Annotated in this window: 108 protein-coding genes and 3 tRNA genes (1 of these 111 cut by a window edge); 68 read left to right on the forward strand and 43 right to left on the reverse strand. The window is 71.9% G+C overall.

The features are described from left to right. The 9 genes from AB0C27_RS30135 to hypE all read left to right on the forward strand — a co-directional run. Positions 1–639: DUF5947 family protein (locus AB0C27_RS30135; RefSeq protein ID WP_357850457.1), on the forward strand; the 639-nt coding region annotated here is incomplete at its 5' end. Then, positions 636–854, forward strand: coding sequence for a hypothetical protein (locus tag AB0C27_RS30140; protein WP_357850460.1), 219 nt, complete (start codon positions 636–638; stop codon positions 852–854). The genes AB0C27_RS30135 and AB0C27_RS30140, both read left to right, overlap by 4 nt. A gap of 1 nt (position 855) precedes the next feature. Beyond that, positions 856–1,494, forward strand: a complete 639-nt coding sequence (locus tag AB0C27_RS30145) for a DUF6084 family protein (protein ID WP_357850463.1) — start codon at positions 856–858, stop codon at positions 1,492–1,494. 4 nt (positions 1,495–1,498) lie between these two features. After that, complete coding sequence (locus AB0C27_RS30150) at positions 1,499–2,518, forward strand: hypothetical protein (protein ID WP_357850466.1); 1,020 nt, start codon at positions 1,499–1,501, stop codon at positions 2,516–2,518. Further along, on the forward strand, positions 2,511–3,323 hold the full coding sequence (locus tag AB0C27_RS30155) for a hydrogenase maturation protease (protein WP_357850469.1): 813 nt from the start codon (positions 2,511–2,513) through the stop codon (positions 3,321–3,323). Before AB0C27_RS30150 ends, AB0C27_RS30155 begins: the two co-directional genes overlap by 8 nt. Before the next feature lie 119 nt (positions 3,324–3,442). Further along, the gene (locus tag AB0C27_RS30160; protein WP_357850472.1) at positions 3,443–3,814 is read left to right on the forward strand and encodes a hydrogenase maturation nickel metallochaperone HypA; all 372 of its coding nucleotides are present in this window, start codon (positions 3,443–3,445) and stop codon (positions 3,812–3,814) included. Beyond that, positions 3,792–4,064 (forward strand): HypC/HybG/HupF family hydrogenase formation chaperone, encoded by a 273-nt coding sequence (locus AB0C27_RS30165; RefSeq protein WP_346113759.1) that lies wholly within the window; start codon positions 3,792–3,794, stop codon positions 4,062–4,064. The genes AB0C27_RS30160 and AB0C27_RS30165 overlap by 23 nt, the downstream gene beginning before the upstream one ends. Before the next feature lie 9 nt (positions 4,065–4,073). Further along, a complete protein-coding gene (gene hypD / locus AB0C27_RS30170; RefSeq protein ID WP_357850475.1) occupies positions 4,074–5,219 on the forward strand; it encodes a hydrogenase formation protein HypD in 1,146 nt (381 codons plus the stop codon). Between the two features lie 96 nt (positions 5,220–5,315). Further along, entirely contained in the window at positions 5,316–6,410 is a 1,095-nt protein-coding gene (gene hypE, locus AB0C27_RS30175; protein WP_357850478.1) for a hydrogenase expression/formation protein HypE, read from the forward strand. Positions 6,411–6,452: 42 nt separating this feature from the next. On the opposite strand, the gene AB0C27_RS30180 is transcribed toward hypE, so the two are convergent. From AB0C27_RS30180 to AB0C27_RS30190, 3 genes are read right to left on the reverse strand one after another with little or no spacing between them, the layout of a single operon-like run. Next, the gene (locus AB0C27_RS30180; RefSeq protein WP_357850481.1) at positions 6,453–7,055 is read right to left on the reverse strand and encodes an SIS domain-containing protein; all 603 of its coding nucleotides are present in this window, start codon (positions 7,053–7,055) and stop codon (positions 6,453–6,455) included. Next, a complete protein-coding gene (locus AB0C27_RS30185; RefSeq protein WP_357850484.1) occupies positions 7,052–7,270 on the reverse strand; it encodes a HypC/HybG/HupF family hydrogenase formation chaperone in 219 nt (72 codons plus the stop codon). The genes AB0C27_RS30180 and AB0C27_RS30185 overlap by 4 nt, the downstream gene beginning before the upstream one ends. Further along, a complete protein-coding gene (locus AB0C27_RS30190) occupies positions 7,267–7,791 on the reverse strand; it encodes a phosphoheptose isomerase (RefSeq protein ID WP_357850487.1) in 525 nt (174 codons plus the stop codon). Before AB0C27_RS30190 ends, AB0C27_RS30185 begins: the two co-directional genes overlap by 4 nt. 247 nt (positions 7,792–8,038) lie before the next feature. Between AB0C27_RS30190 and AB0C27_RS30195 the strand changes: the two genes are divergently transcribed. Beyond that, positions 8,039–9,388 (forward strand): potassium transporter TrkG, encoded by a 1,350-nt coding sequence (locus tag AB0C27_RS30195; protein ID WP_357850490.1) that lies wholly within the window; start codon positions 8,039–8,041, stop codon positions 9,386–9,388. A 21-nt stretch (positions 9,389–9,409) separates the two neighbouring features. Here AB0C27_RS30195 and AB0C27_RS30200 read toward each other — a convergent pair whose 3' ends face one another. Beyond that, the gene (locus AB0C27_RS30200; RefSeq protein ID WP_357850493.1) at positions 9,410–10,096 is read right to left on the reverse strand and encodes a hypothetical protein; all 687 of its coding nucleotides are present in this window, start codon (positions 10,094–10,096) and stop codon (positions 9,410–9,412) included. Between the two features lie 168 nt (positions 10,097–10,264). On the opposite strand from AB0C27_RS30200, the gene AB0C27_RS30205 reads away from it, so the two are divergent. The 3 genes from AB0C27_RS30205 to AB0C27_RS30215 all read left to right on the forward strand — a co-directional run bounded on the left by AB0C27_RS30205 (position 10,265) and on the right by AB0C27_RS30215 (position 13,027). Further along, positions 10,265–11,521 carry a sensor histidine kinase gene (locus AB0C27_RS30205; protein ID WP_357850496.1) on the forward strand — a complete coding sequence of 419 codons (1,257 nt, stop codon included), beginning with the start codon at positions 10,265–10,267 and terminating at the stop codon, positions 11,519–11,521. Positions 11,522–11,589: 68 nt separating this feature from the next. After that, complete coding sequence (locus AB0C27_RS30210) at positions 11,590–12,267, forward strand: response regulator transcription factor (RefSeq protein ID WP_357851389.1); 678 nt, start codon at positions 11,590–11,592, stop codon at positions 12,265–12,267. 28 nt (positions 12,268–12,295) lie between these two features. After that, on the forward strand, positions 12,296–13,027 hold the full coding sequence (locus AB0C27_RS30215; RefSeq protein ID WP_357850499.1) for a class I SAM-dependent methyltransferase: 732 nt from the start codon (positions 12,296–12,298) through the stop codon (positions 13,025–13,027). Positions 13,028–13,075: 48 nt separating this feature from the next. Here the strand turns inward: AB0C27_RS30215 and AB0C27_RS30220 are convergent, their stop codons facing one another. Next, a complete protein-coding gene (locus tag AB0C27_RS30220) occupies positions 13,076–13,570 on the reverse strand; it encodes a helix-turn-helix transcriptional regulator (protein WP_357850503.1) in 495 nt (164 codons plus the stop codon). A gap of 127 nt (positions 13,571–13,697) precedes the next feature. On the opposite strand from AB0C27_RS30220, the gene AB0C27_RS30225 reads away from it, so the two are divergent. The 7 genes from AB0C27_RS30225 (at position 13,698) to AB0C27_RS30255 (ending at position 20,987) form a co-directional block, all read left to right on the forward strand. Next, positions 13,698–14,831, forward strand: coding sequence for a serine hydrolase domain-containing protein (locus AB0C27_RS30225; RefSeq protein WP_357850505.1), 1,134 nt, complete (start codon positions 13,698–13,700; stop codon positions 14,829–14,831). A gap of 88 nt (positions 14,832–14,919) precedes the next feature. Next, on the forward strand, positions 14,920–15,462 hold the full coding sequence (locus AB0C27_RS30230; RefSeq protein WP_357850508.1) for a dihydrofolate reductase family protein: 543 nt from the start codon (positions 14,920–14,922) through the stop codon (positions 15,460–15,462). 217 nt (positions 15,463–15,679) lie between these two features. Continuing rightward, on the forward strand, positions 15,680–16,966 hold the full coding sequence (locus tag AB0C27_RS30235) for a BtrH N-terminal domain-containing protein (protein WP_357850511.1): 1,287 nt from the start codon (positions 15,680–15,682) through the stop codon (positions 16,964–16,966). Between the two features lie 181 nt (positions 16,967–17,147). After that, the gene (locus AB0C27_RS30240; protein WP_357850514.1) at positions 17,148–17,489 is read left to right on the forward strand and encodes a hypothetical protein; all 342 of its coding nucleotides are present in this window, start codon (positions 17,148–17,150) and stop codon (positions 17,487–17,489) included. Between the two features lie 43 nt (positions 17,490–17,532). Next, a complete protein-coding gene (gene secD / locus AB0C27_RS30245) occupies positions 17,533–19,776 on the forward strand; it encodes a protein translocase subunit SecD (protein WP_357850517.1) in 2,244 nt (747 codons plus the stop codon). Positions 19,777–19,878: 102 nt separating this feature from the next. Continuing rightward, positions 19,879–20,265, forward strand: a complete 387-nt coding sequence (locus AB0C27_RS30250; protein ID WP_106249696.1) for a VOC family protein — start codon at positions 19,879–19,881, stop codon at positions 20,263–20,265. 35 nt (positions 20,266–20,300) lie between these two features. Beyond that, entirely contained in the window at positions 20,301–20,987 is a 687-nt protein-coding gene (locus AB0C27_RS30255; RefSeq protein ID WP_357850521.1) for a response regulator transcription factor, read from the forward strand. Here the strand turns inward: AB0C27_RS30255 and AB0C27_RS30260 are convergent. Continuing rightward, a complete protein-coding gene (locus AB0C27_RS30260; protein ID WP_357851392.1) occupies positions 20,962–21,612 on the reverse strand; it encodes a serine/threonine-protein kinase in 651 nt (216 codons plus the stop codon). The two genes, AB0C27_RS30255 and AB0C27_RS30260, sit on opposite strands and share 26 nt — an antisense overlap. A 143-nt stretch (positions 21,613–21,755) precedes the next feature. Here AB0C27_RS30260 and AB0C27_RS30265 point away from each other — a divergent pair, with 143 nt between their 5' ends. Beyond that, entirely contained in the window at positions 21,756–22,130 is a 375-nt protein-coding gene (locus AB0C27_RS30265; protein WP_357850524.1) for a hypothetical protein, read from the forward strand. 22 nt (positions 22,131–22,152) lie between these two features. Here AB0C27_RS30265 and AB0C27_RS30270 read toward each other — a convergent pair whose 3' ends face one another. Then, the gene (locus tag AB0C27_RS30270) at positions 22,153–24,267 is read right to left on the reverse strand and encodes a SpoIIE family protein phosphatase (protein WP_357850527.1); all 2,115 of its coding nucleotides are present in this window, start codon (positions 24,265–24,267) and stop codon (positions 22,153–22,155) included. Between the two features lie 94 nt (positions 24,268–24,361). Further along, complete coding sequence (locus AB0C27_RS30275) at positions 24,362–25,009, reverse strand: TetR/AcrR family transcriptional regulator (RefSeq protein ID WP_357850530.1); 648 nt, start codon at positions 25,007–25,009, stop codon at positions 24,362–24,364. Positions 25,010–25,300: 291 nt separating this feature from the next. On the opposite strand from AB0C27_RS30275, the gene AB0C27_RS30280 reads away from it, so the two are divergent. After that, the gene (locus AB0C27_RS30280; protein WP_357850533.1) at positions 25,301–26,686 is read left to right on the forward strand and encodes a xylan 1,4-beta-xylosidase; all 1,386 of its coding nucleotides are present in this window, start codon (positions 25,301–25,303) and stop codon (positions 26,684–26,686) included. An 87-nt stretch (positions 26,687–26,773) separates the two neighbouring features. Beyond that, positions 26,774–27,754: a sporulation protein gene (locus AB0C27_RS30285; RefSeq protein WP_357850535.1), complete on the forward strand. Its 981-nt coding sequence runs from the start codon at positions 26,774–26,776 to the stop codon at positions 27,752–27,754. Between the two features lie 171 nt (positions 27,755–27,925). Here the strand turns inward: AB0C27_RS30285 and AB0C27_RS30290 are convergent, their stop codons facing one another. Together AB0C27_RS30290 and AB0C27_RS30295 are read right to left on the reverse strand one after the other, a co-directional pair. Next, a complete protein-coding gene (locus tag AB0C27_RS30290) occupies positions 27,926–28,195 on the reverse strand; it encodes a GlsB/YeaQ/YmgE family stress response membrane protein (RefSeq protein WP_357850538.1) in 270 nt (89 codons plus the stop codon). Between the two features lie 60 nt (positions 28,196–28,255). After that, complete coding sequence (locus AB0C27_RS30295) at positions 28,256–29,434, reverse strand: MFS transporter (RefSeq protein ID WP_357850541.1); 1,179 nt, start codon at positions 29,432–29,434, stop codon at positions 28,256–28,258. Positions 29,435–29,664: 230 nt separating this feature from the next. Between AB0C27_RS30295 and AB0C27_RS30300 the strand changes: the two genes are divergently transcribed. Next, positions 29,665–30,642 carry a hypothetical protein gene (locus AB0C27_RS30300; protein ID WP_357850544.1) on the forward strand — a complete coding sequence of 326 codons (978 nt, stop codon included), beginning with the start codon at positions 29,665–29,667 and terminating at the stop codon, positions 30,640–30,642. Between the two features lie 76 nt (positions 30,643–30,718). On the opposite strand, the gene AB0C27_RS30305 is transcribed toward AB0C27_RS30300, so the two are convergent. Together AB0C27_RS30305 and AB0C27_RS30310 are read right to left on the reverse strand one after the other, a co-directional pair. Next, positions 30,719–31,312 carry a hypothetical protein gene (locus AB0C27_RS30305; protein WP_357850547.1) on the reverse strand — a complete coding sequence of 198 codons (594 nt, stop codon included), beginning with the start codon at positions 31,310–31,312 and terminating at the stop codon, positions 30,719–30,721. Positions 31,313–31,422: 110 nt separating this feature from the next. Next, positions 31,423–32,901, reverse strand: a complete 1,479-nt coding sequence (locus AB0C27_RS30310) for an Nramp family divalent metal transporter (protein ID WP_357850550.1) — start codon at positions 32,899–32,901, stop codon at positions 31,423–31,425. Between the two features lie 210 nt (positions 32,902–33,111). Here AB0C27_RS30310 and AB0C27_RS30315 point away from each other — a divergent pair, with 210 nt between their 5' ends. Then, complete coding sequence (locus tag AB0C27_RS30315; RefSeq protein ID WP_357850553.1) at positions 33,112–33,867, forward strand: hypothetical protein; 756 nt, start codon at positions 33,112–33,114, stop codon at positions 33,865–33,867. A 281-nt stretch (positions 33,868–34,148) separates the two neighbouring features. Here the strand turns inward: AB0C27_RS30315 and glgC are convergent, their stop codons facing one another. Next, positions 34,149–35,384 carry a glucose-1-phosphate adenylyltransferase gene (glgC, locus tag AB0C27_RS30320; RefSeq protein ID WP_106249675.1) on the reverse strand — a complete coding sequence of 412 codons (1,236 nt, stop codon included), beginning with the start codon at positions 35,382–35,384 and terminating at the stop codon, positions 34,149–34,151. Positions 35,385–35,542: 158 nt separating this feature from the next. Between glgC and glgA the strand changes: the two genes are divergently transcribed. Continuing rightward, positions 35,543–36,715, forward strand: coding sequence for a glycogen synthase (gene glgA, locus AB0C27_RS30325; RefSeq protein WP_357850556.1), 1,173 nt, complete (start codon positions 35,543–35,545; stop codon positions 36,713–36,715). A gap of 71 nt (positions 36,716–36,786) precedes the next feature. Here glgA and AB0C27_RS30330 read toward each other — a convergent pair whose 3' ends face one another. Further along, entirely contained in the window at positions 36,787–37,191 is a 405-nt protein-coding gene (locus tag AB0C27_RS30330; protein WP_357850559.1) for a nitroreductase family deazaflavin-dependent oxidoreductase, read from the reverse strand. Between the two features lie 141 nt (positions 37,192–37,332). Here AB0C27_RS30330 and AB0C27_RS30335 point away from each other — a divergent pair, with 141 nt between their 5' ends. From AB0C27_RS30335 to AB0C27_RS30365, 7 genes are all read left to right on the forward strand, one after another. Next, entirely contained in the window at positions 37,333–38,331 is a 999-nt protein-coding gene (locus AB0C27_RS30335; protein WP_357850562.1) for a LacI family DNA-binding transcriptional regulator, read from the forward strand. Beyond that, the gene (locus tag AB0C27_RS30340) at positions 38,328–39,593 is read left to right on the forward strand and encodes a sugar ABC transporter substrate-binding protein (RefSeq protein ID WP_357850565.1); all 1,266 of its coding nucleotides are present in this window, start codon (positions 38,328–38,330) and stop codon (positions 39,591–39,593) included. The genes AB0C27_RS30335 and AB0C27_RS30340 overlap by 4 nt, the downstream gene beginning before the upstream one ends. 4 nt (positions 39,594–39,597) lie before the next feature. After that, on the forward strand, positions 39,598–40,527 hold the full coding sequence (locus tag AB0C27_RS30345; RefSeq protein WP_357850568.1) for a sugar ABC transporter permease: 930 nt from the start codon (positions 39,598–39,600) through the stop codon (positions 40,525–40,527). Next, positions 40,524–41,351, forward strand: a complete 828-nt coding sequence (locus AB0C27_RS30350; RefSeq protein WP_357850571.1) for a carbohydrate ABC transporter permease — start codon at positions 40,524–40,526, stop codon at positions 41,349–41,351. Before AB0C27_RS30345 ends, AB0C27_RS30350 begins: the two co-directional genes overlap by 4 nt. Positions 41,352–41,362: 11 nt before the next feature. Further along, positions 41,363–42,901 (forward strand): glucoamylase family protein, encoded by a 1,539-nt coding sequence (locus AB0C27_RS30355; RefSeq protein WP_357850574.1) that lies wholly within the window; start codon positions 41,363–41,365, stop codon positions 42,899–42,901. A gap of 10 nt (positions 42,902–42,911) precedes the next feature. Then, positions 42,912–44,690, forward strand: a complete 1,779-nt coding sequence (locus AB0C27_RS30360; protein WP_357850577.1) for a hypothetical protein — start codon at positions 42,912–42,914, stop codon at positions 44,688–44,690. A 244-nt stretch (positions 44,691–44,934) separates the two neighbouring features. After that, on the forward strand, positions 44,935–52,125 hold the full coding sequence (locus AB0C27_RS30365) for a CHAT domain-containing protein (RefSeq protein WP_357850580.1): 7,191 nt from the start codon (positions 44,935–44,937) through the stop codon (positions 52,123–52,125). Here AB0C27_RS30365 and AB0C27_RS30370 read toward each other — a convergent pair. Beyond that, complete coding sequence (locus AB0C27_RS30370) at positions 52,017–52,439, reverse strand: hypothetical protein (protein WP_357850583.1); 423 nt, start codon at positions 52,437–52,439, stop codon at positions 52,017–52,019. The two genes, AB0C27_RS30365 and AB0C27_RS30370, sit on opposite strands and share 109 nt — an antisense overlap. Before the next feature lie 196 nt (positions 52,440–52,635). Further along, positions 52,636–53,085, reverse strand: coding sequence for a hypothetical protein (locus tag AB0C27_RS30375; RefSeq protein WP_357850586.1), 450 nt, complete (start codon positions 53,083–53,085; stop codon positions 52,636–52,638). Positions 53,086–53,222: 137 nt separating this feature from the next. Here AB0C27_RS30375 and AB0C27_RS30380 point away from each other — a divergent pair, with 137 nt between their 5' ends. Then, positions 53,223–53,741, forward strand: coding sequence for an adenylyl-sulfate kinase (locus tag AB0C27_RS30380; protein ID WP_357850590.1), 519 nt, complete (start codon positions 53,223–53,225; stop codon positions 53,739–53,741). Between the two features lie 71 nt (positions 53,742–53,812). Here the strand turns inward: AB0C27_RS30380 and AB0C27_RS30385 are convergent, their stop codons facing one another. Together AB0C27_RS30385 and AB0C27_RS30390 are read right to left on the reverse strand one after the other, a co-directional pair. Beyond that, complete coding sequence (locus AB0C27_RS30385) at positions 53,813–54,361, reverse strand: GNAT family protein (protein ID WP_357850592.1); 549 nt, start codon at positions 54,359–54,361, stop codon at positions 53,813–53,815. A gap of 43 nt (positions 54,362–54,404) precedes the next feature. Then, entirely contained in the window at positions 54,405–55,112 is a 708-nt protein-coding gene (locus AB0C27_RS30390; RefSeq protein ID WP_357850595.1) for a hypothetical protein, read from the reverse strand. 256 nt (positions 55,113–55,368) lie between these two features. Here AB0C27_RS30390 and AB0C27_RS30395 point away from each other — a divergent pair, with 256 nt between their 5' ends. Next, positions 55,369–56,658, forward strand: a complete 1,290-nt coding sequence (locus AB0C27_RS30395) for an MFS transporter (protein ID WP_357850598.1) — start codon at positions 55,369–55,371, stop codon at positions 56,656–56,658. Here the strand turns inward: AB0C27_RS30395 and AB0C27_RS30400 are convergent. Both AB0C27_RS30400 and AB0C27_RS30405 read right to left on the reverse strand, forming a co-directional pair. Further along, a complete protein-coding gene (locus tag AB0C27_RS30400; RefSeq protein WP_357850601.1) occupies positions 56,655–57,587 on the reverse strand; it encodes an SPFH domain-containing protein in 933 nt (310 codons plus the stop codon). The genes AB0C27_RS30395 and AB0C27_RS30400 overlap by 4 nt on opposite strands. A gap of 83 nt (positions 57,588–57,670) precedes the next feature. Continuing rightward, on the reverse strand, positions 57,671–58,999 hold the full coding sequence (locus AB0C27_RS30405) for an MFS transporter (RefSeq protein WP_357850604.1): 1,329 nt from the start codon (positions 58,997–58,999) through the stop codon (positions 57,671–57,673). A 101-nt stretch (positions 59,000–59,100) separates the two neighbouring features. Between AB0C27_RS30405 and AB0C27_RS30410 the strand changes: the two genes are divergently transcribed. The 5 genes from AB0C27_RS30410 to AB0C27_RS30430 all read left to right on the forward strand — a co-directional run bounded on the left by AB0C27_RS30410 (position 59,101) and on the right by AB0C27_RS30430 (position 62,929). Next, positions 59,101–59,772, forward strand: coding sequence for a GntR family transcriptional regulator (locus AB0C27_RS30410; RefSeq protein ID WP_357850607.1), 672 nt, complete (start codon positions 59,101–59,103; stop codon positions 59,770–59,772). A gap of 11 nt (positions 59,773–59,783) precedes the next feature. Then, positions 59,784–60,143: a DUF2203 domain-containing protein gene (locus AB0C27_RS30415; protein ID WP_346113517.1), complete on the forward strand. Its 360-nt coding sequence runs from the start codon at positions 59,784–59,786 to the stop codon at positions 60,141–60,143. A gap of 82 nt (positions 60,144–60,225) precedes the next feature. Further along, positions 60,226–61,215, forward strand: coding sequence for a hypothetical protein (locus AB0C27_RS30420; protein ID WP_357850610.1), 990 nt, complete (start codon positions 60,226–60,228; stop codon positions 61,213–61,215). Positions 61,216–61,220: 5 nt separating this feature from the next. Continuing rightward, complete coding sequence (locus AB0C27_RS30425; protein WP_357850613.1) at positions 61,221–62,189, forward strand: hypothetical protein; 969 nt, start codon at positions 61,221–61,223, stop codon at positions 62,187–62,189. Positions 62,190–62,380: 191 nt separating this feature from the next. After that, positions 62,381–62,929 carry a CGNR zinc finger domain-containing protein gene (locus AB0C27_RS30430; protein ID WP_357850616.1) on the forward strand — a complete coding sequence of 183 codons (549 nt, stop codon included), beginning with the start codon at positions 62,381–62,383 and terminating at the stop codon, positions 62,927–62,929. 82 nt (positions 62,930–63,011) lie between these two features. On the opposite strand, the gene AB0C27_RS30435 is transcribed toward AB0C27_RS30430, so the two are convergent. Then, entirely contained in the window at positions 63,012–64,358 is a 1,347-nt protein-coding gene (locus AB0C27_RS30435) for an MFS transporter (protein WP_357850619.1), read from the reverse strand. Between the two features lie 270 nt (positions 64,359–64,628). Beyond that, positions 64,629–65,396 (reverse strand): VOC family protein, encoded by a 768-nt coding sequence (locus AB0C27_RS30440; protein WP_357850622.1) that lies wholly within the window; start codon positions 65,394–65,396, stop codon positions 64,629–64,631. A gap of 182 nt (positions 65,397–65,578) precedes the next feature. On the opposite strand from AB0C27_RS30440, the gene AB0C27_RS30445 reads away from it, so the two are divergent. Continuing rightward, complete coding sequence (locus AB0C27_RS30445) at positions 65,579–66,208, forward strand: alpha-ketoglutarate-dependent dioxygenase AlkB (RefSeq protein ID WP_357850625.1); 630 nt, start codon at positions 65,579–65,581, stop codon at positions 66,206–66,208. A gap of 128 nt (positions 66,209–66,336) precedes the next feature. Here the strand turns inward: AB0C27_RS30445 and AB0C27_RS30450 are convergent, their stop codons facing one another. The 4 genes from AB0C27_RS30450 to AB0C27_RS30465 all read right to left on the reverse strand — a co-directional run bounded on the left by AB0C27_RS30450 (position 66,337) and on the right by AB0C27_RS30465 (position 69,852). Continuing rightward, positions 66,337–67,392, reverse strand: a complete 1,056-nt coding sequence (locus AB0C27_RS30450) for an oxidoreductase (protein WP_357850628.1) — start codon at positions 67,390–67,392, stop codon at positions 66,337–66,339. Positions 67,393–67,402: 10 nt separating this feature from the next. Next, positions 67,403–68,281, reverse strand: a complete 879-nt coding sequence (locus AB0C27_RS30455) for an alpha/beta hydrolase (protein WP_357850631.1) — start codon at positions 68,279–68,281, stop codon at positions 67,403–67,405. Beyond that, on the reverse strand, positions 68,278–68,877 hold the full coding sequence (locus AB0C27_RS30460) for a MarR family transcriptional regulator (RefSeq protein ID WP_357850634.1): 600 nt from the start codon (positions 68,875–68,877) through the stop codon (positions 68,278–68,280). The genes AB0C27_RS30455 and AB0C27_RS30460 overlap by 4 nt, the downstream gene beginning before the upstream one ends. A gap of 114 nt (positions 68,878–68,991) precedes the next feature. Further along, positions 68,992–69,852, reverse strand: a complete 861-nt coding sequence (locus AB0C27_RS30465) for a serine hydrolase (RefSeq protein ID WP_357850637.1) — start codon at positions 69,850–69,852, stop codon at positions 68,992–68,994. 260 nt (positions 69,853–70,112) lie between these two features. On the opposite strand from AB0C27_RS30465, the gene AB0C27_RS30470 reads away from it, so the two are divergent. Both AB0C27_RS30470 and AB0C27_RS30475 read left to right on the forward strand, forming a co-directional pair. Continuing rightward, complete coding sequence (locus AB0C27_RS30470; RefSeq protein WP_357850640.1) at positions 70,113–70,802, forward strand: DUF6348 family protein; 690 nt, start codon at positions 70,113–70,115, stop codon at positions 70,800–70,802. A gap of 130 nt (positions 70,803–70,932) precedes the next feature. Beyond that, positions 70,933–71,946, forward strand: coding sequence for a LacI family DNA-binding transcriptional regulator (locus tag AB0C27_RS30475; protein ID WP_357851395.1), 1,014 nt, complete (start codon positions 70,933–70,935; stop codon positions 71,944–71,946). A 55-nt stretch (positions 71,947–72,001) separates the two neighbouring features. Here AB0C27_RS30475 and AB0C27_RS30480 read toward each other — a convergent pair whose 3' ends face one another. Further along, complete coding sequence (locus AB0C27_RS30480; RefSeq protein WP_357850643.1) at positions 72,002–73,492, reverse strand: alpha-N-arabinofuranosidase; 1,491 nt, start codon at positions 73,490–73,492, stop codon at positions 72,002–72,004. 303 nt (positions 73,493–73,795) lie between these two features. On the opposite strand from AB0C27_RS30480, the gene AB0C27_RS30485 reads away from it, so the two are divergent. The 3 genes from AB0C27_RS30485 to AB0C27_RS30495 all read left to right on the forward strand — a co-directional run bounded on the left by AB0C27_RS30485 (position 73,796) and on the right by AB0C27_RS30495 (position 76,996). Then, a complete protein-coding gene (locus AB0C27_RS30485; RefSeq protein WP_357850646.1) occupies positions 73,796–75,130 on the forward strand; it encodes an extracellular solute-binding protein in 1,335 nt (444 codons plus the stop codon). 109 nt (positions 75,131–75,239) lie between these two features. After that, positions 75,240–76,166, forward strand: coding sequence for a sugar ABC transporter permease (locus AB0C27_RS30490; protein ID WP_357850649.1), 927 nt, complete (start codon positions 75,240–75,242; stop codon positions 76,164–76,166). Continuing rightward, a complete protein-coding gene (locus AB0C27_RS30495; RefSeq protein WP_346113535.1) occupies positions 76,163–76,996 on the forward strand; it encodes a carbohydrate ABC transporter permease in 834 nt (277 codons plus the stop codon). Before AB0C27_RS30490 ends, AB0C27_RS30495 begins: the two co-directional genes overlap by 4 nt. Before the next feature lie 179 nt (positions 76,997–77,175). Here the strand turns inward: AB0C27_RS30495 and AB0C27_RS30500 are convergent. The 4 genes from AB0C27_RS30500 to AB0C27_RS30515 form a co-directional block, all read right to left on the reverse strand. Then, positions 77,176–77,250: transfer RNA gene (locus AB0C27_RS30500), tRNA-Val, on the reverse strand. A gap of 1 nt (position 77,251) precedes the next feature. Further along, positions 77,252–77,325 (reverse strand) — tRNA-Cys (locus tag AB0C27_RS30505). Positions 77,326–77,344: 19 nt separating this feature from the next. After that, positions 77,345–77,416 (reverse strand) — tRNA-Gly (locus tag AB0C27_RS30510). 58 nt (positions 77,417–77,474) lie between these two features. Beyond that, positions 77,475–78,110, reverse strand: coding sequence for an ACT domain-containing protein (locus AB0C27_RS30515; protein ID WP_357850652.1), 636 nt, complete (start codon positions 78,108–78,110; stop codon positions 77,475–77,477). 82 nt (positions 78,111–78,192) lie between these two features. Here AB0C27_RS30515 and dusB point away from each other — a divergent pair, with 82 nt between their 5' ends. Continuing rightward, positions 78,193–79,299, forward strand: a complete 1,107-nt coding sequence (dusB, locus tag AB0C27_RS30520) for a tRNA dihydrouridine synthase DusB (protein WP_357850655.1) — start codon at positions 78,193–78,195, stop codon at positions 79,297–79,299. Positions 79,300–79,316: 17 nt separating this feature from the next. On the opposite strand, the gene AB0C27_RS30525 is transcribed toward dusB, so the two are convergent. Then, complete coding sequence (locus tag AB0C27_RS30525; protein ID WP_357850658.1) at positions 79,317–80,096, reverse strand: phytanoyl-CoA dioxygenase family protein; 780 nt, start codon at positions 80,094–80,096, stop codon at positions 79,317–79,319. Positions 80,097–80,137: 41 nt separating this feature from the next. Between AB0C27_RS30525 and AB0C27_RS30530 the strand changes: the two genes are divergently transcribed. Together AB0C27_RS30530 and AB0C27_RS30535 are read left to right on the forward strand one after the other, a co-directional pair. Beyond that, on the forward strand, positions 80,138–81,154 hold the full coding sequence (locus AB0C27_RS30530; RefSeq protein ID WP_357850660.1) for an AraC family transcriptional regulator: 1,017 nt from the start codon (positions 80,138–80,140) through the stop codon (positions 81,152–81,154). 162 nt (positions 81,155–81,316) lie between these two features. Continuing rightward, positions 81,317–82,840: an alkaline phosphatase D family protein gene (locus AB0C27_RS30535; protein ID WP_357850662.1), complete on the forward strand. Its 1,524-nt coding sequence runs from the start codon at positions 81,317–81,319 to the stop codon at positions 82,838–82,840. A 25-nt stretch (positions 82,841–82,865) separates the two neighbouring features. On the opposite strand, the gene AB0C27_RS30540 is transcribed toward AB0C27_RS30535, so the two are convergent. After that, positions 82,866–83,360, reverse strand: a complete 495-nt coding sequence (locus AB0C27_RS30540; protein ID WP_357850664.1) for a DUF2087 domain-containing protein — start codon at positions 83,358–83,360, stop codon at positions 82,866–82,868. A 17-nt stretch (positions 83,361–83,377) separates the two neighbouring features. On the opposite strand from AB0C27_RS30540, the gene AB0C27_RS30545 reads away from it, so the two are divergent. After that, positions 83,378–83,941, forward strand: a complete 564-nt coding sequence (locus tag AB0C27_RS30545) for a hypothetical protein (RefSeq protein ID WP_357850667.1) — start codon at positions 83,378–83,380, stop codon at positions 83,939–83,941. 198 nt (positions 83,942–84,139) lie between these two features. Here AB0C27_RS30545 and AB0C27_RS30550 read toward each other — a convergent pair whose 3' ends face one another. After that, complete coding sequence (locus tag AB0C27_RS30550) at positions 84,140–86,638, reverse strand: DUF3516 domain-containing protein (protein WP_357850670.1); 2,499 nt, start codon at positions 86,636–86,638, stop codon at positions 84,140–84,142. Between the two features lie 113 nt (positions 86,639–86,751). Next, positions 86,752–88,026, reverse strand: coding sequence for an acyltransferase (locus tag AB0C27_RS30555; RefSeq protein ID WP_357850673.1), 1,275 nt, complete (start codon positions 88,024–88,026; stop codon positions 86,752–86,754). Between the two features lie 184 nt (positions 88,027–88,210). Here AB0C27_RS30555 and AB0C27_RS30560 point away from each other — a divergent pair, with 184 nt between their 5' ends. Beyond that, complete coding sequence (locus AB0C27_RS30560) at positions 88,211–89,458, forward strand: sensor domain-containing protein (protein ID WP_357850675.1); 1,248 nt, start codon at positions 88,211–88,213, stop codon at positions 89,456–89,458. Further along, positions 89,449–90,096 (forward strand): response regulator transcription factor, encoded by a 648-nt coding sequence (locus AB0C27_RS30565; protein WP_357850678.1) that lies wholly within the window; start codon positions 89,449–89,451, stop codon positions 90,094–90,096. The genes AB0C27_RS30560 and AB0C27_RS30565 overlap by 10 nt, the downstream gene beginning before the upstream one ends. 158 nt (positions 90,097–90,254) lie before the next feature. Here AB0C27_RS30565 and mihF read toward each other — a convergent pair whose 3' ends face one another. The 3 genes from mihF to AB0C27_RS30580 all read right to left on the reverse strand — a co-directional run bounded on the left by mihF (position 90,255) and on the right by AB0C27_RS30580 (position 92,463). Next, positions 90,255–90,560 carry an integration host factor, actinobacterial type gene (gene mihF / locus AB0C27_RS30570; RefSeq protein ID WP_043641121.1) on the reverse strand — a complete coding sequence of 102 codons (306 nt, stop codon included), beginning with the start codon at positions 90,558–90,560 and terminating at the stop codon, positions 90,255–90,257. 103 nt (positions 90,561–90,663) lie between these two features. Further along, complete coding sequence (locus AB0C27_RS30575) at positions 90,664–91,068, reverse strand: heme-binding protein (RefSeq protein ID WP_357850681.1); 405 nt, start codon at positions 91,066–91,068, stop codon at positions 90,664–90,666. A 108-nt stretch (positions 91,069–91,176) separates the two neighbouring features. Beyond that, entirely contained in the window at positions 91,177–92,463 is a 1,287-nt protein-coding gene (locus tag AB0C27_RS30580) for an ROK family transcriptional regulator (protein ID WP_357850684.1), read from the reverse strand. Positions 92,464–92,485: 22 nt separating this feature from the next. Here AB0C27_RS30580 and AB0C27_RS30585 point away from each other — a divergent pair, with 22 nt between their 5' ends. The 10 genes from AB0C27_RS30585 to rbsK all read left to right on the forward strand — a co-directional run bounded on the left by AB0C27_RS30585 (position 92,486) and on the right by rbsK (position 103,686). Continuing rightward, complete coding sequence (locus AB0C27_RS30585; protein ID WP_357850687.1) at positions 92,486–93,811, forward strand: MFS transporter; 1,326 nt, start codon at positions 92,486–92,488, stop codon at positions 93,809–93,811. A 265-nt stretch (positions 93,812–94,076) separates the two neighbouring features. Then, the gene (locus AB0C27_RS30590; RefSeq protein ID WP_357850689.1) at positions 94,077–95,165 is read left to right on the forward strand and encodes a LacI family DNA-binding transcriptional regulator; all 1,089 of its coding nucleotides are present in this window, start codon (positions 94,077–94,079) and stop codon (positions 95,163–95,165) included. Beyond that, complete coding sequence (locus AB0C27_RS30595) at positions 95,162–96,076, forward strand: sugar ABC transporter permease (protein WP_357850692.1); 915 nt, start codon at positions 95,162–95,164, stop codon at positions 96,074–96,076. Before AB0C27_RS30590 ends, AB0C27_RS30595 begins: the two co-directional genes overlap by 4 nt. Beyond that, positions 96,073–96,891, forward strand: a complete 819-nt coding sequence (locus AB0C27_RS30600) for a carbohydrate ABC transporter permease (RefSeq protein WP_346114104.1) — start codon at positions 96,073–96,075, stop codon at positions 96,889–96,891. The genes AB0C27_RS30595 and AB0C27_RS30600 overlap by 4 nt, the downstream gene beginning before the upstream one ends. Before the next feature lie 10 nt (positions 96,892–96,901). Next, on the forward strand, positions 96,902–98,203 hold the full coding sequence (locus AB0C27_RS30605) for a sugar ABC transporter substrate-binding protein (RefSeq protein ID WP_357850695.1): 1,302 nt from the start codon (positions 96,902–96,904) through the stop codon (positions 98,201–98,203). Next, positions 98,200–99,261 carry an ADP-ribosylglycohydrolase family protein gene (locus AB0C27_RS30610; RefSeq protein ID WP_357850698.1) on the forward strand — a complete coding sequence of 354 codons (1,062 nt, stop codon included), beginning with the start codon at positions 98,200–98,202 and terminating at the stop codon, positions 99,259–99,261. The genes AB0C27_RS30605 and AB0C27_RS30610 overlap by 4 nt, the downstream gene beginning before the upstream one ends. A gap of 6 nt (positions 99,262–99,267) precedes the next feature. After that, a complete protein-coding gene (locus AB0C27_RS30615) occupies positions 99,268–100,344 on the forward strand; it encodes an ADP-ribosylglycohydrolase family protein (RefSeq protein WP_357850701.1) in 1,077 nt (358 codons plus the stop codon). After that, positions 100,341–101,480: an ADP-ribosylglycohydrolase family protein gene (locus AB0C27_RS30620; RefSeq protein WP_357850704.1), complete on the forward strand. Its 1,140-nt coding sequence runs from the start codon at positions 100,341–100,343 to the stop codon at positions 101,478–101,480. Before AB0C27_RS30615 ends, AB0C27_RS30620 begins: the two co-directional genes overlap by 4 nt. Continuing rightward, positions 101,477–102,805 (forward strand): ADP-ribosylglycohydrolase family protein, encoded by a 1,329-nt coding sequence (locus AB0C27_RS30625; protein WP_357850707.1) that lies wholly within the window; start codon positions 101,477–101,479, stop codon positions 102,803–102,805. The genes AB0C27_RS30620 and AB0C27_RS30625 overlap by 4 nt, the downstream gene beginning before the upstream one ends. Next, on the forward strand, positions 102,802–103,686 hold the full coding sequence (rbsK, locus tag AB0C27_RS30630) for a ribokinase (protein ID WP_357850710.1): 885 nt from the start codon (positions 102,802–102,804) through the stop codon (positions 103,684–103,686). The genes AB0C27_RS30625 and rbsK overlap by 4 nt, the downstream gene beginning before the upstream one ends. A gap of 74 nt (positions 103,687–103,760) precedes the next feature. Here rbsK and AB0C27_RS30635 read toward each other — a convergent pair whose 3' ends face one another. Next, positions 103,761–104,462, reverse strand: coding sequence for a FadR/GntR family transcriptional regulator (locus tag AB0C27_RS30635; RefSeq protein ID WP_357850713.1), 702 nt, complete (start codon positions 104,460–104,462; stop codon positions 103,761–103,763). A 175-nt stretch (positions 104,463–104,637) separates the two neighbouring features. Here AB0C27_RS30635 and leuA point away from each other — a divergent pair, with 175 nt between their 5' ends. Then, positions 104,638–106,371: a 2-isopropylmalate synthase gene (gene leuA, locus AB0C27_RS30640; RefSeq protein WP_357850716.1), complete on the forward strand. Its 1,734-nt coding sequence runs from the start codon at positions 104,638–104,640 to the stop codon at positions 106,369–106,371. Positions 106,372–106,392: 21 nt separating this feature from the next. Further along, positions 106,393–106,914 carry a hypothetical protein gene (locus AB0C27_RS30645; RefSeq protein WP_357850719.1) on the forward strand — a complete coding sequence of 174 codons (522 nt, stop codon included), beginning with the start codon at positions 106,393–106,395 and terminating at the stop codon, positions 106,912–106,914. A gap of 8 nt (positions 106,915–106,922) precedes the next feature. Here AB0C27_RS30645 and pyrF read toward each other — a convergent pair whose 3' ends face one another. Next, on the reverse strand, positions 106,923–107,744 hold the full coding sequence (pyrF, locus tag AB0C27_RS30650; RefSeq protein ID WP_357850721.1) for an orotidine-5'-phosphate decarboxylase: 822 nt from the start codon (positions 107,742–107,744) through the stop codon (positions 106,923–106,925). Between the two features lie 153 nt (positions 107,745–107,897). On the opposite strand from pyrF, the gene AB0C27_RS30655 reads away from it, so the two are divergent. After that, the gene (locus AB0C27_RS30655; RefSeq protein WP_357850724.1) at positions 107,898–108,374 is read left to right on the forward strand and encodes a DUF2283 domain-containing protein; all 477 of its coding nucleotides are present in this window, start codon (positions 107,898–107,900) and stop codon (positions 108,372–108,374) included. Positions 108,375–108,442: 68 nt separating this feature from the next. Here AB0C27_RS30655 and AB0C27_RS30660 read toward each other — a convergent pair whose 3' ends face one another. Beyond that, positions 108,443–108,802, reverse strand: a complete 360-nt coding sequence (locus AB0C27_RS30660) for a hypothetical protein (protein ID WP_357850727.1) — start codon at positions 108,800–108,802, stop codon at positions 108,443–108,445. A gap of 282 nt (positions 108,803–109,084) precedes the next feature. On the opposite strand from AB0C27_RS30660, the gene AB0C27_RS30665 reads away from it, so the two are divergent. Together AB0C27_RS30665 and AB0C27_RS30670 are read left to right on the forward strand one after the other, a co-directional pair. Continuing rightward, positions 109,085–109,423 carry a hypothetical protein gene (locus AB0C27_RS30665; RefSeq protein WP_357850730.1) on the forward strand — a complete coding sequence of 113 codons (339 nt, stop codon included), beginning with the start codon at positions 109,085–109,087 and terminating at the stop codon, positions 109,421–109,423. Beyond that, a complete protein-coding gene (locus tag AB0C27_RS30670) occupies positions 109,420–110,202 on the forward strand; it encodes a HAMP domain-containing sensor histidine kinase (protein ID WP_357850733.1) in 783 nt (260 codons plus the stop codon). The genes AB0C27_RS30665 and AB0C27_RS30670 overlap by 4 nt, the downstream gene beginning before the upstream one ends. Before the next feature lie 8 nt (positions 110,203–110,210). Here the strand turns inward: AB0C27_RS30670 and AB0C27_RS30675 are convergent, their stop codons facing one another. Continuing rightward, positions 110,211–110,897: an IMP cyclohydrolase gene (locus tag AB0C27_RS30675; RefSeq protein WP_357851398.1), complete on the reverse strand. Its 687-nt coding sequence runs from the start codon at positions 110,895–110,897 to the stop codon at positions 110,211–110,213. Positions 110,898–111,062: 165 nt separating this feature from the next. Here AB0C27_RS30675 and AB0C27_RS30680 point away from each other — a divergent pair, with 165 nt between their 5' ends. Then, positions 111,063–111,875: an HAD family hydrolase gene (locus tag AB0C27_RS30680; protein ID WP_357850736.1), complete on the forward strand. Its 813-nt coding sequence runs from the start codon at positions 111,063–111,065 to the stop codon at positions 111,873–111,875. 62 nt (positions 111,876–111,937) lie between these two features. Here AB0C27_RS30680 and AB0C27_RS30685 read toward each other — a convergent pair whose 3' ends face one another. Continuing rightward, positions 111,938–111,990: the 3' portion of a hypothetical protein gene (locus AB0C27_RS30685; RefSeq protein WP_357850739.1), read on the reverse strand. Its footprint extends 208 nt past the window's final position; only the last 53 of its 261 coding nucleotides appear in the window; its start codon lies off the right edge, out of view; it ends in the stop codon at positions 111,938–111,940.

Here is a 111,990-nt window from a genome sequence, read left to right on the forward strand (position 1 = left end):
ACCGCACCCGCCACCGCACCCGCCACCGCACCCGCCACCGCACCCGCCACCGCACCCGCCACCGCACCCGCCACCGCACCCGCCACCGCACCCGCCACCGCACCCGCACCGGACGACGGCGGGCCGGGTGGGGAGGAGCGGTGTGAGTTGTGCGGGGAGCCGGTACCCGAGGGCCACCGGCACCTGCTCGACCTGACCACCCGCGAGCTGTGCTGCGCCTGCCGCGCCTGCCAGGTGCTCTTCGACAACGCCGCAGCGGGCGGCACCCAGTACCGCCTGGTGCCCCGGCGGCGCGAGCGGCAGGACGGCTTCACCTGGTCCGGCCTGAGCGCCCCCGTCCGCACGGTCTTCCTGGTACGCGACTCGGGCGCCGGCCGCAGCGTCATGTACTACCCCAGCCCGGCGGGCGCCGTGGCGGGCCCGGCCTGGGACGACCCGCTCATGAAGCTGCTGGAGCCCGACGTCGAGGCGCTGCTGCTCGACCGCGACCACGGCGCCTGGATCGTCCCGCTCGACGACTGCTACCGGCTCGTCGGCCTGGTCCGCTCCCACTGGCGCGGCCTGACCGGCGGCCCGGCCGTACGCGAACGGATCGCCCGTTTCTTCACCGACCTCAGCGACGACAGGAGCCCCGCATGAGCGCGCGCAAACCCATCAGGACCGGCCATCCGGACGTCAAGCCCGACGCGCCCGCCCACGTCAAGGGCATCAAGGAGGGCAACGCCACCGGCAACTATGACAAACAGGACGGCCACCTGCCCGACGGCCGCTCCACGGCCAAGCGCTCGACCGGCATCAACCCCGGCAAACACGACCCGATCGACCCCAGCATGCCGAACCTGTCGCCCGCCTGACATGCCCTCCGCGCCGCCAGAGCTGAGCATCGAGGTCGAGGGCGTCGAGCCGGCCGGGCCCGCCGCCGTGCCCGCCCTCGACTTCACGCTGACCCTGCGAGCCGCCGGCGGGCACGAGGTCCGCTCGCTCACGCTCGCCACCCAGATCCGCATCGACGCCACCCGCCGCCGTTACGACGAGCGTGACAAGGAACGGCTGGCCGAGCTGTTCGGCCCGCCGGACGAGTGGTCGCGCAACCTGTCCAGCCTGCTGTGGACGCAGACCGTCACCCAGGTGCCCGGCTTCACCGGGAGCACGAAGGCCCGGATCACCGTGCCGTGCACGTACGACTTCGAGGTGGCCGCCGCCAAGTACTTCCACGGGCTGGAGGACGGCGTGGCACCGCTGGACTTCCTGTTCACCGGCACCGTCTTCTACCTGGACGGCGGCCGGCTGCAGGCCGCGCACCTGCCCAGACGGGCCGAGGCGGCCTTCGCGATGCCGGTGCGGGTGTGGCGGGAGCTGATGGAACGCCACTTTCCCGGCGGTGCGTGGGTGCGGCTGGGCCGGGAGGAGTTCGACCGGCTGTACGCGTACAAGGTGCGGCACACGCTTACCGGCTGGGACGACGTGATCCGCTCACTGCTGGCGAAGGGCTGACGACATGACGGTGAGCGGCACGGACGATTTTTTCGAGGCGGAAGGCAGCGGGGCCGAGCATGTCAGGCGGATCGCGCGGGCGGTGCTCTACGAGGGCTATCTGCTGTGGCCCTACCGCGAGTCCTCGCTGAAGAACCGGCACCGCTGGACGATCGGCGGTGTCCATCCCGAGGGGTGCGGCGACCGGTCGCGGATCCGTACCGAGTGCCTCGTCGAGGCCGATCCCGGCGCGACCGTCGCGGTGTCCGTACGGTTCCTGCACGTCGTGGCCAGGATCGGCGCGGCCGGGCGGGGCGAGGAGGCACGCGAGCGCGAGGTACACGTACCGGACCTGACCCTCGGCGGCGACCCGGCCCTCGCGCGGATCGACCTCGCGGCCGGCGAGGAACGCGCGGCGGGGGAGCAGGGCGCGGCGCGGGAGGCGCGCACGGCGGGCGAGGAGCGGGCGGCAGAGGTGGTGCGCCGGTGGGAGGCGCTGTGCGGGCACGTCGAGGTGCGGGCCGAGCGGCTGGGGCCGAGGCTCTTCCGGGTCACGGCCGACGTCGTCAACACCACGCCATGGCCGCCGGGCGGCACGCGGGAGGAGACGACGGCTCGCACGTTCGTGTCCGCGCACGTCGTCCTGCACGCGCCGGACGGGCGCTTCGTCTCCCAGACGGACCCGCCGCCGGACCTGCGCGAGCACGCCGAAGCCTGCCGCAACGACGGCCTGTGGCCGGTGCTGGCGGGGGAGGACCTGCACACCGTGCTGTCGGCGCCGATCATCCTGTACGACCAGCCGCAGATCGCGCCGGAGAGCCCCGGCGACCTGTTCGACGCGACCGAGATCGACCAGCTCCTCACGCTTTGCGTACTGGCGCTGAGCGACGGCGAACGGGAGGAGATCCGGGCCGGCGACCCACGCGCGCGCGAGATCCTCGACCGCTGCACGGCGCTCACCCAGGAGGAGCTCATGCGCCTCAGCGGCACCTGGCGCGGCAGAGGCCCGGCGGCGGCCGGTGAAAGGGGAGGGACACATGGGTGACTTCTGGACCCGGATGGAGGGGCGCGGCCCTTCCGTGGTGGTCGTGGACGGGGTCGAGGTGCGCGCGGGCAGCCGGGTGCGGCTGCGCCCGAGGGGCACCGCCGACGTGCTCGACCTGGTCCTGACGGGCAGGGAAGGCGTGGTGGAGGCGGTCGAGCAGGACGAGGAGGGCGCGTTCCACTTCGCCGTCACCGTGGACGACGACCCCGGCAGGGACCTGGGCGAGGCCCGGCTGCCCGGCCACCGCTTCTTCTACGCGGCCGAGGAGATCGAGCCGCTCGGCGAGCGGACGTTCCGCGTCCTGGTGGCCGGGATCGGCAACGTCTTCCTGGGCGACGACGGCTTCGGCGTCGAGGTGGCCCGCCACCTGTCGGCCGCGCCCCGCACACCCGGCGTCGAGGTCGTGGACTTCGGCATCCGCGGCATGGACCTGGTCTACGCGCTGCAACGCGACTACGACGCCGCGATCCTCGTCGACGCGGCCCCGCGCGGCGAGCCACCCGGCACCCTCACCGTCCTGGACCCGGTAACCCTCGCGGAACGAGACGGGAGCGCCGGGCAGCCGCTGGAGACACACGGCATGGACCCGGTCAAGGTGCTGCGGCTGGCCGCGGAGCTGGGCCCGGTGCCGCGCCTGATCCGGATCGTGTGCTGCGAGCCGGAGAGCGCCGGCGAGGCGCTGTACGAGCTGAGCGCCCCCGTGCAGGCGGCCGTCCCGGAGGCGGCCGGTCTGGTGAATGCCCTGGTTATGGAAATGATTGCGGAAAGCGCCGGACGGGGCTGCCGCGATCGTGCTCACGGATGAGGTGACGTGGCATGTGGAAGTCGCGGATGGTGCGGTTGCTCCTGCTCTGCGGGCTGGCGGCGATCGTGGTCCACCAGTGGCCGGAGATCCGCCGGTACATCAGGATGGAGCGGATGTAGGTGCACGAGATCGGGCTGTGCGAAGGACTCGTCGATCTGATCCACAACCAGGCGGCGGGCCGGCCGGTGGCCTCGGCCCGGGTACGCGTGGGGGCCAGGCACGCGGTCGTCGAGGAGGCGTTCGGGCAGGCGTTCACCATGGCCGCCGCGGGGACGGCCGCGCAGGACGCGGTGATCGATCTGGTCATCGTGCCGGCCACGATCGAATGCGTGCCCTGCGGCGGGCGGTCGGAGTCGATGGACGCGCTGGCCGCGTGCCCGGCCTGCGGCAGCGGCGACGTGAGCGTCAGCGGCGGCGACGAGCTGGTGCTGGAGTCGGTCTGGTTCGGCGGCGAGGGGACGGTGGCCGATGTGCCTGGGCATTCCCGGTGAGCTGGTCGGCCCGGCCGGCGGGCACGACGACCTGGCCGTGGTCGAGGTCAGCGGGGTACGGCGGAGGGTCAACATCGGGCTGCTCGACGGGCAGGAGCTGAACCCCGGCGACTGGGTGCTCGTGCACGTGGGATTCGCGCTGTCCAAGATCTCCGAGGACGAGGCGCAGGCCGTGCTCGCGTACCTGGAAGGGCTCGGGCAGCCGTACGAGGACGAGATCGACGCGTTGCGCGCGTCGGACATCTCCTGAGGAGGGCACATGCGCTTCGTCGATGAGTACCGCGACGCGGACCGGGCGCGCGCCCTGGCCGCCGGGATCGCGGCACGGTGCCGTCCAGGACGGACGTACGCGTTCATGGAGGTGTGCGGCGGACACACGCACACCATCTACAAGCACGGGCTGGAAGACCACCTGCCGCCGGAGGTGTCACTGGTCCACGGTCCTGGCTGTCCGGTGTGCGTGATCCCGATGGGCCGGGTGGACGACGCCGTGCACATCGCCGGGCAGCCCGGCGTGATCATGACCTCGTTCGGCGACCTGCTGCGCGTGCCCGGCGGTACCGGATCCTTCCTCGACGCCAAGGCGGCGGGGGCGGACATCCGGATGGTGTACTCGCCGCTCGACGCGCTCAAGATCGCCAAGCAGAACCCGGACCGGCGGGTCGTCTTCATGGCCATCGGCTTCGAGACCACCGCGCCGTCCACCGCCATGACCGTGCTGCGGGCGGCGGCCGAGGGCGTGAAGAACTTCTCCGTCTTCTGCAACCACGTCATGATCATTCCGGCGATCAAGGCCATCCTCGACTCGCCGGACCTGCGCCTCGACGGCTTCATCGGCCCCGGCCACGTGTCCGCGGTGATCGGCTGCGAGCCGTACGCGTTCATCGCCCGCGACTACCGCAAGCCGCTGGTCGTGGCCGGTTTCGAGCCGGTGGACATCCTGACCTCGGTGCACATGCTGCTCGGCCAGCTGGCCGAGGGGCGGTGCGAGGTGGAGAACCAGTACGCGCGGGTGGTGCCCTGGCAGGGCAACCCGGTCGCGCTGGAGGCGATCGGGCGGGTGATGCGGCTGCGGCCGCACTTCGAGTGGCGCGGGCTGGGCTTCATCGCCCACTCGGCGCTGGCGATGGCCGAGGAGTACGCGGCCTTCGACGCCGAACGCGTCTTCGACCTGCCCGGGATACGCGTCGCCGACCCGCGCTCGTGCCAGTGCGGCGAGGTGCTGAAGGGCGTGCTCAAGCCCTGGGAGTGCAAGGTGTTCGGCACCGCCTGCACCCCGGAGACGCCGATCGGGACCTGCATGGTCTCCTCGGAGGGGGCCTGCGCCGCCTACTACAACTTCGGCCGCTTCACCCGCGACAGGACCCGCGGGCCGGCCGGCGAGCGAGAGGTGAGCCGCGCGTGACCGCAGAACGGCAGGCGCCCGGCAGCGAGCGAAAGGTGAGCCCGGCGTGAGCACGGAACAGCAGATGCCCGGGGTCGGGCGAAAGGCCGGGCGCGCGTGAGCACGGAACAGCAGGTGCTCGATCGGATCGAGCGGGCCCGGCGGCGCAGGCCGGTCGTCAGGGAGGAGCGCATCACGCTCGCCCACGGCGCAGGAGGGCGGGCCACGCAGACGCTGGTGCAGGCCGTCTTCCTGGACGCGTTCCGCAACCCGCTGCTCGAACCGCTGGAGGACGGCGCCACCCTGCGCCTCGGCGCGGACGAGGAGGGCGTACGGGTCAACCTCGCCTTCACCACCGACTCGTACGTCGTCTCCCCGCTCTTCTTTCCCGGCGGCGACATCGGCGACCTGGCCGTCAACGGCACCGTGAACGACCTGGCCATGTGCGGCGCCCGCCCGCGTTACCTGTCGGCCGGGTTCATCCTGGAGGAGGGCCTGCCGGTCGAGGACCTGCGCAGGATCGCGGCCTCCATGGCCGCCGCCGCTGCCGCCGCCGACGTGCAGATCGTCACCGGCGACACCAAGGTCGTCCAGCGGGGCCGCGCCGACGGCTGCTACATCACCACCACCGGCGTCGGCGTCATCGAACGGCCCGTCACGCTCTCGGCCGCCGCCGCTCAGCCCGGCGACGCGGTCCTCGTCTCCGGCCCGATCGGCGCCCACGGCGCCGCCGTCATGCTGGCCAGGGGCGACTTCGACATCGAGGCCGCGATCGTCTCGGACACCGCGCCGCTGCACGGCGTCGTCGCCGGGCTGCTGGACGCCCTGCCCGGCGGCCGGGTCAGGACGCTGCGCGACGCCACGCGCGGCGGCGTGGCCACGGTGCTGAACGAGGTGGCCGCCGCCTCGAACGTGGCCGTGGTGCTGGAGGAGGCGGCGATCCCCGTACGCCCGGAGGTGACCGGCGTCTGCGAACTGCTCGGCCTCGACCCGCTCTACGTGGCCTGCGAGGGCCGTTTCGTCGCTGTCGTGGACGGCGAGCACGCCACCCGCGCCCTGGACGCCCTGCGCGCCCATCCGCTGGGCGAGCAGGCCGCGGTCATCGGCACGGTGGCTCCTGAGCCCGCCGCCATGGTCCTGCTCCGCACCGCCGTCGGCGGCACCCGCGTGGTCGAGGTCCTCGTCGGCGACCCGTTGCCCCGCATCTGCTGACCCCCTCACCGACGGCCGGCCACCGCATGCCGGGCGGCCCTGCTAAGGCGTTTCGGCCGCGACCAGTTCGGCGAGCAGGTGGTACAGGGTCGCCTGGGCCTCCTGGATGCGGTGCACCGACGACGACGGCACCACGAACAGGTGCTCGGCCAGCCCTTCCGCGGCCAGCCGCCCACCGCCCGAGCCGGCGAAACCGATCGTGATCATGCCCAGTCGCCCGGCCTCGGCCAGCCCGCGCAGCACGTTGGCCGAGCCGCCGCTGGTGGACAGTGCCAGCGCCACATCGCCCGGCCCGCCGAGCGCGGCCAGCTGGCGGGCGAAGACCACCTCGAAGCCGACGTCGTTGCCGAGCGCCGTCACCAGCGCGCAGTCACAGGCCAGCGAGATCGCGGGCAGGCCCCGTTCGACGAACAGCTCTGCCACGGACTCGGCGTCGGTACTGCTCCCGCCGTTGCCGAACGCGAAGACCCGCCCGCCCCCGCTCAGCGCCGCCGCCACCGCCGACGCGCACGCCGCCAGGCCGGGACCGAGCTCGTCCAGGACGCGCAGCCGCAGCTCCAGGCTCTCGCGCGCCTTGGCCGCCGTGGACGCGGTCAGGTCCAGCGGATCGCGGCGCAGGAAGGGGTAGAGCGTCGTACCGGTCATCGTTCCACCACCGCGATCGCCTCCTTGGCGTGCACGAGCACGGTGTCACCGGGCCGTGCCGCGACGAGCGCCACGCTGATCTCCTCGGTGCCGTCACCGGTGTCGGCCAGTGCCAGCCCGTCGGGCAACAATCGCGCGATCCGCACGGGTACGGCGACGTCGCCGCAGGTCACACAGCGCTCGCAGGCGTCGGCGGCATCGCCGGGAACGTTCACGAGGACTCCAGGAACACGTGGACCAGCTCCCAGAGCAGGTGATAGGTGGTGACATGCAGCTCCCTGGCGATCAGAGGATCCGAGGTGCGCGCGACCAGCACATGATCGGCCACGACACCGCCGGGGTCGGCGGCCAGGACGACCGTCAACATCCCCAGCCCCCGCGCCACTTCCAGCACCTCGCCGTCGCCGATCCCGATGCCGATCGCGATGTCCTCGGGATGGCCCAGCGTGCGAAGCCGGACGGCGTCCACCGCGAGCGCCGGCAGTGCGCGCTTTCCCACGATCACCGGATGGGTGAACTCCACCGCCACGTGCGCCGCGTCCGCCGGGGCGCCGAAGGCCAGCAGCCGCCCGCCGCGCCCGAAGCGCCCGGCCATGGCCTGCGCCGCCCGTACGATCTCCGCCGCGTCCTGTGCCAGCGCGGCACCGGGAGCGGCGCGCTCGGCGCGGGCCCGGCCGAGCCGATCAGAGCCGAGCGAATCAGAGCCGAGCCGATCAGGGTCGAGCAGATCAGACATGTTCCCATTTCAGCCCAGCACGCGGGCGCGCCGCCCGCAGGGACACCTCAAGCTTCGGCCATCCGCCCCCCTGATTACCTCCCCCAGGCCCGTCACCGGGGGCAGCGCCGCTGGCGGCGGCTCCTGAGGCTGCGCTACGGTATGGCCCGGTGTGCCGGGAAGGCTGGTCGGCGGCGTCCTTGGCCGGGTGGCCCGACGGAGGCTCTGCGATGGACGACGACGGCCGGTGCGGCCGGCGGGAGGTGCGATGACGCGCCGTCCCGCCCTGGCGGGCCGCGGCGGGCATCCCACGGTGGTCATCGCCGCCGGGTTCGGCGCCGCCGTGCTCGTGGGCACGCTCCTGCTCGCCCTCCCGCAGGCCACCGCCGAGGGCGACTCCTCCCACTGGCTCACCGCGCTGTTCACCGCCACCTCCGCCGTCTGCGTGACCGGCCTGGTGGTGGTCGACACCGCGACCCACTGGTCGGTCTTCGGCGAGGTCGTCATCGCCCTGCTCATCCAGGTGGGCGGCCTGGGCATCATGACGCTCGCCACCGTGATCACGGTCATCGTCTCCGGCCGGTTGGGCCTGCGCGCCCGCCTGTCCGCGCAGTTGGAGACCAAGTCCGTGGTCGCCTCCGACCTGGGCCACGTGCTGCGCAAGGTGGTGGTGTTCAGCCTGATCTGCGAGGCCGTGGTCGCCGTGGTGCTGGCCGGCCGCTTCGCCATCGGCTACGGCGAGCCGCTCGGCCGCGCGGCCTACCTGGGCGCCTTCCACGCGGTGTCGGCGTTCAACAACGCCGGCTTCGCCCTGTGGCCGGACAACCTGATGCGGTACGTCACCGACCCCTGGATCTGCGTCACGATCGCGCTGGCCGTGATCGTCGGCGGGCTCGGCTTCCCCGTCGTCTTCGAACTGCTGCGCACCTGGCGCCGTCCCCGCCGCTGGTCCCTGCTGACCCGGATCACCGTGGGCCTGAGCACGGTGCTGATCGCGGGCGGCACGCTGGCGTTCCTGATGACCGAGTGGCGCAACCCCGCCACGATGGGCCCGCTGAACGACGGCGACAAGCTGCTGGCGGCCTTCTTCACCGCCGTCATGCCGCGCTCCGGCGGCTTCAACACCCTCGACATCGCCGCGATGAACCCGTCGTCGTGGCTGCTCACCGACGTGCTGATGTTCATCGGCGGCGGCAGCGCGGGCACGGCCGGCGGCATCAAGGTGACCACGCTCGGCTTCCTGCTGTTCATGGTCTGGTCCGAGCTGCGCGGCGAGAGCCACGTCAACATCGGCCACCGCCGCCTGCCCGCCGCGACCCAGCGGCAGGCGCTGTCGATCAGCATACTGGGCATCGTCGTGGTGACGTTCGCGACCTGGCTCATGCTCATCATGACGCCGTACGGATTCGACCGCGTGCTGTTCGAGATCATCTCGGCCTTCGCCACCAACGGCCTGTCCACGGGCATCACCGCGGACACCGGGCTGGCCGGGCACGTGCTGCTCAGCGTGCTGATGTTCATCGGCCGCATCGGGCCGCTCACGCTGGGCTCCGCGCTCGCGCTGAAGCAGCGCATCCGCCGCTACGAGCTGCCCGAGGAACGCGTCATCGTCGGTTGAGACGCGCCCGCCAGCCGGTGGTCAGCGGTGGCGTGGCCACAACCGTGCGAGGAGGATCGTCAGCCCGGCGATCCCCCCGCCCGCGTACGCCGCGGCCACCGCGACGGGCAGCGCGGGGAGGAGGAAGGCGCCTGCCACGCATCCGGCGCCCAGCAGCATCATGGCCACGGCGCCCGCGCGCCGCACCCGGTCCCCGGCGGGGTCGGGGCGCGTGGGACGCAGCCGCGGCAGGACGCCGCCGAGGCCCGCGATCACCAGCCCGAACGCGGCCGTCACCACCTGCGGCAGGGGAACGTGGTGACCGGCGGTCTCCAGCAGCAACCCGGTGTGCAAGACGGTGATGAACGGCGGCAGCAGCACGAAGACGGCGTTCGTGGACGCGGCCTGCGCGCGCGGCGAGGAGACGAGCGCGGGCGGCAACCAGGCCCGCAGACGGCCGGCGACCACGGAGGCGAGCGCCATGATCACGGCCAGCGCGACCACGGCCGCCGGCAGCGCCGCCGCCAGGACGATCCGCGGCACCTGAATGCGTCCACGGCGCCCCCTGGCCTCCTGCGTCGTCACCAGCTCCGGCAGCGAGTCCCACAGCGCCCACGCGATGGCGACCATGGCGATCAGGCTGACCACGGTCACCACGACCCCCGCCCACGGCACCCGCCTCACCGCCCCGTCCAGCCCGTCCCGTCCGGCCTCTGCATCGACGTTCATGCCGCCCCCCATCGCTCGAAGTGCTGCGATCGTAGGTTTCGGTGATCAGGGCGGAACATCCGTCATCGGGCACCTGCCGGTCATGTCCGTACCCATGCCGATCGTCACCCGCCAGAACATGACCATCGGCACTCTTATCCGGACGATCGCGGCGATTATGCTGCGGCTATGCAGCAGCCGAGATCGATGCGGGAGCTGGAGCGCTGGGTCGGGTTCTCCGGCGGACGCGCGCCCATCGTGTTCAGCGTGCTGTTCTGGGCCGCGGCCGGCATCTGCGCCGTGGTCCTCGTCGGCGCCCTCCCGGTGATCGACCAGGTGCCGCCGGGCGACCGCGCGCTGTACGCGGTGATCTCCTGGACGGGAGCCGGGGCTCTGGTGCTCGCGGCCGTCCTGTGGCCGCTCCTGCCCTGGCGCAGGGAAGCGCCGCCGTCACGCCGGGCGGCGAGCGTGGCGTTCCTGGTCGTGTCGCTGCCGCTGCTGTCGCCCGGCGGGGCCAGCGCCCCGATCATCGTGGGCCTGGCGGTCGGCAACGCCCTGGTCGTCTTCGGCCTGCGCGGCGCGCTCGCCTACACCGCCGTCGCCGGGCTGCTCGGCTTCGGCGTCAGCGCGTTCAACCCGCGCCAGACGCTGATCGGGGCGGCCGTCAACGGCACGCTCATGCTGCTGCTCTGCCTGGTGCTGCTCCTGGTCGTGATCGCGCTCTTCCAGTCGCACAGCCGCGCGGAGGAGACCCGCCGCCTCCTGGCCGAACTGGAACAAGCCCATGCCGACCTCGAACGCGCCCACGCCGAGCTCGAACGGCATGCGGCACGCTCGCGTGAGCTGGCGGTGGCCGAGGAGCGTGCGCGGATGGCGCGGGACATGCACGACTCGGTCGGCCACTATCTCACCGTCATCAACGTGGGCCTGCAGAACGCCCAGCGCTACCGCACCGTACGCCCCGAGGCCGCCTGGGACGAGGTGAGCCAGGCGCGCGAGCTGACGCTGGAGGCGCTGACCGACACCCGCCGCTGGGTGCGCGCGCTCAAACCCCTGCGCATGGAGGGCCTGAAAGGGCCCGCAGCCTTGCGGGTCCTGACCGAGTCGTTCGGCTCGGACGACACCGGCGTCGCCTTCACCATGACCGGCACCTGGCCCGATGTGGACGAGAACCGCGAGCTGGTCTGCTACCGGGTCGTCCAGGAGGGCCTGACCAACGCCCTGCGTCACTCCCAGGCCCGCCACATCGAGGTCGCACTCGACTGCACGCCGGACCGGGTCCAGGTCTCCGTCACCGACGACGGCACGGGAGCCGCGCCCGGCGCGACCGAGAACGGGTTCGGCCTGCGCGGCCTGCGCGAACGCCTGCACGGCGTCGGCGGCGCACTCGACGTCGCCGGCCGCGCGGGCGAAGGCTTCACCCTCAGGGCGACGGTGCCGCTCTGATGGCCGACCCGACCCGCGACCCGACGCCCAACCCGATGCCCGACCCCGTCGGCGATGGGGCCGCTCTGGTGGGGGCCGTTCGTGTCCTGCTCGTGGACGATCACATCCTGATGCGCGAGGGGCTGCGCAAACTCCTGGAGATCGAGCCGGGCATCGAGATCGCCGCCACCGCCGCCGGCGGCGAGGAGGCGCTGAGCCTGCTGGCGCGGACCCCGGACGGCGAGCGGCCCCAGGTCGCGCTCGTGGACGCCCGCATGCCGGGCATGGACGGCGTGACGCTGGTCGCCCGGCTACGAGCCGAGTTCCCCGAGGTCGCGCCGGTGATCCTGACGACGTTCGACGACGACGACTACATCTTCGGCGGCCTGCGGGCGGGCGCGAAGGGCTACCTGCTCAAGGACGTACCGCCGGACGAACTCGTGGCGGCGATCAGACGGGCGGCGCGCGGCGAGACCGTCCTAGGCGGGGCCGCGAGCGAACGGCTGGTCAGCGCGCTGCGCGCGGCGCCCGTACCGGCAGCGCAGGCGGACACGGACGGGCCGCCCGGCAGTCTGTCCGAGCGCGAGTACGAGATCGCCAGGCTCGTCGCCGCCGGCGCGGCCAACCGTGAGATCGCCCGCAGGCTGCACATCACCGAGGGCACCGCCAAGAACCACATCTCCAGCTGCCTGCGCAAACTAGGCCTGCGCGACCGCACCCAGCTCGCGCTCTGGGTGTCAGGGAACGCCCACCCCACAAGCGGCTGACCGACCCCGGCGCCGGTAGGTTCGGCGGATGGCTGACGCGATTTTCGAGCACCCCCGGCTGGCCGCCGTCTACGACCCGCTGGACCCCGACAGGAGCGACCTCGACGTCTACGTCGCCGTCGCCGCCGAGCTGGGCGCGCGTACCGTGCTCGACATCGGCTGCGGCACCGGCACGTTCGCGCTGCTCCTGGCCGAACGCGGGATCGAGGTGACCGGCGTCGACCCGGCCGCGGCCTCGCTCGACGTCGCCAGGGGCAAACCGGGCGCCGACCGGGTGCGCTGGATCCACGGCGACGCCACGGCCCTGCCCCCGATGCGGGCCGACCTGGCCGTCATGACGGCGAACGTGGCGCAGGCCGTCGTCGAGCCGGACGCCTGGCGCGGCACGCTGACCGGCGCGCGGGAGGCGCTGCGGCCAGGCGGGCACCTGGTGTTCGAGACCCGCGACCCGGCCAGGCGCGCCTGGGAGCACTGGAACAGGGAGGAGACGCACCAGGTCACCGACGTGCCGGGGACGGGCGTGGTCGAGTCGTGGGCCGACCTGATCGACGTCAGCGGCCCGCTGGTGACGTTCAGATGGACGTATGTGTTCGCCGCCGACGGGGCGGTGCTGACCTCCGAGTCCACGCTGCGCTTCCGCGAGCGGGACGAGATCGAGGCGGACCTGGCGGCGGCCGGATACGTCCTGGAGGAGATCAGGGACGCTCCCGACCGGCCGGGCAGAGAGTTCGTGTTCTTCGCCCGCCGACCCGAAGAGTGAGGGTGCCCCCAAGGCCGCCGTGTGGAGTCCGCCCGGGTTCCCGCATTTCTACCCACGGGAGTCGATGAGCACGTGCACCTCGGTATCGGAGGTGTCGCTCAGTCCGCCGGCCAGGCCGGCTCCAGTAAGCGACGCGATGACCAGAGCCGTCGCCGCGATGATCGTCACGGGTGTGAAGGAACGCCGCGCGGTCGGCGGGAGCGCGGCTGGGACGGCGACAGGAGGGGCGTCCGGGGCAGGCGGGCGTGACCGGCCGGCCTGGCGCGCGGCGATCCCGGCGTGGCAGGTCTGCCAGACCCGCAGATCGTCATCCGCAACACCGCACGCTTTGACGAACGCGACGAGCAGCTCAGGGCGCGGCAGCCGGTCCTTGCCCAGCATGGTCGAGGCGGTGGAGTAGGGCAAAGTGTCACCTGCCGCGGCGGCGCGCCGGTCCAGCTGCCGGAAGCTCAGCCCCGACCACCTCTTCAGCCGCCGCAGCTCGGCCATGAAAGCGGCGGCATCGGCGATCCCGGCCGGTGACGGTGCGGGTGTGGTGGTCATGGTCATCCTCCGGTGATTCTCTGAGCTGGCCGTACGGTGTCCCGCACAACCTCGGACATCTCGACATGTTGATCAGAGCGCGACCCGGTGGTCAAGGTGGTGGCCCCCTCGACGCTCAGGAGGTCGAATGAGGTGGCTTCGTGTGGGTGGCGTGCTCCTTGCCGCCATGATCACGCTGACCGCGTGCGGAAACGGCGCCATGACCTGTCCGGCGAACCCGGGCCCGATCGGCGTGTTCGTCGCCGACACCATGCCGAAGGAGGGCAGCGGGACAGTCATGGCCGCCCGTGGCGGCCGGATCGCGTACTGCGAGGGCTTCGGCCTGGCGGACCGCGCAGCCGGCGTCCGGGCGAGCTGCGACACGGTGTACGACGTGATGTCGATCACCAAGCAGTTCACCGCGGCCGCGATCCTCAAGCTGGAGATGATGGGAAAGCTGCGCGTGACCGACCCGGTCAGCCGCCACCTCGGTCCGGTCCCCGCGGGCAAACGGCCGATCACCCTGCACCAGCTCCTGACGCACACGGCCGGACTGGCCGAAGGACTCGGCGACGACTATGACGTCCTGTCCCGCGACGAGTTCCTGGCCAGGGCGCTCGCCTCGAAGCCGCGATCGGCTCCCGGCATGACGTTCCACTACTCGAACATGGGCTACGGGCTGCTCGCCGCGATCATCGAGAAGGTCTCCGGGCTCGGCTACGAGAACTTCCTGGCCGAGCACCTGTTCTCTCCCGCGGGCATGACCCGGACCGGGTACGTGCTGCCGAAGTGGGAGACGGGCCGGATCGCGGTGGAGTACGACGACAAGGGAGCCGGCCACGGCAGGCCGATCGCCCACCCGTGGGCGCAGGACGGCCCGTACTGGAACCTGCGCGGCAACGGAGGCATGCTCTCCACCGCCCGGGACCTGCTCCGCTGGCACCGCGCCCTGTCCGGCACCGGCGTGCTGTCGGCGACGGCCAAGGGGAAGATGTTCAGCCCGCAGGTACGCGTGCCCGACTCCCAGGAGTCCTACGGATACGGCTGGGTGATCTCCGACACGGACGCCGGACGAATCGCCTGGCACGACGGCGGCAACTCGTGGTCGCTGGCGAACCTCGCGAGGTCCCTGGACGACGACGTCATGGTTTTCTGGGCCAGTAACCACGCCTACCAGCGAGGGCGGTGGGACTTGGAAGACCTCATGGAACCGCTGACGTGGGGCGTCGCCTGCCGCGCGCGGACCGCGGCGGTACCCACGAGCGGTGGCGCAGGTGGTTGAGCCCGTTATGAATTTCGACCTTAAGGATTCGGTAAGCGCCGTACGGAAGGGTGATCTCAACAGCGAGGCACTGACGAAGGAGACCACAATGAGGAAGCTCGTCGAATCCACGTTCGTGACGCTCGACGGCGTCATCGGCGACCCGCACATCTGGGGCGCCCCCTACTGGGACGAGGACCACCAGGAGTACGCCTCGAAGCTGCTGTTCGAGGCCGACACGCTGCTCCTGGGCCGGGAGACGTACGAGGGGTTCGCCGAGGCGTGGGCCGGCCGCTCCGGCGACGCGTACACCGACAAGATGAACAGCATGCCGAAGTACGTCGCCTCCACCACGCTCAAGAGCGCCGAGGCATGGAACGGCAACCTGATCGAGGGCGACGTCGCCGAGGCCGTCGCGGAGCTGAAGCGGCAGCCCGGCCAGAACATCCTCAAGTACGGCACCGGCGCGCTCGACCGCACGCTCATCGAGCACGGGCTGGTCGACGAGTTCCACTTCTGGATGTTCCCCGTCCTCGCGGGCGGCGGCGACCGGCTGCTCAGCGGCCTGATCGATCTCACCCACCTCCAGTTGCTGCGGACGACCCCGTTCACCTCGGGCATCGTCGTCCTGACCTACGGTCCGAAGCGCTAGGTGCGGCCCTCGCCGTCCTGTACTAGCATCCGACAGGACGGCGGCACTCTCCCGCCGAACCTCCAGAGTGGGCTCCCACGCGGCCCGCCCGAAGCGGAGGCAAAGGGGACGCGAGGAGCCTCGGGAGCCGCGTACCGACCGGTCGGCGATCTTTCGTGGCCGCCACGGGCCGCGGGCGTGGGCCGGGTCCTGGCGATGGCCGCGGGAAGAGTCGTACATGACCAGCAAGAAGCAGCTCAAGGCGCGCGTCAGGGCGCGGATGGCCAAGACGGGCGAGAGCTACACGACGGCCCGCCTGCACGTCGCGGGCCGCGCCGAGCAGGCGAGCGACGGCGGGTGGCGCTTCTCGGGCGGCAGGCATCCGTCCAGCGCCGTCATCGCGTCCGTGCTGGCCAACCAGGGGGCCGCCGTCAGCGAGCCGCTGGTGTTCCTGGCCGGCGGCGGCATCGGGGCCGGCTACATCCTGTGGGAGTTCCGCCACGACGACTCCCGCCACGTGGTGCTGGGCTTCCGCAACCAGTGGCAGTACCACGACCGCTGGATGGCCAAGACGCTCGGGCGGCTCGGGGTGCCGTACGAGGAGCACCGCACCGCCGGGGCCCGCGCCGCCGCGACCAAGCTCAGCGCGGAGCTGGACGCCGGACGGCCCTGCGTGGTGCTGCCCGACCGCTACCACCTGGGCTACTGGCACCTGCCCGCCACGCTCGACGGGTACGGCGGGCACCCCGTGGTGGCCTACCGGCACGACGAGGACGGCGTCTACCTGGACGACCGGGGCCGGGCGCCGATCCACGTTCCCAGGGAGCGGTTCGACGCCGCGCGGGCGCGGGTGGGTTCGTACCGGAACGTCCTGCATATGCTCCGCCCCTCCGGCCCGCCGGACGAGGCCACGCTGGCCGCCGCCGCACTCGACGGGCTGCGCGACTGCGTGGCCCACCTGTCCGCCGCGTCCGACTCCTTCTCCCTGCCCGCCTGGCGCAAGTGGGCCCGGCTGCTGGTGGACACCCGCAACGCCAAGGCGTGGCCCAAGGTCTTCGCCGACCGGCGCGGCCTGGCCGGCGCGCTGCTGTCGATCTGGGAGGGGGCGCAGCCGGTCGGCATGGACGGCGGGAACCTGCGCGACCTGTTCGCCGACGCGCTGGACGAGGCCGCCGCCCTGCTCGACCGGCCCGCCCTCGCGGAGCCGGCCGCCCGTTTCCGGGAGAGCTCGGGGCTCTGGCACGAGCTGGCGGAGGAGGCGCTGCCCGCGCGGGTGCCGGAGTTCGCCCGGATCAGGGAGCTGACGGCCGCCGTCAAGGAGAGCGTCATGGCGGACGGCACGGAGGGCGGGCCTGCGGCGGCATCGGCCGCCGAGGAGCTGTGGGCGGCCCGCGCCGCCGCGAACGACTCCCTCGCCGCCGATGGCGATCCCGGCCCGCTCTTCGCCGCGCTGAGCGCCAGGGTGAGCGCGATCTACGAGGCGGAACGGGCCGCGATCGACCGCCTGTCGGCCCTGCTGACCTGACGACCGGCGAAACCCGGCGACGGGATGGCCGGGTGGTGAGTAGCGGACCTGCCGGAGTGACGGCCGTTCGGTCGCGCGAGGCCGCCGACGTACCGGAGTGACGGCCAATCTCCTCTCTTGGGAGGAAGCGCCGCTTTCGTCCGCGTGCGGCTAGGGTGAGTCGTCGGAGGAGGGAGGGGTCATGCGTACTCGGCTGTCGGCCGCTTTCCTGCTCCTCCTCTCCTGGTTCCTCCCACCGGCCGCCCACGCGCAGGCCGTTGCGCAGATCACCGTCGCGCAGGCCCAGGCGTGGCGGCCCGACCAGCACCATTCCGGGGTACGGCAGCTACCGCCCCCGGCCCCGGCCCTAAGAGCGTGGGCGGGCCCCGGCAGCACGACCGGCACCCCGGCCGCGCTCGCGACCGGCCTCCCGGCGTTCCACGCCCCGTGGGCCGTCGTCGTCGGCGACCCGGCCGCCGGCACCCCGCCGGCCCGTCGCCCGCTCGCGGCGGCCGCGCGGGCGCCTCCCTCCACAGTGCGCTGAAGAACGTCTTCTTTCCGCACGTCACGAGCCTGTGGAGGCTTTCATGTTCCGTGCGCCGTTCTGGCGTGCGGTGGCGGCGTGTGCCGTCATCGCGATCTCCTTGGTCATCACCTTCAACGCCGCGCCACGTCTGGGCCTGGACCTGCGCGGCGGCACCCAGCTCGTCTTCGAGACGAAAGACTCGCCCACGGTCAAGGCCGACGCGGCCGCCACCGACCGCGCGATCAACGTCCTGCGCCAGCGTGCCGACGCGCTCGGCGTGGTCGATCCCACCCTGGTCCGCTCCGGCGAGCAGCGGATCATCGTCGAGCTGCCGGGAGTGCTCGACCCGAGACAGGCGGCCGAGGTCATCGGCCGTACCGCGCAGCTCGCCTTCCACCCCGTGCTCGGCGCCGCCGAGGAGGGCGACGGCACGGCGGTGCGCGACGAGAACGGTCAGCCGCTCAAGCTGGGACCCGCCGCCATCACCGGCGACGGCGTGAGCGACGCCGTCGAGAGCAGCGACCCGCAGCGCGGCCCCGGCTGGTGGGTCAGCCTCAGCTTCCGCGACGCGGCGGCCTGGCAGAAGCTGACCGGCCAGGCGGCCTGCCGGCCGCAGGGCGACCCCCAGCGCCGCGTCGCCATCGTGCTGGACAAGGAGGTCATCTCCTCGCCGCCGATGGATCCGTCCGTGCCCTGTGGCCCCGGGATTCCGGGCGGGCGCGCCGACATCACCGGCTCGTTCACCCACGAGGAGGCACGCGATCTGGCCGTGCTGATCAAGGGCGGCGCCCTGCCGGTCCCGCTCGACCTGGTCGAGCAGCGGACGGTCGGCCCGACGCTCGGCGAGGCTGCCATCAAGGCCAGCGCCGAGGCGGCGGTCGCTGGGCTGATCCTGACCGCCGTGTTCATCGTGGCCGTCTACCGCCTGGCCGGGCTGCTGTCGGTGATCGCGCTGCTCTGCTACGGCGTGATCTCGTACGCGGCGCTGGTCGCGATGGGGGCGACGTTCACGCTGCCGGGGCTGGCCGGGTTCGTGCTGGCCATCGGCATGGCCATCGACGCCAACGTGCTGGTCTTCGAACGGGCCAGGGAGGAGTACCAGCAGGCGCCGCGCCGCGGGCTGCGCGGCGCGCTGGACCGGGGGTTCAAGAACGCCTGGAGCGCGATCGCCGATTCCAACGTCACCACCCTGATCGCCGCCGGGCTGCTGTTCTGGCTGGCCTCAGGACCGGTGAAGGGCTTCGGTGTCACGCTGGCCGTCGGCGTGCTGGCCTCGCTGGTCTCGGCCATGCTCATCACCCGCGTGCTCGCCCACGCCGTCATCGGCCGGATCGGGCCGCGCCTGTCCGGTTTGGGCTCGGCGGGGGCGGTCAGGACCTGGCTGACGCGCAGGAACCCGCAGCTCATGCGGGCGGGCAAGGTGTGGCTGGCGGTCGCGGGCACGGTCGCGGCGGTGGCCGTCGCCGGGCTGGCCGCGCGCGGGCTGAACTTCGGCGTCGAGTTCACCGGCGGCCGGCTCGTCGAGTTCGCCACGTCCAGGCCGATCTCGGCCGAGGCCGCCGGGCAGGCGGTGTCGCGGGCCGGGTTCCCCACGGCGGTGGTGCAGGTCAACGGCGACGGCGTCTCCGTACGCGCCGCGAACCTCGGCATCGAGCAGGCCGCCAGGATCGAACAGGCCCTGGAGACCCAGGCGGGAGAGGTGACCAAGACCCGCGAGGAGTTCATCGGCCCCAGCCTGGGCGAGGAGCTGCGCCGCAACGCCCTGATCGCGCTCGGCGTGGCGGTGGCCATGCAGCTCGTGTATCTGGCCGCGCGCTTCCGGTGGACGTTCGGCGCGGCGGCCGTGCTGGCGCTGGTGGTGGACGTGATCGTGGTGGCGGGGCTGTTCGCTTGGCTGGGCAAGCCGATCGACGGCGTGTTCCTGGCCGCGATGCTGACGGTCGTCGGCTACTCGGTCAACGACAAGGTGGTGGTGTTCGACCGGGTCAGGGAGCTGTGGACGGCCCGGCGCGGTGAGCCGTTCGCCTCAGCCGTGAACGGCGCGATCCTGCAGACCATGCCGCGCACCGTCAACACCGGCCTCGGCGCGCTGTTCATCCTGGTCGCGCTCATGTTCTTCGGTGGCGACTCGCTGCGGGACTTCGCCATGGCGCTGGTGGCCGGGATCGTGACGGGCACGCTCTCGTCGGCCTTCGTGGCCGGGCCCGCGGCGATCCTGCTCGGCCGCCTCGACCGGCGCCCGCCGCCCCAGCCGGCCGCCCCGCGCGAGCGCAAGGCACGTACAGGATCGGGGGCGGTGTTGTGACGACGGTGTTGTGACGACGGCGCTGAGGTGACGGCGGGCCGGGCGTGGGGAAGGTGTCCAGACGAGGGAGAAGGGGCTGGGCGAGCGGGGAAGGGGTCCGGCATGGAGGTGCTGAGCAGTCGTGTGCTGTTGCGTCCCCGCGACCCGGCCCGCAGCCGCCGCTTCTACGCTGAGACGCTCGGCCTGGCCGTCTACCGCGAGTTCGGCCCGCCGGACCACCCCGGCGTCGTCTTCTTCCTGGGCCAGGGACTGCTGGAGCTGTCGGGCAGTTCCCCGGACGGCGCCGGGCCCGGTGTGTCGCTGTGGATGCAGGTACGCGACGTCGCCCGCGAGGAGGAACGCCTCCGGCGGGCCGGCGTCACCGTTCTCCGCGAGGCCCGCACAGAACCCTGGGGATTGATCGAGTTGTGGATCGCCGATCCCGACGGTCACCGTATCGTTCTGGTGCAGGTTCCGGCCGACCACCCGTTGCGGCGCGACGCCCGCTGACGCCGGGGCCGCGAGCACCGCGGAGGAGCACGCGCATGACCGCCTACCGGATTCTCGCCGTGGACGACGACCAGACGCTGCAGCGCGCGCTCTGGCGCGGCCTGCGCATGGAGGGCTTCGCCGTCGACACCGTCGATTCCGGGCCGCTCGCCCTGGACAGCGTCAGAGACGCTCCTCCTGACGCGATCCTGCTGGACGTCTCGATGCCCGGCATGTCGGGCATCGAGGTGTGCGCCCGATTACGTGAGGCGGGCACGCACGCGCCGGTGCTGATCCTCGCGGAACGGGACGAGGTCGAGGAGCGCGTGGCCGGGCTGGCCGCCGGGGCCGACGACTGCGTGATCAAACCGTTCGACCTGTACGAGCTGGTCCTGCGCCTGCGCGCGCTGCTGCGCCACATCGCCCCCGCACCCGCCGCCACCGTCGAGGTCGGCCCGCTCACCCTCGACCCCGCCGCCCGCCGGGTCACGCTGGAGGGCCGTGAGGTGCGGGTGACGCGGCGCGAGTTCGGCCTGCTGGAGGTGCTGGCACGCAACGCCGGCCTGGCGATGTCGCGCACGCTGCTGCTCGAACGCGTCTGGGGCTACGACTTCGAGGTCACGGGCAGCCCGGTGGACGCGTTCGTCGGCGGGCTGCGCCGCAAGCTGGAGTCGGACGGCCACCCGCGCATGCTCCACTCCGCCGGCGGCACCGGTTTCATCCTGCGCGAGCCGCCCCGGTAGCCCGCGGCCCGTCACCGAAAGCGACGTCCGACGCGGGCTCGGGCCGCCCCCGCACCACCTCGGGCGCGGCGTAGCCGGGCGTGTAGCTGACCGCGCTGTTCGGGGTGATCGTCTCCGCGCCCCCCACCCGGTACGCGGCCCCGAAGTCGGCCACCTTGGCCGTGCCGTCCCCGGTGACGACCACGTTGCCCGGTTTGATGTCGCAGTGGACGATGCCCTCCGCGTGGAACGCCGCCAGCGCGCCGGCGATCTGGGCCCCGATCCGCGCCGCCGTCTCCGGCGGCAGCGGCCTCCGCCCTTCCAGGCTGCCGCCGGGGACGTGCTCCATCACCAGCCACAGCGCGAGCCCGCGCCGCCCGCCCGCGCGCACGGCGTGGTGCAGGGTGACCACGTGCGGATGGCTGAACCTGGCCGGCGCCCGCGCCTCGGCCCACAGCCGGTCGAGTCCGGCCGTGCCCTCGACTGCCACCCGTTTGAGCGCGACATCGCGGCCCAGCTCCAGATCGCGGGCGAGCCACACCTCGCCGGTACGTCCGCGCGCGAGGGGCCGCGTCAGCCGGTAACGTCCGTCCACGGTCGTGCCCCGGCGTGCCGCGAGCCTCCCCGTTGCGGACCGCCCCTGCATCAAGCGCACGAAAAGAGGCTAACGAGTGAGAGAACGATCACGCAGGGTTTCCCCGGGACCGGTCCCGGAGGCATCGCCGCACCATTGATCAGGGTTACCGATTTCGTAAAACCTCATGACATCTCCGGACAGCAAGGAGGACCATGTCCGCCAAGATCGCCACCGCGCTCGCCGTGACCGCGTCCCTCGTCCTGACCCCGGTCGCCGCGCACGCGACCGTCGCCACCGCCGCCTCCGCGACCGCGACCGCCAAGCCGAACCTCCGGGCCTGCTACGACGGCAAGTGCAAGCTCACCCTCACCAAGAGCGTGTCGTTCCGGGTCAGCTCCCGCTTCGGCATCACCCGGCTGGCCATCGCCTTCAACTCCAGCATGGTGAAGGTGCGGGGCACAGGGGCGTACGTGTCGTCGCAGGCGGTGCTCGGCCGCGGCTCCTCCGGCTCGGTCAACGGCATCGGCGTGCGCATCCTGTCGTTGTCGGGCAGCAAGGCGGTGCTGCGCCTGTCGCCCGTGCGTTGAGCAACGCTCGCCGTACGTCGAGTCACGCCCGCGCGCGGCCGTTCCGTACGAGCAGCAGCGCGATGTCGTCCATGCGCCGCTCGATCCCGGCCTGCGCGATGAGCGAGTCGGCCAGGGCGTGCAGCGGGTGGCGCGGCGACGGCGTGAAGCCGGCGGCCAGGGCGGCGATGCAGTCGCCCAGGTCGAGGCCGGGCTCCTCGATGAGCCCGTCCGTGTAGAGCATCATCACGGAGTCCGGTGGGAGCGGTACGTCCACAGTCACGTACTCGGCGTCGGGGTCGATGCCGAGCAGCAGCCCGGGTGGGGTCTCGACGACCTGCCCGGGGGCGCCGGGCCGGCCCAGCACGGGCGGCGGGTGCCCGGCGCTGGCCAGGCAGGCGGTGTGCCGGCGCAGGTCGAAGGCGACGTACAGGCAACTGGTGAAGCGGTCGGGGGCGAGTTCGGTGAGCAGCCGGTTGGTGTGCGCGAGCACCTCGCCCGGGCTGGCCCCGGCGGTGGCGTGGGCGCGGACGGCCGTGCGCACCTGCCCCATCAGAGCGGCGGCGGTCACGTCGTGCCCCTGCACGTCGCCGATGACGGCGGCGACCTTGGTGTCGCTGAGCCGGATCAGGTCGTAGAAGTCGCCGCCGATGTCCATGCCAGGGGTGGCCGGCACATATCTGGCCGCCACGTCCAGGCCGGGCAGGTGGGGGAGTGTGCGCGGCAGCAGGCTCGACTGCAGGCACTGGGCGAGCTGGTGCTTGACGTCGTAGAGACGGGCGCGCTCGAACGCCTGCGCGATCAGCCCGGAGAGGGCGATCAGTGAGGCCCGCTCGTCGGCGCCGAACTCGTGCGGGCGGTCGTAGGCCAGGACGCACGTCCCGATGGGACGGCTCGACGTGATCAGCGGCAGGAACGCCCACGCGCTCATGTCGTCGGAGCACACGGCGTCCGGGTACGCCTCGCGCAGCTCTTCCCGGCTGCCGAAGAACGCAGGCGTCAGCGCGTCCCCCTGGGCCGGCGGGATCGCGCCGCGGCTGTCGAACTCCTCGACCGCCCGCGGGCTGTAGCCGCGCGAGGCGACCACCCGCAGCCGTCCGCCCTTGCCGGTGAGGATGGCCAGGGCCTGGATGTCGTAGACGGGCATGATGTGGTCGGCGACCTGGTCGATCACCTCCTGCGCGGTCATCGCCCGCGCGAGGGAGGTGGCCAGCCGCAGGATGTCGTGCACGGCGATCATCCGGGGCGGGGTCACGATGTCCACCGGTTCGAGCGCGGAGCCGCGCGTCGCGGGGGCCGGGGCGATGCGCACGGTGAGGCCGGACAGCCCGGGACACAGCTCGAACGTCAGCCGCCGCCCTTCGGGGTTGCGGGCGACGAAGCGGGTGATCCGGCGGCTGATGACCGCGGCGCGGTAGCGGCCCTCGTACGCGGGATCGCCCAGCCAGGGCAGCACCTCCCACAGCCGTTTGCCGACCACGTCGGCCGGGCGCAGGTCGAGCAGATCGGAGGCCTGCGCGCTGATCAGTGTCACGCGGCCGTCCACGTCCAGCCCGCAGAACCCCTCGGGCAGCCGGTTGACCAGCTCCAGCGCGACCAGGTCGGCTCTCGGGTCCGCCTCCTGGGACGGGCGCGGGCCGAGGACGCGCGGCTGGGACCCGGCGGTGATGGGCCGGCCGCGTTCCGCCGCCCGCTTGATCAGCTCGCCGAGCCGGGCGCAGGTGTCGCTGATGATGTCGAGCTGGCCGGGGTCGAGCTCGTTGACGCGCCCGGCAGGCCACAGCAGGAAGAACCCGCCGACGACGGTGTCACCGGCGCAGACCGGGGCCAGCGCGGCCGCGAACTGGTACGGGAGCGACAGGGCCACGCCGGGGAACTCGCGGGCCAGGTGCTCACGGCCGCTGATCCAGATGAAGCGTTGTTCGCGGACCGCGACGGAGAGCGGAATCGCCTCGGTCAGCCTGATCCGGGCGAACGATCGCGCGATCGAGGTGGGCAGGCCGATCTCGGTGACCATCCGCAGCAGGTTGCCGCTCCTGTCGAGGACATAGACCGCGCCGACGTGGGCGCCGGTGCCGGTGACCGAGCTGATCAGCAGCTCTTCGAGGCGGGACGAGTCGTTCGCCACGCCGCGCGCCGCCACCTTGCTCGCCGGCACCGTCTCACCACTCCACGCTCATGTGACGGGTACCGGACAACCACCTGAAACCCCCCATACGGGCAGAATACACGCATAAGGCGCAGGGGGCTGATCACACGCCGCCGGGAACAGGGCCGGAGAGCGGGGGCAGCCATAGCACCCGGCCGAAGAGCTGATGCATGTGCGCGCGGAAGCGCCGCAACTGACCGGAGTCGTCGACGCCGCTCCTGAGCCCCTGCCCCTCGAGCACCCCGCTGAGGACGAAGCCGTGCACACACCAGATCATCGTGTACGTGAGGTGCAGCGGATCAGCCTGCACCGGCTCGGTCAGCCTGGTGATGCTCGCCACGAGATACCGCGTCAGCGGCTGGGCGTCCCTCGCCTCCACCTCGAAGATGTCGCTGGCGTCCGACAGCCAGCGATGCATCCACAGCGCGGGCACCTCGGGATGGGCCACGCACATGTCGATGTAGGCGTCGAGGAACCGGTGCAACGCCGGCCCGCGTCCTTCGGGCGGCGTGGCCGCCAGTTCGTCGGTGTAGGGCTGGAGGGCGGAGGCGACCAGCTCACGGATCTGCTCCATGACGTCCAGGTAGAGCTGCCGCTTAGTGGTGACATGTGCGTTGATGGCCGGCATGTCCACTCCGGCGGCGTCGGCGATCTGCTCAAGGGAGGTGCTGTCATAGCCAAGCGCGGAGAAGAGTTTGGTGGCCACCCGCAGGATCAGCTGCCGCTCACCGCCTTCTGGTGGAGAGTCCATGGACGCGACCCTAGGCGGGGTGTGCCGCCGAACCTATGACTTGATCGACAAGTGCCGGTAAAAAGCCAGCGGCAGGCGTTCGGTATCGTGCCCGAAACCGACGGAGGAGCCGCCTCACCCCGCCGGCTACCAGGCACTCGCCGACGCCGTACCGGACGCTCTGTTCCGCTGATCCGCAACCGCCCGCACATAACGATTAGCTGTGAGTCTTTGCCCCCTATGTGCCCCTGTCGGTCCCGCCATGGAACGCTACGAGCGGCATGTTCAGCGTTGGGATCAGGTGAGAATCGGGTGGCAAGGACAACCGGGGGATCGTGGTGGCGGCGGTTTGGCAGGGCCACCACCTACGCGGCCGGGGCGAGCGCCCTGGCCGTCGTCATGGCGAGCTGCGGCGCGACGGGTCAGGCGGAGCAGGGGGCCCCGTCGCCGGCGACGGAGAGCAGCGCCGCGCCCGAGACGCGGAGCACGAGCCCCGCCGCCAAGCCACCGTCGGTGGACGAGGGCTGGCCCCGCTGGGGCTTCACCCACACCGGCGTCAGCGCCAACAACGTCACGCAGGAGTTCGAGCAGGCCGTCGCCGGCAACCTCGCCGGTACGCCGATGCTGCAGAACCAGCACATCATGGGCTTCGGCGCGCTCAACCCCGAGCCGTACCCCGGTCAGTACTTCTGGGAAGACCTCGACAGCCGGATGAACGTCATGCGGCAGTCGCGGGCCACTCCGGTGATCACGCTCTGCTGCGCGCCCGACTGGATGAAGGGCGGCCCTGAAGGCCCCACGGAGGAGTCGGCCTGGGGCGAGCACCTGGAGGACGCCCCCTACCCCGAGCACTTCGACGACTTCGCCAAGCTCTCGGCCGCGGTCGCCACCCGGTACAAGGACGTCAAGTACTTCATGGTGTGGAACGAGTTCAAGGGCTTCTGGAAGGACCACGCCAAGCCCGCGGACTACAAGGGCTACACCCAGCTGTACAACAAGGTCTACGACGCGGTGAAGGCCGCCCGTCCCGACGCGCTGGTCGGCGGGCCGTACCTCGGCTTCGACAGCAACAGCGGCGGCGACTCGGAGCTGCGCGGCGACTGGGGCGTCGTCAACCAGAACGTCCTCGACGCGTTCAATTATTGGTACGAGAACAAGAAGGGCGCCGACTTCATCGTGGTCGACGGCGCCTCGGTCACCGACGCGCACGAACTGCTGCCCGACGAGTTCGGGGCGCTGAGCAAGTTCAGCGCGGTCACCAAGTGGCTGCGCGAGAAGACCGACGACCTGCCGGTCTGGTGGTCGGAGTGGTACTTCGTGCCCGAGGACGGCACCAAGTGGGACGAACCCAAGCGCCTGGCCGTCCAGGCGGCGTCCATGATGGAGTTCGCCCGCAGCGGCGTCGCCACCGCGCTCTACTGGAACCCGCAGGCCAAGCAGGGCCCGTGCCAGGGCTGCATGTGGGAGCCGCGCAGCGGGGCCCTGACGCCGACCGGCCGGCTCGTGACCGGCTTCGCCAAGTGGTTCCCCGCCGGGGCGCAGCTCGAGTCCGTGGAATCGTCCGACCCCGCGGTCAGGGTGCTGGCCCAGCCGGAGCAGCTGCTGCTGGTGAACACGACGGACAAGGCGGTCAGCACGACCGTGGACGGCAAGGAGTTCGCGCTCAAGGCGTACGAGATCAAATGGAGCGGCCGCTGACCTGTCGGGGAGGGCCGGAACTCCGGCCCCGTGCCGATCGTTGACGCGGCGGCAGACAAACGATCTTCGACAGGGGAGTACAGACCCGTGGTCTTCAAAAGGATGCTGGGCGCGTTCGGCGTCGGCGCGCCCTCGGTGGACACCGTGCTGTCCACGCCGCGGACCCAGCCGGGCGGCACGCTGGAGGGAGAGGTACGGCTCAAGGGCGGTGACTTCGACGCCGAGATCGAGCACGTCACCCTCGGCCTGGTGGCCAGGGTCGAGATCGAGCACGGCGACGGTGAGGCGGCCGGGCTCGGCGAGTTCTCCCGCGCCCAGGTCTCCGGCCCCTTCACGCTGCGCAAGGGCGAGGACCGCGTGATCGACTTCCGGCTGCCGGTCCCGTGGGAGGCCCCGATCAGCGAGATCGGCGGGCAGCCGCTGACCGGCATGGCGGTGGGTGTGCGCACCGAGCTGGCCATCGCCAAGGCCGTCGACAAGGGCGACCTCGACATGGTGGCCGTCGAGCCGCTGCCGTCGCAGCTGCGCATCCTGGAGGCGTTCCTGGGGCTCGGCTTCGCGTTCAAGTCGGCCGACCTGGAGGCCGGGCGGCTGTACGGCGTGCGCCAGGAGCTGCCGTTCTACCAGGAGATCGAGTTCTACCCGTCCGGCCGGTACGCGGGGGTGGTCGGCGAGGTCGAGGTGACCTTCGTGGCCGATCCGGCCGGGCTGGAGGTGGTCCTGGAGGCCGACAAGCGCAGCGGCCGCTACTCCTCCAGCGACGCCATCGGCCGCTTCCACGTCAGCCACGAGGACGCCCTGCACACGGACTGGGCCGGCGAGCTCGGCCGCTGGCTCGACGGCCTCTCCCAGTACGGCCACCCCGGCCCCTCGTACGGCGGCCACCACGGGCATTACGAGCACGATGACCACGGCGGGCACCACGGCGGGCACCACGGCGGGCCCGGCCTCGGCATGGTGGCCGCCGCCGGCGCCGCTGGGGTGGTCGGCGGGCTCGTGGCCGGTGAGGTCGTCGAAGAGGTCGTGGAGGAGTTCTTCGAAGGGGACGAGGAGGGCGGCGACTGGTGACGCGGGGGCGCCCGGAGTCTCCGCAGCGCCCGGCGCCTCCGCGGCACCCGGGGACGGAGGGGTGCCCGGCGGCGTCCGTGCCACCTGACCCGCCCGCCACGCACCCCTGACTCCGCTTCACCGATCACGGGCGGCGGCCGTCCGGCCGGATGGCCGCCGCCCGTGGTCGGGTCACTCGCGGCGTTTGACGTACATTCCCGCCGTCAGCGAGACCCCCAGCGCGGCCAGCGCGATCTGGATGACCAGCTCGATCCAGTCGACGCCCCCTGTGTCGGCCACGCCGAGCCCGGCGGCGATGGTGGTGCCGATCAGGGCGGCGACCACGCCGATCACGATGGTGAGCCAGATGGGGATGCGCTGGCGGCCGGGAACGACGAGCCGCCCCAGGACGCCGATCACGATGCCGATGATGAGGCCGGAGATGATTCCGGTGATTTCCATGCTGCGCCTCCCAGAAGGCCAGGCGATCTTCCGTCACCGGGTCAACGAACGACCGGGCCCTCAGAGTTTCGTGCCGTCCGCGGGCAGCCGCCTGGCGGCCACGCCGGCCCAGCCGAGGCCGAGCGCCGTGACCATGAGGACGCCCCCGGCCCCCAGCCCGGCCGCGACCAGCCCCGCCGCGCCCGGCAACAGGATCTGCCCGGTGCGGTTGCCGACCAGCCGCAGCGACATCGCCCGCCCGCGCAGGCCGGGCGGCGCCGACTCGGCCAGCCACGACATGGTCAGCGGCTGCCCCACGCCGAGCCCGAAGCCCAGCACGAGCAGGACGCCCAGCAGCAGCCACAGCGGCATCGGCAGGGGAGTGAGGAGCATGGCCACAGCCGCCGCGACCGTGCTGGTGACCAGGAGCCGGCGCCGCCCGACCGCCTGGGACAGGCGGCCGAGGAAGAAGCGCGAGGCCATGGAGGCCAGGCCGCGCACGGTCAGCAGCAGGCCGACCGTGCCGGCGGCGAGCCCGTGCTCGGTGCCCATGGCCGGCAGGTAGACGAGCGTGATGTCCACGGCGGCCAGCACGACGCAGCTCGTGATCAGCGCGTACGCGAGCCCGGGGCGGCGCAGCAGGGAGCGCACGCCGCCGCTGTCGTCCCGTTCGCCCGCCTCGGGGCGCGGGCTGCGGGCCAGCAGCGCCGACAGCACGACGAGCAGCACGGCCAGGCCGCAGGACCACAGGAAGATGGTGCCGGTGTCGGGGATGGCCCGCTCGCCGCCGAACACGGAGATCAGCACCGGCCCGGCCGCCTGGCCCAGCGAGGCGGCGAACGTGTAGCGGCCGAACGCCGCGTCGTGGCCGCCGCGCCGGGTGGTGTTGGCCACCAGCGCCTGCTGGGCGATGACGCAGCCGAGGTGGCCGGTCCCGAGCAGGATCCCGGCCGTGACCAGCCCGGCGACGGTGTGCCCGAGCGTCAGGAACGCGACCCCCGCGGCCACCAGCGTCAGCGCCCCTGCCACCGCCATGCGCCGCTCGCCGTACCGGTCGGCCGCGTGCCCTGCGGGCAGGGCCAGCAGCAACGGGGCGATGGCGAAGCTCGCGCCGAGCACGCCGAGCCACGCGGGTGGCACGTCCAGCTCGATCGCCCGGTACGACATCGTCGGCCGCAGCACGAACGTGACCACCTGTGTGGTCACCGCGTGGGCCAGCAGCACGCCCAGCGCCCGCCGCCGCTGCCACGGCTCAGACATTGGTCAGCCGTTCCCGCTTCGTTATCCCGCAAAGCACGTATACGACCATATAGGGCCATATTTCGTGCAGGATGGGGCCCTCAGCCTCATAGCGCCCGAAGCGGTCGCGCGGCGGGCGGCGCCCGGCAACGGGCCGGCCTGCAATCGGGTTGTAAGTCCGGAGAAAGTGTCCAGAATAAGTTGACTCACTGCCCGATCGAGTCAACCCCCGAGGAGCCGACGTAACCAGCATGACCGTATGGAGTGAGCTGCGCATGACCGCCACTCCTCAGCTCTCCATCTCGATCTCTCCGCACCTCACGGCCGTGGCCATGATCAGCGACGCCCTCGCGGGCCGCCACCGCGGCCTGCCGGACCTCTGGCGCCAGGCGCTCAGGTCCCGCGTCGGCCGGCCAGGCCACCAGGCGGTGCGCTCGCTCGCCGCCCCCGGCTACTCCGTCGTCCCCGACTGCATCGTCCCCAGCACTCCCGCTGCCGGAGACGTCCCCGTGCAGGTCAGCGCCCTGCGCGAGCTGCCGCCCGAGCGCCTGATCGCCGACCTGGAGCAGGCGTTCCACGGCGGAGCGCTGCCCGTGCACTGGCGCTTCGCCGCCGAACAGCCCGCGGCCTGGCTGCACGGCTACGCCGGCGCCCTGTCCGAGGTCTGGAACACCGTCGAACCCCTCTGGCTGCGCGCCCGCCCCCTCCTCGACAGGGAGGTCAACCGGGTGGGGCTGGCCGCCGTCCGCGGCGGGGTCGAACTGCTGCTGGGCTCGCTCAACCACCGCATCGCGTACGGCGAGAGCGGCCTGCTCATCTCGGACGTCGAGTCCAGCCGGTTCGACCTCGGCAACAGGAAGATCGTCCTGGTGCCGATGCTGGCCGGCAAGGACGCCGTGATCGTCAGCCTGGATCACGAGGAGGCCGTGTGGATCGCGTACCCGGTGCCGGGCGCGGAGTCCCTGTGGCGCCGGCCCGCGGCCCCGTCGCGGGACGAGCTGTCGGCGCTCATGGGCCCGGTACGCGCGGACCTGCTGTGCAAGATCGCCCGGCCCATGACGATGAGCATGCTGGCGGTCGACCTCCAGGTCGCGCCCAGCAGCATCACCTACCACTGTGACCGGCTGCGGGCCGCGCGGCTGATCACCAGGGAGCGGCGCGGCCGGGAGGTGTGGGTGGGTCGCACCCGCCGCGCCGAGGAACTGCTGGAACTGTTCCACCGCGCCTGACACGCGAGAAGGGCGCGCCGTCCCGGCGCGCCCCCTCAGTGTCCTATGCTCAGCGCACGCTGAGACGGTGTGCCGATCAGCCCTCGCCGAACTGGTACAGCAGCGGGCCGTCGAGCTTCCAGCCCGGCTCGTCCGCCAGGATCTTGCGGGTGTGCGACTCGATCGCGAGGCGCCACTTGTTGTCGTTCGACAGCCGGAACACCTTCACGTCCCCGCCGGCGCCCGCCGAGCCGGGGGCGTACCCGAGGATGCCTTCATAGCGGAACGCGCCCGAGGTCACCAGGCGCTCCCGCTCCGCCGTCGACCCGGTGACGATGTAGCTGGCCTTCTTCGCCCAGCGCAGCCGGTAGAGCGGCTTGCCGCCGGCGAACGGGGCGGGCGAGAGGTAGTACAGCGGCGTCCGCGTCGTGGACCAGCCGTGCTTGGCGACGGCGTCGCGCTTCTCCGACTCGCTCGCGGTGTAGAAGAACCCGCCGTCCTTGGTCACCAGCTCGTACAGCTTCACCCGCTGCGCGGCGACGCCGGTCGTCTGGGCGGTCATTTGGGCGGACGTCTTGGTGATCGTCGCGGCGGAGGCCGTGGCGGTGGCGCTGAGGGGCAGGGTGGCGCCCAGCGCCACCGCCAGCCCGAGGACGGTGGCGCGGGTCATGCGGCCCGAGGACGAGGCCATGGTGGTTTTCCCTCCGAAGTGCTGTTCAGTACGCCGGTCACGCTAACGGCGACCGAACAGCCATTCGGATCACTTCGACGAACCTGAAAGGGGCCCCGGACGGGCTCCGGTCAGAACGTCACCAGCGGATCCCCGACGAAGTCGGCGATGAAGTTGACGAAGAAGAAGCCGAAGAACAGGAAGTTGAGCACGAGGATGACGTAGTGCCAGGGCCTGGGGCGGGCCGGGCGCGGCAGCTTGCTGTTGAGGTACATCAGCAGGAACGGATACACCAGAGCGCCGAGGTTCGACATGTTCGCCGACCACTCCACGAGCCCCACCGGCAGCGACTGGAAGATGATGATCGAGATGACCACCAGCAGCAGGAGCATGAACGGGTAGTAGAAGCGCCGAGGGTCACCCTCGATCAGCCGGCGCAGGCGCGGGCTCGTCGCGTTGGCCGCGTCGGTGGTCACCCGCACCATCGCCTCGAAGATGCCGAGCTGGGTGGAGAACAGGATCAGCACGCCCACCAGCAGCGAGATGTAGAAGACGACCTGCCCGTACTGGTCGCCCAGCGCGGTGGCCACGAACGTGGGCACGTTCGCCCGCGTCGGCTTCTCGCCCGACATCGCGACCGCCTGCGACATGAGCAGGGTGGGCAGCAGCATGCCGAGGATGGCGCCGACGAAGAACACGCCCCACATGTCCACCATGAGCAGCCGGTACCAGCGCCGCCACAAGCTCCGGTTGCGTTCGTCGTCGGGGAAGGTGACGCCGCTGGCCAGGATGGTCGTCCGCTCTCCGCGCAGGCCGGAGATGTAGCCGACCCGGTAGCCCATGCCGTAGCCCTTGTCCCGGTAGTGGCCCATGACGTACCAGTTGAGGCCCGAGGCCAGCGCGGTGAAGCCGGCCAGGCCGCCGAGCTGGGTGGCGGTGATCCCGGCGGGCGGGGCGGCCGGGGTGAGGAAGCCGCGGATGCCCTCCCACCACTGGCTGAACGGCACCACGAGCAGGTCCACCGCCAGCAGGGCGATCAGGATGGTGCCGACCATGACCCAGTTGGCCAGCTCCAGGGCGCGGCTGATGCGGCGGGCGGCGGCGGTGATGAGGAACACCAGCACGAGCAGGCCGATGGCGTACAGCCGCGGCTCGACGTCGTCCGCTCCCGGGGGGACGCCGTGGACCAGCGCGTACACGCCCTGACCCGCCGACGCGGCCCACCCGCCCGCGATGAAGGCGAAGATCACGATGAGCACCGACAGGGGCACCCACAGGGGCCAGCCCGGCGGCACCCGTCCCCAGCCGACGACCGGCGTCTCGCCGGTCGCGAGGACGTAGCGCGAGCACTCGACGTTGTAGAACGTCTGCAGCAGGGCCGACACCACGATGACCCAGCCGACGCCGACGAATCCGTACTGCCCCACGCTGAGGGGGCCCAGCAGCCACTCGCCGCTGCCGATCGAGATGCCCAGGGCGATCAGGCTGGGGCCGACGGCGTACTTGAACAGTTCCTTGATGCCGAGCCGGGGGACTTTGAAGACCTCTTCCGGGGTCGGCAGATCGGTGACTTCGAGATCGGGACGGCTGACTCCGAGTGGGTGCGACATGTCAGTGCCTCCTGCCGTTCAGGGTGATCCCGAAGGGCGGTCATCACAAGACCCAATTGCCCGGTGTTGTGGCCTTCTCGGGCATGTCCGGGATCGGTTCAGACGGGTGGTCAACGTGACGAGTTGTCCACGCGTGGCGTTACGCGACCTAACAGGATTGACTACGTAGAGTGAGGAAGTGTTGCCACACGGTGACTACAGGGGGAGATCATGAAAGGTAAGTTCATAGCGGCAGGTGGCGCCTTCGTCACGGCCGCCGCGCTCGTCGGCATGGCCACGCCGGCCAGCGCCAACCCGGTCGTCTGCGACCTGAGCGTGTCGGACGTGCGTCACTCGCTGCGTATCGACGCATGGGGCGTCTACGCGGGCCGCCGCGACGCCTCGGCCTGCAGCGGCAGCAAGCAGGACGAGGTCGAGCACGAGGTCAAGGACGAGGTCAAGCACGAGGCCGTCGAGCACGAGGCCATGAAGCCCGAGGTCACGCAGTACGAGGACATGGCGTACGAGGACGCGGAGGCCGAGGAAGCGCAGCACGAGAGCGTCAAGTTCGAGGACGGCAGGTTCGAGGACGTCAAGCACGAGGACGTCAAGCACGACGGCGCCGGTTACGACGAAGCCGGCTACGGCGAAGAGGCCGAGGGTGGCTGGGACAACGGTTCCTGGAACCGTGACCACTGGAACCAGGGCGACTGGCACCGCCACGGCCACGGGAACCAGGACAACTGGGACCGTGGCCACTGGGACGGCGGCCACTGGGACGGTGGCCACTGGGACGGTGGCCACAGGGACGGCGGCCACTGGGACGGTGGCCACTGGGACGGTGGCCACTGGGACGGCGGTCACTGGGACGGTCGCTGGAACGGCGGCTGGCACCGTGACCACGACCACGGCTGGGACCAGCGCGGTGTCTGGGCCCCGCGCGGCTGGGTGGGCTACGGCTGGCCCGGCTGGTACGCCCGCTTCTAAGGCCGGACCCGCAGCCGGTCAGAGCCGGTCGTGAAGGTCATTCCGGTTCGGTCCCGGGACACTGCCATGTGACCCGGGACCTCATGGTCACTCCCCGCTCCCCGCCCTCGGCTTCCCGTCGCACCGGGACCCCATGGTCTCTCCCTGTTCCCGCGACCCCGCGACCCCATGGTCTCCCCCTCAAGCCGTCACTCTGCGTAACGATGTCGGCATTCCTGGCGCGGGGACGCGGCGGGCCGCCTGTCGGGCCCGGACCCGTACCCCAGCCGCGGCCCCGGTGCTCAGCGGTCGACGATCTCGTTCTTGCCGATGACCACGACCCCGCCCCTGGTCAACGCGAAGCGCGTGCGGTCGTAGTCGAGGTCGAAGCCGATCCGGGCGCCGTCGGGGATCACCACGTTCTTGTCGATGATCGCCTTGCGCACGATCGCGCCCCGCCCGACCTTGACGTTCTCCATCAGCACGGAGTCCTCCACCAGCGAGTGCGAGTGGAGCACCACCTTGGGCGACAGGATCGACCTGATCGCCGTGCCGCCGGAGACGATCACGCCGGGGGAGACCAGCGAGTCGATCGCCCGCCCCACCCGGTCGCCGTCGTTGTGCACGAACTTGGCGGGCGGCAGCGGATCGTGGCCGGTGAAGATCGGCCACTTGTCGTTGTAGAGGTTGAACACCGGATGCGCCGAGATGAGGTCCATGTGGGCCTCGTAGTAGGCGTCGAGGGTGCCGACGTCGCGCCAGTAGCCGCGGTCGCGCTCGCTGGAGCCGGGGACGATGTTGTTGGCGAAGTCGTAGACGTCGGCGCCGCCCGACTTGACCAGCATCGGGATGATGTTGCCGCCCAGGTCGTGCTTGCTGGTCGGGTCGAGCGCGTCCTCGCGCAGCGCGTCGATCATCGACTGCGTCTTGAACACGTAGTTGCCCATCGAGGCGTACACCTCGTCGGGGGAGTCGGCCAGCCCCACCGCGTCCTTCGGCTTCTCCCTGAACGCGACGATCCGGCGGCCCTCAGGATCGGTCTCGATCACGCCGAACTGGTCGGCCAGCGACAGCGGCTGCCTGATCGCCGCCACCGTCACATCCGCGCCGGAGTCTTCGTGCTGCTCGACCATCTGCCGCGGATCCATCCGGTAGATGTGGTCGGCGCCGAACACGATCACGTGCTCGGGCATCTCATCGTAGATCAGGTTCAAATTCTGGAAGAGCGCGTCCGCCGAGCCGGAGAACCAGCGCGGCCCGAGCCGCTGCTGCGCCGGCACCGGGGTGACGTAGTTGCCCAGCATCGCCGACAGCCGCCAGGTCCGCGAGACATGCCGGTCGAGGCTGTGGTTCTTGTACTGCGTCAGTACGACGATCTTCAGGAATCCGCCGTTGGCGAGATTGGACAGCACGAAATCGATGAGCCGATACATCCCCCCGAACGGCACCGCCGGTTTCGCCCGATCCGCCGTCAGCGGCATCAGCCTCTTGCCCTCTCCACCTGCCAGCACGACCGCAAGCACCCTCCGGGACCTCATGTCCAGGACGCTACCCTCAAATGGCCGATCTATCGACGAAAGCCCGCACGGTGAACTTCCTGCGTGTCCCGATTTGGTCACCGATGTACGAACCCAAGTGCCCGACCTTGGGCTTGTCGATGTGTTCCCGTTGCCCGCGCCCCCTTTAAGGTCTTCTCATGCGCGTTGATCTGCTCAGCCGGGAGTACCCGCCCGAGGTGTACGGCGGGGCCGGGGTGCACATGGAATATCTGGCCAGGGAGCTGCGGAAGCTGGCCGACGTACACGTGCGCTGTTTCGGGGCCGCGCGCGCCGAGGCGGGCGTCTCGGCCTACCGGGTGCCGGCCGGGCTTGAGGGCGCCAACGCCGCGCTCCAGGTGCTCGGCGTGGACCTGGAGATGGCCGCCGCCTGCGCCGGCGCCGACGTCGTCCACTCCCACACGTGGTACGCCAACTTCGCCGGGCATGTCGCGAAGATGCTCCACGGCGTACCCCACGTGATCACCACGCACAGTCTCGAACCTCTGCGGCCGTGGAAGGCCGAGCAACTCGGCGGCGGCTACACGATCTCGTCCTGGGCCGAGCGCACCGCCCTGGCCGCCGCCGACGCGGTGATCGCGGTCTCGGAGGGCATGCGGCGCGACGTGCTCGCCGCCTACCCGGAGATCCCGCCCGAGCGGGTCAGCGTGATCCACAACGGCATCGACACGGCCCAGTACGCCCCAGACCGCGCCACCGACGTCCTGGCCAAGCACGGGGTCGATCCCACGAGGCCCTATGTCGTCTTCGTCGGCCGGATCACCCGCCAGAAGGGCCTGGTCCACCTCCTGCACGCGGCGCGCTCCTTCGACCCGGAGGCGCAGCTCGTGCTCTGCGCGGGCGCGCCCGACACCCCGGAGATCGCCGCCGAGGTGACCGAGCTGGTGCGCGGCCTCGACCGCGACGGCGTGCTCTGGATCCAGGAGATGCTGCCCAAGCCCGAGGTGATCCAGCTGCTGACGCACGCCACCGTGTTCGTGTGCCCGTCGGTCTACGAGCCGATGGGCATCGTCAACCTGGAGGCGATGGCCTGCGAGACGGCGGTGGTGGCCACGGCGACCGGCGGCATCCCCGAGGTGGTGGCCGACGGGGAGACCGGGCTGCTGGTGCCGATCTCCCAGGCCGCCGACGGCACCCCGCACGACCCCGAGCGCTTCGCCGCCGACCTGGCCGAGCGGGTCAACGCCCTGCTGCGCGATCCGGCGCGGGCGCGCGCCCTTGGGGTGGCGGGCCGTGAGCGCGCCATCGAACACTTCTCGTGGGAGCGCATCGCCCGCCGCACCCTGAAGCTCTACACGTCACTGACGGGCTGAGCCCAGGCCACAAACACGAGCCCGCCCCGCCGGCGCGGGCCGGCGGGGCGGGCGACGGTTGACGACGGTGGTCAGCGGACGCGTTCGAGGACCACGATCGGGATCTCCCGGTCGGTCTTCTTCTGGTACTCGTCGTAGTCGGGCCAGGTGGCGGCCATGACGCGCCACATCTCCGGCCTCTCCTCCGGGGTGGCGGTGCGGGCGCGGGCCTTGAACTTGTCGCCCTTCACCTGGGCCTCGACCTCCGGCTCCGCTTGCAGGTTCTTGAACCACTGCGGATGGTCGGGATCGCCGCCCTTGGACGCCACGAGCAGGTGGTAGTCGCCGTACTTCTGGTAGATGAGCGGCGTCGTGTAGGGCTGGCCCGACTTCCGTCCCTTGGTGGTCAGGAGCAGGACGGTGGTGTTGTTCCAGTCGTGGCCCTCGGCGCCGTCGGTTTCCTGGTAGCGCCTGACGTGTTCCTTGCCGTAGAGCATGATCCCCCTCTACCCCAGGGCGGCGTGACCTCACCGTTACGCGCCGGGGTCTGTACGGGAAGTTAACGCGGCTGGCACACTGCATTTGTGTAAGCGCTTACAGCCGCGATCATGAAAGCGCTTACATGAAAGGAAAGCCGCATGGACGTGACCATCTACGAAGTCGCCAAGCGGGCGGGCGTGTCGATCGCGACCGTGTCCAGGACGCTGCGCGGCACCGGCCCGGTGGCCGCGAAGACGCGGGAGAAGGTGCTCAAGGCCGTCGAGGAGCTGAACTACACGCCCAGCCGTCTGGGTGTCAGCCTCGCCGAGGGCCGCCACGCCGCCAACGGCATCGTCTTCCCCGACCTGGCCGGCCCGTACTACACGGAGGTCCTGCTCGGTTACGAGGAGGTCGCCTCCGAGCTGGGGCGCTCGGTGGTCATCCTGTCCACCAAGGGCCGCTCGAACGTCGGCGAGCTGGTCAAGGACCTCGCGGGGCGCGTCGACGGCATGCTGATCTTTGGCCACGCCGTGCCGGAGCCGCTGGTCGCCGAGCTGGTCCGGCTCGGCGTGCGGCTGGTGTTCATCTCGCGCGACCCGCTCGCCGGCGCCGACACGCTGCGCAGCGAGAACATCGCCTCCGCGCGGGCGCTGGCGGCCCATCTGACCGGCCACGGCTACGAGCACTTCGCCTTCCTCGGCGCCCCGCTGACCAGCAGGGACGACGTGGACGAGCGCTGGCAGGGGGTCAGGCACGCGCTCGGCGGCGCGATCGAGGCCGTGGACACCGGCCAGTACACCGTGGACTGCGGCTTCGAGGCCGCCAGGTCCCTGCTCAAGGGCAGGAACCGGCCGCGGGCCATCATCTGCTCCGACGACGAGGTGGCGCTGGGGGCGCTGCTCGCCGCCGAGGAGCTCGGCCTGGAGGTGCCCGGCGACGTGGCCGTCACCGGCTGGGACGACATCATGGCCGCCCGGCACGCCCGCCCGGCGCTGACCACCGTACGACAGCCGATGCGTGAGCTCGGCGCCCGCGCCGCCCGCGCGCTCGACGAACTGATCACCGGGACCCGCGACATCCCGAAGCACCTCATCCTGACCACCGAGCTGGTCATCCGCTCCAGCTGCGGTCACCACCCCCAGGAGGTACGAACGTGAACACCACCACCCGGCGCGCCGCCGTGGGCGCGCTGGCTCTCGCGCTCGTGGCGGCCGGCTGCGGCCGCAGTCAGCAGCAGGCGCCCGAGCAGGCGCAGAACGTCACGACCGGCAAGGTCTCGGGGGAGGTCACCGTCTGGGCGATGGGCGAGGAGGGCAAGGCGCTCGGTGATTTCGTCAAGGACTTCGAGAGCGCCAACCCCGGTGTGAAGGTCAACGTGACGGCCATCGGCTGGGACGTGGCGCACGACAAGATCACCGCGGCCATCGCCGGCGGCGCCACCCCGGACGTGAGCATGATCGGATCGACCTGGTCGGGCGAGCTGGCCAAGACCGGTGCGCTCGAACCCACGCCCGCCAACCTGGTCGACAAGGCCGCCTTCTTCCCCGGCGCCTGGCAGACCGTGGACGTCAACGGCACCGCGTACGGCGTGCCCTGGTACGTCGAGACCCGCGTCCTGTACTACCGCACCGACCAGGCCGAGAAGGCGGGCGTGAAACCCCCGGCGACGTGGGAGGAGTTCACCGCGTTCGCCAGGGCGCTCAAGGAGAAGGGCGGCGCGAAGGACGGCTTCCAGCAGAGCTACACCCAGGGCGCAGCCTGGCAGGAGGTGCTGCCGCTGATCTGGCAGGCGGGCGGCGAGATCGTCAAGGACGGCGCCTACACCTTCGACACGCCCGAGACGGTGACCGCGCTCAAGCAGTACGCCTCGATGTTCGAGCAGAAGCTGGCCCCGAACAACACGGCCGAGGGCGCCTTCCCGCAGAGCTTCATCAAGGGCGAGATCGGCGGCTTCTTCTCCGGCCCGTGGATGATCGGCGTGCTGAACAACGACGGCGGCGCCGGGTTCGGCGACAAGTTCGACGTCGCCCCCTACCCCAAGGGCCCGGTGTCGGCGACGAGCTTCGTCGGCGGCTCCGACATGGCGGTGTTCAAGAAGGCGAAGAACCGCGACGCGGCCTGGACGTTCATCAAGTGGCTGAGCGAGCCGCAGGTGCAGGCGAAGTGGTACACGAAGGTCAAGGCGCTGCCCGCCGTCCAGGCCGCCTGGCAGGAGCCCGCACTCAAGGCCGACAAGCAGCTCGCGGTCTTCGGCGAGCAGCTCAAGGACGCCAGGACGCCGCCGCCGTTCCCGACCTGGGAGCAGGTGGCCAGGGTGCTGGAGAGCGAGCTGGAGAAGCTGGCCCGCGGCACCCAGACGCCCGAGCAGACGGCCAAGTCGATCCAGTCCCAGGCCGCCACCATCGGCACCGGCCTCTGAGCCCGTGACCGTCCGCACGAAGCCGGCGCCGGTCGCGCCGGCGCCGATCAGGATCAGGGGCGCGTTACGCCAGTCGGGCATCGGCTGGCTCTTCATCACGCCGTTCGTGGTCCTCTTCGCGGTCTTCTACCTCGGGCCGCTGCTGGTCGGCATCGGCATGAGCTTCACCGACATGCGCAGCACCGACGTGAGCGACCCGCTGGCCGTCGACCCGGTCGGGGTCGAGAACTACCTGCGGCTCATGAACGACGGCGCCATGCGCAGGGCGGCCCTCAACACCGTCGTCTTCGTGCTCACCACGCTGCCGCTCGCCGTCGGCCTCGGGCTGGCCGCGGCCGTGCTGCTCAACTCCGGCATCGCCCGCCTGCCCGCCGCGTTCTTCCGCCTCGGCTACTACCTGCCCAACATCACCAGCATCATCGGCATCGCGGTGGCCTGGAAGTTCCTGCTGGAGCCCGAGGCCGGGCTGGTCAACCGGCTGCTGGAGCTGGTGGGTGTCCAGGGCCCCAACTGGCTGCAGAACGAGACCACCGCGCTGCCCTCGATCATCGTGATGACGGCCTGGCGCAGCTTCGGCTTCAACATGATCGTGCTACTGGCCGCGCTGCAGAGCATCCCCAGAGAGCTGTACGAGGCCGCCGAGGTCGACGGCGCGGGCCGCTGGGCCCGCTTCCGCTCGGTCACCGTGCCCTCGCTCCGCCCCGTGCTGCTGTTCTGCACCGTCTACAGCTCGGTCGGCTTCATGCAGTTCATGGAGGAGCCCCTGGTCATGACCAGGGGCGGGCCGCTCAACTCCACCCTGTCGGCCTCACTGGTGATCTTCAACCAGTTCGGGGTGGGCAACTACGGCTACGCTGGCGCCGCCTCGACGGTGCTGTTCACCGTGATCGTGGCGCTGGCCGTGCTGCAACTGAGGCTCGGGAGGCGCAGATGAGGCACGGAAGCACCCGCCGCCAGCGGGCGGTCGTCTACCTGGGGCTCGGCGTCGGCCTGGCCCTGGTCGCCGGACCCTTCCTGTGGACGGCACTCAGCTCGGTCAAGCCGGAACAGGAGATCAGGCGCGACCCGCCGACGTTCTGGCCCCAGACGTGGACGCTGGACAACTTCGCCGAGCTGTTCGACCGGGTCGACATCGGCACCGCGTTCGTCAACAGCACGTTCATCGCGCTCGTGCTGGTCGCCACCAACCTGCTGTTCTGCTCCATGGTCGGCTACGCCTTCGCCAAGCTCCGCTTCCGGGGCAGGAACGTGGCCTTCGCGCTGGTGCTGGTGCAGCTCGCGATCCCGGCGATCGTGCTGATGGTGCCGCAGTTCGTGCTGATCGCGAAGCTGGGCCTGGTCAACACGTTCGTCGGGATCATCCTGCCCACCGTGGTGACGCCGCTCGGCGTGTTCATGATGCGGCAGTTCATCTCCGACCTGCCCGACGAGCTGATCGACGCGGCCCGGGTCGACGGCGCCAGGGAGTTCCGCATCTTCTTCCGGATCATCCTGCCGCTGTGCGGGCCGCCGCTGGCCACGCTCGGCCTGATCACGTTCCTCGGCGCGTGGAACAACTTCCTGTGGCCGGCCGTCGTCGCGCAGAGCGAGGACATGTACACCCTGCCGGTCGCGCTCAACATCCTCAACGGCCACGAGGGCACCCACTACAACCTCCTGGTCGCCGGATCGGTCGTGGTGATCGCGCCGATCCTCATCCTGTTCGTCTTCCTGCAGCGCTTCTTCATCCAGGGCATCGCCACCACCGGCCTCAAGTAGAGGAGCACCTCATGCGTAAGACGGTCCTGTCCGCTCTGCTCGTGCTGTCCTTACCCGTGCTGTCATCCGTGCCTTCAGGGGCCGCGCAAGCTGCCGCCACTCCACCCGTCCACGGCGGCACCGACGCGGTCCTTCTCCGTTACGCCAAGGACACGTGGCGGTCGATGGACGCCATGGCGGTGCCGGCCACCGGCCTGCCCGCCGACAAGGTGACCGGCGACCTCAAGACCCGCGCCAAGGTCACCTCGCCGACCAACATCGGCACGTACCTGTGGAGCACGCTCACCGCCCGCGACCTGCGCCTGATCAGCGGCGCCGACGCCACCGCGAGAGTGGGCCGGGTGCTCACCGCGCTGGAGCGGATGGAGCGCAACGCCCCCACCGGCCAGTACTACAACTGGTACGACCCGGCCACCCTCGCCGTCATCACCACCTGGCCCGACTCCGGCGACGTCGTGCGCCCCTTCGCCTCCAGCGTCGACAACGGCTGGCTGGCCAGTGCGCTCATGATGGTCCGTACCGCCGTCCCCCGGCACGCCGCTCGCGCCGACCGGCTGGTCAACTCCATGAACTTCCGCGCCTACTACGACCCGGCCGCCCGCCCCGACGCCGGCACCGGCCTGCTGCGCGGCGGCTTCTGGCCCGACCCGCCGATCGAGTGCAACGTGGAGAGCGACTACGCCGGCACCGGCACGACCGTCTACTCCACCTGCCACCACTACGGCGCCCCCGCCGAGACCCGGATCGGCCAGTACGTGGGCATCGCGCTCGGCCAGCTGCCCCGCGAGAGCTACTTCGGCCCGTACCGCACCTTCCCCGACAACGGCTGCGACTTCGGCTGGCAGGAACAGAAGCCGGTCGGGTCGTGGAAGACGTACCTCGGCGTGAACGTCTGGGAGGGCACGTACGGCTACCGCGGCATGCGGTTCGTCCCGAACTGGGGCGGTTCGATGTTCGAGGCGCTCATGCCCGACCTGGTCGTCCCCGAGGCCAAGTGGGCGCCGAAGAGCTGGGGGCGCAACCACCCGGTCTTCGTCCGCGCCCAGATCGAGCACGGTCTGCAGGAGGCCCGCTACGGCTACTGGGGCTTCTCGCCGTCCAACGACCCCCACGGCACCTACCGCATCTACGGCGTCGACCCGCTCGGCATGGACGAGCCCGGCTACACCTCCGACGAGGAGGAGACCCGCGTCGACTACGGCTACGAGGGCTGCCGCCCCGCCCAGCCGGAGCCGACGAGCTACGGCAACGGCGTGGTGACGCCGCACGCCAGCTTCCTGGCGCTCCCGTACGCCAGGAACGCCGCCCTGGCCAACCTGGCCAAGCTGCGGGCCGGCTTCGACGCCTACGGCCCCGGCGGTTTCTACGACGCGATCGCGGTCCGCTCGGGGGCCGTGTCCAAGTGGTATCTGGCACTCGACCAGGGCATGGTCATGGGCGCCCTGGGCAACGTGCTCGCGAACGGCAACCTGCACCGCTACTTCGCGGGCTCCGGCGTGGAGCACCGGCTCCGGCCGGTCATGGCGATCGAAGAATGGGACGTTCGATGAATCGAGGCACATGCCGATGAGTACGGCCGCGCACCGCGACTGGCAGGAACGCGCCGGACAGCCGTCCGGCGAGACGACCGTCCCCGTGCCCGCGCTGGAGGCCCCGACCGGCCTGCGCGCGGTCCCGGGGGCCGGGCACGTGACGCTCACCTGGGATCCCGTGCCCGAGGCGATCGGCTACCTGGTGCACAGGGACGGCATGCCCGCCGTGCCGCCCGAGGTGGACGTGCCCGCGGTGCCGTCCTGCCGGTTCGTGGACACCGGCCACGGGGCGGCCGCCTACACGGTGGCCGCCGTCATCGGCGCGGACACGACCGGGCCGTTCTGCCCGCCCGTCGAGGCCGCCCCGCTGCCCGCGTCCGATGCCGCCGTCTCCTTGCACGTGGACGCGGGGCGGGTGACGCGTGAGCTGCCCCGGCCGTGGGCGTACATGGTGGGATCGGAGCATCTGTCCCATCTGCTCAGCACCGACGAGAGCGGCGGCCGGCCCATCGGCGAGGAACTGGCCGAGGCGCTGCGCCTCGTGCACGAGCGGATCGGCGTGCGCACGGTCAGGGCGCACGCCATCCTCGGCGACGACCTCGGCGTCTACAAGGAGGGCGAGCCGTACGACTTCTCCGGCGTGGACGCCGTCTACGACAAGGTCGTCTCGCTCGGCCTGCGGCCGATCGTGGAGCTCGGCTACATGCCCCGTGACCTGGCCGCCGACCCGTCGAAGACGGTCTTCGACTACGCGGCCGTCATCTCGCCCCCCAAGGACTTCGAGGCGTGGGGCGACCTGGTCAGAGCCCTCGTCGAGCACCTCGCGGACCGTTACGGCATCCGCGAGCTGATCGACCACTGGGCCTTCGAGGTCTGGAACGAGCCGAACCTGGCCGTCTTCTGGTCCGGCACCCCCGAGGAGTACTTCCTGCTCTACGACGTCACCGCCGCCGCCGTGAAGAACGTGCACCCGGACCTGCGCGTCGGCGGCCCCTCCTCGGCCGCCAACGGCTGGGTCGAGGAACTGCTCGTCCACATCGCGGAGTCGGGCGCGCCGCTCGACTTCGTCTCCACGCACACGTACGGCAACGCGCCGCTCGACTGGCGACCCACGCTGGCCAGGCACGGCCACGACGTGCCCGTCTGGTGGACCGAGTGGGGGCCCACCCCGACCCACTTCCAGGGGATCGGCGACGGCGCGTTCGGGGCGGCGTTCGTCCTGCACGGCATGAAGTCGGCGGCCGGCCGCATCGACGCCCTGTCGCACTGGGTGGCCTCCGACCACTTCGAGGAGGTGGGCCGGCCGCCCAGGCTCTTCCACGGCGGCTTCGGCCTGCTCACCGTCGGCAACCTGCGCAAGCCCCGCTTCCACGCCCTCGCCCTGGCCGAACGGCTCGGCGGCCTGGAGGTGGCGGCCGAGGCCGGGGGCGACGTGGCGGGCGTCGAGGTGTGGGCGGCCCGCCACGACGACGGCCGGGTGGGCGTGCTCGTCTGGAACGGCACCCTCAACAACACCCAGGCGGCCGGAGCCCCCGAGCTGGACCGTACGATCACGCTCACCGTCGAGGGGCTGCGGGGCTCGTACACTCTCACCCACCACCGCATCGACGGCGAGCACACGAACGTGGAGGCGGCCTGGCAGGCGATGGGCGGGGGCGACTGGCCGCAGGGGGCGCAGTGGGAGGAACTGCGCGCGTACGACGAGCTCGCCGAACTCACCCCACCCGCCACCGTCACCGGCCCCACCCTCACCGTCACCTTCGACCTGCCCATGCCGGGGGTGAGTTTCCTCGAACTGACCCCCTGACCCGGCACTCGTCGTCGGCTTTCCGAGCGGGCGGTCGTGTGCGCGGGCCCTCAACGGGCGGTCGTGTGCGCGGGCCCTTGATCGGGCGGTCGTTTGCGTGAGCCCTGAACGGGCGGTTTGGTCCGCGGGACCGCGGTACTTGACCAGACAGTCGTATGCGCCGGACTCGACCGAGCGATCCTGTGCCCAGGACTCGACGGGACGGTTCTGTACGCGGGGCGCACGCCGGTGAGAGCCTGTGCTAATGACCGATCCGGCCGAGGCGTTGGCCGCCCGCATCGAGCGGTTCGAGCAGGCCGCGGATCCCGATCTCATCTGGGATCCCGCGGCGCTGGCCGAAGCCGAGCAGGCGATGCGGGCGTGCGCCGGCGACAGGACCGACGCCGCCGCCTGGCGGCTGATCGGCATGCTGCACCTGGCCCGCTACCGGCTCGACCGGCGCACCACGCAGGACGCCGCCGTGTCGGGCGCCTTCTTCGCCGCCGTGGCCGTGCTGGATCCCGGCCGGCTGCCGGAGAAGCTGCGCGGCTCCCGGCCGCTGGAGGAGTCGGCCGACACGTGGGCCGGGCTGGTGGAAGAGGTGTTCCGGCATGTGGACCCGTCCGCGTACCGGCACGTGGGGCTGCTGATCCACGCCCTGGTCCGCCGGGCCATGGCCGACCCGGTGCCGGAGGTCTCCGACCGGCTCGGCCAGTTCCTGCTCCAGGAGTCCATGCGCGCCACCGACCCCGCCTGGGCGCCGGGCGCGCTCGGGCTGCTCGGCGCGGGCCTGGTGCGCCAGTACACGCGCGGCGGGGAGCGGCACGTCATCGCCGACGCGGTCCACATGCTGCTGCGGGCGGCGCTCGGCGCGCATGGCGACACCTTGTACGCGGGCGAACTCGCCGCCGCCCTGGGCCTGGCGGCGCCCGACGACGAGGAACTGGTCCGGGCGTACCTCGCGGCGGTGGAGACCCCGCCCGGCGGCCAGGACCGGTCACGGGCGCTGCTGACGCTCGTCGACCTCACCCAGGCGCGGGCCGCGGCGTCGTACGCGGACGAGGACCTGCTGGCGTTCATCAGGGTCGGGCAGTGCGCACTGGACTTCTGGCACGAGCCGTGGGCCCATCCGGGGGTGCTGGCGCCGTACGCGGCGGGGCTGATCGAGTGGTTCGTCGTGACGGGGAACGAGAGCTCGCTGGAGGCGGGCCTGGAGATGCTGGACGCCCTGCACGTGACGCCGGACGAGACGGCGCGCGGTCTCGGCACGGACCCGGTGGTCCGGCTCGGCCTCCTCGGCGACCGGCGCTGGCACCGCTACGGCGTCACCGGCGACCCCGCCGACCTGGACACGGCCATCTCCGTCCTCCGCCGAGCCACCGACCTCTCCACCGCCGGCCGCGCGGGCATGGGCCGTTCTGGGCCGGGCGGTTCTGGTTCGGGCGGTTCTGGGCCGGGTGGACATCCCGACCGGCCACGGCTGCTCATCAATCTGGCGAACGCACTGCTCAGGCGGGCCGTCGTGACCGGCGGCGACCCCTCCGAGCCGATCGCCGCCGCCCGCGCCGTCCTGGCCGCCCACGACGAGAACGACCCGGCCAGGGCCACGGCGCTGCTGCTGCTCGCCCAGGCCCTCAGGCTCGACCTCACCATGGCCAACGCCGACGAGGCCCTCGCCGCGCTGCGCGAGGCCCTGGGGGCGGGGGAACGGCTGGCGTTCAGGACGGAGGCGTACGGGCTGGTCTCCGAGCTGCTGTGCTGGCGCGCCACACAGACGGACGGCCGTCGCCAGGCCGAGGACCTGCGCGAAGCCGTGCTGGCCGCCCGCCAGGGCGTCGAGCTGGCCACCAAGGCTTCCCGCGACCAGGGACCCGCCCAGCGCAAGCTGTGCCGCGCCTTATTGGCCCGCCACTCAGCCTACGGCAACCCCCGCGACCTCACCGAAGCCCTCGCCCTGGCCGACACCGCCGACCTCACCGACCTACCCGAACTAACCCACGCCCTCGACACCACCCTCACCCCACCCCCTACCCCCGCCACCTCCGGGACCCCCACTCCTGGGACCGCCACTTCTGGGGCCGCCGCCCCTGCGACCGCCACCTCTGGGATCGCGGGCCCCGGGATCGCCACCCCTGGGGCCGCCGCTCCTGAGGGAGCCAGCTCTGGGGCCGAGGCTCCTGGGACCGCCGCCTCCAGGACTCCCACCCGTGGGACTGCCGCCCCTGGGGCCACCGCTCCTGAGGTCGCCAGCTCTGGGGCTGCGGCTCCTGGGATCGTCGGCCCTGGGATCGCGGGCCCTGGCGCCCCTGGCACAGCTGCCCCTGGCACTCCGGTCCCCGACGCTTCGGCCTCCGCGCCCCCAGCCCCCGGTGCTCCGGCTCCCGTCACCGCTGAGCCGGTCACTCCCAAGCCGGTCAACCCGGAGTCCGTCCCGTCACGGCCTGTCACACCAGCCCTCGACACCCCAGCTCCCAGCACCTCGGCCCCCAGCACCCCGGCCCCCAGCACCCCGGCCCCCGAGACCCCAGCCTTCGGCACTCCAGCCCTCGAGACACCGGCCCCCGAGACGTCAGCATCCGACACCCCAACACCCGAGACGCCAAGCCCTGTCACCCAGGTTCCCTCGACCCCCGCCCCTCCCATCCGGCCGCCGCTGGTCGTGGATGAGCAGCTCGCCGTGGCCGCCACCGAGCTGGCCTTGCGCTCTCCGGACGAGGACCTGGCGCTCAAGCTGCTCCGCCTGGCCGAGCTCCGAGCCGAAGGCAGCGGGGAACGCGGCGAGTTCCTGCTCGGAACCGCACTGCGCCTGGCCGACGCGGGCCGCCCGAAGGCCGCGGGCGCGGTGCTGGAACGGGCGGCGGCGGCCTTCGAGGCGGCCGGGCTGCGGTCGCGGGCGGCGTACGCGCTGTCACGGCTGGGGGCAGGACACGAGGCGTCGGGGGAGCCATCCCGTGCCCTGGAGGCGTACGCGCGCGCGGCGGCCGTCTACCACGACCTCGGCGACCCCGCCGCCGAGGCGCGCCAGTTCGGCCACATGGGCGCGCTTCACCTGAGGACCGGCGACCCCGTTCGCGCCGTGGAGCACCACCTGCGCGCCGTGGCCGTGTGCGAGGAGGCCGGGCTGCCGGAGGACGAGGCGCGGCACCAGGACGCGGCTGCGGTGGCGCACCTGGCCGCGGGCGACCCGGAGGAGGCCGTCAGTTGCGCGGTCAGGGCGCGCGCGCTCCACCTCGCGCTCGGGGAGAGCGTCGCCGCCGCCAAGGCGCTCGTCCACGCCGCCAGGGCCGCCGTCGACCAGGACGACCTCAAGGCCTCCGCCGAACGCATGGCCGCCTGCGCCATCGAGTTGGAGGCAGCCGGGGCATGGGAGGAGGCGTGCGCGGCCCTCGACGCTCATTCGGTGCTGCTGTCCGGGCGGGGACATCCCGGCTACGCCGCCGCCTGCGAGACCAGGCTGGTGGAGATCGTCCGGCGTAAGGGGCAGCGGCGCGAGCCCGCCGACGAGTGGTACCGGATCGCGCAGCGCCGCCGCGGCCGTGGGGACGTCGACGGCGCCAGGGTCGCCTTCGACCTGGCCGAACGCGAGTACGAGGCCATCGGGCACCGCGACGGAGCCGGGGCCGTCCGTTACAACCTGGGCTGCCTGGCGTACGCGGAGGGCGATGCGGAACGGGCGCTGGCGGCGTTCGGGGTGGCGGCGGAGGCGTTCGCCGGGCTGCGGGCGCGGGCGAAGGAGGCGGCGGCGGTGAGCATGCGCGCCTCCTGCCTGACGGCCCTCGACCGTGCCGAGGAAGCGTCAGAAGACCTCGAACGGGCCCTGGAGCTGGCCGCCGCCGAGGGCGACCTGGAGACGCTGCTGATGGCCACCCTCGGCCGGGCCGCGGTGGACGTGGAGCTGGGCGAGTTCCGGGAGGCCGGTGAACGTCTGCAGTCGGCGCTCGGGCTGGCCGGCGGGGACGCGCTCAAGGAAGCCGTCGTCCACGACCGGCTGGCCGCGCTCGCCGCCCGTACCGGAGACCTCGGAGCCCGGACGCGGGCCCTGGAGGCGGCACTGGCGGGCTTCCGCGACGAGGGCCGGCACCGTTCGGCCGCGCTGGCCTCGATCAAGCTGGGGTTCGCCCTGGAGGCGCAGGGCGAGTTCCGCCGCGCAAGGGCTGCTCTGGAGGAGGGACTAGCGGGTCTGGAGGCGGCCGACGACGACGTCCCTCCGGCGGGAGCGCCGTTCGAGATCATCGCGGCCATGGCGGGGGAGATGGACGCCGCCGTCCTGTCCCGCCTGGCCGGCATCCAGCTCGCCCTCGGCGACCTCACCCGCGGCCGCGCCACCCTGACCAGAGCCCTCGCCTCCCTCGGTACGGGGGGTCGGCGCGAGGGTTCATCGGAACGCCTGGAGTCGTGGCTCCGCCTGGCCGAGGCCGAATCGTCCGGCGACCTCCCGACGGCCCGCACCCTCGCCCACCACTTCCTCACCCGCTCCTCATCCACCGCTTCACCCGGCTCTGGTGGTTGGGACGGCGACCTTGACCTCGCCGACCGTTCCTACCTCCTGGCCAGGCTCTCGTACTACTGCCGCGAGCTGGGCGACCTGCCCGCCGCCTACGATCACGCCCTCCAGGGGTACGAGCTACGTGACGAACGGATCGTCGAACACCTCCGGAACCTGGGCGCGGCGGCCACTGAACTGGGCCGGACGGAGGAGGCGGCCATCCACCTGTCCAGGGCGGTCGAGCTGGCCCGGGACGAGGCCACCGCGTTCCCCGCCCACCTCGTCCAATCCCTCGGCCTCCTCGCCGCCGCCCTCACGGACCTGGCCCGCTGGTCCGAGGCCGCGCGGACGTACGAGGAGAGTCTGGCTCTGGTCGAGGCCCCCATCTGGCGCGCACTCCGAGCCCCGCTGCTGACCGGCCGCGCGGACCTCCACCTCAAGCTGGGCGAGCTGAACGAGGCCGCGACCCGCTACCACGAGGCCATCGCGCTCGGCGAGGAACTGGCCGCCCCACCCGGCCTCGCCGCTGCCTACGCCGGCCTGGCCCTGGTCCACGAGCTGCGCGGGGAGCCCACGAAGGGACGTCCTTTCGCCGACCGAGCCCTGACCCTCGAACGAGAACACGGCCGCCCGCGCGGCACGGTCCTGGCCCTCCTCGCCCTCGCCCGCCTGGAACGAGCTGCGCGGCGTGAGGAGGCGGCCAAGGAGACGGAAGCGGCGAGGGAAGGGAAGGCGGAGGCGCGGCCGAGGGAAGCGCTATCAGGCACAGCGCAGCTTGAGCGGGCATGGCTGGAAGAAGCGCTCGACCTGTCGCAGGAGCTCGGTTTCCGCGCCGGAGAGGCCGTCGCGCTCGTCCGTCTGGGCGCCCTCGACCTCGCCGCCGTGCGCGACCCAGCCACCGCCCGCACCGCCCACGCCCCCGGCACCGGGACTCACGCCGACGCCGACGCTCACACCGCCACCGAGGCCCCTGGCGCAGGGGCGGCCACAGGCATCCACGTGCCCGCCGATTCCCCTGCCGACGCCGATTCCCAGGCCCGCGCTCATGCCTACGCCGCCGCATACCGCCGGTTGTCTGCGGCGATCGAGCTGCTGACTGACCTGGGGCATGATCTGGAGCTCGCCCCCGCCTGTCACCACCGCTCGATCGCCGCCGAAGAACTAGGCGACCTCCCCGCCGCCCTCGCCGACGCCGAACGCGCCCATGCTCTGGGCCACAAGGCCGCCCAAGACCGCGTGATCCGCCTCGCCACCCACCTGAACCAGGGCATGACGGCCTGGACCCACGCCGAAGACGCCAAGCACCACACCCTCACCACCCACCTGGCCCCCGCCCACCGCCAACCTTCTCTCAGCACTCCGGTAGACCGCCCGGATTCCGAACATCAGCCGTTTTCTCCCGGCCCGCTGACCGGCTACCTGGATTCCGAGCATCGCCTGGCTTCTCCCGGTGCGTCGGCCGGTCGCCCGGATCACGGACATCAGCCACCTTCTCCTGACAGGCCCGCCGCACATTCCAGCCCCCAGGTTTGGCCAGCCCCCTATGGCGTGCCCACCGAGTTGCTGGAGGCGGAGCAGCGAGGGCTGGAGGCCGTTCGCACGCTCATGTCGGCGGCCCGCAACACCCGCGACCCGGAACGCGCCGCCCACCTCACCCGCCGCGCCCACACAGCCCGAGCCGATCTGGACGATCTTTGGCGTCGCATGGAGCCCCTGGCCCCCGACCACGTCGCCCTGCGCCGAGGCACCCCACCCAGCCGAGCCGACCTCGACGCCCTCGTGAACGCCCCCGACCGTCGCGGCGGGCCGGCACCGACAGCATCGGCAACGTCGATGGGTGTGGTGACGGCGTTGCTCGGGTTTCATGTCGGGGAAAAGACTGTGACCGTGCTGGCGCACCGCACCGGCTGGGCCGAGCCGCGTGCCTTCCCCACTGCGGTCGATCGTCCCCTTCTGGCCGAGTTCCTGCGCGCCGCCGACGGTCGCCGGCCCGGTCTGCTCGACATCGAGGCCCGCCGGCACCGTGCGGACCTCTGGCGCCGCCTGGCCGACCTTCTTCTGTCAGAGGCGGTCCAAGCCCTGGGCGACGACGTGGACCTGCTCCACCTGATCCCGCACGCAGCGCTGCACCGCGTCCCGCTGCACGCCCTGGCCCCGGACGGTCGTTCGCTGATCGAACGCTTCCCTGTCACCTACGCCCCCTCCGCCGCAGTCCTGTCGGGGCTGACGAGAAGGGCTCCGGCGCGGGGACGAGACTCCTTGGTCCTCTCCTTCACCCCCGATGCCGCTGAGCGTCCGGTGGTGGAGTCCGAGGCCCGGGACGCCGCCGCCCTGCTCGGCACCACCCCTCGCCAGGCCACCACGCACGCCCTGGCCCGGAGCCCTCAGAACGGCTCGTGGCGCGTGGTGCACCTGGCCTGCCGTGCCGTCGAGGATCCCGCCGACCCGTTCGCCGCGGGCATCCGTCTCGCCGACGGACTCCTCACCGCCCGCGACCTCATGAGCATGCGCCTGGACGTCGGCCTCGTGCTCGTCACGGCCCGCGAACCCACGCACGAGCCGACCGGCGAAACAGCCCATGAAACGGCCCGTGCATCCGCCCAGGTAGCGGACCAGGTGAGGGACCGCGAGGCCGCGCACGAGGCCGCCTCCGAGAGGGGACACGGCGTCGGCACGCACGACGGTCTGGTCGGGCTGGGGTACGGGCTGCTGCATGCCGGCGCGGGGGCTGTGGTGCTCTCGTTGTGGCCGGTGTCCGCCGAGATCACCCGGGCTCTCATGCGCGACCTGCACACCAGGCTCCACGCGGGCGAAGGCCCGGCGCATGCCCTGCGCGCCGCCGTACTCGGCCTGCGTGAGCTCTACGGCTCCGCCGAGCCGGAGCTGTGGGCGTCGTACGTACTGGTCGGCCTTCCTGACGGCTCCCCGGCCCACTTGGACGACGGCATGAGCGTGACCAGCACCAGATAGCCGAAGAACCCGACCACCAGCCCCACCGCGTAACCCCCGAACACGTCGGCCAGATCGAGCAGCGCCACAACCAGCCCACCACCCACGGCAGCCAGCACCGCAGCCAACTCAGCCAGCCCACCACCAGCCAGTCCACCACCGGCAGACCCGCCGCCGGACGGTCTGCGCCGCAGCAGGCCGAACGTGATCCAGCCGATCACCAGCCCGAAACAGATCGCGCCGAGCACCGCCATAACGGGACCTCCAAGTCGCCGGGCCGTCACCGCCACGGAGGGCGTCGCGGTGCTCGCCCCGCCGGAAGGATCACCGTTCACGATCGCACGCGACGCCCCCAACCCGCCAGAGCCGTGCCCTCACCAGCCGGAGCCACGCCCCCGTCGGCCATAGCCGTCACCTGCCGGCCGGGAGCTGTACTCGCCCGGCAAGAGCCGTGCCCTGTCCGGTCAGTGCCGTGACCCGTACCTTCGAAACCCGAGGGGCTGCAGCCTCCGCCTGACCAGCGCCCGGGGACTACAGGTAGGACCTGGCGGCGCTCACCAGTTCGGCCGCCGCGTCCCGCGTGTCGACGTGGATGGCGAGCTCTGGGGTACGTTCGCGCACGTCCTGATCCCGGATCGCGAACACGGCCGGCGCCACCCCGACGTCCCCGTACCGCTCGGTCACCGCCTGCCCGATCGCCCGCCGCACGTCGCCGACCACCTCGCGCGTGGTGTGACCGGCGCCGGAGGCGGCGAGGTAGCCGAGCATGCCGGCGAAGCGCAGCTCGCCCTCGGCGGCGGGGCTCTGCTCGGGCAGCACCGGCCGGTCCAGCCAGAACACCCGGCCCACCAGGAAAGCCTCGTAGCCGTCGTCGCCGAGCACGCGCGCCGTCTCGGCGAGCAACTCACCGAACTCGGCCAGCTCCGCCTCGGGCGGCAGGTCCGTGGTGACGAACAAGGGCACGATCAGCGAGTCGAGCATGTGACTATCCCTCCGTGAGGTGCCTCATCGTAGGATGCCCCACTGACAATCTCGGCGCTCGCCACACGTAAGACGCACCACCGGCTCTCCCGGCACCCGCGTGAGACCCCGGCGAGGCCGTGCGTAGGATCGCGGGAATGGCGACGGCTCTTCTGATCACCGGCACCGTGGGCGCGGGCAAGACCACGGTGGCCGACTTCGCGGGTGACCTGCTCATCGAGGCGGGCGTGCCCAACGCGGTCATCGACCTCGACTGGCTGCGCCGGGCCTGGCCGGCGCCCCCGCGCGACCCGTACAACGGCGCCCTGACCCTGCGCAACCTGCGCGCCGTGGCCGCGAACTTCCTGGCCGCCGGAGCCGAGCGGCTCGTGCTCGCGGGCGTCATCGAGAGCCGGGAGGAGCGGCTCGCCCACGAGGAGGCGCTCGGCGTCCCGCTCGCGGTCTGCCGCGTGCACGTGGATCTCCCATTGGTACGCCGCCGGCTGCGGGCCCGCCACGCGCTCGACCCCAAGGCGCTTGACCGTCACCTCGAAAGGTCAGGGGAATTGCAGTCGATCCTCGACGGGGCCGGGGTGGAGGACTACGCCGTGGACGGGACCCATGGCACGCCCGAGGAGGTCGCGGCCCTGGTGCTCAGGGGCTGGCAGACCAACTAGGGCAGGAAAGAAGCGCAGGTCAGTGCTGGCCTGCGCAGAAGAAGCGCAGGTCAGCGCAGTAGAAGCGCGGGTCAGCGTTCGATCCACTCGTCCTCTAGCGCCGAGTGCACGATCGAATCCCGCCACCCGGCCGGCGTGTGCACATGGTGCCGGATCCGTCCCTCCTCGACCATCCCCGCCGTCAGCATCGCGAGCTGCGCCGGCAGGTTGGCGGGGGAGCGGGCGCCCCAGATGCGGTGCAGCCCGAGCTGCTTGAACCCGAACGACAACAACAACCGTACGAGGTCGGTCCCGATCCCGCGCCCCCACTGGTCACGATGGAGCCCGAACCCGATCTCGGCGCTGTGCGGATGCTCGGCCTCGATCAGCAGCCGCGCGACCCCGATGATGTCGCAGCGCGCGCTGTCGACGACGGCCAGCACGTAGAGGCGGCGCGGCTCGGCCGCCGACGCCTCGATGGCCTCGTCCACCAGCCGTTCGACCTCGCGCAGGCTGCGTGGCGCGAACGGCATGTGCTGGGTGGCGACGCGGTCGCCGTAGATGGCGTGCAGGGCGGGCACGTCGGCCTCCGTGATGTCACGGAGGCCGAGTCGATCGCCCTTGCAGACGACGCGGCGCATGCGGAGAAGGTAACGCGAGTCCCGTGATCTCTACAAGCCCTTGTCAAGTCGCGAGTTGACTTCCGTAAGCTCGGGCGACAAGTTCGGCGACCGCGCTGTGGGCGCCGAGCGGGTCCGAGTGGCCGGCCTCGATCGCCGCCGCGGCCTGTTCGACGACGCTCACCGGGGCCTCGTGGCCGATCAAGCAGGGCGCGATGGCGAGCCGTTCCGCGCCCGCGGAGCGCAGCCGCTGGGCCGCCGCCGGTACGCCGGGGTCGCTGTCGAGCGAGGCGGCCACGACCGGCAGCGTGAGCCTGGAGGCCAGGAGCACCGCGGTGGCCTGCACGGCCTGCACGGCCCTGGTCCCGCCCACGGTGCCGAGGATGACGCCGTCGACGGGGCTGGAGACGTTCAGCAGGCGGACGCGGTCGGCCCGGGCCAGGCCGCGCTCGGCCAGGCGGATGTGCAGGACCTCGGCCAGCAGCGGGTGGGGCCCCAGCGCCTCGGTCACCACCGCCCCCGAGCCGGCGGCGGCCACGGCCTTGCCGATCTCGGCCAACACGACGGGGTCGTCCCAGGTGAGCAGGGGCACGACGACGGCCTCGCGGCCGGAGGGCAGGGAGTCCGCGAGGTCGGTGACGCTCGTGAGGCGCACCTCGATCTGCGGATTGTCGACGCGGACCACTGCCGCTATCTCCTCGGCCACACCGGTGACGCCGCCGGGCGTGGCGAGCACGAGCATCGGGGCGTCAGGGGGCAAGGACGTGGGCACGGGACGGCGGTGTCGGCCGCCGCCCGGCCGGGGGGAACGTTCTCGTACAGGCAGGCTCACAGGCGCGCAGTTTATGCCTATTCGACGGTGGCTGTTCCAGGAATCGATGGCGATTGCGTCACAACCCGGAGCGTGTGATCGAGATTACATCGTGATCTCGCAGCACATTGACTTACCGGTACAAAACGGAAAACCTGGGCGCACTAGAAACGCGTTCTAGAGCGACAGCACGCAGGACCGTCCCTGGAGGATGGGAATGAAGCCGTTCTATGTCCGCGAACTGAGCGTCTACCCGGTCGGCCGCCGCCGCATTCTGCTGCTGGCCGTCGCCGTACTGGCCAGCCTGGTGGCGAACTTCGAGACCACCCTGGCCACGATCCTGCCCCTCCTCATGGCCGACCTCGGCATGTCCCTGACCGTCTACGGACAGCTCGCCGCGCTGTCGGTGCTGGTGGGCGGGCTGTCGGCGGGCTTCGGCGGCATTCTGTCCGACCGGTGGGGCCGGGTGGCGATCCTCGTGCCCACCCTCACCGTCACCGCCGCCTGCAACTTCCTGCTGGCCACCGTGGACACCGTGGCGGAGCTGTTCTGGGTGCGCTGCCTGATGCTGTTCATCGAGGGTGCGGGCATCACGATCACCGCCTCGCTGGTGCGCGACTTCTCGCCGCGCATGGGGCGGGCGCAGGCGTTCGCGTTCTGGACGTGGGGACCGGTCGGGGCGGCGTTCCTGGCCTCGTTCATCGCGGGGTTCACGCTGCCGCTGTTCGGCAACGCGTGGCAGTCGCAGGCGATCATCATGGGCGTCGTGTCGCTGAGCATGTGCGCCGTGATCATCTGGAAGATCGCCGAGCCGTCCGGGGCGCTGCGGGCGCAGGTGCTGGAGGCCGAGCAGGAGCTCGCGGTCGAGGGGGAGGCCGGTCACGGCCGGGTGCGCGAGCTGTTCAAGCACCCCCACCTCTGGGCCCACGTGCTCGGCAACACCGGCTGGCAGGTGCTCTACTGGACGTTCACCATCTTCGGCCAGACCATTCTGGCCACCGCCTTCGGCATGGACGCGGCCACGGCCAACCGGGTCGTCGCCCTCGGCATCGTGCTCAACGCCCTGGCGGTGGTGATCGTCGGCCGGGCGTCGGACCGGTTGCGGCTGCGCAAGCCGTTCACCGCCGTCGGCACCGTGCTCACCGCCGCCGCGCTGGTGTACTTCATCTCCCTGATCGGGCCGGGCGTCTCCACCGCGCACGTCACCGCCGTCTACGCGCTGCTCTTCCTGTTCATGGGCGTCGCGTACGTCCCGTGGATGGCCAACTTCTCCGAGAACGCCGAGGACGTCGAGTCCCGGCTGCAGGGCTCGGCCCTGGGGCTGTGGGGCATGGTCGTCCGGGTGATGATCGTGGTCATGCTGATCGTCTCCCCGAGAGTGGTGGAGGCCGGCGGCTGGCAGCTCTGGCTGAGCGTGGCGCTGGCCGGCCAGATCGTCTTCCTCGTCTCGATGGTCGCGTTCAAGGGCCGCTGGCGGGCCGCCAGGCCGCAGGGTGCCGAGGTCTAACGGGACGGTACGACCACCGCCTGCGGGTTGCCCGGCGCGTACACCGTGATGCCCTGCGGCAGTGACTTGAGCTTCTCGATCTCCGCGCAGGCGGGGCACTTGTCGTAGCCGTCCTGCCTGGCGCGGTTGGCCTCCGCCTCGGCCTTGGCCTGGGCCACCCGCGCCTGGGCCTCGGAGACGGCCGCCGAGGCCGACAGCGAGCGGTCCACCGCCTGCTGCACCTCGTCCGGCAGCGTCACCTTGACCAGGGTGAAGCGCAGCCCGGTGAGGAACTCCCCGCCCAGCGTGACGGGCAGGTCGCGGGCCAGCGAGGCGTTGACCGCGTTCTGCACCTCGGCGATGTTGGCGTTGCTGTCGCGCGGCTTGAGCGCGCTGCTCTCCAGCAGTGAGCAGGACGGCACCAGCTCCGCGCAGCGCATCGACCCGATCTGCCCGCGCAGCGCGTTGTCGATCACCGGCCGGACGGCCTGGCCGAAGAAGGCGCTCCAGCCCTCGTCGCCGTCCCAGGCGTAGAGCGAGCGGTCGTCCTGGGCGCGGAAGGTACGGGTGCCGTACTTGTCGTCGAACTTCTTGAGCGTCTCGTGGTCCAGGTTGAGTGTGAAGTAGAGGGTGCCCTCGATGCCCAGGTTCACGCCGTCGCTGCTCGGCACCGTCACCACGTCCACGCCGAGCGTGGTCGCCCGCTTGGCGTCGGCGGTGATGGTGTAGAAGCGCTGCTGCGCCGGATAGAGGTGGACGGAGGACCACATTCCCGTCCAGGTGAGCCCGGAGCCGGCGTCGATCACCTGGCGCACCTTGTTGTCGTCGAAGATCCCGCCGTCGCGGACGACGGCCACCTCGCCGCCGCCGGTGCTGTCCAGCCCGCCGATGCCCCCGATGAGCAGGGGGATCGCGACCAGAGCGGCCAGTACGGCCAGTGCGATTCTCATCGAGACCCTTCCGCGCGGGCGGCGTCGGCAGCCGCCGCCCGCGGCTTTCGCGGCATTCCTGCGATGGTCGGAAGAACGACGGTTCAGGCGAAGGGGCCCACCTGCGGGGCCTTGGGCGCGGGCTCGGCGGCGCTCTCCGCCAGGTCGAGGTCGCGGGTCTCAGGAGCGATGGCCAGGCCCACGGTCGTGACGGCCAGGGCGATCACCACGTAGATCGAGACCGCGATCGTGGACTGGTAGGACGCGAACAACTGCAGCGCGATCACCGGCGCGAGGGCGCCGCCCACGATGCCGGCCACCTGGTAGCCCATGGACGCGCCGCTGTAGCGCAGGCGGGTGCTGAACAGCTCGGCGATGAAGGCGGCCTGCGGGCCGTACATCGCGGCGTGCGTGACCAGCGCCACCACCGCGGCCAGCGCGATCAGCGGGAAGGACTTGGTGTCGAGCAGCGGGAAGAAGACGAACACCCACACCGCCGCGCCGAGCACGCCCGCGAAGTAGACGGGACGGCGGCCGTACCGGTCGGACAGCGCGCCCGCCAGCGGGATCAGCGCCAGCTGCAGCGCCGACCCGATGAGCACCGCGTTCAGCGCGTACGAGCGTGGCAGCTCCAGCACGGTGGTGATGTAGACGATGATGTACGCCGTGAACGTGTAGAAGGCCACGTCCACCCCGATCCGCGCGGTGAAGGCCGACAGCAGCGCGCGCGGGTGCGTGCGCAGCACCTCCACCAGCGGCATCCGCGCCTTGACGCCCTGCTGCTCGACCGCCTCGAACAGCGGCGACTCGGTGACCTTCAGCCGCACCCACAGGCCGACGAACACCAGCGCGCCCGACAGCAGGAACGGCACCCGCCAGCCCCACGACAGGAACGCCGCGTCGGACATGACGAACGACATCAGCGCCAGCAGGCCCGTGGCCAGCACGTAACCGGCGGGCACGCCGACCTGCGGCCAGCTCGCGTTGAAGCCGCGCCGCCGGCCGTCGCCGTGCTCCAGCGACATGATGACCGCGCCGCCCCACTCGCCGCCGAGGCCCAGGCCCTGCACGAAGCGGAGCAGCGCCAGCAGGACCGGGGCCAGCACGCCCACGCTGGCGTACCCGGGCAGCACGCCGATGAGGAACGTCGAGACGCCCATCACCAGGAGCGTCACCACCAGCACCGTCTTGCGGCCGACCCGGTCGCCGAAGTGGCCGAACACGATGCCGCCGAGCGGCCTGGCCACGAAGGCGACGGCGTTGGTGGTCAGGGAGACCAGGACCGCGTTGAACGGGTCGAGGGAGGGGAAGAACAGCTTGGGGAAGACCAGGGTGGCCGCAGTGGTGTAGAGGAAGAAGTCGTACCACTCCAGCGACGTGCCGATCAGGCTGGCGAGAATCACCCGCCGGGTCTGTTGCGTGGAGCCTGACATCGATCGCTCCTTGAAATCGTGGGGGATAGTTATCAACGTAAGGATCGTTGAACAATTCGACAAGAGGTTTGCTCCATGATTCCCTGTTAAATGTGGATAACGTGGTTGCCGATCTCTCCCAGGACCGGCCGCGGCTGGGGCGCAGCAGCACGGCCGAGCGGGTGGCCGACGTCCTGCGCGGCCGCATCAGCGAGGGCTACTTCCAGCCCGGTCAGCGGCTGTCCGAGGAGTCCATCTCGGAGGCGCTGGAGGTGTCGCGCAACACGCTGCGCGAGGCGTTCCGGTTGCTCGGCCACGAGGGGCTGCTCGACCACCGGCTCAACAGGGGCGTGTTCGTCCGGCTGCCGTCCGCCGAGGACGTCGCCGACCTCTACCAGGTGCGCCGCGTGCTGGAGGGCGCGGCCGTGCGGCGGGCTCCGGCCGAGCCTGCGCTGGCGCTGCTCAAGCAGGCCGTGCTCGACGCCGAGCAGGCCGCGGCGCGCGACGACTGGCAGGGCGTCGGCACCGCCAACATCCGCTTCCACCAGGCCCTGGTCTCGTTCAACGCGAGCCCGCGGATCGACGAGACCATGCGCCAGCTCCTCGCCGAGCTGCGGCTCGTCTTCCACGTGATGGAAAACCCGCGTGCCTTCCACGAGCCGTTCGTCGACCGCAACCGCACGCTGCTCGGCCTGATCGAGTCGGGCGAGACCGAGCAGGCCGCCGCCTATCTCGACGACTATCTCGACCACGCCGAACGGCTACTCATCCACGCCTACGACCCCGACCGATAGCGTTGCCGCCCATGGACCGGATCTTCACCCTGGACGAGGCCCGCGCGCTGCTCCCCGCCGTGATGGAGGAGGCCGCCGTGGTGATCGCCGCCCGCGCCGACCTGGCCGAGATCGACTTCGCGCGCCGCACCGGCGGCGGATCCGAGCTGGGCGGCCTGCCCGAGCTCAAAGGGCTGCAGGCCCGCATCGAGGAGATCCTGAGCGGGTGGAACGAGCGCGGCATCGAGGTCAAGGGCATCGCGCCCGTGCTGGTCGACTTCCCCTCGGTGCTCGACGGGGTCTCCGTGCGGCTGTGCTGGATCGAGGGGGAGCGCGAGCTCGGCTGGTACCACCGCACCGAGCTGGGCTTCGCCGGCCGCCGCCCCCTGTAGCCTCGCGCGACGTGTGGCCGATCCGTGATCAACCGAACACGCCGCGTCCGTGTCTAACGGGGTGAGCGAAAGGACCACACCCATGAGGCTCTCCTCGGCGGCCGCGGCGCTCCTCGCGCCGGCGGTCATCGGCGCGCTGGGGCTCTGCTCCGTCCCGGCCCAGGCGGACTCCTCCCGTGCGGCTGTCCGCGCGGCCTGGATCAAGACCTGCTACGACAAGAAACGGGAGACGTCCTGGCCCTGCGGCACGTGGCGGCTGCTGCTGCGCGACGGCCGCCAGGTCGCCGTCCGCGACGCCGCCGCCCGCGGGGTCGACGGCAAGGGCCGCAGGACCGGCCAGGCCGCCACGTTCGCCGTCAGCGCGGACGGCCGCGTGCTGGCCTACGAACGGGCCCGTGACCACCGCCTGGTCGTCCAGCGGGCAGGCGGCGGCGGCCCGGCCACCGAGCTGCCCGCCTCCGCCCGGCCCCAGGGCGTCGGCAGCGACGAGCTGACCCTCACCCTGTCGCCCTCGGGCCACCGCGTGCTGATCGACTACCAGGACGATCCGGAGCGCCTGCGCTCCAAGATCGTCACGGTCGCCACCGGCGGCATCACCACGCTGCCCGCCGCCTACGCGACGTATGGTTTCAGCGCCGACGGCGACCAGGTGCTGGCCACCCGGACGATGAGCGACAACACCGTCGCCATGTACGCCCTGCGCCCCGGCGGCTCCCTCAAGCGCACCCCGCCCGCGATCGTGGTCAACGGCGGCACCTACGCGCTCGACGCCGGCGGCACCACTGTAGGGTTCTTCACCACCAGCCGGGACAAACCATCGCGGGTGCGCACGTACGACCTCGCCAGTGGCGAGCTGTCGCCCGGCGCGGACCTGCCGCTCCCGGCCGACGTGACGCCGTACCTGGCGCGATGGAGCGGCGGCCGGCTCACCACCACGATCACGACGGACGACAGCTCAGGAGCGACGGAGGTCAGGGTGCTCACGGTGGATCCGGCGAACGGGGCGGCCGAGCAGGCCGACAAGTACACGATCAGGTCCGGGTACCACGCCTACGTCCTCGCGGGGGAGTGAACCGCATGCGCACCAAGATCCTCGCAGCCCTGACCACGGCAATTGCCCTGGTTTGGCCGGCGCCCGCCCAGGCCCACGCTTCCGGGCACGCCCATGACAGCATCCGCTACGCCTCCATCAAGAGCTGCCCGATCAAGGGCGGCGGCGCCAGGCCGTGCGGCTCGTGGCGGCTCGTCATGCACAGCGGCGCGAAGAGCACCCTGCCCGACGCGCAGGCGCTCGCGCTGGAGGCCGACGGCTCCACCAACCGCTACGTGCCGGCCCCCATCGCGGTCAGTGGGAACGGCCGGCGGGTGGCGTACTTCACCAGGAAGGGCCGCCTCGCCGTGCGGACGCTCGGCGGCGGGGTGCTGCTGCTCGCCAAGGACGCGCTGCCGAAGCGGGCCCAGTACGAGGTGACGCTGGCGCTCTCCGACGACGGCGCCCGGCTGGCCGCCTCCCCGCGCGGCGACAAGCCGGCCGGCACGCGGATCTTCGACACGGCGACGGGCGAACAGCTCGGCGTCCTTCCGCCCGAGGCGACGGTGGCCGGCTTCAGCGGCGACGGCGGCGAACTGATCGCCACCATCCAGGCCGACGAGTCCGTCACCGAGCTGGCCGCCTATTCCGAGACCGGCGAGGAGCTGAGCCGGGTCACACCGCCGCAGGTCATCGCGGCCAACCTGCCACCGGCGCTCGCCGCCGACGGGCGCACCGCGGCGATCCTGGTGGGCGGGGCGAAGGCGCAGACGGTGACGTACGACATGGCCGGTGACCAGGTGGGGGAGCGCAGGCGGGTCAAGCTGCCGGCCGGGCACGTCCACATGCTCGACTGGACCGGCGACCACGAGCTGACCGCCCACCTGATCAGCGAGCCGGGCGGGAAGACCAGGATGACGATCGTGCGGATCGACACGGGGAACGGCTCGGTCAAGATCAGAGACCGCTACACGATCCTCCCTGACTCGTTCGTCTTCGCCGCCTGCGGCGGCTGACCGGCCCGCGAGGGTTGAGCGTCGGTCGGGCGACTGACCGGCCTGTGGCGGTGCGGCAATTTACGGCGGTTGGCCGGCTTGCCGCGGTTGGGTGGTTGGCCGGCTTGCGGCGGTTGGGTGGTTGACCGGCTTGCGGCGGTTGGGCGGTCGGTGGCGGCTGGTGGTCCGTGACGGGGACATACGCTTTGCTGGTGGAGGTTCACTCGACCAAGGCGATGGCCGCGCGGGCCGTCGACCTGTGCGTGGTGCTGCTGCACGAGCAGCCGTCGATCGAGTCGGTGTCGCGGGTCCTGCGGGCGTACGGCGAGCTCGGCGCTCCCGGCACGGGGGACCTCGGCCTCGGGGAGGACGACGTGCGCGCGATGCGCTCGGCGGCGGCCCGGTTGCGCGAGGTGCTCGGCGCGGCCACCCCCGGCGAGGCGTCGGCCCTGCTCAACCGGCTGCTCGCGGAGTCGGCCAAGCCGCCCAGGCTGACCGACCACGGCGGCACGACGACCTGGCACGTCCACGTCGACAGCAGCGACGACGACGCGCCATGGGGTGAGTGGTTCCTGGCGTCGTCGGCGATGGCGCTGGCGGTGCTGCTGGCCGATCACCAGCGGGTGCCCGGCGGGTTGTGCGCCTCGGCGAGCTGCGGCCGTCCGTTCCTCGACCTGGGCGGCGGCAGCCCCCGCCGCTACTGCAGCACCCGTTGCGCCACCCGCGAACGCGTCGCCGCCCACCGAGCCCGCACTGCCTGATCAAGCGGGCCTCACCGTTTCCGGAGCCCAGCCAGCCGGCTGGCCGCCACCGACGCAGAGCCGCACCCGCCACCGATGCGCCTTACCCGACGCCGGGGGACGAGCGGCCGCGTGGCAGCAGCACTGCGGCGGCCGTCGCCTGTAGTGCCGCGCCGACCAGGAGGGCGAAACCGACGTCGTATGCCGCCAGTGGCCCGGCCAGTGCGGAACCGAGGGCGAACGAGGTGATCTTGACGCTGGCCGCCGTGGTGAACACCTGACTGCGCAGCCGGGCGGGCGCCTCGCGGTGTCGTACGGCGAAGAGTGCCGTCAGTTGCGGACCCTCACCCAGCCCCGCCACCACGGCCCCCACGACCGCCACCCAGAACGTCCCGGAGACGGCGAGCACCACCATCCCCACCCCCAGCACCGCCGTCCCCGCCGCCTGCACCACATCCCAGAACCGCCCCCCGGGACCGTTCCCCGAACGACGGGCCGCGTCCCCCGCTCGCTCGGCCGCATCTTCTGTCCGCTCGGCCATGTCCCCAGCCTGCTCGGCCATGTCCCACGGCCGCGACGCTCCGGCGCGGGCGGGGTTTCTGGGACGGGTCAGGGCGGCGAGCACCGCGTTGGCGGCGAGACCGGCGGCGGCCGTGACGGCCAGCAGGAGCGCGCCGTGGCCGCTCTCCCCGGTCAGCCGCTCACCCAGCACGGGCACGGACACGACCAGCATGGCCAGCCCGCAGCACGACACCATCGACCCGACGGTGGCCCGCCGCAACGCCGCGTTCCGCACGATGGCCGCCACCCCGGCCCGCACCTCGGCCCGCACCACCCCCACCTTCGCCCGGACGGCCCGTGCCTGGGGCTCGCCCTGGCCCGTGCCCGCCTGAACCGCGGGGCCGCCGCGCGTGGGCAGTCCGTATGCGGCCGGCAGGGCCGCGATCAGCAGCGCGGCGGACACCAGCACCGCCGCCCCACCCCCGCCGGCGGCGGCCACGGCCCCGACCAGCGCCGGCCCGGCCAGCCCGGCGACGTTGTAGCTCATCGAGTCCAGGGCCGTCGCCCGGTCCAGCCGCCCCTGACCGGCCACCAGGGGCAGTTGCGCTGTCCATCCGCCGGTGAGCGCGGGCCCCAGCAGTCCGGTCACGACCGCCAGCCCGACCACGACCGCGTCCGGCACCCGTCCTAGCAGGGCGAGGATCAGCAGCAGCCCGGCCGCGTACCCGAGCAGGCACGACGCCAGCAGCCGCCCCGGCCGCGCTGACCGGTCGAGCAGCACCCCGAGCAGCGGACCTCCGGCGGCGGCCGACACCGTCAGCCCGGCCAGCAGCCACGACGCGGGCACCGGCGACCCGGTGACGGCCAGCCCCATCACGAGCAGGGCGGGCCCGGACATCTCATCACCGGTACGCGCGGAGACGGCCCCGGCCATGTAACGGAATAACACTGGCAAGACGTTACACGAGGGCGCGTGCCGATGTTAGGAGAGGGAGGTCAAGGGAATGAGTACCCGCAGTCAAACTCCCTGAGCTGGGGAAACCGCTCACGCCGGGGAGGGCCGGCCTGCGCGGGCTGCGTGCGCGCAGGCCGGCCCCATACCCTCGCCCACTCAGGTCGCTCTCAATCCACCGCCCACACGGGCGAACCTCTCAACCCTCCGCCCGCTCAGTCCGGTGCCTCCCGTTCGCTCGGGCCGGCCTCACGAACCTCCGTCCGTTCAGGCCGAGCTGGTGATGACCGCGAACCGTGCCCCGAACGGGTCGGTGAGGAACGCGATCCGTCCCGCCCCCTCCGTCGTCGCCGGCGCGGTCCGTACGGTGGCGCCCAGTCCCTGCGCCCGCTCCACCGTGGCGTCGCAGTCGGGCACCTCGAAGTACGGCAGCCAGTGCGGCGCGTCGCCCGCCTCCAGGGTGGCGATGCCGGCCATCGCCGACGACTCGTCTCCCTGGGCGGGTGAGATCACGGGATAGGTGACCCCGCCCATCGGAAGGTCCTCGATCCGCCAGCCGAAGACCGACTCGTAGAAGCCCCTGATCCCGCCGGGGTCGGGGACGTGCAGTTCGACCCACCCGAGCGAGCCGGGCTTCGTGACCAGCCCGAGCCCCCGGGTCGCGCCGGGCTGCCAGACGGCGAACGACGCCCCGGCCGGATCGGCGAAGACGGCCATCCGGCCCTGCCCTTGGATGTCGAACGGCGCCGCCAGCACCCTGCCGCCCGCCTGCTCGACGGCCTTGGCGACGGTGTCGGCGTCGGGCGTGTGGAAGTAGGTCAGCCACGCGGGCGCGCCTCTGTCGGGGGTGTTCCGGCTGATCCCGGCGACCGTCCTGCCGTCGACCTGGCAGAAGCGGTAGTCGCGGTGCTCGGGCCCGAGCGAGAGTGACCGCCAGCCGAACAGCCCGGTGTAGAAGGCGTCGGCCGCCTCCACGTCGGGGGCGGCGACGTCGAGCCAGCTGGGGGTGCCCGGAGTGAAGTCGGTGGTGAGCATGGCCTGCTCCTTCGCGTGACGAAGCGGCGGGTGGCCGTCTTCGCCTCTGGGTGCGGTCGGAGGGGGCGACGCCACTCGTATCCGGCGTCTCACAGCGTGACACGATCCGCCGATCGCCGCGAGCCATGCGACAGAATAGGTAAGTCGAATGGATGTTTGAACAATGGCATACACTCGACACCATGACAGCCGCGTTCCAAGCTTCTTTGCTCGATCTCGACACCGAGCTCGGGCTCGGTCCGCTCGACGGCGCCGTGCACAGGACCCATCTCGCCCACGGCGCCTGGATCGACCTGAGACAGGGCTGGCTGACTGGGGCCGACGCGCTGTTCGAGCGGCTGGCGGAGCGGGTGCCGTGGCGGGCCGAGCGGCGCCGCATGTACGACAAGGTCGTGGAGGTGCCGCGGCTGCTGAAGTTCTACGACGAGGGCGAGACCCTGCCCGACCCCGTCCTCGCCGAGGCCAGACGCGCGCTCGACGCCTACTACGGGCCGGAGCTGGGCGAGCCGTTCCGTACGGCCGGGCTCTGCTTCTACCGCGACGGCCGTGACAGCGTGGCCTGGCACGGCGACACGATCGGCCGGGGGAGCACCGAGGACACCATGGTCGCGATCATCTCGGTCGGCAGCCCTCGCTCCCTGCACCTGCGCCCGCGCGGCGGCGGCCCCTCGATCCGGCGCGATCTGGGGCACGGCGACCTCATCGTGATGGGCGGGAGCTGCCAGCGCACCTGGGAGCACGCCGTCCCGAAGACCACCCGCCCGGCGGGCCCCCGCATCAGCATCCAGTTCCGCCCCCGGGGCGTCCGCTGACCGGGGGGTGTCTCCGCGCGTGATGCAGGGGGTGGCTCGGGACGGGCGGTTGCGCGTGATGGGCGGCTACTTCGGGATCGAACGCGATGCGGGAGCCGCCTCGGCGCGAAGTCCCGCGCGATGCGCGGCTACTTGAGCACGAGTCGTCCCACGCGGCCCTGTTCGCCGGAAGCCCAGCAGGTCAGGTCCCTGGTGCAGGACACCGTGTCGAACGAGCCGCTGTCGAACGTCTCCCAGCTCCTCCCGCCCGAATACGTCACGTCGCTCCCCGACGGCCCCACTGCGACGGCCGCGAACGGCAGGTGCGGCAGCCAGGCGACGCCCGACCGGTACGCGGGCGGCGGCGCCGACGACGGGTGCCAGGTGCGACCGCCGTCCCTGGTGACCGCCCCGGCGCTGGGCGACTGCTGATCCGGGCGGTAGTCGCCGCCGACCGCGATGCCCCGGTGGCGGTCGCGGAAGGCGAGGCCGAAGACGCCGCGCGCCGGGTCGGCGGCCGGGATGGGCGTGTCGGTCACCGTCCACGTACGCCCGCGGTCGCCCGAGTAGAACACCCGCGCCCGCTCCGCTCCGCCGGCGGCCAGCCAGACGTCATGGGCGCCCGAGGCGACCAGGCACTGCCCGCTCGCCGCGAACCCGGCCTCCCCTGGCAGCGCCTCGGGCATCCCGTCCGACGGCAGCACCTGCCAACTGCGCCCGCCGTCGTCCGTGGCCAGGATCCGGAACCGGCCGTCCACCGGGTCGCTCATCGCCAGCCCGTGGCGCCGGTCGAAGAAGGCCAGGCAGTCGTAGAAGGCCCGGGGCTCGTTGTTCCTGAACGTCTCCGCCCACGTGCGTCCCCCGTCCTCCGTACGGTAGACGCGCGAGTCGGTGCCCTCGCCGATCGACAGCGCCACGGCCCGGTCGGCGTCGAACGCCTCGATGTCGCGGAACTGCAGCGCCTCCGTGCCGGGCGGGGAGACGTTCCGCCACGTACGCCCGCCGTTCACGGTCCTGAGCACGACGCCGCCCGAGCCCGAGGCCCACACGACGTTCCCGCTGACCGGCGACAGGCCGCGCAGGCGCTCGGTCGTTCCCGTCTGCTTGAGCTCCCAGCCGAGCCGGGGCGGGCCGGCCTGGGCGGGCAGCGGGGCGGTGAGCACGAGGGCCGCTGACAGGGCGCCTAACGCGATGCGAAGCTTCATGTCGGGCAAACTAGCCCAAAGGATCAGCGCCGTCCATGGGCTGCAGGAACCCGGCGATGAGCGCGTTGACCTGGGCGGGCGCCTGCCGGTTCGACCAGTGGCCGACGCCTTTGAGCAGCTCGAACCGGCCGCCGGGGATGAGCGCGGCGGCATCGCGGGCGCGGGCGGGCGGTACGCCGACGTCCTTGTCGCCCTGGATGATCAGCGTGGGGCAGGCGATCTCGCGCAGCCGCGGGCGTAGGTCGACGCGCATGCGCAGGGGGCCGATGGAGGCGTTCTGCCAGTCGGACGAGCCCGCGCCGCCCTCACGGACCTCCTCCTCGATCTCGTCCACGATGTCCTCGAAGTCCGGTACGGGCCCCGCGAACAGCGCCTTCCTGGCGAACCCGGCGATCCGCTCCCTGCTGCCCAGCATGGCCGTCGGTAGCACGGTGTTGAGCAGGGGCAGCCTGGCGGTGAGCCAGAGGGCCTGGTGCACGACGGGCGGGAACGACAGGATGCCGGCCGGGGCCAGCGCCACCAGCCGATCGACGCGGCCGGGATGCTCGATGGCGGTGGCCAGGGCGAGCGCGCCGCCCTGGGAGAGTCCGACGAGGGCGGCCGAGCTCAGTCCGAAGCGGTCGAGCACGTCGGTGACGCAGCGCAGCATGCGCTCGTGGGTGACCCGGCCGCTCCAGGGCCGGCTCTGGCCCTGTTTCGGCCAGTCGAGCGCGAGCACGTGGTGGTGGCCGGCCAGGACGGGGATGAGGTGACGCCAGCTCAGCAGGGCGTTGTCGACCCCTGCGCCGCTCAGCAGCAGCACCGGCGGCGCGCCGGGCTCGCCGGCACTGTGCACGTGCAGGCGGCCTTCGGGGCTGGTCAGGTACGTGTTGCGCAGCTCACCCGTCATGCGCCCTCCTCCCGAACCCCGGCAGCGGCCGACCCAGCGGCCGACCCAGCGGCCGACCCGGCAACCGGCCCGCCGTCCTGCCCGTCGCCTGGCCCGCCGCCCAGCTCGCCGGCTGCTCGGGCGCCCGGTCCGCCCAGCCGGGCGCGGTGGGTCTCCCATCGCTGCCAGAGCGCGGGCAGCTCTCCCTCCAGGAACCGGTACAACTCGTGCACGTTCTCCAGCCGTTCCCGCCGGACGGGGGAGCCGCCGGCGAGCACCCGCAGCCCGTTCTCGGTGATCTGCCGGAACGCGGCCGTCTTCGCGTAGCGGGCGGCCAGCATCCGGCTCCAGCCGTCGGCGGCGATGCGGAAGTACTCCTGCCGGTCGCCCCGCCGCCGCACCCCCTCGACCAGCCCGCTCGGCGTCAGCAGCCGGGTGGCGCTGCTGATCGAGCTGCGGCTGGCCCCCAGCGCGTCGGACAGCTGGGCCGCGCTCTGCTCGGGAGGGTCGCTGATGAGCAGCCAGCCGATCACCCGGCCGGGGATCAGCGGCATGCCCTCACGTCTGAAGAACACCGCGACGTCGTCGACGAACTCCAGCTCTGCTTCCGTGGCCATATCTCCACATTACGGTCATTGCAGTCATAACTGCAATGACTGCATCAACGGTCAGGAAGTCCCGGTACGATCCCGCGACCGCGTCCATCGTCGAGGCGGCCGCACGGACGATCGTCAGGCGGCCTCGCGGGCGGTCGCGCCCCAGGACAGCAGCGCCTGCGCGGTGTCGAAACGCCGGCTGGAGACGGACTCGTCGAGCAGCACGCCGACCAGCGTCCGCCCGTCCGACTCACCGGCGAACGCCAGGCAGTAGCCCGCCGCCCGGGTGAACCCGGTCTTGAGCCCGATCGCCCCAGGCGTGCGGAGCAGGCGGTTGGTGTTGCGCCACTCGTAGTACCGGTGGCCGTCGCCGGCGTCGAGCTCGTGCCAGCGCGTGCCCGCCACCTGCTTGATCAGCGGCACCCGCAGCGCGGCTGCCGCGAGCACGGCCTGGTCCCTGGCGGTGGAGAAGCCGTCGCCGCGCGGCGTGGGCAGGCCGTCGGCGTTGACGTACTCGGTGTCGTTCATGCCGAGCTCGCGGGCGGTGGCGTTCATCTTGGCCACGAAGCCCTTGACGCCGGGGCCGTACGTGCGGGCCAGCGCGTGGGCGGCGTCGGCGCCGGAGGGCAGCATCAGGCCGTACATGAGCTCGCCGACCGTGATCCGGTCGCCGGGGCGCAGGTCGGCGGTGGTGCCGCCGCCGTCTTCCGCGTACGCGACGTCCTCGCGCTTGATCCGTACGACGTCCGTGGGCTTGGCGTTCTTCAGCACCACGTACGCGGTCATGGTCTTGGTGAGGCTGGCGATCGGCATCCGTTCGCCGCCGTGCTTGTTGAGGAGTACGGCGCCGGAGGAGGCGTCCATCAGGTAGGCGGCGCGGCCGCGTACGGTGGGGGCGTCATCGAGGGTGACGGCCCCCGCGGCGGTTCGGCCGATGGTCGGGGTGGCATGCGCGGGCGCGGTGAGTCCTGTGACCAGGGCAAGTGCGCCTGCCATGGCAGCCAGAAAAGCTTTCCGGTAACGCATCAGCCCAGAGTGCCGCCGGATTTGGCGTGCTCTTGCCACAATGTACGACATTTCGTGACAAATCACATGAAAAGGCCTATATAGCCGTGTAAATCCGTACGGTAAATCTTTTGCCGCAGAGGACAGTGGTGACGCGAATGTGCCCCCGGCGCGCACGTGGCGCGGGCACGCGAGATGATCAACACGACTAGCCTGGCAGGTGTCGAGGGATCGCGACCGAGGGGTGGGGCATGGACGGCGTGCGGCCGGCGGACGACATGGTGCTCGGTATGGTCGCCGGACGCCTGAGCGCGGCCATGGGCCGGCCGTGGGAGGTCCGCGACGGCCTGGCCAAAGGCCCCGGCAGGGTCGCGGTGCGGCTCGGCGGCGACGGCCACCCCGGCACCCCCGGCCATCTCGACCTCGACTTCATCCTCGACGTCGAGCACCCGGAGCGCGCCACGATCGCCGACTCTGTGGCCGGCTACGGCGTCACCACCGAGGAGGCCGTCGAGCGGGCCGTGCAGGTGTGGCTGGGCACCACCGGCAGCGCGCTGCTGGAGCTCCTCGTCCACGACGGCTCCCACGCCGGCCACTTCGCCTCCGGCGACCCCGACGGCTTCCCCGGCCGGCACGCCATCCACGGCGGCATCACCGGCTGGGGCACGGGCGACGACCACGACGCCGTCCAGCGGTGGGCGGTCCAGCACGTGCTGCTGCCGCACCTGGCCCCGGCGCTGAAGGGCGCGTTCGAACGGGAGGAGCTGGTGGGCGTCAAGGCGTTCTTCGGCGGCGGTGAAGGCGGCGAGACCGCCGAGATCCGGGTCAACGGCGACCACCACGAGGCGGGTTCGCGGGCGCTGGCCGAGCTCGACTGGCCGCGCCCGGCGAGCGGCGTCTCCTACGCCCGCACGTTCGTCCTGCTCGTCCACGAAGACTGAGCTTTCGCCGCGCCGGACGCACGTTCGCGGCCGCGCATATTGATCGCGCGCGAGCCCCCTCCGCCTGTTAGCGTTACCGCTGAGGGGGTGAGCCGCGGTGAAAGCCAAACCCGGCCGGCCGGCGGTGCTCATGGACGTCGCCGTACTCGCCGGAGTCTCCACGATGACCGTCTCGCGGGTGCTCAATTCGCCCGACCTCGTCCGCGCCGAGACCAGGGCCCGGGTGCTGGCCGCCGTGCGCGAGCTCGACTACCGGCCCAACCAGGCCGCCCGCCAGCTCGTCACCGGCCGTTCTGGCGTGCTCGGCGTGGTCAGCATCGACACCACGCTCTACGGCCCCGCCTCCACCCTCTACTGCATCGAGCAGGCCGCCAGGCACGCCGGCTACAACGTCAGCATCGCCAGCCTCAGCTCGCTCAACCGCAGGTCGATGGAGGAGGGCGTGCAGCGGCTGCGCACGCAGGCGGTCGACGGTGTGATCATCGTCGCGCCCCACGAGTCGGCCGCCGACGGGCTGCGTCACCTGCCGCCCGAGATGCCGGTGGTCGCGGTGGACGCCGGCGACGACATCCCCGTGCCCGTGGCCAAGGTGGACCAGGCGACCGGCGCCGCCCGGGTCACGCGACACCTGCTCAGCCTCGGCCACCGCAGCGTCTGGCACGTGGCCGGGCCCGCCGACTGGCTCGACGCCAACGACCGCATCGAAGGCTGGCGCGGCGTCCTGGAGGCGGCCGGGCGGCCGGTGCCCGACGTGCTGCGCGGCGACTGGAGCGCCCGCTCCGGCTACCAGCTCGGCCGCCGCCTGGCCGAGGACACCGAGGTCAGCGCCGTGTTCGTGGCCAACGACCAGATGGCGCTCGGCGTGCTGAGGGCGCTGCGCGAGGCGGGGCGGCGGGTGCCTGAAGACGTCAGCGTGGCCGGGTTCGACGACATCCCCGAATCGGCGTACTTCTGGCCGCCGCTCACCACCGTGCGCCAGGACTTCGGTGCGGTCGGCAGGCACGCCTTCCACATGCTGCTCGACCGGATGGCGGGCGCCGAGCCCGAGGCGCGGCGGCTGATCGAGCCCGAGCTGGTCGTCCGCGAGAGCACCGGCGCCGCTCCCGGCAGTACGGGCGCCGCCCCCGGCGCGGTCCCAGCCTGATCACGTCCGTCGAGCCCGAGCCGGTCGTACGGGAGATACGGGAGAGCCCCGGCGCTTACCCCAGCCTGATCACGTTCCAGGAGACCGGGGGCAGCAGGACGCGCGCCGGGTCGTGCTCGACGTCCGGGTTCGGCCTGGGCGCGATCCGGGCGGGGTCGTCGGCCGTGTTGCGGGCGTAGACGTCGGCGTCCGTGAGCGTGGTGGCCTCGACGATCCGCACCCCGCCGAGCGCCCGCGCGTCGATCTCCAGGGACATGGGCGCGTCGATCGAGCGGTTGACGGCGAACAGCGTTGTGCTCTGCCCGTCGTGCGTGGCCACCGCGTCCATCAGCGGCACCTCGCCGTACACCTTCGTCTCGTACGCCGGCGCGACCGGCTCGATCCGCAGCACGTCGCCGGCGGCGTACCGGGACGCCTGGGCGAACGGATGGAAGGTCGTCTGCCGCCAGGCCCGCCCGCCCGGCTCGGTCATGATCGGCGCGATCACGTTCACCAGCTGGGCCAGCGACGCGGCGGTCACCCGGTCGCTGTTGCGCAGCAGCGAGATCAGCAGGCCACCGAAGGCGACCGCGTCGGCCAGGTGGTACTGGTCCTCCAGCAGCGGCGGCGCCACCGGCCAGTCCTCAGGGGTGCCGGTGTCGTGGAAGCGCGACTGGTACCAGACGTTCCACTCGTCGAAGGAGATGTTGATCTTCTTGCGCGACTTCAGCCGGGCCCCGACGTGGTCGGCGGTGGCCACGACCGAGGCGATGAAGTAGTCCATGTCGGTCGAGCAGGCCAGGAAGCTGCCGAGGTCGCCGTCCTTCTCCTGGTAGTAGGCGTGGCAGGAGATGTGGTCCACCAGCTCGTACGTCTCCTCCAGCACCTCCGCCTCCCACGCGCCGAACGTGGGCATGCTCGAACTCGAACTGCCGCAGGCGACCAGCTCCAGACCCGGGTCCACCATGCGCATGGCGCGGGCGGTCTCGGCGGCCAGCCGGCCGTACTCGCGCGCCGTCTTGTGACCGGTCTGCCAGGGGCCGTCCAGCTCGTTGCCCAGGCACCACATTTTGATGCCGTGCGGCTCCTTGGCGCCGTTCGCGATCCGCCGGTCCGAGAGCGCGGTGCCGGAGGGGTGGTTGCAGTATTCGAGCAGGTCGAGGGCCTCGGCGATGCCGCGCGTGCCGAGGTTGACGGCCATCATGGGCTCCACGCCCGCCCGTCGGCACCAGCGGACGAACTCGTCCACGCCGACCTCGTTCGTCTCGGTGCTGTGCCAGGCCAGGTCGAGCCGGTGCGGGCGCTCGGAGACCGGGCCGACGCCGTCCTCCCACCGGTAGCCGGAGACGAAGTTGCCGCCGGGGTAGCGGACGGTGGACACGCCGAGCTCCCTGGTCAGGTCGAGCACGTCGCGGCGGAAACCGTCCTCGTCGGCCGTCGGGTGGCCCGGCTCGTAGATGCCGGTGTACACGCAGCGCCCGAGATGTTCCACGAACGTGCCGAAGGTGCGCCGGTGCACAGGAGCGACCTTGAAGGCGGGATCGAGGGTGAGCTTGGCCTGATGCACGGAGGCGTCTCCCGGAGTTTCGCGGCCGTTACGTGGTCCCGATTGTTAGCGTTATCACAGACCCGGGTCAAGGGGCCCGAGGCGCGGTCCGGGTCCCCGCAACCGGTTGCGAGCAGGCCCTTGACAGCCTGCTTGTTACCGCTAACACTCGGGTAACCCCGCTGAAACAACGGGGTCCGCGCGGCGACCTCCGCGACCCGGAGTGCTCGCCCACCAGCGCCTCCGTGAGAGAGGCGCCGATCACGCCTGCCTTGAATCCTCCGGTGTCAACGAGAACATAGCTGGTGCAGGAAGAGGCCCCCAGTGCACGGTCCCCCCGACATCACCCGACGGCACCTCCTCGGCGGCAGCCTGGCCCTGCTCGGCGCCGCCGCCACGGGCTGCGCCATCCCCATGGGGCTCGGCTCGTCCCAGACCCGCGTCAAGTACTGGCACTTCCTCGGCGCGAGTGACGGCATCATCATGAACAAGATGGTCGGGGCGTTCGCGAAGGACAATCCCGGCATCTTCGTCGAGGAGAACGTGCTCCAGTGGGGTGAGCCCTTCTACACGAAGGTCGCGATGGCCGGCGCGGGCGGCCGCTCTCCCGACCTGGCCACCTTCCACCTGGCCCGGCTGGCGGGGATCGGCGCCGGCCAGATCCTCGACCCGATCGACGTCAAGCTGCTGGAGGAGGCCGGCCTGCGCGGCGCCGACTTCAGCCCGCCCATCTGGGAACGCGCCCACCTCGACGGCGTCCTCTACGCGATCCCGTTCGACGCCCACCCGATGGTCGAGTACTACAACACCGACATCTGCCGGCAGGCCGGGCTGCTCGGCCCCGACGGCAAGCTCGCGCCCACCAAGGGCGTGGACGAGCTGATCGCCCGGCTCGCCAAGGCCAAGGACGTGATGGGCGGCAAGCCCCCGCTGGCCTTCGACGCGCTCGGCCTGGGCACCGTCGGGCCGTGGCGGGTGTGGTATTCGCTCTATCCGCAGAGCGGCGGCACCCTTGTGTCCGACGACGGCACCCAGGTCACCATCGACGACGCCAAGGCGCTGGAGGCCCTGCGGCTCATGCAGCGGCTCGGCAAGGAAGGGCTGTGCGACTGGCGTACCGACTACGGCGCCTCCGTCGCCAAGTTCACCAACGGCGAGGCGGCGTTCCTGTGGAACGGCGACTGGGAGACCACCGGGCTCAAGGAACGCGGGACGCCGTTCAGCATGACCCGCTTCCCCAGCGTCTTCGGCACCGGCGCGGCGCAGGCCGACTGCCACGCGTTCGTGCTGCCGCACCAGCGCTCCCGCGACCCCGAGGTCGAGCGGGCCACCTACCGCTTCATCGCCTACCTGGTCAAGAACAGCGCCGACTGGGCGGTGGCCGGGCACGTGCCCGCTTACCTGCCCGCGCTGGAGGAGCCCGACTACCTGGCGCTGCAGCCGCAGTCGGAGTACCGCTCGGTCATCACCGAGGTCGCCCTCGACCCGCAGGTGTGGTTCACCGGGTCGGCCTCGCGGCTGTGGATCGAGTTCGGCGAGGCGTTCTCCCCGGTCATCGCCGGGACGCGTACCCCCGAGGAGGGGCTGGCGGCGGCGAAGGCGTCGCTGAGCCGGCTGATGGCCGCCCCGAACCCCTTCCCCGACGAGGAGCGGTCATGACCGGCCCCTTTCTCCGACGAGGAGCGCTCATGACCGCGCCGGCCGTGGAACCGACCAGGAGAGGCCTCATGACCGGGCCGGCCGTGAAACCGACCACCAAGGAGGGCTCATGACCACCACCGTCGCGGCCCCCTCGACCGCCGCCCCCGCCCCCGCGGCCAAGGCCAAGGTCCGGCGCGGCTGGACCCAGCACGGGCTGCTCTTCGTGGGGCCCTTCCTGCTGATCTACCTGGCCTTCCTGGTCTGGCCGACCATCCTCGGCTTCCAGATGAGCCTGTCGAGCGTCAACATCGCCGGCGGCAACAACCACTTCATCGGGTTCGACAACTACGCCGAGGCGTTCGCCGACCCGCGCATGTGGCGCTCGCTGTGGAACACGCTCGTCTTCACCGTGCTGAGCACGATCCCGCTGGTCCTGCTCGGCCTGGTGCTCGCGCTGCTGGTGCACAACGTGCGCTTCGTGCAGTGGCTGTGGCGGCTGTCGTTCTTCGGGCCGTTCCTGCTGCCGTCGGCCGTGGTCTCCATCCTGTGGCTGCAGATGATCTACCCGCCCGACTACGGCCTGCTCAACGGCACGCTCGGCACCGACGTCCTGTGGCTGGGCGACCCCGCCACGGCCATGTGGTCGGTGGTGCTCACCACCGTCTGGTGGACGGTCGGCTTCAACTTCCTGCTCTACCTCGCCGCACTCCAGTCGATCCCCACGCACCTGTACGAGGCCGCCGCCATCGACGGCGCCTCCTCCTGGGACAAACTCCGCTCCATCACCCTGCCGCTGCTGCGCCGCACCACAGTGCTCATCGTGGTGCTGCAACTGGTCGCCTCACTCAAGGTCTTCGACCAGATCTACCTGATGACCGGCGGAGGCCCGCAGGACGCCACCCTGCCCATCATCGAGTACGCCTACGACGTCGGCTTCACCGGTTACCGCGTCGGCTACGCCTCGGCCGTCTCGTACATCCTGTTCGTCCTGATCGTCATCGTCTCCCTGGCGCAGCTCCGGCTGTTCCGCAAGCGCGAGGAGGTCGCGTCGTGACCAAGCGGTTCAGCTTCAGCCAGCTCGTCCTGCTGGTGGCCGCTCTGGTGCTGGCGGTGATCTGGCTGGCCCCCATCGCCTGGGCCGTCGCCACCTCACTCAAGCCCGAGTCCGAGACCACCAAGCTGCCCCTGGAATGGATCGGCAGCCGGATCACCTTCGACTCCTACGCGCTCGTCCTGGAGACCGGCGGCATCGTCAAATGGGCGATCAACTCGACCGTCACCGCCGTGATCGTCACGTTCCTCACCGTGCTGTTCTCGGCGATGGCCGCATACGGGTTCGCGCGCACGCAGTTCAAGGGCCAGCGGGCGCTGCTGGGCCTGATCCTCGCCGGCATCATGATCCCGCCCCAGGTCCTCATGGCCCCGCTCTTCGCCGAGATGGTCGCCCTGGGCCTGGTGGACACGTGGTGGGCGATCATCCTGCCTCAGGTGGCGGCCCCGCTCATCGTCTACATCCTCTTCAAGTTCTTCCAGGACGTACCCCCCGAACTCGAACAGGCCGCCTTCGTCGACGGGGCCGGCCGCTGGCGGGTCTTCTTCACCATCGTCCTGCCCCTGTCGCGCCCGGTCCTGGCCGCCGTGTCGATCTTCACCTTCATCAACACCTGGAACAACTTCCTCTGGCCGTTCCTCGTCTCCACCGACCCGAACACGATGACCCTCCCGGTCGGGCTGGCCAACGTCGTCCAGGGCACGTTCGGCCTGCGCTACGCACAGATCATGGCCTCGGTGGTCCTGGCCGGCCTGCCGCTCCTGGTGGTCTTCGTCCTGTTCCAACGCCAGATCGTCCGAGGCGTGGCCCACACGGGCCTGGCCGGCCAGTGACCCTCAACACCTCACCGGGTCCGCCGGCCGGCGGCGGCAGTCGAAGGCGAGGGCCTCAAGCTCGCTCGGGCTGATCAACAGAGCATCGACTCGGCAGCGAGCTGAGCGGGATGCTGTCAACCTCGGACAACAAGAAGCCCCAGCTCCCGGCGTCTGCCGTGAGCTGGGGCCTTGACTTCTGGTGGACGATACTGGGATTGAACCAGTGACCTCTTCCGTGTCAGGGAAGCGCTCTCCCGCTGAGCTAATCGTCCTTGGAGGTGGCGACGGGATTCGAACCCGTGTGGACGGCTTTGCAGGCCGCTGCCTCGCCTCTCGGCCACGCCACCGAGCTGAACCTCATCTCCGAGCGGAAGACGGGATTCGAACCCGCGACCCTCACCTTGGCAAGGTGATGCTCTACCACTGAGCCACTTCCGCGTTGCCTCGTGGACAACTCTAGCGGTTTTTTCGAGCGGATGCTGCCGCCTGACCGGGGTCAGGCGTGGAGGCGGCGGGCCAGGCTGTGTTCGGTGGCGGGGAGGCTGAGGAAGATCTCCAGGATTCTGGTGAGGCGGTGGACCTCGATGCGGTGGAAGGCCGGCCCCTCCGAGCGGGCCAGGACCAAGGAGAGGCCCAGCGGGGGCAGCGGGGCGTGGATGGCGTGCAGGCCGTCGTCCAGGGTCAGGGCCTCGGGGCGGGCCGGTGTCTCCAGAGGGAGGGCCGGATCGCGGGGGGCGCGCCAGCTCGCGTGGACGACGCGGTGGCCGGCGACGGCGGCGGCCCAGTCGGCGCTGAAGAGGGCCGGCAGTGAGTCCACCAGCGTGGTGAGCGCCCGGTCTCCTGCCGTGGTGAGGTATTTGAGGATCTCCAGCTCCGGGTAGGTGCCCGGCGCCTCGCGGGTGGGCCAGACGCTGACCGCCGTCACGCCGTCCACGCCTTGCAGGCTGCTGACCAGGGTCTGCGTGGGCGTGCCCGCCGGGCAGCAGACCGTGATGTCGTCGACGGCCCGGCCGTCGACCCGGTCGAGGACGGTCACCTGGGTGATGTCGGCGCCCGCCGCCCCCAGCACCTTGGTCACCTGAGCCAGGGACCCGGGCCGGTCGGGCAGTTCGACGCGGACTCGAAGAAGCATCCGTCCCCCTCACCGAAGATGCCGGATCACAGACTATCGGCCGAATACCGTTCACAGCCTGACCTGCGCTACAACTGACGGGGTGAAGATTGGGCCGATTGGGGTGTGGCCGCCCGTGGTGCTGGCGCCGATGGCGGGCATCACGAACGCGCCGTTCCGGGTGCTGTGCCGTGAGCAGGGCGCCGGCCTGTTCGTGTGCGAGATGATCACGACCAGGGCCCTCGTCGAGCGCAATCCTAAGACGTTGCGGATGATCAGGTTCGCCGAGTCCGAGCGGCCCAGGAGCATCCAGCTGTACGGGGTGGATCCCGACATCGTGGGGCGGGCGGTCCGGATGATCGCCGAGGAGGACCTGGCCGACCACATCGACCTCAACTTCGGCTGCCCCGTGCCCAAGGTGACCAGGCGCGGGGGCGGGTCGGCGCTGCCGTACAAGCGGAATCTGCTGCGGCGGATCCTGCGTGCGGCGGTCGCGAACGCCGGGTCGCTGCCCGTGACGATGAAGATGCGCAAGGGCATCGACGACGACCACCTGACCTACCTGGACGCCGGGCGGATCGCCGTCGAGGAGGGCGTCGCCGCGATCGCGCTGCACGCCCGCACGGCGAAGCAGCACTACGGAGGCGTGGCCGACTGGGAGGCCATCGCCCGGCTGAAGGAGGCCGTCCCCGAGATCCCCGTGCTGGGCAACGGCGACATCTGGTCCGCCGACGACGCCGTCGCCATGGTGCGGCGCACCGGGTGCGACGGCGTCGTCGTCGGGCGGGGCTGTCTCGGGCGGCCGTGGCTGTTCAAGGATCTCGAGTACGCCTTCGACGGCAGCCCCGAGCGGGTACGGCCGACACTCGGCGAGGTGGCCGACGTGATGACCAGGCACGCCGAGGGGCTGACCAAGTGTTTCGACATCGAGCGGTACGCGGTGGCCGACTTCCGCAAGCATGTCGGGTGGTATCTGAAGGGGTTCACGGTCGGGAGCGAGCTGCGGCGCGAGCTGGCCACGGCCGAGTCGCTCGACGGGTTGCGGGAAGGGCTGGCCAAGCTGGAACGCGACCAGCCGTGGCCGCCGAACACCGACACGCCTCGGGGCAAGTCGGGCGAACGGTCGAAGGTGCTGCTGCCTGACGGGTGGCTGGACGATCCCTGGGACTGCCCCATCCCTGAGGAGGAGTCGGACGTTTCCGGCGGCTGACCCACTCTTGAGCCGCGTTAGTGGGGGCCGGTGATCTCCGTGCCGCAGGGGCCGCCGCCGACCGACGCTTCGAGCCGTACGGGCTCGCCCGTCATCGTCAGCGTCGGGTAGTACTCGGCGATCCGCTCCGCCGAGCGGCCGGTGTAGTGACAGATGAAGCTGCGGCGGAAGCGGTCCTGGGTGCCGTTGGGCTCCGAGCCGTGCACCAGGCTGCCGTTGAAGAACAGCACGTCGCCGGGGTTCATGTCCACGGGCACCTTCTCCAGGCCCGGCGGCGGCGGCACGTACTCCCTGGTGAAGGAGACTCCCTCGTCGGCCTCCTCCGGGCAGAACAGGTCCATCAGATGCGTACCGGGAACGACCTCCAGACCGCCGTTGGCCCGGTCGACCCGGTCGAGCGCCACCCAGGCGGCCACGCAGGTGCCCGGCTCGACCCGGAGGTAGAAGTTGTCCTGGTGCAGCGCCTGCCCCCTGGCGCCCGGCGGCTTGAAGTAGAACATGCTCTGGGCTGCTATCGGCTCCTCCCCGAGCAGCTCGCGCAGGATCGCGCCGACGCGGGCGTCGAGCAGGTAGCGCAGTGCCACGTCGCTCACCTGGTGCGGGTGCATGATCCGGGGATAGTCGCGCAGGATGTCGTACGGCCGCCCCGGCTCCTGCGGCTGCGGCGTGAAGTGCCCCGGGATAGGGCCTCTGGCGTGCATACCCATGAACTCGTCGCGCAGCTCGGCCACCTCCTCGGGGGAGAGGAGTGCGGGCACGATCGTGTACCCCTGCTCGTGGAAGTCGTTGTAGCTCATGTCTGTCACGGTAGGCGGCCGGGATGTGCCACGGTATGCCCATGACCGCTGAGGACATGTCTGTTCCTGCTGCCGAGCTGATGATCGTGGGCCACTACGACAGGGTGCCCGGCTACGCGACCCGCCGCCCCGGCGGCTCGCCGAGCTGGCTGCTGCTGTGGACCGAGGCCGGGGCCGGAGCCGTCGAGCAGGGCGGGGCGGCGTTCGCGGTGGGGGAGGGGGATCTGGCGGTGCTGAGGTCGGGGGTGGCCCAGCACTACCGGGTACGGCCGGGGGCGGGGCGGTGGCGGTTCTGGTGGGTGCACTTCCAGCCCCGGGCGAGCTGGGCGGCCTGGCTGGGCCCGTACGCGAGGGAGGGCGGGTGTCACCTGGTGGCGGGCGTGCCCCGGGCCGTGCATCCCCGGATCGACCTGGCCTTCCAGCGGGCCCTCCAGGACGCCCGCTGGACGCCCGACACGACGCCGGCCGCTCCGGCCGGCGACCTGGCCGAGGCAGGGGTGAGCGTCCCTTCGGACGGTGATGCGGGCGTGGCGCGGGGGTCGGCCGGTCCGGATGGTGGTGCGGGTGAGGTGCGGGGGTCGGCCGGTCCGGACGGTAGGGCGGGTGAGGTGCGGGTGCCGGCGGTGGTGGTGGGCAGGGCGGCGCGGGAGCTGGTGCTGGGGGCCGTGGAGGAGGTGCTGGTGCTGGCCACCGCCTCCGCGCGGCCCGAGGGGAAGGGCGAGGAGGGGGACGAGCGGGTACGCCGCGTGCTGGCGAGGATCGCGGCCGAGCCCGGTGCGCCGCATTCGGTGGCCTCGCTCGCCCGTACGGTCGCGCTCTCCCCGTCCCGTTTCGCCCACCTGTTCGCCGAGGAGACCGGCCAGACGCCGATGCAGGCGGTGCGCCGGGCCCGGGTGCGGCACGCCGCGAGCCTGCTGGAGGTGACGGACATGGACGTCGGCCAGGTGGCGGCGGCCTCGGGTTTCGTCAGCCCGTTCCACTTCAGCCGCGCCTTCAGACGGGAGTACGGCCTCCCGCCCCGCGACTACCGCGCCCGCCTCCGCCCCATCACCGACTGAGCAACGCCGCCACCTGCCCCGTCGGCCTGCCGGAGATGTGGCAAGGGTTCATCCGGGCTTCAGCGGAATGTCCCCTTCTGAACGCTCTCCGCAACCCGCCGCACGTCAGGCTGTCCGCGCCGGCACCCCAGCCGCACACCCCACCCCTGCGTAAGGACCCCCATGCTCACCCGGCGTGCGCTTCTCGCCGGGGGCGCGAGCCTGGCTGTCTCCGCCGCGACGGGCCCGAGTCCCGTCCGTGCGGTCGCCCGGCGCGCCCCGCTGCGCGATCTCTTCCGGCTCGGCGTCGCCTCCGGTGAGCCCGCGCCCGACGGCGTCGTGTTGTGGACGCGCCTGGCGACGGACCCGCCGGCCCTGGACGGGCTGGGCGGGATGCCACGACGCCACGTGCCCGTGGAGTGGCAGCTCGCCAGGGACGAGCACTTCCGCCACGTCGTACGCCACGGCACCGAGATCGCCCGCCCCGAGGCGGCGCACAGCGTCCACGTCGAGCTCGAAGGACTGGAACCGGGCGCCGAGTACTTCTACCGGTTCCGCGCCGAAGGCGACCTGTCGGAGACCGGCCGCACCCTGACCGCCCCCGCCCCGGGCAGCCGCAGCCGCGCGCTGAACCTGTCGTTCACCTCCTGCGCCGACTACCAGACCGGCTGGTTCACCGCCTACCGCCGGATGGCCGATGACCACCCCGACCTCATCGCGTTCCTCGGCGACTACATCTACGAGTACGGCGACTATGAGCACCGCGTCCGCGACCAGGCCGGCGGCGAGTGCCTCGACCTGGCCGGCTACCGCCTGCGCCATGCCCAGCACAAGACCGACCCAGACCTGCGCGCGGCCCACGCCATCGCCCCCTGGGCCGTGGTCTGGGACGACCACGACGTCAGGAACGCCTGGGCCGGCGACGTCCCCAGGAGGCGCAGGGCGGCGGCGTTCCGCGCGTACTACGAGAACATGCCGCTGCGCCGCGCGCAGCGGCCGCACGGGGCGGCGCTCAGGCTGCATCGCAGCATCCGCTGGGGCGCGGTGGCGAACCTGCACCTGCTCGACACCCGCCAGTACCGCGACCCGTACGCGTGCGCCGGCCACAGCGGCACCGTCGGTCCCGACTGCGTGGAACGCCTCGCCCCCGGCCGCACCATCCTCGGACAGGAGCAGCAGACCTGGCTCGACGCCCAGCTCAGGGACTCGCGCGCCACCTGGGACCTGCTCGGCCAGCAGGTGTTCATGATGGAGATGGACTGGGCCCGCGGCCCGGCCGAGGGCTGGTCCAACGAGGGCTGGGACGGCTACGTCGCCTCCCGCGACCACCTGGCCGCCACCATCCACGCCCACCGGCGCAACGCCGTCGTGCTGACCGGCGACGTGCACTCCCACTGGGCCGGCCAGGTCAGCCGCGACCACCGCGACCCCGGCGCCGAACCCGTGGCCGTCGAGCTCGTCACCACCTCGGTCACCAGCGCCGGCGACGGCCTCGACGAGTATCCCGACACCCGGAACCTGCTCGCCGAGAACCCGCACGTCTCGTTCTTCAACGGCCGCCGCGGCTATGTCAGGACCAGGATCACGGAGCGGGAGATGACGGTCGACTTCCGTTCACTGGCCTACGTCACGCGACCGAACGCACCCGTCCGCACCTCCGGCTCGTTCGTCATCGAGCCGGGCGACCCGACGCTCTACCCCGCCTAGCCGGGCCGAACCCGCCAGAATCCGCTCAGATCTCCACGTGGCCGCCGCTGCGCCAGTAGACGTTGCCCTCGCGCGACAGCAGCTCCTCGTCCACCAGGTAGCGGCGCAGCGCCGCGTAGTCGTCGTGGAAGGCCCGCAGCGCAACGTTCACGTCCTTCTCCGCGTAACGCACGCCGGGCTCGAAGACCGCCGCGATGTAGTTGAGCACGATGAGCCGCTTGTCCCGCCGGATCGCCGTGGTCGTCAGCCGCCCGTCCACGAGGAAGGCGCGCAGCACCCGCTCCTCGGCGCTCAGCTCCTCGGCCGGCTCGGCGTGCGCCCGCAGCAGGTCGCGGAAGCGTTCGGGGGTGACGCGCCACGTGCCGCTCTCGTCGCATGCGGCGAGTCCGCCGCTGGCGAGCTTGTGCAGGGACTTGGGGGAGAGCCCGTCGGTGGTTCCGAGCACCAGGGAGGCGAACGTCTTGAGCGTGTCGTCCTGGTAGAGGAGTCCGAGAACGCGCCTGATGTCTTCGTCGTTCACTCGTACCATTTTGTCCCATGATCACAGCACTGTTGCTCGCGGCCGCCGTCGCCGTCCCGAACAACTTCCTCCTGTACGAGAAGGCCGCCGCCAAGAAGGACGCCAACCCCGAGACGAGCTGGTCGGCCAGCGGCAAGAGAACGGCCCGGCTCGTCGTCAACCCGTGCCAGAAGACCGGGTTGGGCCAGCGCGGCCGGACCTCGGCCAGGACGCTCATCTACACGGCGGTGCCCGACTACGCCAAGTCCGAGCAGGTCGTCCTCTACCGGTCCGCAGCCGCCGCGGGCCAGGCTCTACGTGACCTGCGGGCGGCCGTGAAGTCCTGCGGCACGTCCGGCTACCGCTACTCCTCCGCACCGATCGCCCTCGGCGAGACGGGGCTGTCGGTCACCGGGCAGGCGTACCAGGACGGGAAACCGGCCATCGGCGGCGACCGGGCGATCGTGACCCGGCGCGCGAACGCCCTGATCCTCTACACCGTGTCCGGCGAGTGGGGCAAACCGGCCAAGGCCGACTTCAGGCAGCAGACGAAGGACACCAAGCGCATGCTCGCCAAGATCTGCGCCATCGCCGCATGCTGACGCCGGCGCCGGCGTCAGGGCCGAGGCGAGTGCCGGTGAGGGGGCCTGTGACGAGGGAATGTCTCGATCTTGAGACATGGTCATGACACGACCTCGACGTTCGGCGAAGGAGAATCAATCGACAGGCCTGTGCCGGGGCGCCCTTGCCAGTCCGTTCCGGCACAGGGCTTGTCGTTTCTTCTTCAGAGCCGGTCTTCTTCAGAGCCGGTTGAGCCCCTGGACGTACAGGACCGCGCGGCCCTCCTCGTCGGACGCGGCCAGGTCGACCTGGGCGTCGATGCCCCAGTCACCGTCGCCGGCCGGGTCCTTGACCGTCTGGCGCACCTTCCACAGCCCGCTCTCCTCCTCGATGCGCAGCAGCGCGGGCCCGCGCGCGTCGGCGTCTGTGTGGATCTCCTCGTGCTCGTCGTAGTAGGCGTCGAGTGCCGTGCCCCAGTCGACGTCGGGGGCGAGCTCCTCCAGCTCGGCCTCCTTCTCCAGCGCGCACAGCTCGACCAGCCGGAACATGGCGTTGCGCACCAGCACGCGGAAGGCCCGCGGGTTGGCGGTGACCGGCCGTACCTTGGCCTCCAGCTGCTGATGCTCCTCCAGCGCCGCGGCCGGGTTGGTGAGCTTCTCCCACTCGTCGATCAGCGAGGAGTCGACCTGACGGACCAGCTCGCCGAGCCACTCGATCAGGTCGACCAGGTCGTCGGTCTTGAGGTGCTCGGGCACCGTGCGCGACAGCGTCCGGTAGGCGTCGGCCAGATAGCGCAGCACCGTGCCCTCGGAACGGGCCAGCTCGTAGAACTGGATGTACTCGCCGAACGTCATCGCCCGCTCGTACATGTCGCGCACCACCGACTTCGGGCTGACCGTGTAGTCGCCCACCCACGGGTGGCCGCGCCGATACGTCTCGTACGCCCCGAGCAGCAGGTCGTCGAGCGGCATCGGATACATGACCTCGGCGAGCTGCTCCATGCGCTCTTCGTACTCGATCCCGTCGGCCTTCATCTGCGCGACGGCCTCGCCCCTGGCCTTCTTCAGCTGGGCGGACAGGATCTGGCGCGGGTCGTCGAGGATGGACTCCACGATCGAGACCATGTCGAGCGCGTACGCCGGCGACTCGCGGTCGAGCAGTTCGAACGCGGCCAGCGCGAACGTCGACAGCGCCTGGTTGAGCGCGAAGTCCTCCTGCAGGTCGATCGTCAGCCGGGCCCGGCGGCCCTGCTCGTCGGGCTCGGCGAACTGCTCGACGATGCCGCCGGCCAGCAGCGAGCGGTAGATGGCGATGGCCTGGCTGATGTGCCGGCGCTGCCACTTGCGGTCTTCGTGGTTGTCGGTCAGCAGGTGTTTCATCGCCTGGAAGCAGTCGCCCGGCCGGTTGATCACCGCGAGCAGCATGGCGTTGCTGACCTTGAACCGGGAGTTGAGCGGCTCCGGCTCGGCCTCCTGGAGCTTGGTGAAGGTGTCCTCGCTCCAGCCGACGAAGCCCTCCGGCGGCTTCTTACGGGCGTAGCCGCGCCGCCGCTTGGGATCGTCACCGATCTTGGCCAGCGCCTTGGCGTTCTCGATGTCGTGCTCGGGGGCCTGGCAGGCGACGTAGCCGATGGTGTCGAAGCCCGCCCGGCCCGCGCGGCCGGCGATCTGGTGGAACTCGCGGGCGCGCAGCCGCCGCACCTTGTTGCCGTCGTACTTGGACAGGGCCGTGAACAGCACCGTCCTGATCGGCACGTTGACGCCGACGCCCAGCGTGTCGGTGCCGCAGATGACCTTCAGCAGCCCGGCCTGGGCCAGCCGCTCGACCAGGCGCCGGTATTTCGGCAGCATGCCCGCGTGGTGCACGCCGATGCCGTGCTTGACCAGCCGCGACAGCGCCCGGCCGAAGCGGGTGGTGAAGCGGAAGCCGCCGATCATGGCGGTGATGGCCTCCTTCTCGGCCTTGGTCGCCATGTTGATCGACATCAGCGCCTGGGCCCGCTCCATCGCCGCGGCCTGGGTGAAGTGCACGACGTAGACCGGCGCCTGGCCGGTCGAGAGCATCTCCTCCAGCGTCTCGTGCAGCGGGGTCATCCGGTAGGAGTAGATCAGCGGCACCGGCCGCTCGGCGTGCTTGACCACCGACGTCGGCCGCCCGGTGCGCCTGGTCAGGTCGCGCTCGAACATGGACACGTCGCCGAGCGTGGCCGACATCAGCACGAACTGTACGTTGGGCAGCTCCAGCAGCGGCACCTGCCAGGCCCAGCCCCGGTCCGGCTCGGCGTAGAAGTGGAACTCGTCCATGACGACCTGGCCGATGTCGGCCGCGGCCCCGTCGCGCAGCGCCACGTTGGCCAGGATCTCGGCCGTGCAGCAGATGATGGGCGCGCCCGGGTTGACGCTGGCGTCGCCGGTCATCATCCCGACGTTCTCGGTGCCGAAGATGGCGCACAGGTCGAAGAACTTCTCCGACACCAGCGCCTTGATCGGCGCCGTGTAGAACGTACGCAGGTCGCGGGTCAGCGCGGTGAAGTGGGCGCCCGCGGCCACCAGTGACTTGCCCGAGCCCGTCGGCGTGGCCAGAATCAGGTTGCTGCCGGAGACCACCTCGATGAGGGCCTCCTCCTGGGCGGGATAGAGCGTGAGCCCCCGCTCGGCGTTCCAGGCGACGAACGCGTCGAAGATGGCGTCCGGATCGGCGTCGATGTCGTCGGGCAGGCGGTCGATGAGAAGGCTCACACTCCTATCCTGCCGAAGTTTGCCGGGTGGTCGAACCGCTCGCGGCCAACTCGGTCAAGCGACCTCGCCCCCGCAGCCCTCAGGTGCGGGCGCGGGGCACGGTCGGTAAGCCGTCAGGCGCGGGCGCGGGGCACGGTCAGCAGCAGGCCGCCGAGGAGGGCGAAGACCGCCAGGAACGGGCCGCCGCCGGGCGCGAAACCGCCCACGGTCAGCGTCAGCACCCCCGCGCCGACCAGTCCGGCCGCCGTGAGCGCGCCCCGCCAGCCGCCCGCGCCGAACGGCAGCGCGGGCGGCGTCTCGAACCTGGCGAACCCCTTCAGCAACGGCCACAGCACCAGGCAGAGCAGCCCGAACCAGATCGGCCAGCCGAGGAACCACAGCACGCTGCCCGGCCGCGGCGTGTCCACGCCCAGCAGCACCACCACGACCCCGGTCACCGCGAACAGGGCCGGCATGTGCCACAGGTACACCGTCATGATGCGCGGGCTCGCCCAGTCCAGCAGGCGGGCCGGCGCCAGCCGTACCAGCACCGGGCGCAGCAGCGCGGCCAGGCCGATCTGGCCGAGGCCGACGGCGAGCATGGCCAGCGTGGGCGGCGCCATGTTGGACACCTCCGCGCCCGGCAGGCCGATCATGCTGCCCGGGTAGGGGCCGTGGGCCACCAGCAGCGCCGCCGCCCCGAAACCGCCTGCGGCGAGCAGCCACGGGTGCCGCAGCCGGCCGCCGGCGTAGAAGAAGCCGAGCTGGTGCACGGCCAGCCAGACGAACAGCACGTTCACATAGCCCAGGGCGTCGATCCCGGAGGAGAAGCGCACCACGTCCGTCAGCACCGCCCCGGCCGACAGCAGGACGGGCACGCGCCAGCCGTGCCGCTCGTGCAGGCGCAGCGCGTACGGCGTGACCGTGACGGCGATCAGGTAGACGGCCAGGAACCACAGCAGCTGGCCCGTCAGCTGCGCGCCCACCCCGAGCGGCTGCGCGGGCACCCCCAGGCTGAGCAGCACGTGCGGCAGCGGGATCCACACCGCGGCCAGCGGCAGCAGCGGCCAGGCCAGGCGCCGCAGCCGGATCGCCAGCCACAGGGGAGCGGGCTTCGACGAACGGCCGAAGCTGATGGCGTTCGCCGCCCCGCCCGCGAAGAACACCAGCGGCATCACCTGGCTGATCCACGTCACCACCCACACCCCGGGCGTCGACAGCGCGTTGCCCGTCGTCAGCCGCCCGCCCTCGTACGTCAGCACCGGGATCGTCCAATGCTGCAGCACGATGAGCGCCATCCCGGCCACCCGCAGCAGGTCGATGAAGGGGTCGCGGCCCGCCGGGCGCGCGTCCGCCGGGCCGCGCGGCCTCGCGGGCGCGGCAGTGGGGCGGTCCAGCAGGGCGGTCATGGGGAGCCTCGATTCCTGGGGGAGCGGATGGCTCAAGGCTCCCGTCCAGGGCGCTCGCGCACATTGCCGCGAGCCGCCGTCCTGGGGTCGAGATCGCACCACCGGCCCGGGTAGGGCTGGCCCTACCCCCATACACCGGCGCACCCGCTCGTCCGCGCGAGCGGCCCGGCATACGGTGGTGGCCATGCGCTCCCTGACGAGGCGTGTCCTTCTCGACACCCGCTACACGCTGGTCGGTTTCCCGACCACTCTCATCGGCTTCGTGCTCATGATCGCGGGATTCGCGGCAGGGGTGGGCACGGCGGTCGTGTGGATCGGCGTGCCGCTGCTGGCCGGCACGCTGCTGGTGGCGCGGGGCTTCGCCGACGCCGAGCGCGGCTGGCTCTCCGACGTGCTGCGCAGGCCGCCCGTACGGCCGCGCTACAAGCCCGCGCCGCCCGGCGCCGGCCGCTTCCGCCGCCTCGTCAACCCGCTGACCAGCGGGCAGTCCTGGCTCGACCTGCTGCACGGCATACTCAACCTGCCGTTCGCGATCATCGCTTTCGTGCTCACGGTGGTGTTCTGGGCGATCCCCATCTCCGGGCTCACCTATCCCCTGTACGGCCTCATCACCTCCCGCATCCCCGGCAACACCGAGCTGCCCGAGCTGCTCGGCCTGGGCGACTCCTACGGCATCAACGTGCTCTTCTACGTCTCGGTCGGCCTGGTCTTCACGCTGCTCATGCCGTTCGTGGTCCGCGGCGCCGCGCTGCTGCGCTCAGGCCTCGGCCGGGCCCTGCTGACCGGCGTGGCCGAGCTGCAGGAGCGCATCGACGACCTGGCCCAGGGCCGCGCCGCGGCCGTCTCCGCCGAGGCCAACGCGCTGCGCAAGCTGGAGCGCGACATCCACGACGGACCGCAGCAGCGGCTGGTGTCGCTGGCCATGGAGCTGTCCAGGGCGCAGCGGCAACTGGCCAAGGATCCCGAGGCGGCGCGGGCCACGCTCAGCGCCGCGATCGGCGCCACCCGCGAGACGCTCGACGAGCTGCGTGCGCTCTCGCGCGGCATCGCCCCGCCGATCCTGTCCGACCGCGGCCTCGCGCCCGCGCTGGCCGCACTCGCTGGCCGCTGCACGGTCCCCGTCGACCTCGACGTGCAGACCGTCGAGCGCTACCAGGCCGCCGTCGAGAACGCCGTCTACTTCGTCTGCGCCGAGACCCTGACCAACGTGGCCAAGCACAGCCGCGCCACCATCTGCACCGTCCAGCTCATCCGCATCGATGACGTGCTCATGCTGACGATCGGGGATGATGGGGTCGGCGGCGCGCACGTCGCCAAAGGACATGGGCTCGCCGGGCTGGCCGACCGGCTCCGCGCCGTCGACGGGGAGCTGACCGTGCAGTCGCCCGACGGCGGGCCCACGATGATCGTGGCGGAGGTGCCGTGCGGGTAGTCGTGGCCGATGACGCTGTTCTGATCAGGGAGGGCCTGGTCAGATTGCTGGAGGAGTTCGGCTGCGAGGTGGTGGCCACGGTCGGTGACGGTGACGCGCTCGTCGCCGCGGTCGCCGAGCACAGGCCGGACGTCTCGGTGGTGGACGTACGCATGCCGCCCTCGTTCACCGACGAGGGGCTCAAGGCGGCGGTCGAGGCCAGGCGCCGGGTGCCCGGCGCGCCGGTGCTGATCCTCTCCCAGTACGTCGAGGTCTCCTATGCCGACGACCTGCTGGCCGACGCCCGTGGCGCGGTCGGCTACCTGCTGAAGGACCGGGTCGTCGACGTGGAGGAGTTCCTGGAGGGCCTGCGGCGGGTGGCCGCCGGCGGAACCGTCTTCGATCCTCAGGTGGTGTCGCAGTTGATGGTGCGCAGACGCAAGGACGACCCGCTGGCCGAGCTCACGCCGCGCGAGCGCGAGGTGCTCGGCCTGATGGCCGAGGGGAAGTCGAATCCGGCCATCGGGCGGCAGCTCGTGATCAGCGACGGGGCCGTGGAGAAGCACATCAGAAGCATCTTCAGCAAGCTCGGCCTCTACGCGGAGGACAGTGACCAGCATCGCCGGGTGCTCGCCGTCCTGACCTACCTGCGTTCGTGATCCCGTTCCCGGCCGCCCTGACCTGACGTTCACGCGAACCCTCCCGGGCCTGGCCCGCCGGCCGAGCGGGGCGGCTCCGCCCGCCGGTCCCTCCTGCCAGTGAGAGGGTCGCTGGCCGGTCCGCGCGCCGCTACGCGCGGACCTGGCCGCTCGGGGTTCTACCCGAGCGCGTCGACCAGCTTCTTGCGCTGCTGGGCGCCCAGGCCGCCGAGGCGGCGCTTCTCGTCGACGCCCGCCTCCTCCATCAGCGCGGTGGCCTTGGCCGGACCGACGCCCTTGACGGCGCGGAGCGCCTGCGACACCTTGATCTTCTTCGCGATGTCGTCGTCGCGCTCGAGCAGCTGAGCGAACGTCAGCTCGCCGGCCTTGACCTTCGCCAGCAGCGCCGTGCGCGCGGCACGGGCCTCGGCGGCCTTGGCCAGAGCCGCCTGACGCTGCTCGGGGGTGAGAGTGGGAAGTGCCATCTCTGTTCTCTCCTCGGGGAGTTGAGCGTTCGGGTTCTGTTACCCGTGGTGCAGTGGCTAATCATGGCGGATACCAGCGGTTCGTGTTGCGGAAAGTGCGTGGTCAGCGTCCGGACCACGCTGATGCGCCCGCTTCCGCGCACGCCACGTCCTGCGCGACCGTGCCTCCGCTGACCCCTATGCCACCGACCACGCGTCCCGTCTCACCGTAGCCCGACCAGAGCGGCAGGCCGCCGCCGAAGCAGACGAAACCCGCTCCGGCCAGGCCCGCGAGCTCGCCGTCCGCCGCGGTCAGCGGGGACAGCTCGGAGGTGGGCCTGCGCAGGGCCACCGACGTGTACGCCTTGCCCCGCGCGAGGACGGGCCCGGAGATCTCCGCACCGTCCATACGCTGGAACGACACCAGATTTCCCCCGTCGTCCACGATCGCCACGGAGATCCGGGCGCCCTCGCGGTACGCCTGCTTGACGGCCGCCTCCGTCATGCGGAGCGCGAGTTCGAGATTCACGCGGTTCGCCCCTCGGATCATGATTCTTTCGCGCCTTGGCCCTCCCCATGCGTACCCGTGCCGGCCGGGCCCGTGCAAGATCGCCTATGCGGGTGCGCAGCCGTGGGCTCACAGTGGCTTATGCCGGTCCAGGGTGGAATACGTCACACTTTGTCGGTCGGGCGTGTCGCGAGCCTGGTCAGGGTGGTTTTTGCGCCAGAGTTCGAGCCCCTCGGGTGTGAGGAAGCTGTCGAAGACCGACTCCATCGCACCCAGGAGCGCGCCGCGCCAGCCGAGGGCCGAGCCCTCGATCCGCGGCGGCCGGTCGCGGCGGATCGCCATCAGGCCGGGCTCGCAGGCCGCCATGAGGGCCTGTCCGGCCCGCTCAAGCAGTTCCACGCCGTGGCCTGACAGCGTCACCACCTCCGGGTCGTGCGCGTTCACCAGGGCCGCCACGCCGCGTCCCAGGGCCCTGGCGTTGGCCTCCACCGCCTCCCCGCCCGTCGCCAGCACCCGCTCGGCCTGCTCGCGTCCCCTGCCGCCGCCGTGGGCCAGGCCGGCGTGGCGCAGCAGGGCGTTCGCGCCGACGTCCATGCCCCAGCAGCCGGTGGCGCCGCAGGGGCAGGGGCGGTCGTTGCCGGACAGCGGCATGTGGCCGAACTCGGCGCCGGTGCCGCTCGCCCCGGCGACCGGCCGGCCGTCCACGACCAGCACGCCGCCCAGGTCGAAGTCCACGTGCAGGTGCAGGCCCACCCGGACGTCACACAGGTGTCCGCGCCGCGCCTCCGCCAGTGCGGCCAGGACGGTGTCGTTGCCGATCACGGGCATGTCGGGCTGGTCGAAGGGCCCGCCAGGGTGGGTGGCGGGCGTGCCGGGTCCGGTGGGCGTGCCGGGCAGGTTCAGCAATGCGGGGACGTCCACAGAGCGCCAGCCCAGGTGGGCGATGTCGACCAGGCCGCCGTGGCGGATCGGGCCGGCCAGGGCCACCCCGACGCCGACGACGCGGTGGCCGAGCCGCCGCCGGTGCTCCGCCACGGCCTCGCCCAGCGGCCCCAGTGTGCCCTGGGGCGTGCCGTCGTGCGGCCGTACGTCTAGCACCGTGACCCGGCCGCCCAGCTCGCACGCCGCCAGCTCCCAAGCGTCCTCGCGCACGTCGGCGGCCAGCGCGACCGGCCCGTCCGGATGCGGCCCAGGCACCAGCGTCGGTCGGCCCCGCGCGTGCCCGGGGGCCGGCTCCTCGTGCAGCAGGCCGGCCTCGGCGAGGCCGGCCACCAGCACCGAGGCCGTGCCCCTGGCCAGCCGCAGATCGCGGGTGAGCTGGGACCTGGTGCGCACGGCACCGGAGTCGTGCACGGCGCGCAGCAGCCTGACCCGGTTGTGCGCGCGAAGCTCGCCACTCGTCGTAGCTCCATTCACGAGGACAGTTTATGCTCTAGCCGTGAACAAAAGTCTCACTGAAGCACAACGGGCACGTGTCGGAGTTTTCGGATTCTTCTTTCTCGCCGGTCTTGTCATGGGTTTGTGGGCGGCCGGGCTGCCGTCGCTGAACGAACGGCTCGACCTCGGCCCCGCCAGGCTCGGCAGCGTTCTGCTGCTGATCTCCGGCGGGGCGCTGGCGTCGATGCTGGTGGCCGGACCGCTGGTGGACCGGTGGTCGAGCCGCCGGGTGTGCTGGATCGCCGGGCCCTTCTCCGGCCTGGTGCTGCTCGGGCCGGCGCTGGCGTCCTCGTACTGGATGCTGGCGGTTCTGGCCGTGCTCTTCGGCGTGGGACTCGGCGTGACCGAGATCGGGATGAACGCCCATTCCGTCGAGGTCGAACGCGTCTACCGGCGGCCGATCATCTCCGCCTTCCACGGCACCTGGAGCCTCGGCGGCGCCACCGGCGGCGGGATCACCGCTCTCGCGCTGGACGCCGGGGCGGACCCGCAGGGGCTGCTGATCACGGCGGCGATCGTGGTGCCGTTCCTGTACCTGCCGGCCGCGCGGCTGCTGCTGCCCGGCACGCCGGGGGACGGCTCGGCGGCCGGCTCTTCCGGTTCGCCGGACGCGCCCGGGGAGTCGCTGCGCTGGGGGCTGATCGCGCTGCTCGGGGTGGCCGCCTTCGCCGGGCACCTCAGTGAAGGGGCGGCCATCGACTGGAGCGCGCTGCACGCCCGCTGGGTGCTGGAGGTCGATCCGGAGATGGCGCCGCTGGCGTACACGATCTTCTCCGTCGCCATGACGGCCGTGCGGCTGCTGGGCGACCCGATCAGGGGCAGGCTCGGCTCCGTGCGGACCATCCAGCTCGCCGGGCTCTTCGCCACCGCCGGATACGTCCTCGTGCTCGTCTCGCCGCTCACGGGGGAGGCCGTACGGGTCGCGTGCGCCTGGACCGGGTGGGCGCTGGCCGGCGTCGGGCTGGCCACGGTGGTGCCGGTGCTGTTCAGCGCGGTCGGCGCGGCCGGGGGCCGGGTCGGGCGGGCGCTGGCCATGGTGACGGCGTTCGGGTACAGCGGGCTGCTGCTGGGGCCGGCCGTGCTCGGGTACGTGGCCGAGGCGACGTCGCTGCCGGTGGCCTTGTTCATCCCGGCGGTGCTCGCGGCGGTGGTGACGCTCACCGGCTCCCCGGCCATCCGCGCCCTGCTCCGCCTCTCGGCATCCCCTGTCCAGAACGCCGCCCCCAGTGCCGCCGGCGGAGCCGCCCCCGGCGCTGCCAACGGGGACGGGGCCGGTCCGGCGGGGGAGCGCGGGTACGAGCCGGAGCCCGAACCCGCCCGCGACTGATCCTCGTCCCGCCATGTCCGCCATGTCCCGTCATATCCGCGCGGTCCGCTTCGCGGGCCGCTTGAGGTGAGGGCGCCGGCGCAATACGTCCGTCATGTCCGGCCCGCGCGCGGCCGGACGTGACGGATTTGTGCTCAAGGCCGCTGACCTGGTGTTATGTGATCGTGACTTGACCTGCAAGTTACATCCAGGTTTCATGTCCTCCACACGGTAAACGTTTACAGGCGGATGACCGTAAACGTTTACGCACGATGGAAGGACAGCCTTGGCCGACGGACCCACGATCAACACGATCGCCGAGCGCGCCGGTGTCTCGATCGCCTCCGTATCGCGGGTCCTGAACGGCCTGCCGACCAGGCAGGAGACCGTGCGCAAGGTGATGGCCGCCGCGGACGAGCTCGGCTACGTGCGCAACGCCGTGGCCAGGTCGCTCAAGTCGCGCCGCACCCACCAGGTCGCCTTCGCCATGGCCGACGTCGGCAACCCCGCCTACCTGGCCATGCTGCGCCAGATCCAGCCGGTGCTGAAGGCCGCCGGATACCGGCTCGTGCTCCACTCGACCGACGCCGTCGTGGAGGACGAGATCGCCGTGCTGCACAGCCTGGGCGAGCGCTACGTGGACGGGCTGATCATGGTCCCGCTGCGGGTCACCGAGGCTCATCTGCGGATGCTGGCCACGGCCAGGGCGCCGGTCGTGATCATCGGCTCGGTGCCCGACGGCACCCGCGTCGACAACGTACGGGCCGACTCGCGCACCGGCGTCAGGCTGGCGCTCGACCACCTCCACGCGCTCGGCCGCCGCCGCATCGCCCTGGTCAACGGCCCGCTGGACACCGTGCCCGGCGCCGCCCGCGGCGCCGCGTACCGGGAGGCGCTGGGAGACCTGGACCTGCCCTACGACGAGGACCTCGTCCGGATCGGCGACTTCTACCGCGCCGACGGGGCCCGCGCTGTGGCTGAGCTGCTCGCCGCCCGGCCCGACATCGACGCGCTGATGTGCGCCAACGACCTGATCGCGCTCGGCGCGCTCGACGTGCTGCGGGCCGCGGGCCGGCGGGTGCCCGAAGACGTGGCGGTGGTCGGCATGGACGACACCGACCTCGCCGCGGCCTCCTGGCCGTCGCTGACCAGCGTCTCGCTCGGGTCGGCCGAACGCGGCAAGGCCGCCGCCGAGCTGCTGCTCGAACGGCTCCAGGGCGGCGAGAGCGATCCCCGGGTGGTCACCGTGCCGCCCCGCCTCGCGGTCCGGGCCTCGACGGCGGGCCCGGCGTACGGAAAGTACACCGACGAAAAGTACACAGACGGAAAGTACACGGGCGAAACGCACGCGGGCGGGAAGGAGGGTGGGGCGTGACCGCGACCGAGACGAGAGCGGCGCCGCCCCGGCGGTCGCGCGCCAGGCACCGAGGCCCCTCGCGCCAGACGCGGGAGATGTGGCTGCTGATGCTGCCGGCGATGGTGCCGGTGCTGCTGTTCAGCATGGGCCCGCTGCTGTACGGCATCGGCCTGGCCTTCACCGACGCCCGCAACACCCGCGTCCACCAGACCGAGTTCGTGGGCCTGGAGAACTTCACCGCGCTGCTGGCCGACGACGAGTTCTGGTCCTCGTTCCGGATCGGCGCGATCTGGTCCGTCTCGGTGACCGTGCTGCAGTTCATCGCCGCGCTCGGCCTGGCGCTGCTGCTCAACGAGAAGCTGCGCGGCCGGGCCGTGGCCCGGGTGCTGTCGGTGGTGCCGTGGGCGATGCCGCCCGTGGTCATCGGCCTGATGTGGAAGCTCGTCTACCACCCCGACGCCGGCATGCTGAACGACCTGCTCGGCACGCACGTCAACTGGCTGGCCGACTTCTCGCTAGCCCTGCCCGCGATCATCGTGGTGGGCGTCTGGGCTGGCATGCCGCAGACCACGGTCGTGCTGCTCGCGGGCCTGCAGAACGTGCCCAAAGAGCTCTACGAGGCCGGCGAGATGGACGGCGCGGGCTCATGGCGGCGCTTCTGGAGCATCACGCTGCCGCAGCTCAGGCCGATCATCGTGGCGATCACCTCGCTCGACTTCGTGTGGAACATCAACCAGTTCGGGCTGGTCTACGTGCTCACCCAGGGCGGCCCGGGAGGGCGCACGCGGCTGCCGATGCTGTTCGCGTACGAGGAGGCGTTCCGCTACCGCATGGCCGGTTACGCCTCGATGCTCGGCCTCGCCATGGCGATCGTCGTGCTCGCGGTGCTCGGGCTGTACCTGTGGCGGCAGATGAGGGAGGTCAGGTGAAACGCGTTTCACAGTACGTGGCGCTGGTCGCGTACGTCGTCTTCCTGGCGTTCCCGCTGCTGTGGCTGCTGTCCACGGCGCTGAAGACGCCCCAGGAGATGGCGCTGACGGAGCCCACGTGGATCCCGCGCGAGCCCACGCTGGCCAACTTCTCCGACGCGTTCGGGGAGCAGGACCTGGTCGGGGCGGCGACGCGCAGCCTGGTGGTGGCGCTGTTCGCCAGCGTGATCACCGTGGTCATCTCGCTGCCCGCCTCCTACGCCATGGCGCGCTACCGAGGGCTGGTCAACAAGATCGCGATCGGATGGGTGCTGGTCAGCCAGGTGTTCCCGTTCATCCTGATCATCATCCCGCTCTTCATGATCCTGCGGGACCTGGACCTGGTGAACACGCTGCCGGGCCTGGTGCTGGTGCACGTGACGTTCACGCTGCCGTTCGCGCTGTGGATGTTGCAGGGGTACGTCCGCGCCGTGCCGCCCGAGCTTGAGGAGGCCGCGTCGGTGGACGGTGCGAGCCGGGTGCGGGCGATCGTGAGCGTGGTCGCCCCGCTGCTCGCGCCGGGCGTGGTGGCCACGCTGCTGTTCTCGTTCATCTCGTCCTGGAACGAGTTCATGTTCGCACTCGTGATCTTGCAGGACCCCGACGTCATGACACTCCCGCTCACGCTGGTGAGGTTCACCGGCCCCGAGGGGGTGGCCAGGCTCGGGCCGCTGGCCGCGGCGTCGCTCATGGCGACGATCCCCAGCCTGATCTTCTTCGCAATCATCCAGCGGCGCCTGAAGTCCGGCCTGATGGCCGGCGCCGTGAAGGGCTAGGAGGCCTCATATGCGAATCAAGTCCGCTCTGGCGGCGGTGGCCGTCCTCACGCTCGCCGCCGCGTGCGGCGGGGGCGGCGGCGAGTCGTCGTCCTCGCCCGGCGCGCCCGTCAAGCTCGACTTCCTCAGCCTGGCCTGGCAGAAGGAGTCCGTCGCCGCGAACAAGCAGATCGTGGACGAGTGGAACAAGGCCAACCCCGGCATCCAGGTCACCTACGTCCAGGGCAGCTGGGACAACGTCAACGACCAGCTCGTCACCCAGTTCGCCGGCGGCACCGCGCCCGACGTCATCCACAACGACTCGCCCGCGCTGGCCGGCTTCGCCTCCGACGGCTACCTGCTCGACCTGAGCGACAAGCTGCCCGCCGAGCTGAAGAGCGACATCCCGCAGGCCGCCTGGGACACCGTCACCTTCGACGGCGGCAAGGGCGAGCAGGGCGTGTACGGCGTGCCGTTCCTCCAGGAGTCGCAGGTCATCATCGCCAACAAGAAGCTGCTCGACGAGTCCGGCGTGCGCGTCCCGGCCCCGGGCGAGCCGTGGACGTGGGACGAGTTCTCCGCGGCGGCCAAGAAGATGACCAAGGGCGGCACGTTCGGCGTGGCCTGGCCGATGAAGTCGCCGGTCAACAAGACGCTCAACCTGGCGCTCAACTTCGGCGGCACCTTCTTCCAGACCACCGGCGGCAAGACCACCGTCAAGGTCGGCCCCGAGGAGCGCGAGGTGCTCCAGCGCATCCACGACCAGCTCTACAAGGACAAGTCCGCCGACCCGGCCGCGCTCGGCCAGGGCACCGCGGACCCGCTGCCCGCCTTCTACAAGGGCAAGTTCGCGCTGCTGCCGGCCGGCGTCTATCTGCGCCAGCAGGTCGCCGAGCAGGCGCCCGACGGGTTCGAGTGGGTGACGCTGCCCGCGCCCAAGGGCACCAGCGCCCAGCAGGGCGCGGTCTCGCAGACGCTGTCGGTCGCGCAGGAGAGTAAGCACCCGGACGAGGCGCTGAAGTTCATCTCGTTCTTCCTGAACGGCACCAACCAGGCCAAGCTCGCCAAGGGCGACTGGCTGCTGCCGACCTCCCAGAAGGCCGCCGCCGACCCGGCCATGACCACCAAGGAGAACGGCTGGGACGTGGCCACCGCCTCCGCCAAAGACCTCGTCGTGGCGCCGTTCCTGAAGGTGAACGGGTTCGACGAGTGGAAGACCAAGGTCGCCACGCCCGCGCTGCAGGAGTACTTCGCCGACAAGATCACCCTCGACCAGGCGGCGAGCAAGCTCATCGAGGACGGCAACAAGGTGCTGGAGCGGTACCAGCGGTGAATTCCTTGCGGGACAGGGCCCGGGGGTGCCTGCTCGGCCTGGCGGCCGGCGACGCCCTCGGGGCCCCGGCCGAGAACCTCACGCCGGCCGAGATCCGGCGGCGGTGGGGACGGCTCACCGAAATCGAGGGCGGCGGCACCGACGACACCGAATACGCGATCTACGCGGCCTCCCTCCTCGTCCGCCACGGGCACGGCCTGAGCGCGCAGGATGTGGCGGCCGCGTACCGGGCGGAGATCATCCCCCGGGTGGCCGGGCCCATGCGCGGAGCCGGGTTCTCCGAGCTGGGCACCGTCGAAGCGCTTCGCCGGGGGCTGGAGCCCCCGCTGACCGGGCTCGTGCACGCGCACGGCTGGTCGGACGGGCTGGCGATGCGCGCGGCGCCGTACGGGATCTTCTGCCCGGGCGATCCAGCGGAGGCGGCGCGGCTGGTGGAGCAGGACGGGCTGGTCAGCGGGTCGGGCGAGGGCATACTCGGCGGCCGGGCGGTCGCCGGGGCGGTGGCCGCCGCGATGGGCGGGGCCACGCCGGACGAGGTGGTCTCCGCGGCGCTGTCGGTGATCCCGGCGGACTCGTGGACGGCCAGGAATGTCGTACGGGTACGTGAGGTCCTCGCGGCCTTCCCGGACTCGGCCGATCGAGACGCAGGCGACCGAGACGTTGGCGGCCTGGAGCACGGCGACGCGGACCTCAGCGGCTCGGACCCCGGCGAGCCGGGCCCGGACGGCATGGAGCTCGTCGAGGCGTTGCACCGGGCCGTCGTCGTCCGGCACTACCCGTGGACCGACATCGCGCCCGAGGCCGTGGCGCTGGCCCTGGCCGCCTTCCTGGCGGGAGGCGGCGAGGTGGAGGCGTCGGTGACGTTCGGGGTGAGCCTGGGCAGGGACGCCGACACGATCGGCGCCATCGCGGGAGCGATGGCCGGGGCCGCGCGGGGAGAGCGCGGCGTGCCCGCCCGCTGGGCCGCCAGGATCGGGCCGGTGACGGGCAAATGCCTGCCCGTCGTGGCCGGAAGACACGTGCTGGACGTCGCCGACGAACTGGCGGAAGGACTGTAGAACACCATGTCGGGGGACAGAATCAGGGGGGCCGTCGCCGGGCTCGCCGTGGGTGACGCCGTGGGCTGGCCCGCGGTCAGGCACCGCGCGGCCCTGCACGCGCCCTGGAGCCGGCGCCTGCACCGCGAGCTGGACGCGTTCGCGGAAGAGCATCAGGTGACCACGCTGCCGGTGCCGTTCGCGCTGAACCAGCCCGTCGCGCCGCTGCGGATCGGGCCGTCCGACGACGCCGAGTGGCTGGCGTGGACGCTGCTGACCATCGACCGGCCGCGCGCGGACGCGTTCAGGGACCTCATCCCGTCGCGCCCAGGCACCGGCCCGCCAGGCGCGCCTGCGCCGATCAGGGCGCGGATCTCCGTGGCCACCGCGCTGGACAACCTGGCCAACGGGGTCGAGCCGCCCGCTTCGGGGCATGACAATCCCCATCACTTCGACGACGCCGCCGCCATCAGGGCCGTCGCGTTCGGGGTCCTGGGGAGGGATCCCACCGAGGACGCGCAGGTGACGAACGCCGGAGACGGCGTGCTCGCCGCCCAGGCCATGGCCGCCGCGGTGAGCGCTGCCGTGACCTCAGGCCCGGCGTCGGGTGCGGAACCCGGTGCAGGTCCCGGCGCGGGGCCGGTGACGGGGCCGGTGACGGGTTCGGCGGCGAGGGCTGTGGCGGCGGCGGTCGAGGCGGCGCTGGCCGCGCTGCCCGAAGACACCGCCATCGGGCACAACGCCCGCTTGGCCTTGTCCGTCGCCAGGAAGGCGGGCGACCCGTTCGCCGCCGTCCCGGCGCTGGACGCCGCGCTGCTCGACCACGTCTACAGCTACGGCGTCGGCGCCGCGCAGACCGTGCCCGTGGCGCTGGCGCTGGCCGAGGCGGCGGGGGGCGAGCTCACCAGGGCCGTGCCCGCCGCGGCCTGCCTGGCCTCACTGTCCGACTCGGCGCCCGCGCTGACCGGCGCGCTGACCGGAGCCTGCGGCGGTTACGGGGCGATCCCGGAGGGGTGGACCGCCACGGCCCGTACGCTGTCCGGTTGTTGCCTGCCTGATCTGGCGGGCCGAGATCTGATCGAACTACTGGAGGGAATCGCATGACGCCGCTTGAGGACAGGGCGACCGGCTGCGTGGCGGGGGCGGCGGTCGGTGACGCGCTGGGCGGCGCCACCGAGGGCTGGACCTCCGAGCAGATCGTCGAACGGTACGGGGGCCGCGTCGAGGGCATCGTGCCCCCGTACAACGACGACTGGCGCAACGCCAGGCCCATCGCGCCGTACCACAAGGGCGACGGCCACATCACCGACGACACCCTGATGACGCACGCGCTCATCCGCGTGTACGAGAAGACCGGCGGCCACCTGGACGCCTACTCCATGGCCGAGCACCTGGTGCCCGAGCTGATGAACGAGCGGCGCTGGATCCCCGAGCTGGAGGCCGAGGCGCTGCCGCTGCAGCGGATCTTCCTGGCCGAGAAGTGGATCGTGGCCAGGCTGCACTACGGGCACGTCGACCCGCGCGAGGCCGGCGTCGGCAACATCGTGAACTGCGGCGCCGCCATGTACGTCGCCCCCGTCGGCATCGTCAACGCCGCCGACCCCGACGCCGCCTACGCCGAGGCCGTCGACCTGACCGGCGCGCACCAGTCCAGCTACGGCCGCGAGGCCGCGGGCGTGATGGCCGCCGCCGTGGCCGAGGCGATGCGGCCGGGCGCCACGGCCGACTCCGTGGTGTCCGCCTGCCTGCGCCTGGCCAAGGACGGCACCAGAGCCGCCATCGAGGCGGTCTGCGAGGCCGCGGCCGGTCTCGGGCACTGGGAGGGCTCGTTCGAGGCGCTGCGGGCGGCGATCAGGCCGTACGACACGGTCGCCGACACCTACCGTGACCAGGGGCTGGGCGCGCGGCGGCCGAGCCGGGTGCACAGCATCGAGGAGCTGCCGCTGGCGCTGGGGTTCCTGGTGATCGCCAAGGGCGACTACCGGGACACCGTGCTGGGCGGCGTCAACTACGGGCGCGACGCCGACTCGATCGCCTCCATGGGCGGGGCCATCGCGGGCGCGCTCGGCGGGCTGGGCGGCGTGCCGAAGGAGTGGGTCGAGCAGGTGGCGGCGGCCAGCCGGACGGACCTCGTGGCTCCGGGGCGCGCGATCGCCGCCGTGGCACGCCGGGTGCACGAGGGCGACCTGCTGCGCCGCCGCGCCCACGAGTCCGCGTTCGCCGAGCTCGACGGCGCATGATCCGGCTCACCTGGGTGCAGCCGGAGGACCTCGTCGGTCACGAGCTGCGCCAGGCCGCCGAGGACGGCCGCGACGCGAGCGAGATCGCCGCCCGCTGGCACGCGGCCGGCGGCCACGACGCCCCGCCGCGCGCCGGCGCCTCCGAGCCGGGGGCCGTCCGGCTGCGCGGGCTGGCCGAGGAGCTGCTGGACGAGCTGGCCGCCGTCCCCTCCCCGCTGCCCGAGCCGTCGGACCTGGCCGGCATCATCGCCGCCTGCCCCGACTGGCCTCGGCGGCGGCCCCGCGCCGACGTGGACCCCGCGCGGGTGCTGGGGGCGTGGCTGGGCCGGGCGGCCGGCTGCGTGCTCGGCAAGCCCGTCGAGAAGATCCCGCGCGAAGGCATCAGGCAGATCGCCGAGGCCACCGGCAACTGGCCGATCCAGGCCTGGTTCACCGCGAAGGGCCTGCCGGACGACGTCGCCCGCCGCTGGCCGTGGAACCGCCGCAGCGCCGTCAACTCCCTGGCCGAGAACGTGGACGGCATCCCCGAGGACGACGACCTCAACTACCCGCTGCTGGCCCTGTCGGTCCTTGAACGTCACGGCCGCGGGTTCACCACCGAGGACGTGGCCAAGCTGTGGCTGGACGAACTGCCGGCGGGCCGTACGTTCACCGCCGAGCGCGTCGCGTACCGCAACCTGCTGGACGGCGTCGAGCCGCCGGCCACCGCCACCTACCGCAACCCGTTCCGCGAGTGGATCGGCGCGATGATCAGGACCGACGTCTACGGCTGGGTCAACCCGGGCGACCCCGCCACGGCCGCCGAGTACGCCTGGCGCGACGCCCGACTCACCCACACCGCGAACGGGATCTACGGCGCCATGTTCGCGGCCGCCATGTGCGCCGTCGCGCTGGTGGCCGATTCGGCGGAGGAGGTCGTGCGGGCGGGCCTGTCCGTGGTGCCGCGCGGCTCGCGCCTGTACGCGGCGGTCCGCCTGGCCGTCGCCGACGCCGCCCGTGAGGACGACTTCGAACGCGTCGTCGACCTGCTGCACGAACGCCACGGCGACCTGCACTGGGTGCACACGATCCACAACGCCGCCCTCGTCGCGGCCACCCTGGTCCACGGCGGCGGCGACTTCACCGCGACGATCGCCGGGGCGGTGGCGGGCGGCTGGGACACCGACTCCGCCGGCGCCACCGCCGGGTCCGTCGCGGGCGCGCTCAACGGCGGCGTACCGGAGCGCTGGCGGCTGCGCGACAGCCTGGCCAGCAGCCTGACCGGGTTCGACGGAGTGAGTCCGGCCGAGCTGGCGGCCAGGACACAGGAGATGATGAGGGCATGATCTCGGTTTTCGGCAGCGCCAACATGGATCTCGTCGCCTACGTCTCCCAGGCCCCGCGACGCGGGGAGACGGTCACCGGGCACCGGTTCCGCACCGTGCCCGGCGGCAAGGGCGCGAACCAGGCGATCGCCGCCGCCCGCGCGGGCGGCGAGGTGACGTTCCTGGGGGCGGTGGGCGACGACGGGTTCGGCGCGGAGATGCGCGCCACGCTGGCGGAGGCCGGGGTGGGCGTGCGCGGCCTGCGCCAGGTGCCCGGCCCCAGCGGCATCGCGCACATCGTGGTGGACGACGACGGCGGCAATTCGATCATCGTCGTCCCCGGCGCGAACGGCACCGTCACCGGGCCCACCGGCGAGGACCTGGCCGCCATCGCCGGCTCACGGGCGCTGCTGCTGCAGCTTGAGCTGCCCATGGAGGCGGTCGTACGGGCCGCGCAGGCCGCCCGCGTGTCCGGCGTGCCCGTCTTCCTCACCCCGGCGCCCGCCCAGCCGCTGCCCGCCGAGCTGCTTGAGGCGGTCACGACCCTCGTCCCGAACGAGCACGAGGCCGCCGCCATCACCGGCGTGACGGGCCCGGATGCGGCCATGGACGCGCTGCTTGAGCTGGTCCCCGAGGCGGTGATCACGCTGGGCTCCGAGGGGGCGCTGTACGGGTCGCGGTCGGGGGAGCGGCTGCGGGTGCCGGCGGTGAAGGTGAACGCGGTGGACACGACGGCGGCCGGCGACACGTTCGTGGGAGCGCTGGCGGTGGCGCGCACCGAGCGGATGCCCATGGAACGCGCCCTGCGCTTCGCCTCCGTGGCGGCGGCGCTGTCGGTGCAGCGTGAGGGCGCCAGCACCTCGATGCCGACCCGCCGCCAGATCGAGGACGCCCTCGACTGACGCTCAGGACGAGCCGGAGCCCGACGACGACGTCATCCGCCCGGACGCCGGCCCGATCAGCCGAGCGCAGCGGGTCAGTGGGTGTGCAGGTGGGTGAGGGTCTGGCGGAGCTCGGTGCGCAGGATCTCCTCGGCCGCCGCGCCGTCGCCGTCCCTGATGGCCGCGACCAGCGCCTCGTGCGTGTCGTGCCCCGGATTACGATCGTGCTCCCGCAGCCCCAGCAGCTCGACCAGGTCGATCAGCCGCTCCCGCAGGGCGGGCGCGAACTCGGCGAACAGGTCGGACAGCACCGGGTTGCCCGCCGCCGCCACCACCGCCGCGTGCAGCGCGATGTCGGCGTCCACGAACGCGGCGTCGTCCTCCCCGGCCGCCCGTGACCGGCCCTCCAGCGCCGCCTCCAGGGCCGCGACGTCCTCGCCGGTACGCCGTCCGGCCGCGAGCGCCGCGGCCTGCGTCTCGACGATCATGCGTACCTCGTAGACGTCGGTGATGGCGGCCCGCCGCAGCCGGGCGGCCCACCCCTCGGCCGGGCCCGCGGCGGCGACCGTGGCGATCACGAACACCCCCGACCCCTGCCGCGCCTGCACCAGCCCCGCCCCGGCCAGCGCCCGCAACGCCTCGCGCACCGTCGAGCGCCCTACTCCGAGGGCCTTGGCCAGCGCGTTCTCCCCGGGCAGCCGGGTGCCCACCGGCCACTCGCCCTGGGTGATCTGCTCGCGCAGGAGCTCGGTGGCCTGCTCGACGAGCGGGCTGGGCCGGAGTGAGCCGAGGGGCATCGCGTTTCCTCTCAGGTTGTCTGAGGACCTGTGGTGTGGTTAGTCTAGCGCCCATGACGTCGTACGGTCGCCTCCTTCTCGGCCGCCGCGGCGGGGCCTGACCGGACCGGCACCCCGCCGCGGCGGTCGGTGTGCCCAGCCGGTCTCCCCTCCGAGCACCGAGAAGGACGAACTCATGTACGACTGGAACAGGCAGCGCCCGAGCGCCATGCCGTACCACCGCTACCGGCCCGCCCACGAGCGCGTCGAAGTGCCGCTCGCCGCCGAGCGCGCCTGGCCGGGGCGGCGCATCACCGCAGCACCCCTCTGGGTCCCCGTGGACCTGCGCGACGGCAACCAGGCGCTGGCCGAGCCGATGGACCCGGCCCGCAAGCGCCGGATGTTCGACCTGCAGACGGCCATGGGCTTCAAGGAGATCGAGGTCGGCTACCCCTCGGCCAGCCAGACCGACTTCGACTTCGTCCGCGAGCTGGCCACGCCGGGCGCCGTGCCCGACGACGTCACCGTGGTGGTCTTCACCGCCGCCAGGCGCGACCTGATCGAGCGCACGTTCGCCGCCGTCGAGGGCATGTCCCGCGTGGTCGTGCACCTCTACGCCGCCACCGCCCCCACCTGGCGCGAGGTGGTGCTCGGCCACGACAGGCGCGAGCTGCGCGCCCTGATCAGGGACGCCGCCGGCCACGTCGCCCGCCTGGCCGGCGACCGAGACATCCGCTTCGAGTTCTCGCCGGAGGTGTTCAACCTCACCGAGCCTGACTACGTGCTGGAGGTCTGTGACGACCTGACCGCCCTGTGGGACGCCTCGCCCGACCGGCCGGTGATCCTCAACCTGCCCGCGACGGTCGAGGTGGCCACGCCCAACGTGTACGCCGACCAGATCGAGTACATGCACCGCAACCTCGCCCGCAGGGACGCGGTGATCCTGTCCGTGCACCCGCACAACGACCGCGGCACCGGCGTCGCCTGCGCGGAGCTGGCCCTGCTGGCGGGGGCGCAGCGGGTGGAGGGCTGCCTGTTCGGCAACGGGGAGCGCACCGGCAACGTGGACCTGGTCACGCTCGCGCTCAACCTGCACGCGCAGGGCGTCGATCCCATGATCGACCTCTCGGACATCGACGAGGTGCGGCGGGTGGTCGAGCACTGCAACCGCCTGCCGGTGCCCGACCGCCACCCGTACGCGGGCGACCTCGTCTACACCGCCTTCTCCGGCACCCACCAGGACGCCATCGGCAAGGGCCTGGCCCACCACGCCAAGCGGGCCGCCGAGCTGGGCGTGCCGCCGGAGCGGGCGCCGTGGGAGGTGCCGTACCTGCCGATCGACCCGGCCGACGTCGGCCGCGACTACCAGGCCGTCATCCGGGTCAACAGCCAGTCGGGCAAGGGCGGCGTCGCGTACCTGCTCAACACCCGCTACGGCCTCGAACTGCCCCGCCGCCTGCAGATGGACTTCTCCCGGGTGGTGCAGCGGGCCACCGACGGCAGCGGCGCGGAGATCACCGCCGAGCAGCTCTGGGAGCTCTTCCACGCCACCTACCTGGCGCCGGGGGAGGCCGCCCCGCTGGCGAGCTGGAGCACGGTGGAGACCGGGCCGGGCGTGCACACGTTCGAGGGGACGCTGACCAGCGGGCGCACCCTGAGCGGCACCGGCAACGGGCCGCTGTCGGCGCTGACCGTCGCGCTGACCGCCGACGGTCTCGACGTGGACATCCTGCACTACGCCGAGCACGCCCTCGATCCCGGCAGGGGCGGCCGGGCCATCGCCTACGTCGAGGTCCGCGCGGGCGGCGTCACCCGCTGGGGCGCGGCCACGGACACCTCCGTCCTGACCGCCTCGGTCCGCGCCGTGCTGGCCGCGGTCAACCGGGCCATCGACCGGGCCATCGACCCGGCCGCGCACGTGATCGGCTGAGCGCTCGCGTACGATCACCCGGTGGAGAGGACACGGATGTTCGAGGCGGGCGCCGTCCTGGAGGTGCTGCGGGCCCTGCGCGCGGCGGGCTGCGCGGTCTGGATCGCCGGCGGCTGGGGCGTCGACGCGCTCGTCGGGCGCGTCACCAGGACGCACGCCGACCTCGACCTGCTCCACCGGGTGGAGCAGGAGCCCGCCGTGATCGCGGCCCTGGAGGCCTTGAGGTACGCCGAACAGCACGAAGGCGTCGTCCCCGGCAGGCCCGCCCGTTTCGTCATGGCGGAGCCCGGCGGGCGCGAGCTGGACCTGCACCCGCTGAGCTTCCGCCCCGACGGCTCGGCGCTGCAGCGGCTCGACGACCACGGCGGCGCCTTCACCTATCCGGCGGACGCCTTCGCTTCCGGCGTGATCGAGGGCGTGGCCGTGCCGTGCCTGTCGGCCGCCCAGCAGGTGACCTTCCACCAGGGCTATGAGCCGAGGGAGCGCGACCTGCACGACATGGCCAGGCTGCGGGAGACGTTCGGGATCTCGACCCACTTCTGAACGGGTGGTCAGCCCTGGGCGACGACCCCCGACAGGTGCGCGGCGCACTCGTCGCGGTAGAACAGCGTACGGCTGCGCAGCCGCTTCGGGTCGGCCAGCACGGCCCGGGAGACCGACGGCAGCACCGCGTGCCGTACCGGCCCGAACAGGCGGGCCACGTCGGCGGGTGTGCCGCCCTGGGCGCCCAGCCCAGGGGCCAGGATGGGCCCGTTGAGGTCGGTCAGCGAGTCTTCGAGCTCCGGCAGCGTGGCACCCATCACCAGCCCGACCGGCCCGAACGGGGAGTGCCCCACGTTGGCGGCGGTGGCCCCGGCCAGCACCTGGCCGGCCACGAGCCGCTGCAACCCGGCCGCCTCCGGGTTGGAGGTACGGGCCAGCACGAACACGCCCGCGTCGTTGGCCACCGCCGACGTGATTGCCCCCTTCAGCGAGGCGAACCCCAGGTAGGGGCTCAGCGTCACCGCGTCAGCCGCCAGCGGGCTGCCCCGGTCGAGGTAGGCCTCCGCGTACGCGGCCATCGTGCTGTCGATGTCGCCCCGCTTGACGTCGAGCAGCACCAGCGTGCCCGCCTCGCGCAGGTCGGCGATGGTGCGTTCCAGGACCGCGATGCCGCGGCTGCCCCAGCGCTCGAAGAAGGCCGACTGCGGCTTGACCACGGCGACCACGTCGGCCACGTTCTCGACCACGGTGCGGCTGAACCGTTCCAGCCCCGCGGGCGAGTCGTCCAGCCCCCAGGCGGTGAGCAGCGCCGGGCTCGGATCGATGCCCACGCACAGGGGTCCCCGGTCGTCGAGCCTGGCTCGCAGACGCGCCCCGAACGAATCGTTCATGTGACAAAGCTCCCTCACGACCACGGGTAGGCGGCCCCGCGGGTGCCGTGGGCATGAATCGTACTCCCGCGACATTATGGTGCCGAGGCACCGATGCCCATCCGGTGCGGGGCCGAGTCTTCCACATGCGGTCGTGCGGGTAGATCAGCAGACATGTACGAGATCGCCCATCGGGTGCTGGCGCTGCATACCGATCCGCCGCGTGACGTGGTCGTCACGCTCGGCCTGCCGTACGAGGAGGTGACGGGCGAGTGGTCGTGCCCGTACCGGATCGACGGGCTCGACGGATGGGAGCACGAGCGGAAGGTCACCGGGCTCGACTCGCTGGAGGCGGTCGAGCTGGCCATGGTCATGGTCAGGGCGGCGCTGGCCGGCTCTCACGAGGCCAAGGAGGGGCTGCTGACCGACGATGACCGTCCGGAGGGGATGCGGCCGCGGACGGTGTACGTGAGCGTCGACGACGACCGCAACATCGCCTATATAGCGATGAAGCATGAGATCGTGCCCGGAGAGGCGGCGGACCAGAGGGTGGCGGGGGACGTCGTGCTCGACTTCGGCGACTCGGGGCAACTGCTGGGCGTGGAACTCACCGACGCGGCCAGGCGGCTCCCGTCCGAGATGCGGGTCTGACGGCACGGCGGTGGCCCCTCCGGGATGCAGGGCCGAAGACGCGCGGGCGGTCTGTCCGCGATGTCCGTCTAACGCGTCAGGAGCCACCGCCAGCGCGGCAGTTCCAGCACCACCGTCACCACGGCCAGCACCGAGACCACGGCGGCGGCGACCGCGTGCCAGGCCGACCACGCCGCCGCCACCGCGGCCACGACGTGCAGGACGACCAGCAGGATCGTCACGTAGCCCGGCACCGCGACGATCACCTGCCGCTTGTCGCCCGGGGTGGCGAAGAGCGTCGGCAGCCCGATCAGCACCACCACGGCGAGCACGGCCAGCGGAACGGAGTGCGGGGCGAGCGCCCACGGGGTCGCCACCCAGGCGACCAGCTCCGTGGCGAAGCGGAACACGGACGCGAGAGCGTCGGCCGGACGATCCTCGGAGAGCATTTGCGTAGGTTATAACCGATCCGTCCCAGACCCTGTCGGAGCCGTCCCGACCGGACAATCGCCGTATTTACCCCGCCGCAGGCTTGTTCGCGCTGGTCAGGGGAAGTGCACCCAAAATGGGGTGAGGCTGGAGCACCGGAAGAGGTGGCCGCTGTGCGGGGTGTCCATCGGGGGGCGGGACGCCGTGGGATCGTCTTGACCGGCCTGCTCCGGCGGGTCGCAGGCTTCGGATCGCGGACGGCCGCGCGCATCACGCGTGCGCCGTGGTCCATCCGGGCGCGCATGATGCTGCTGACCACCTTGGTAACGCTCGTCCTGTCCGTGATCATGGCGGTGCTGGTCCTGGACCACCAGCACCGCGACGAGACGGACCTCAGGCTCAAGACCGTCTACCGGGCGCACCTGGAGATGGTGCACCGCTACGCGCACCGCCCGCCGCCGCCGCTCATCCACGTCGAAGGGGTGGCCGCGACGCAACTGGTGAATGCCGCCGGGCGGGTCGTCTCGGCGACCGAGCGGGTACGGGGGCAGCCGCGGATGGCCGCCTTCGTGCCCGCACGCCGCCCCATGACCGTGGACCGGCGGCTGTGCGATGTGCCCGGCGTCCCGTGGAGGCCATGACCGCCGAGCTCGCGGAGATCACCGAGACCGATCTCGCCCACCGGGTCCCCGTACCGGCGCACCACGACGAGCTCCGCTACCTGGCCACGATCGTGAACCGCACGCTGGAGCAGCTGGAGGCGGCCGTGCACCGCGAGCGGCGCTTCACCACCGACGCCTCGCACGGCCTGCGCTCCCCGATCACCGGCGCCCGCCTGCGCCTGGAGGAGGCGCTGATGGACCCGGACGCGGTGGACTGGCCGGACATGGCCAAGGACCTGCTCGGCGACGTGGAACGCCAGCAGGCCATCGCCGAGGAGATCCTCACCCTGGCCCGCCTGGACGCCGACCGGTCGGCCCAGCACCAGCGCACCGACCTGGCCGAGCTCGTCCGCACCGAGCTCCAGCGCCGCACACCCGGCCGTGTCCCGATCCGCGCCGACCTGCGGCCGGACGTGTTCGTCACCTGCGACCCGCTGCTGATGTCCCGGTTGCTGCACAACCTGCTGAACAACGCTGAGCGCCACGCCGCCACCGGCGTCACCGTCGCGGTCAGGGCCGAGGACGATACCGGAGTCCTGGAGGTGTACGACGACGGCGCGGGCATCGCGCCCGAACTCCGCGAACTCGTCTTCGAACGCTTCGCCCGGCTGCCGGAGTCACGCGCCCGCGACCCCAAGGGCACCGGCCTGGGCCTGCCCATCTGCCGCGAGATCGCCCGCGCCCACCGCGGCACCCTCACCATCGAGGACTCCGGCCAGGGCACGAGCCTGGTGCTCCGCATGCCCCTGCCCGCCTGATAGCCGGGTCACGGACCCTGGTGGCGCAGAGCCGCGCCCGCGAGGTCCTGGGGCGTGAAACTCGCCGCCGCCACCCGGTATCGCGGATCAAGCGCCTCCCACAGCTCGTCCAGGAGCTCGTGCTGATCGGACGCCTCGGTCACGGCTTCGAGGAACGGCTCTCCGGTCTCCACGCGCCGGCCGTCGGACACATAGGTGGTCATCAGCACGGCATCGCCGGGAGCCAGATCCCGGACGGAGAGCGTCAGCAGATCGGTCGAGGTCCGGTCGCCGGAGCTGCGACGGGCGGCGCCGAACCAGGCGTCCGCGGGGGAGTCCACGTTCACGACCACGGTGACGCGCGGCGTGAAGATCGGCGGATCAGGTTCGTAGTCCAGGTCGTCCAGAGCGATGACCGGCGGCCGTCCGGCCCGCAGGCGATCGGCCACGGTCGCCACCTGCTCCCCGTTCCCGAACACCAGCCAGCCGTCACGTCGCGTGGCGGCGATGTAGTGCCGCAGCGGGTCGTCCGGGGCCGGATCGGTCGGGCCGACGACGAGCTCGTGACCGGCCGGGCGCAGAGCACGCGCCTTCGACGCCTCGCTACGGCCGGTCAGGACGTAGCCGCCGCACATCGCACCATCTAGGGTCCTGGCCCACACCACGATCCGTCCCGGATAGGGGTTGGCCTGGAGAGTTTCCCGCAGCGGCGGCATGGACACCCGAGCTCCCTTTTGCGATCCGGCCGCTCGTCGATCCATCGGCGGCAGCCGCGCCAGCCTACAGCTCCGAGGCGAGGCGGACGTGATCGCGTGGTCGCCGGAGACCGTTCGCGTACGTCATGACCTCGCGGGAGCCCGGACGGACGGGATAATCGCCTGGTGAGCACCGTGACCTTCCCCCGCATCGTGGCCACCGACCTCGACGGCACCCTTCTCAGCTCGACCGGCTCCGTCAGCCCGCGTACCAGGAAGGCGTTGCGCGCCGCCCGCGCGGCCGGCGCCGAGATCGTCTTCGTCACCGCCAGGGCGCCGCGCGGCGTCAGGGAGATCGCCGCCCAGGCGGAGGTCACCGGCACCGCGATCTGCAGCAACGGCGCCGTCGTCTACGACCTGGCCACCGACGAGATCACCGCCAGCAGCCCGCTCGACCCGCAGGCCGCGCGCAAGGTCGCCGAAGCGCTCGCCCTCGCCCTGCCCGACGTCGGGCTGGCCGTCGAGACCGGCAGGAACGTGCTCACCGAGGCCGCCTACACCCGCAGGATCGAGCAGGACGCGGCCTTCTACCGCGAGGTCGACTCGGTCTTCGGCGCGGACCGGCCCATCGTCAAGCTGCTGGCCATGTCGCCGTCCCGCACGGCGGACGAGATGTACGCGGCGGTGTCGGAGACGGTCGGCGATCTGGCCGAGGTGACGTACTCGGGCCTGGAAGGGCTGCTGGAGATCAGCGCCCCCGGCGTCACCAAGGCTGCCACGCTCGACCGGCTCTGCCAGGAACGGGGTGTCGGGGCCAGCGACGTGGTGGCCTTCGGCGACATGCCCAACGACCTGGCCGTGCTGCTCTACGCGGGCGCCGGATACGCGATGGCCAACGCCCACGAGCTGGTGCTGGCGGCGGCGGAGCACCGGACGCTGTCCAACGACGAGGACGGCGTTGCCGTGGTGCTGGAGGAACTGCTCGGCCGCGCCGCCTGACGCCCGTTCGCCGGGATCGCGCCGTCGTGCCCGCCCACCCCCGCGGGCGGGCACGTACGGACTCACGCGTCGTCGTCCGACACGCGCGACGCGCCCTCACAGGAGGACGGCGCCG

This window comes from Nonomuraea sp. NPDC048882 (assembly GCF_040649755.1).
Lineage (GTDB): Bacteria > Actinomycetota > Actinomycetes > Streptosporangiales > Streptosporangiaceae > Nonomuraea > Nonomuraea maheshkhaliensis.

Coding starts and splice junctions, on each gene's coding strand:
- AB0C27_RS30330 (WP_357850559.1), bottom strand. CDS start 37,191: ATGCTCTACGGCAAGGAACACGTCAGGCGCTACCAGGAAACCGACGGC.
- AB0C27_RS30300 (WP_357850544.1), top strand. CDS start 29,665: ATGACCGTATGGAGTGAGCTGCGCATGACCGCCACTCCTCAGCTCTCC.
- AB0C27_RS30240 (WP_357850514.1), top strand. CDS start 17,148: ATGCGTACTCGGCTGTCGGCCGCTTTCCTGCTCCTCCTCTCCTGGTTC.
- AB0C27_RS30535 (WP_357850662.1), top strand. CDS start 81,317: ATGCTCACCCGGCGTGCGCTTCTCGCCGGGGGCGCGAGCCTGGCTGTC.
- AB0C27_RS30665 (WP_357850730.1), top strand. CDS start 109,085: ATGATGCTGCTGACCACCTTGGTAACGCTCGTCCTGTCCGTGATCATG.
- AB0C27_RS30605 (WP_357850695.1), top strand. CDS start 96,902: ATGCGAATCAAGTCCGCTCTGGCGGCGGTGGCCGTCCTCACGCTCGCC.
- AB0C27_RS30265 (WP_357850524.1), top strand. CDS start 21,756: ATGTCCGCCAAGATCGCCACCGCGCTCGCCGTGACCGCGTCCCTCGTC.
- AB0C27_RS30475 (WP_357851395.1), top strand. CDS start 70,933: ATGGACGTCGCCGTACTCGCCGGAGTCTCCACGATGACCGTCTCGCGG.
- AB0C27_RS30440 (WP_357850622.1), bottom strand. CDS start 65,396: ATGCTCACCACCGACTTCACTCCGGGCACCCCCAGCTGGCTCGACGTC.
- AB0C27_RS30180 (WP_357850481.1), bottom strand. CDS start 7,055: ATGACCGGTACGACGCTCTACCCCTTCCTGCGCCGCGATCCGCTGGAC.
- AB0C27_RS30310 (WP_357850550.1), bottom strand. CDS start 32,901: ATGTCGCACCCACTCGGAGTCAGCCGTCCCGATCTCGAAGTCACCGAT.
- AB0C27_RS30150 (WP_357850466.1), top strand. CDS start 1,499: ATGACGGTGAGCGGCACGGACGATTTTTTCGAGGCGGAAGGCAGCGGG.
- AB0C27_RS30380 (WP_357850590.1), top strand. CDS start 53,223: ATGGCGACGGCTCTTCTGATCACCGGCACCGTGGGCGCGGGCAAGACC.
- AB0C27_RS30290 (WP_357850538.1), bottom strand. CDS start 28,195: ATGGAAATCACCGGAATCATCTCCGGCCTCATCATCGGCATCGTGATC.
- AB0C27_RS30200 (WP_357850493.1), bottom strand. CDS start 10,096: ATGAACGTCGATGCAGAGGCCGGACGGGACGGGCTGGACGGGGCGGTG.
- AB0C27_RS30670 (WP_357850733.1), top strand. CDS start 109,420: ATGACCGCCGAGCTCGCGGAGATCACCGAGACCGATCTCGCCCACCGG.
- AB0C27_RS30255 (WP_357850521.1), top strand. CDS start 20,301: ATGACCGCCTACCGGATTCTCGCCGTGGACGACGACCAGACGCTGCAG.
- AB0C27_RS30145 (WP_357850463.1), top strand. CDS start 856: ATGCCCTCCGCGCCGCCAGAGCTGAGCATCGAGGTCGAGGGCGTCGAG.
- AB0C27_RS30515 (WP_357850652.1), bottom strand. CDS start 78,110: ATGCTTCTTCGAGTCCGCGTCGAACTGCCCGACCGGCCCGGGTCCCTG.
- AB0C27_RS30460 (WP_357850634.1), bottom strand. CDS start 68,877: ATGGCCACGGAAGCAGAGCTGGAGTTCGTCGACGACGTCGCGGTGTTC.
- AB0C27_RS30615 (WP_357850701.1), top strand. CDS start 99,268: ATGTCGGGGGACAGAATCAGGGGGGCCGTCGCCGGGCTCGCCGTGGGT.
- AB0C27_RS30455 (WP_357850631.1), bottom strand. CDS start 68,281: ATGACGGGTGAGCTGCGCAACACGTACCTGACCAGCCCCGAAGGCCGC.
- glgA (WP_357850556.1), top strand. CDS start 35,543: ATGCGCGTTGATCTGCTCAGCCGGGAGTACCCGCCCGAGGTGTACGGC.
- rbsK (WP_357850710.1), top strand. CDS start 102,802: ATGATCTCGGTTTTCGGCAGCGCCAACATGGATCTCGTCGCCTACGTC.
- AB0C27_RS30165 (WP_346113759.1), top strand. CDS start 3,792: ATGTGCCTGGGCATTCCCGGTGAGCTGGTCGGCCCGGCCGGCGGGCAC.
- AB0C27_RS30335 (WP_357850562.1), top strand. CDS start 37,333: ATGGACGTGACCATCTACGAAGTCGCCAAGCGGGCGGGCGTGTCGATC.
- AB0C27_RS30635 (WP_357850713.1), bottom strand. CDS start 104,462: ATGCCCCTCGGCTCACTCCGGCCCAGCCCGCTCGTCGAGCAGGCCACC.
- AB0C27_RS30450 (WP_357850628.1), bottom strand. CDS start 67,392: ATGAAGCTTCGCATCGCGTTAGGCGCCCTGTCAGCGGCCCTCGTGCTC.
- AB0C27_RS30660 (WP_357850727.1), bottom strand. CDS start 108,802: ATGCTCTCCGAGGATCGTCCGGCCGACGCTCTCGCGTCCGTGTTCCGC.
- hypD (WP_357850475.1), top strand. CDS start 4,074: ATGCGCTTCGTCGATGAGTACCGCGACGCGGACCGGGCGCGCGCCCTG.
- mihF (WP_043641121.1), bottom strand. CDS start 90,560: ATGGCACTTCCCACTCTCACCCCCGAGCAGCGTCAGGCGGCTCTGGCC.
- AB0C27_RS30275 (WP_357850530.1), bottom strand. CDS start 25,009: ATGGACTCTCCACCAGAAGGCGGTGAGCGGCAGCTGATCCTGCGGGTG.
- AB0C27_RS30195 (WP_357850490.1), top strand. CDS start 8,039: ATGACGCGCCGTCCCGCCCTGGCGGGCCGCGGCGGGCATCCCACGGTG.
- AB0C27_RS30420 (WP_357850610.1), top strand. CDS start 60,226: ATGAGGCTCTCCTCGGCGGCCGCGGCGCTCCTCGCGCCGGCGGTCATC.
- AB0C27_RS30555 (WP_357850673.1), bottom strand. CDS start 88,026: ATGACCGCCCTGCTGGACCGCCCCACTGCCGCGCCCGCGAGGCCGCGC.
- AB0C27_RS30365 (WP_357850580.1), top strand. CDS start 44,935: ATGACCGATCCGGCCGAGGCGTTGGCCGCCCGCATCGAGCGGTTCGAG.
- AB0C27_RS30525 (WP_357850658.1), bottom strand. CDS start 80,096: ATGAGCTACAACGACTTCCACGAGCAGGGGTACACGATCGTGCCCGCA.
- pyrF (WP_357850721.1), bottom strand. CDS start 107,744: ATGAACGATTCGTTCGGGGCGCGTCTGCGAGCCAGGCTCGACGACCGG.
- secD (WP_357850517.1), top strand. CDS start 17,533: ATGTTCCGTGCGCCGTTCTGGCGTGCGGTGGCGGCGTGTGCCGTCATC.
- AB0C27_RS30315 (WP_357850553.1), top strand. CDS start 33,112: ATGAAAGGTAAGTTCATAGCGGCAGGTGGCGCCTTCGTCACGGCCGCC.
- AB0C27_RS30405 (WP_357850604.1), bottom strand. CDS start 58,999: ATGTCAGGCTCCACGCAACAGACCCGGCGGGTGATTCTCGCCAGCCTG.
- AB0C27_RS30235 (WP_357850511.1), top strand. CDS start 15,680: ATGACCAGCAAGAAGCAGCTCAAGGCGCGCGTCAGGGCGCGGATGGCC.
- AB0C27_RS30620 (WP_357850704.1), top strand. CDS start 100,341: ATGACGCCGCTTGAGGACAGGGCGACCGGCTGCGTGGCGGGGGCGGCG.
- AB0C27_RS30205 (WP_357850496.1), top strand. CDS start 10,265: ATGCAGCAGCCGAGATCGATGCGGGAGCTGGAGCGCTGGGTCGGGTTC.
- AB0C27_RS30560 (WP_357850675.1), top strand. CDS start 88,211: ATGCGCTCCCTGACGAGGCGTGTCCTTCTCGACACCCGCTACACGCTG.
- AB0C27_RS30655 (WP_357850724.1), top strand. CDS start 107,898: ATGTACGAGATCGCCCATCGGGTGCTGGCGCTGCATACCGATCCGCCG.
- AB0C27_RS30225 (WP_357850505.1), top strand. CDS start 13,698: ATGAGGTGGCTTCGTGTGGGTGGCGTGCTCCTTGCCGCCATGATCACG.
- leuA (WP_357850716.1), top strand. CDS start 104,638: ATGTACGACTGGAACAGGCAGCGCCCGAGCGCCATGCCGTACCACCGC.
- AB0C27_RS30295 (WP_357850541.1), bottom strand. CDS start 29,434: ATGTCTGAGCCGTGGCAGCGGCGGCGGGCGCTGGGCGTGCTGCTGGCC.
- AB0C27_RS30490 (WP_357850649.1), top strand. CDS start 75,240: ATGACCACCACCGTCGCGGCCCCCTCGACCGCCGCCCCCGCCCCCGCG.
- AB0C27_RS30215 (WP_357850499.1), top strand. CDS start 12,296: ATGGCTGACGCGATTTTCGAGCACCCCCGGCTGGCCGCCGTCTACGAC.
- AB0C27_RS30395 (WP_357850598.1), top strand. CDS start 55,369: ATGAAGCCGTTCTATGTCCGCGAACTGAGCGTCTACCCGGTCGGCCGC.
- AB0C27_RS30140 (WP_357850460.1), top strand. CDS start 636: ATGAGCGCGCGCAAACCCATCAGGACCGGCCATCCGGACGTCAAGCCC.
- AB0C27_RS30250 (WP_106249696.1), top strand. CDS start 19,879: ATGGAGGTGCTGAGCAGTCGTGTGCTGTTGCGTCCCCGCGACCCGGCC.
- AB0C27_RS30545 (WP_357850667.1), top strand. CDS start 83,378: ATGATCACAGCACTGTTGCTCGCGGCCGCCGTCGCCGTCCCGAACAAC.
- glgC (WP_106249675.1), bottom strand. CDS start 35,384: ATGAGGTCCCGGAGGGTGCTTGCGGTCGTGCTGGCAGGTGGAGAGGGC.
- AB0C27_RS30415 (WP_346113517.1), top strand. CDS start 59,784: ATGGACCGGATCTTCACCCTGGACGAGGCCCGCGCGCTGCTCCCCGCC.
- AB0C27_RS30425 (WP_357850613.1), top strand. CDS start 61,221: ATGCGCACCAAGATCCTCGCAGCCCTGACCACGGCAATTGCCCTGGTT.
- AB0C27_RS30465 (WP_357850637.1), bottom strand. CDS start 69,852: ATGGCAGGCGCACTTGCCCTGGTCACAGGACTCACCGCGCCCGCGCAT.
- AB0C27_RS30260 (WP_357851392.1), bottom strand. CDS start 21,612: ATGCAGGGGCGGTCCGCAACGGGGAGGCTCGCGGCACGCCGGGGCACG.
- AB0C27_RS30220 (WP_357850503.1), bottom strand. CDS start 13,570: ATGACCACCACACCCGCACCGTCACCGGCCGGGATCGCCGATGCCGCC.
- AB0C27_RS30375 (WP_357850586.1), bottom strand. CDS start 53,085: ATGCTCGACTCGCTGATCGTGCCCTTGTTCGTCACCACGGACCTGCCG.
- AB0C27_RS30350 (WP_357850571.1), top strand. CDS start 40,524: ATGAGGCACGGAAGCACCCGCCGCCAGCGGGCGGTCGTCTACCTGGGG.
- AB0C27_RS30155 (WP_357850469.1), top strand. CDS start 2,511: ATGGGTGACTTCTGGACCCGGATGGAGGGGCGCGGCCCTTCCGTGGTG.
- AB0C27_RS30400 (WP_357850601.1), bottom strand. CDS start 57,587: ATGAGAATCGCACTGGCCGTACTGGCCGCTCTGGTCGCGATCCCCCTG.
- AB0C27_RS30675 (WP_357851398.1), bottom strand. CDS start 110,897: ATGCCGCCGCTGCGGGAAACTCTCCAGGCCAACCCCTATCCGGGACGG.
- AB0C27_RS30230 (WP_357850508.1), top strand. CDS start 14,920: ATGAGGAAGCTCGTCGAATCCACGTTCGTGACGCTCGACGGCGTCATC.
- AB0C27_RS30445 (WP_357850625.1), top strand. CDS start 65,579: ATGACAGCCGCGTTCCAAGCTTCTTTGCTCGATCTCGACACCGAGCTC.
- AB0C27_RS30360 (WP_357850577.1), top strand. CDS start 42,912: ATGCCGATGAGTACGGCCGCGCACCGCGACTGGCAGGAACGCGCCGGA.
- AB0C27_RS30385 (WP_357850592.1), bottom strand. CDS start 54,361: ATGCGCCGCGTCGTCTGCAAGGGCGATCGACTCGGCCTCCGTGACATC.
- AB0C27_RS30305 (WP_357850547.1), bottom strand. CDS start 31,312: ATGGCCTCGTCCTCGGGCCGCATGACCCGCGCCACCGTCCTCGGGCTG.
- AB0C27_RS30530 (WP_357850660.1), top strand. CDS start 80,138: ATGACCGCTGAGGACATGTCTGTTCCTGCTGCCGAGCTGATGATCGTG.
- AB0C27_RS30190 (WP_357850487.1), bottom strand. CDS start 7,791: ATGTCTGATCTGCTCGACCCTGATCGGCTCGGCTCTGATTCGCTCGGC.
- AB0C27_RS30625 (WP_357850707.1), top strand. CDS start 101,477: ATGATCCGGCTCACCTGGGTGCAGCCGGAGGACCTCGTCGGTCACGAG.
- AB0C27_RS30355 (WP_357850574.1), top strand. CDS start 41,363: ATGCGTAAGACGGTCCTGTCCGCTCTGCTCGTGCTGTCCTTACCCGTG.
- AB0C27_RS30470 (WP_357850640.1), top strand. CDS start 70,113: ATGGACGGCGTGCGGCCGGCGGACGACATGGTGCTCGGTATGGTCGCC.